This window comes from Pseudomonas sp. GW821-FHT04D07 (assembly GCF_059420225.1).
Genome location: NZ_JBWKTH010000002.1, coordinates 217,768 through 329,821 on the forward strand (window position 1 = coordinate 217,768; position 112,054 = coordinate 329,821).

The 112,054-nt window shown below is 61.2% G+C and carries 109 protein-coding genes and 3 pseudogenes (1 of these 112 cut by a window edge); 55 read left to right on the plus strand and 57 right to left on the minus strand.

The annotated features are described in order from the left end of the window. Nucleotides 1–99: 99 nt before the first annotated feature. A complete protein-coding gene (locus AC07T0_RS04560) occupies nt 100–2,001 on the minus strand; it encodes an FTR1 family protein (RefSeq protein ID WP_495000052.1) in 1,902 nt (633 codons plus the stop codon). Between the two features lie 288 nt (nt 2,002–2,289). On the opposite strand from AC07T0_RS04560, the gene AC07T0_RS04565 reads away from it, so the two are divergent. The 5 genes from AC07T0_RS04565 (at nt 2,290) to AC07T0_RS04585 (ending at nt 6,990) form a co-directional block, all read left to right on the plus strand. Beyond that, on the plus strand, nt 2,290–3,636 hold the full coding sequence (locus AC07T0_RS04565) for a COG3014 family protein (protein WP_495000053.1): 1,347 nt from the start codon (nt 2,290–2,292) through the stop codon (nt 3,634–3,636). Between the two features lie 181 nt (nt 3,637–3,817). Continuing rightward, on the plus strand, nt 3,818–5,215 hold the full coding sequence (locus tag AC07T0_RS04570) for a COG3014 family protein (RefSeq protein ID WP_495000054.1): 1,398 nt from the start codon (nt 3,818–3,820) through the stop codon (nt 5,213–5,215). Nucleotides 5,216–5,232: 17 nt separating this feature from the next. Then, on the plus strand, nt 5,233–5,610 hold the full coding sequence (locus AC07T0_RS04575) for a YcfL family putative periplasmic lipoprotein (protein ID WP_495000055.1): 378 nt from the start codon (nt 5,233–5,235) through the stop codon (nt 5,608–5,610). Between the two features lie 42 nt (nt 5,611–5,652). Continuing rightward, on the plus strand, nt 5,653–6,243 hold the full coding sequence (gene lpoB, locus AC07T0_RS04580; RefSeq protein WP_495000056.1) for a penicillin-binding protein activator LpoB: 591 nt from the start codon (nt 5,653–5,655) through the stop codon (nt 6,241–6,243). Nucleotides 6,244–6,246: 3 nt separating this feature from the next. Beyond that, nucleotides 6,247–6,990: a penicillin-binding protein activator LpoB gene (locus AC07T0_RS04585; protein ID WP_495000057.1), complete on the plus strand. Its 744-nt coding sequence runs from the start codon at nt 6,247–6,249 to the stop codon at nt 6,988–6,990. A gap of 135 nt (nt 6,991–7,125) precedes the next feature. Here AC07T0_RS04585 and AC07T0_RS04590 read toward each other — a convergent pair whose 3' ends face one another. Both AC07T0_RS04590 and AC07T0_RS04595 read right to left on the minus strand, forming a co-directional pair. Next, nucleotides 7,126–7,758 carry a LysE family transporter gene (locus AC07T0_RS04590; protein ID WP_495000058.1) on the minus strand — a complete coding sequence of 211 codons (633 nt, stop codon included), beginning with the start codon at nt 7,756–7,758 and terminating at the stop codon, nt 7,126–7,128. A 219-nt stretch (nt 7,759–7,977) separates the two neighbouring features. Beyond that, nucleotides 7,978–9,888 carry an ATP-binding cassette domain-containing protein gene (locus AC07T0_RS04595; protein ID WP_495000059.1) on the minus strand — a complete coding sequence of 637 codons (1,911 nt, stop codon included), beginning with the start codon at nt 9,886–9,888 and terminating at the stop codon, nt 7,978–7,980. 50 nt (nt 9,889–9,938) lie between these two features. Between AC07T0_RS04595 and AC07T0_RS04600 the strand changes: the two genes are divergently transcribed. Continuing rightward, entirely contained in the window at nt 9,939–10,403 is a 465-nt protein-coding gene (locus tag AC07T0_RS04600) for a TIGR02444 family protein (protein WP_495000060.1), read from the plus strand. On the opposite strand, the gene AC07T0_RS04605 is transcribed toward AC07T0_RS04600, so the two are convergent. Next, a complete protein-coding gene (locus AC07T0_RS04605; protein WP_495000061.1) occupies nt 10,400–11,416 on the minus strand; it encodes an AlgP family protein in 1,017 nt (338 codons plus the stop codon). The genes AC07T0_RS04600 and AC07T0_RS04605 overlap by 4 nt on opposite strands. A gap of 173 nt (nt 11,417–11,589) precedes the next feature. Here AC07T0_RS04605 and AC07T0_RS04610 point away from each other — a divergent pair, with 173 nt between their 5' ends. Then, nucleotides 11,590–12,255, plus strand: coding sequence for an FKBP-type peptidyl-prolyl cis-trans isomerase (locus AC07T0_RS04610; protein ID WP_495000062.1), 666 nt, complete (start codon nt 11,590–11,592; stop codon nt 12,253–12,255). Between the two features lie 64 nt (nt 12,256–12,319). Here the strand turns inward: AC07T0_RS04610 and rsd are convergent, their stop codons facing one another. From rsd to AC07T0_RS04650, 8 genes are all read right to left on the minus strand, one after another. Further along, a complete protein-coding gene (gene rsd / locus AC07T0_RS04615; protein WP_495000063.1) occupies nt 12,320–12,778 on the minus strand; it encodes a sigma D regulator in 459 nt (152 codons plus the stop codon). Between the two features lie 187 nt (nt 12,779–12,965). Then, complete coding sequence (locus AC07T0_RS04620; RefSeq protein ID WP_495000064.1) at nt 12,966–13,481, minus strand: disulfide bond formation protein B; 516 nt, start codon at nt 13,479–13,481, stop codon at nt 12,966–12,968. 217 nt (nt 13,482–13,698) lie between these two features. Continuing rightward, the gene (locus AC07T0_RS04625; RefSeq protein WP_495000065.1) at nt 13,699–14,922 is read right to left on the minus strand and encodes a heme biosynthesis HemY N-terminal domain-containing protein; all 1,224 of its coding nucleotides are present in this window, start codon (nt 14,920–14,922) and stop codon (nt 13,699–13,701) included. Beyond that, nucleotides 14,919–16,046 carry a uroporphyrinogen-III C-methyltransferase gene (locus AC07T0_RS04630; protein WP_495000066.1) on the minus strand — a complete coding sequence of 376 codons (1,128 nt, stop codon included), beginning with the start codon at nt 16,044–16,046 and terminating at the stop codon, nt 14,919–14,921. The genes AC07T0_RS04625 and AC07T0_RS04630 overlap by 4 nt, the downstream gene beginning before the upstream one ends. A gap of 18 nt (nt 16,047–16,064) precedes the next feature. Continuing rightward, nucleotides 16,065–16,832 (minus strand): uroporphyrinogen-III synthase, encoded by a 768-nt coding sequence (locus AC07T0_RS04635; protein ID WP_495000067.1) that lies wholly within the window; start codon nt 16,830–16,832, stop codon nt 16,065–16,067. Beyond that, nucleotides 16,829–17,770, minus strand: coding sequence for a hydroxymethylbilane synthase (gene hemC / locus AC07T0_RS04640; RefSeq protein WP_495000068.1), 942 nt, complete (start codon nt 17,768–17,770; stop codon nt 16,829–16,831). The genes AC07T0_RS04635 and hemC overlap by 4 nt, the downstream gene beginning before the upstream one ends. Before the next feature lie 139 nt (nt 17,771–17,909). Continuing rightward, on the minus strand, nt 17,910–18,656 hold the full coding sequence (locus AC07T0_RS04645; RefSeq protein ID WP_495000069.1) for a LytR/AlgR family response regulator transcription factor: 747 nt from the start codon (nt 18,654–18,656) through the stop codon (nt 17,910–17,912). Continuing rightward, nucleotides 18,653–19,735, minus strand: coding sequence for a sensor histidine kinase (locus AC07T0_RS04650; protein WP_495000070.1), 1,083 nt, complete (start codon nt 19,733–19,735; stop codon nt 18,653–18,655). Before AC07T0_RS04650 ends, AC07T0_RS04645 begins: the two co-directional genes overlap by 4 nt. A 185-nt stretch (nt 19,736–19,920) precedes the next feature. Between AC07T0_RS04650 and argH the strand changes: the two genes are divergently transcribed. Next, complete coding sequence (gene argH / locus AC07T0_RS04655; RefSeq protein WP_495000071.1) at nt 19,921–21,315, plus strand: argininosuccinate lyase; 1,395 nt, start codon at nt 19,921–19,923, stop codon at nt 21,313–21,315. 179 nt (nt 21,316–21,494) lie between these two features. Here the strand turns inward: argH and AC07T0_RS04660 are convergent, their stop codons facing one another. Then, complete coding sequence (locus AC07T0_RS04660) at nt 21,495–22,154, minus strand: glutathione S-transferase family protein (RefSeq protein ID WP_495000072.1); 660 nt, start codon at nt 22,152–22,154, stop codon at nt 21,495–21,497. A 125-nt stretch (nt 22,155–22,279) separates the two neighbouring features. Here AC07T0_RS04660 and AC07T0_RS04665 point away from each other — a divergent pair, with 125 nt between their 5' ends. The 3 genes from AC07T0_RS04665 (at nt 22,280) to AC07T0_RS04675 (ending at nt 26,007) form a co-directional block, all read left to right on the plus strand. Next, entirely contained in the window at nt 22,280–22,564 is a 285-nt protein-coding gene (locus AC07T0_RS04665; protein WP_495000073.1) for a hypothetical protein, read from the plus strand. 175 nt (nt 22,565–22,739) lie between these two features. Next, a complete protein-coding gene (locus AC07T0_RS04670) occupies nt 22,740–22,985 on the plus strand; it encodes a TIGR02647 family protein (RefSeq protein WP_495000074.1) in 246 nt (81 codons plus the stop codon). A gap of 175 nt (nt 22,986–23,160) precedes the next feature. Next, on the plus strand, nt 23,161–26,007 hold the full coding sequence (locus AC07T0_RS04675; protein WP_495000075.1) for a class I adenylate cyclase: 2,847 nt from the start codon (nt 23,161–23,163) through the stop codon (nt 26,005–26,007). Nucleotides 26,008–26,067: 60 nt separating this feature from the next. On the opposite strand, the gene rnk is transcribed toward AC07T0_RS04675, so the two are convergent. From rnk to cyaY, 3 genes are all read right to left on the minus strand, one after another. After that, nucleotides 26,068–26,481, minus strand: a complete 414-nt coding sequence (rnk, locus tag AC07T0_RS04680) for a nucleoside diphosphate kinase regulator (protein WP_495000076.1) — start codon at nt 26,479–26,481, stop codon at nt 26,068–26,070. Nucleotides 26,482–26,759: 278 nt separating this feature from the next. Then, a complete protein-coding gene (locus AC07T0_RS04685; protein WP_495000296.1) occupies nt 26,760–26,984 on the minus strand; it encodes a DUF1289 domain-containing protein in 225 nt (74 codons plus the stop codon). Continuing rightward, entirely contained in the window at nt 26,984–27,340 is a 357-nt protein-coding gene (gene cyaY / locus AC07T0_RS04690; RefSeq protein WP_495000077.1) for an iron donor protein CyaY, read from the minus strand. Before cyaY ends, AC07T0_RS04685 begins: the two co-directional genes overlap by 1 nt. A 214-nt stretch (nt 27,341–27,554) precedes the next feature. Here cyaY and lptM point away from each other — a divergent pair, with 214 nt between their 5' ends. Genes lptM through AC07T0_RS04720 form a run of 6 tightly spaced genes read left to right on the plus strand, consistent with a single transcriptional unit; the run spans nt 27,555 to nt 32,153 of the window. Next, nucleotides 27,555–27,716, plus strand: coding sequence for an LPS translocon maturation chaperone LptM (lptM, locus tag AC07T0_RS04695; protein ID WP_495000078.1), 162 nt, complete (start codon nt 27,555–27,557; stop codon nt 27,714–27,716). Between the two features lie 9 nt (nt 27,717–27,725). Next, nucleotides 27,726–28,973, plus strand: coding sequence for a diaminopimelate decarboxylase (gene lysA, locus AC07T0_RS04700; RefSeq protein WP_495000079.1), 1,248 nt, complete (start codon nt 27,726–27,728; stop codon nt 28,971–28,973). Between the two features lie 4 nt (nt 28,974–28,977). After that, on the plus strand, nt 28,978–29,808 hold the full coding sequence (dapF, locus tag AC07T0_RS04705) for a diaminopimelate epimerase (RefSeq protein WP_495000080.1): 831 nt from the start codon (nt 28,978–28,980) through the stop codon (nt 29,806–29,808). A 13-nt stretch (nt 29,809–29,821) separates the two neighbouring features. Further along, nucleotides 29,822–30,547, plus strand: a complete 726-nt coding sequence (locus AC07T0_RS04710; protein ID WP_495000081.1) for a DUF484 family protein — start codon at nt 29,822–29,824, stop codon at nt 30,545–30,547. Between the two features lie 2 nt (nt 30,548–30,549). Next, complete coding sequence (gene xerC / locus AC07T0_RS04715) at nt 30,550–31,449, plus strand: tyrosine recombinase XerC (protein WP_495000082.1); 900 nt, start codon at nt 30,550–30,552, stop codon at nt 31,447–31,449. Beyond that, nucleotides 31,446–32,153: an HAD family hydrolase gene (locus AC07T0_RS04720; protein ID WP_495000083.1), complete on the plus strand. Its 708-nt coding sequence runs from the start codon at nt 31,446–31,448 to the stop codon at nt 32,151–32,153. The genes xerC and AC07T0_RS04720 overlap by 4 nt, the downstream gene beginning before the upstream one ends. Before the next feature lie 132 nt (nt 32,154–32,285). Here the strand turns inward: AC07T0_RS04720 and sutA are convergent, their stop codons facing one another. From sutA to glnK, 4 genes are all read right to left on the minus strand, one after another. Then, a complete protein-coding gene (gene sutA / locus AC07T0_RS04725) occupies nt 32,286–32,615 on the minus strand; it encodes a dormancy-specific transcriptional regulator SutA (RefSeq protein WP_495000084.1) in 330 nt (109 codons plus the stop codon). Nucleotides 32,616–32,717: 102 nt separating this feature from the next. Beyond that, nucleotides 32,718–33,143 (minus strand): secondary thiamine-phosphate synthase enzyme YjbQ, encoded by a 426-nt coding sequence (locus tag AC07T0_RS04730; protein WP_248794970.1) that lies wholly within the window; start codon nt 33,141–33,143, stop codon nt 32,718–32,720. Between the two features lie 212 nt (nt 33,144–33,355). Beyond that, nucleotides 33,356–34,696 carry an ammonium transporter gene (locus AC07T0_RS04735; protein WP_495000085.1) on the minus strand — a complete coding sequence of 447 codons (1,341 nt, stop codon included), beginning with the start codon at nt 34,694–34,696 and terminating at the stop codon, nt 33,356–33,358. A gap of 34 nt (nt 34,697–34,730) precedes the next feature. Then, the gene (gene glnK / locus AC07T0_RS04740) at nt 34,731–35,069 is read right to left on the minus strand and encodes a P-II family nitrogen regulator (protein WP_002555808.1); all 339 of its coding nucleotides are present in this window, start codon (nt 35,067–35,069) and stop codon (nt 34,731–34,733) included. A 416-nt stretch (nt 35,070–35,485) separates the two neighbouring features. On the opposite strand from glnK, the gene AC07T0_RS04745 reads away from it, so the two are divergent. Next, nucleotides 35,486–35,746, plus strand: coding sequence for an accessory factor UbiK family protein (locus AC07T0_RS04745; RefSeq protein ID WP_177100842.1), 261 nt, complete (start codon nt 35,486–35,488; stop codon nt 35,744–35,746). A 173-nt stretch (nt 35,747–35,919) separates the two neighbouring features. Here AC07T0_RS04745 and AC07T0_RS04750 read toward each other — a convergent pair whose 3' ends face one another. Next, nucleotides 35,920–36,102 carry a glutathione S-transferase N-terminal domain-containing protein gene (locus AC07T0_RS04750; RefSeq protein WP_495000086.1) on the minus strand — a complete coding sequence of 61 codons (183 nt, stop codon included), beginning with the start codon at nt 36,100–36,102 and terminating at the stop codon, nt 35,920–35,922. Nucleotides 36,103–36,197: 95 nt separating this feature from the next. On the opposite strand from AC07T0_RS04750, the gene AC07T0_RS04755 reads away from it, so the two are divergent. From AC07T0_RS04755 to AC07T0_RS04770, 4 genes are all read left to right on the plus strand, one after another. Further along, nucleotides 36,198–36,767, plus strand: a complete 570-nt coding sequence (locus tag AC07T0_RS04755; RefSeq protein ID WP_495000087.1) for a TetR/AcrR family transcriptional regulator — start codon at nt 36,198–36,200, stop codon at nt 36,765–36,767. A 268-nt stretch (nt 36,768–37,035) separates the two neighbouring features. Continuing rightward, entirely contained in the window at nt 37,036–37,398 is a 363-nt protein-coding gene (locus AC07T0_RS04760; protein ID WP_495000088.1) for a MarR family winged helix-turn-helix transcriptional regulator, read from the plus strand. 53 nt (nt 37,399–37,451) lie between these two features. Next, nucleotides 37,452–38,000 carry a nuclear transport factor 2 family protein gene (locus AC07T0_RS04765; protein WP_495000089.1) on the plus strand — a complete coding sequence of 183 codons (549 nt, stop codon included), beginning with the start codon at nt 37,452–37,454 and terminating at the stop codon, nt 37,998–38,000. 54 nt (nt 38,001–38,054) lie between these two features. After that, on the plus strand, nt 38,055–38,768 hold the full coding sequence (locus AC07T0_RS04770; RefSeq protein ID WP_495000090.1) for an SDR family oxidoreductase: 714 nt from the start codon (nt 38,055–38,057) through the stop codon (nt 38,766–38,768). Between the two features lie 137 nt (nt 38,769–38,905). Here AC07T0_RS04770 and AC07T0_RS04775 read toward each other — a convergent pair whose 3' ends face one another. After that, complete coding sequence (locus AC07T0_RS04775; protein WP_495000091.1) at nt 38,906–40,180, minus strand: type II toxin-antitoxin system HipA family toxin; 1,275 nt, start codon at nt 40,178–40,180, stop codon at nt 38,906–38,908. Continuing rightward, nucleotides 40,177–40,686, minus strand: coding sequence for a helix-turn-helix domain-containing protein (locus AC07T0_RS04780; protein WP_495000092.1), 510 nt, complete (start codon nt 40,684–40,686; stop codon nt 40,177–40,179). The genes AC07T0_RS04775 and AC07T0_RS04780 overlap by 4 nt, the downstream gene beginning before the upstream one ends. 309 nt (nt 40,687–40,995) lie before the next feature. Between AC07T0_RS04780 and AC07T0_RS04785 the strand changes: the two are divergent. The 5 genes and pseudogenes from AC07T0_RS04785 to AC07T0_RS04805 form a co-directional block, all read left to right on the plus strand. Then, nucleotides 40,996–41,115: pseudogene (locus tag AC07T0_RS04785) on the plus strand (hypothetical protein); the annotation flags it as partial. Between the two features lie 288 nt (nt 41,116–41,403). Further along, nucleotides 41,404–41,868, plus strand: coding sequence for a mobile mystery protein A (locus AC07T0_RS04790; RefSeq protein ID WP_495000093.1), 465 nt, complete (start codon nt 41,404–41,406; stop codon nt 41,866–41,868). Further along, nucleotides 41,859–42,446 (plus strand): mobile mystery protein B, encoded by a 588-nt coding sequence (locus AC07T0_RS04795; RefSeq protein ID WP_495000094.1) that lies wholly within the window; start codon nt 41,859–41,861, stop codon nt 42,444–42,446. Before AC07T0_RS04790 ends, AC07T0_RS04795 begins: the two co-directional genes overlap by 10 nt. 343 nt (nt 42,447–42,789) lie before the next feature. Beyond that, nucleotides 42,790–43,752, plus strand: a pseudogene (locus tag AC07T0_RS04800) (YifB family Mg chelatase-like AAA ATPase); the annotation flags it as partial. A 388-nt stretch (nt 43,753–44,140) separates the two neighbouring features. Then, on the plus strand, nt 44,141–44,833 hold the full coding sequence (locus AC07T0_RS04805) for a YagK/YfjJ domain-containing protein (RefSeq protein ID WP_495000095.1): 693 nt from the start codon (nt 44,141–44,143) through the stop codon (nt 44,831–44,833). Nucleotides 44,834–45,163: 330 nt separating this feature from the next. Here AC07T0_RS04805 and AC07T0_RS04810 read toward each other — a convergent pair whose 3' ends face one another. Beyond that, nucleotides 45,164–46,117, minus strand: a complete 954-nt coding sequence (locus AC07T0_RS04810) for a hypothetical protein (RefSeq protein WP_495000096.1) — start codon at nt 46,115–46,117, stop codon at nt 45,164–45,166. Between the two features lie 137 nt (nt 46,118–46,254). Here AC07T0_RS04810 and AC07T0_RS04815 point away from each other — a divergent pair, with 137 nt between their 5' ends. Next, nucleotides 46,255–46,563: a helix-turn-helix domain-containing protein gene (locus AC07T0_RS04815; protein WP_495000097.1), complete on the plus strand. Its 309-nt coding sequence runs from the start codon at nt 46,255–46,257 to the stop codon at nt 46,561–46,563. A 461-nt stretch (nt 46,564–47,024) separates the two neighbouring features. On the opposite strand, the gene AC07T0_RS04820 is transcribed toward AC07T0_RS04815, so the two are convergent. Beyond that, complete coding sequence (locus AC07T0_RS04820) at nt 47,025–47,495, minus strand: hypothetical protein (protein WP_495000098.1); 471 nt, start codon at nt 47,493–47,495, stop codon at nt 47,025–47,027. A gap of 349 nt (nt 47,496–47,844) precedes the next feature. Here AC07T0_RS04820 and AC07T0_RS04825 point away from each other — a divergent pair, with 349 nt between their 5' ends. Further along, entirely contained in the window at nt 47,845–48,387 is a 543-nt protein-coding gene (locus tag AC07T0_RS04825; RefSeq protein WP_495000297.1) for a recombinase family protein, read from the plus strand. Nucleotides 48,388–48,468: 81 nt separating this feature from the next. Here AC07T0_RS04825 and AC07T0_RS04830 read toward each other — a convergent pair whose 3' ends face one another. From AC07T0_RS04830 to AC07T0_RS04840, 3 genes are all read right to left on the minus strand, one after another. Then, nucleotides 48,469–49,098, minus strand: a complete 630-nt coding sequence (locus tag AC07T0_RS04830; protein WP_495000099.1) for a hypothetical protein — start codon at nt 49,096–49,098, stop codon at nt 48,469–48,471. 50 nt (nt 49,099–49,148) lie between these two features. Next, nucleotides 49,149–49,778, minus strand: coding sequence for a hypothetical protein (locus tag AC07T0_RS04835; RefSeq protein ID WP_495000100.1), 630 nt, complete (start codon nt 49,776–49,778; stop codon nt 49,149–49,151). Between the two features lie 586 nt (nt 49,779–50,364). After that, on the minus strand, nt 50,365–52,122 hold the full coding sequence (locus AC07T0_RS04840) for a recombinase family protein (protein ID WP_495000101.1): 1,758 nt from the start codon (nt 52,120–52,122) through the stop codon (nt 50,365–50,367). Between the two features lie 41 nt (nt 52,123–52,163). Here AC07T0_RS04840 and AC07T0_RS04845 point away from each other — a divergent pair. Beyond that, a pseudogene (locus AC07T0_RS04845) lies at nt 52,164–52,709 on the plus strand (ATP-binding protein); the annotation flags it as partial. 66 nt (nt 52,710–52,775) lie between these two features. Here AC07T0_RS04845 and AC07T0_RS04850 read toward each other — a convergent pair. The 3 genes from AC07T0_RS04850 to AC07T0_RS04860 form a co-directional block, all read right to left on the minus strand. Further along, nucleotides 52,776–53,990, minus strand: a complete 1,215-nt coding sequence (locus AC07T0_RS04850) for an aldose 1-epimerase family protein (RefSeq protein ID WP_495000102.1) — start codon at nt 53,988–53,990, stop codon at nt 52,776–52,778. Between the two features lie 135 nt (nt 53,991–54,125). Next, a complete protein-coding gene (locus tag AC07T0_RS04855) occupies nt 54,126–56,102 on the minus strand; it encodes a methyl-accepting chemotaxis protein (protein ID WP_495000103.1) in 1,977 nt (658 codons plus the stop codon). A 180-nt stretch (nt 56,103–56,282) separates the two neighbouring features. Continuing rightward, a complete protein-coding gene (locus AC07T0_RS04860; RefSeq protein WP_495000104.1) occupies nt 56,283–57,203 on the minus strand; it encodes a LysR substrate-binding domain-containing protein in 921 nt (306 codons plus the stop codon). Between the two features lie 152 nt (nt 57,204–57,355). On the opposite strand from AC07T0_RS04860, the gene AC07T0_RS04865 reads away from it, so the two are divergent. Further along, on the plus strand, nt 57,356–58,759 hold the full coding sequence (locus AC07T0_RS04865) for a NorM family multidrug efflux MATE transporter (protein ID WP_495000105.1): 1,404 nt from the start codon (nt 57,356–57,358) through the stop codon (nt 58,757–58,759). 24 nt (nt 58,760–58,783) lie between these two features. Here AC07T0_RS04865 and AC07T0_RS04870 read toward each other — a convergent pair whose 3' ends face one another. Further along, nucleotides 58,784–60,454, minus strand: coding sequence for a putative bifunctional diguanylate cyclase/phosphodiesterase (locus AC07T0_RS04870; RefSeq protein WP_495000106.1), 1,671 nt, complete (start codon nt 60,452–60,454; stop codon nt 58,784–58,786). A gap of 263 nt (nt 60,455–60,717) precedes the next feature. Between AC07T0_RS04870 and rep the strand changes: the two genes are divergently transcribed. After that, entirely contained in the window at nt 60,718–62,727 is a 2,010-nt protein-coding gene (rep, locus tag AC07T0_RS04875) for a DNA helicase Rep (protein WP_100942151.1), read from the plus strand. A gap of 55 nt (nt 62,728–62,782) precedes the next feature. Then, on the plus strand, nt 62,783–63,355 hold the full coding sequence (locus tag AC07T0_RS04880; protein WP_495000107.1) for a xanthine phosphoribosyltransferase: 573 nt from the start codon (nt 62,783–62,785) through the stop codon (nt 63,353–63,355). A gap of 186 nt (nt 63,356–63,541) precedes the next feature. On the opposite strand, the gene AC07T0_RS04885 is transcribed toward AC07T0_RS04880, so the two are convergent. The 6 genes from AC07T0_RS04885 to dadA all read right to left on the minus strand — a co-directional run bounded on the left by AC07T0_RS04885 (nt 63,542) and on the right by dadA (nt 69,802). Further along, complete coding sequence (locus tag AC07T0_RS04885) at nt 63,542–65,455, minus strand: acetyl-CoA hydrolase/transferase C-terminal domain-containing protein (protein WP_495000108.1); 1,914 nt, start codon at nt 65,453–65,455, stop codon at nt 63,542–63,544. Between the two features lie 270 nt (nt 65,456–65,725). Further along, complete coding sequence (locus AC07T0_RS04890; protein WP_495000109.1) at nt 65,726–66,145, minus strand: c-type cytochrome; 420 nt, start codon at nt 66,143–66,145, stop codon at nt 65,726–65,728. Between the two features lie 186 nt (nt 66,146–66,331). After that, entirely contained in the window at nt 66,332–66,880 is a 549-nt protein-coding gene (locus tag AC07T0_RS04895) for a cupin domain-containing protein (RefSeq protein WP_495000110.1), read from the minus strand. Between the two features lie 129 nt (nt 66,881–67,009). Further along, nucleotides 67,010–68,083: an alanine racemase gene (gene alr / locus AC07T0_RS04900; protein ID WP_495000111.1), complete on the minus strand. Its 1,074-nt coding sequence runs from the start codon at nt 68,081–68,083 to the stop codon at nt 67,010–67,012. A gap of 89 nt (nt 68,084–68,172) precedes the next feature. Then, complete coding sequence (locus tag AC07T0_RS04905) at nt 68,173–68,526, minus strand: RidA family protein (RefSeq protein ID WP_495000112.1); 354 nt, start codon at nt 68,524–68,526, stop codon at nt 68,173–68,175. Continuing rightward, a complete protein-coding gene (dadA, locus tag AC07T0_RS04910) occupies nt 68,498–69,802 on the minus strand; it encodes a D-amino acid dehydrogenase (RefSeq protein WP_495000113.1) in 1,305 nt (434 codons plus the stop codon). Before dadA ends, AC07T0_RS04905 begins: the two co-directional genes overlap by 29 nt. 159 nt (nt 69,803–69,961) lie before the next feature. Here dadA and AC07T0_RS04915 point away from each other — a divergent pair, with 159 nt between their 5' ends. Next, nucleotides 69,962–70,450, plus strand: a complete 489-nt coding sequence (locus AC07T0_RS04915; protein ID WP_017125528.1) for an Lrp/AsnC ligand binding domain-containing protein — start codon at nt 69,962–69,964, stop codon at nt 70,448–70,450. Nucleotides 70,451–70,452: 2 nt separating this feature from the next. Here AC07T0_RS04915 and AC07T0_RS04920 read toward each other — a convergent pair whose 3' ends face one another. Then, nucleotides 70,453–70,806: a YkgJ family cysteine cluster protein gene (locus tag AC07T0_RS04920; protein WP_495000114.1), complete on the minus strand. Its 354-nt coding sequence runs from the start codon at nt 70,804–70,806 to the stop codon at nt 70,453–70,455. Between the two features lie 187 nt (nt 70,807–70,993). Then, on the minus strand, nt 70,994–71,239 hold the full coding sequence (locus AC07T0_RS04925; protein WP_495000115.1) for a DUF1127 domain-containing protein: 246 nt from the start codon (nt 71,237–71,239) through the stop codon (nt 70,994–70,996). Nucleotides 71,240–71,421: 182 nt separating this feature from the next. Between AC07T0_RS04925 and AC07T0_RS04930 the strand changes: the two genes are divergently transcribed. Together AC07T0_RS04930 and AC07T0_RS04935 are read left to right on the plus strand one after the other, a co-directional pair. After that, nucleotides 71,422–72,855, plus strand: coding sequence for an aminotransferase-like domain-containing protein (locus tag AC07T0_RS04930; protein WP_495000116.1), 1,434 nt, complete (start codon nt 71,422–71,424; stop codon nt 72,853–72,855). Nucleotides 72,856–72,915: 60 nt separating this feature from the next. Further along, nucleotides 72,916–74,469: a phospholipase D-like domain-containing protein gene (locus AC07T0_RS04935; RefSeq protein ID WP_495000117.1), complete on the plus strand. Its 1,554-nt coding sequence runs from the start codon at nt 72,916–72,918 to the stop codon at nt 74,467–74,469. A gap of 131 nt (nt 74,470–74,600) precedes the next feature. On the opposite strand, the gene AC07T0_RS04940 is transcribed toward AC07T0_RS04935, so the two are convergent. Next, nucleotides 74,601–75,752: an MFS transporter gene (locus tag AC07T0_RS04940; protein WP_495000118.1), complete on the minus strand. Its 1,152-nt coding sequence runs from the start codon at nt 75,750–75,752 to the stop codon at nt 74,601–74,603. A gap of 237 nt (nt 75,753–75,989) precedes the next feature. Beyond that, on the minus strand, nt 75,990–77,483 hold the full coding sequence (locus tag AC07T0_RS04945; RefSeq protein ID WP_495000119.1) for an aldehyde dehydrogenase: 1,494 nt from the start codon (nt 77,481–77,483) through the stop codon (nt 75,990–75,992). Between the two features lie 237 nt (nt 77,484–77,720). Between AC07T0_RS04945 and AC07T0_RS04950 the strand changes: the two genes are divergently transcribed. After that, a complete protein-coding gene (locus tag AC07T0_RS04950) occupies nt 77,721–78,083 on the plus strand; it encodes a cupin domain-containing protein (RefSeq protein WP_495000120.1) in 363 nt (120 codons plus the stop codon). Here AC07T0_RS04950 and AC07T0_RS04955 read toward each other — a convergent pair whose 3' ends face one another. The 3 genes from AC07T0_RS04955 to rpmB all read right to left on the minus strand — a co-directional run bounded on the left by AC07T0_RS04955 (nt 78,084) and on the right by rpmB (nt 80,018). Beyond that, entirely contained in the window at nt 78,084–79,454 is a 1,371-nt protein-coding gene (locus AC07T0_RS04955; protein ID WP_495000121.1) for a hypothetical protein, read from the minus strand. Nucleotides 79,455–79,616: 162 nt separating this feature from the next. Continuing rightward, on the minus strand, nt 79,617–79,772 hold the full coding sequence (rpmG, locus tag AC07T0_RS04960; protein ID WP_003177274.1) for a 50S ribosomal protein L33: 156 nt from the start codon (nt 79,770–79,772) through the stop codon (nt 79,617–79,619). Nucleotides 79,773–79,784: 12 nt separating this feature from the next. Continuing rightward, a complete protein-coding gene (gene rpmB, locus AC07T0_RS04965; RefSeq protein ID WP_007921114.1) occupies nt 79,785–80,018 on the minus strand; it encodes a 50S ribosomal protein L28 in 234 nt (77 codons plus the stop codon). A gap of 448 nt (nt 80,019–80,466) precedes the next feature. Here rpmB and AC07T0_RS04970 point away from each other — a divergent pair, with 448 nt between their 5' ends. Further along, nucleotides 80,467–82,056 carry an ABC transporter substrate-binding protein gene (locus AC07T0_RS04970; protein ID WP_495000122.1) on the plus strand — a complete coding sequence of 530 codons (1,590 nt, stop codon included), beginning with the start codon at nt 80,467–80,469 and terminating at the stop codon, nt 82,054–82,056. A 64-nt stretch (nt 82,057–82,120) separates the two neighbouring features. Here the strand turns inward: AC07T0_RS04970 and radC are convergent, their stop codons facing one another. Then, nucleotides 82,121–82,795 (minus strand): RadC family protein, encoded by a 675-nt coding sequence (radC, locus tag AC07T0_RS04975; RefSeq protein ID WP_495000123.1) that lies wholly within the window; start codon nt 82,793–82,795, stop codon nt 82,121–82,123. A gap of 134 nt (nt 82,796–82,929) precedes the next feature. On the opposite strand from radC, the gene coaBC reads away from it, so the two are divergent. From coaBC to argB, 4 genes are all read left to right on the plus strand, one after another. Continuing rightward, nucleotides 82,930–84,138 (plus strand): bifunctional phosphopantothenoylcysteine decarboxylase/phosphopantothenate--cysteine ligase CoaBC, encoded by a 1,209-nt coding sequence (gene coaBC, locus AC07T0_RS04980; protein ID WP_495000124.1) that lies wholly within the window; start codon nt 82,930–82,932, stop codon nt 84,136–84,138. A gap of 5 nt (nt 84,139–84,143) precedes the next feature. Next, nucleotides 84,144–84,599 (plus strand): dUTP diphosphatase, encoded by a 456-nt coding sequence (dut, locus tag AC07T0_RS04985; protein ID WP_100942178.1) that lies wholly within the window; start codon nt 84,144–84,146, stop codon nt 84,597–84,599. 1,267 nt (nt 84,600–85,866) lie between these two features. Further along, entirely contained in the window at nt 85,867–87,264 is a 1,398-nt protein-coding gene (locus AC07T0_RS04990; protein ID WP_495000298.1) for a phosphomannomutase/phosphoglucomutase, read from the plus strand. A 64-nt stretch (nt 87,265–87,328) separates the two neighbouring features. After that, nucleotides 87,329–88,234, plus strand: a complete 906-nt coding sequence (gene argB / locus AC07T0_RS04995; protein ID WP_177094030.1) for an acetylglutamate kinase — start codon at nt 87,329–87,331, stop codon at nt 88,232–88,234. 189 nt (nt 88,235–88,423) lie between these two features. Here argB and AC07T0_RS05000 read toward each other — a convergent pair whose 3' ends face one another. Both AC07T0_RS05000 and pyrE read right to left on the minus strand, forming a co-directional pair. Beyond that, nucleotides 88,424–88,981 (minus strand): DUF4124 domain-containing protein, encoded by a 558-nt coding sequence (locus tag AC07T0_RS05000; protein WP_495000125.1) that lies wholly within the window; start codon nt 88,979–88,981, stop codon nt 88,424–88,426. A gap of 36 nt (nt 88,982–89,017) precedes the next feature. Further along, nucleotides 89,018–89,659 (minus strand): orotate phosphoribosyltransferase, encoded by a 642-nt coding sequence (pyrE, locus tag AC07T0_RS05005; protein ID WP_495000126.1) that lies wholly within the window; start codon nt 89,657–89,659, stop codon nt 89,018–89,020. An 83-nt stretch (nt 89,660–89,742) separates the two neighbouring features. On the opposite strand from pyrE, the gene crc reads away from it, so the two are divergent. Continuing rightward, nucleotides 89,743–90,522 (plus strand): catabolite repression control protein Crc, encoded by a 780-nt coding sequence (crc, locus tag AC07T0_RS05010; protein WP_003176915.1) that lies wholly within the window; start codon nt 89,743–89,745, stop codon nt 90,520–90,522. A 66-nt stretch (nt 90,523–90,588) separates the two neighbouring features. Here crc and AC07T0_RS05015 read toward each other — a convergent pair whose 3' ends face one another. Together AC07T0_RS05015 and rph are read right to left on the minus strand one after the other, a co-directional pair. Continuing rightward, nucleotides 90,589–90,957 (minus strand): DUF4870 domain-containing protein, encoded by a 369-nt coding sequence (locus tag AC07T0_RS05015; protein WP_495000127.1) that lies wholly within the window; start codon nt 90,955–90,957, stop codon nt 90,589–90,591. A 34-nt stretch (nt 90,958–90,991) separates the two neighbouring features. Continuing rightward, nucleotides 90,992–91,714, minus strand: a complete 723-nt coding sequence (rph, locus tag AC07T0_RS05020) for a ribonuclease PH (protein ID WP_442438297.1) — start codon at nt 91,712–91,714, stop codon at nt 90,992–90,994. 318 nt (nt 91,715–92,032) lie between these two features. Here rph and AC07T0_RS05025 point away from each other — a divergent pair, with 318 nt between their 5' ends. The 6 genes from AC07T0_RS05025 to AC07T0_RS05050 all read left to right on the plus strand — a co-directional run bounded on the left by AC07T0_RS05025 (nt 92,033) and on the right by AC07T0_RS05050 (nt 97,379). Continuing rightward, the gene (locus AC07T0_RS05025) at nt 92,033–92,896 is read left to right on the plus strand and encodes a YicC/YloC family endoribonuclease (protein ID WP_495000128.1); all 864 of its coding nucleotides are present in this window, start codon (nt 92,033–92,035) and stop codon (nt 92,894–92,896) included. 12 nt (nt 92,897–92,908) lie between these two features. Beyond that, nucleotides 92,909–93,529 carry a guanylate kinase gene (gmk, locus tag AC07T0_RS05030; RefSeq protein WP_103499222.1) on the plus strand — a complete coding sequence of 207 codons (621 nt, stop codon included), beginning with the start codon at nt 92,909–92,911 and terminating at the stop codon, nt 93,527–93,529. A gap of 167 nt (nt 93,530–93,696) precedes the next feature. Then, nucleotides 93,697–93,960: a DNA-directed RNA polymerase subunit omega gene (gene rpoZ / locus AC07T0_RS05035; RefSeq protein ID WP_100942187.1), complete on the plus strand. Its 264-nt coding sequence runs from the start codon at nt 93,697–93,699 to the stop codon at nt 93,958–93,960. A gap of 60 nt (nt 93,961–94,020) precedes the next feature. Then, the gene (gene spoT, locus AC07T0_RS05040) at nt 94,021–96,126 is read left to right on the plus strand and encodes a bifunctional GTP diphosphokinase/guanosine-3',5'-bis pyrophosphate 3'-pyrophosphohydrolase (RefSeq protein WP_495000129.1); all 2,106 of its coding nucleotides are present in this window, start codon (nt 94,021–94,023) and stop codon (nt 96,124–96,126) included. A gap of 50 nt (nt 96,127–96,176) precedes the next feature. Beyond that, entirely contained in the window at nt 96,177–96,557 is a 381-nt protein-coding gene (locus AC07T0_RS05045) for a RidA family protein (protein ID WP_040071713.1), read from the plus strand. An 87-nt stretch (nt 96,558–96,644) separates the two neighbouring features. Beyond that, nucleotides 96,645–97,379: a putative periplasmic lipoprotein gene (locus AC07T0_RS05050; protein WP_495000130.1), complete on the plus strand. Its 735-nt coding sequence runs from the start codon at nt 96,645–96,647 to the stop codon at nt 97,377–97,379. 127 nt (nt 97,380–97,506) lie between these two features. Here AC07T0_RS05050 and AC07T0_RS05055 read toward each other — a convergent pair whose 3' ends face one another. After that, on the minus strand, nt 97,507–98,364 hold the full coding sequence (locus AC07T0_RS05055) for an SDR family oxidoreductase (RefSeq protein ID WP_495000131.1): 858 nt from the start codon (nt 98,362–98,364) through the stop codon (nt 97,507–97,509). Nucleotides 98,365–98,556: 192 nt separating this feature from the next. Between AC07T0_RS05055 and exbB the strand changes: the two genes are divergently transcribed. The 6 genes from exbB (at nt 98,557) to AC07T0_RS05085 (ending at nt 105,500) form a co-directional block, all read left to right on the plus strand. After that, nucleotides 98,557–99,549 (plus strand): tonB-system energizer ExbB, encoded by a 993-nt coding sequence (gene exbB, locus AC07T0_RS05060; RefSeq protein WP_495000132.1) that lies wholly within the window; start codon nt 98,557–98,559, stop codon nt 99,547–99,549. A gap of 6 nt (nt 99,550–99,555) precedes the next feature. Then, the gene (gene exbD / locus AC07T0_RS05065) at nt 99,556–99,981 is read left to right on the plus strand and encodes a TonB system transport protein ExbD (protein ID WP_495000133.1); all 426 of its coding nucleotides are present in this window, start codon (nt 99,556–99,558) and stop codon (nt 99,979–99,981) included. After that, complete coding sequence (locus AC07T0_RS05070; protein WP_495000134.1) at nt 99,978–100,727, plus strand: energy transducer TonB family protein; 750 nt, start codon at nt 99,978–99,980, stop codon at nt 100,725–100,727. Before exbD ends, AC07T0_RS05070 begins: the two co-directional genes overlap by 4 nt. Nucleotides 100,728–101,019: 292 nt before the next feature. Next, entirely contained in the window at nt 101,020–101,940 is a 921-nt protein-coding gene (locus AC07T0_RS05075) for a hydrogen peroxide-inducible genes activator (RefSeq protein ID WP_495000135.1), read from the plus strand. Between the two features lie 5 nt (nt 101,941–101,945). Next, nucleotides 101,946–104,021: an ATP-dependent DNA helicase RecG gene (gene recG, locus AC07T0_RS05080; protein ID WP_495000299.1), complete on the plus strand. Its 2,076-nt coding sequence runs from the start codon at nt 101,946–101,948 to the stop codon at nt 104,019–104,021. A 78-nt stretch (nt 104,022–104,099) separates the two neighbouring features. Then, complete coding sequence (locus AC07T0_RS05085; protein ID WP_495000136.1) at nt 104,100–105,500, plus strand: aminoacyl-tRNA deacylase and HDOD domain-containing protein; 1,401 nt, start codon at nt 104,100–104,102, stop codon at nt 105,498–105,500. A gap of 193 nt (nt 105,501–105,693) precedes the next feature. On the opposite strand, the gene AC07T0_RS05090 is transcribed toward AC07T0_RS05085, so the two are convergent. From AC07T0_RS05090 to AC07T0_RS05115, 6 genes are all read right to left on the minus strand, one after another. Beyond that, a complete protein-coding gene (locus tag AC07T0_RS05090) occupies nt 105,694–106,068 on the minus strand; it encodes a helicase (protein WP_495000137.1) in 375 nt (124 codons plus the stop codon). 140 nt (nt 106,069–106,208) lie between these two features. Further along, entirely contained in the window at nt 106,209–107,153 is a 945-nt protein-coding gene (gene tagQ, locus AC07T0_RS05095) for a type VI secretion system-associated lipoprotein TagQ (protein ID WP_495000138.1), read from the minus strand. Between the two features lie 85 nt (nt 107,154–107,238). Next, nucleotides 107,239–108,966, minus strand: a complete 1,728-nt coding sequence (locus AC07T0_RS05100) for a formylglycine-generating enzyme family protein (protein WP_495000139.1) — start codon at nt 108,964–108,966, stop codon at nt 107,239–107,241. Then, complete coding sequence (locus AC07T0_RS05105; protein WP_495000140.1) at nt 108,959–110,164, minus strand: FtsX-like permease family protein; 1,206 nt, start codon at nt 110,162–110,164, stop codon at nt 108,959–108,961. Before AC07T0_RS05105 ends, AC07T0_RS05100 begins: the two co-directional genes overlap by 8 nt. Then, the gene (locus AC07T0_RS05110) at nt 110,161–110,877 is read right to left on the minus strand and encodes an ABC transporter ATP-binding protein (RefSeq protein ID WP_495000300.1); all 717 of its coding nucleotides are present in this window, start codon (nt 110,875–110,877) and stop codon (nt 110,161–110,163) included. The genes AC07T0_RS05105 and AC07T0_RS05110 overlap by 4 nt, the downstream gene beginning before the upstream one ends. Continuing rightward, on the minus strand, nt 110,877–112,054 hold the end of the coding sequence (locus AC07T0_RS05115) for a serine/threonine-protein kinase (RefSeq protein WP_495000141.1). 1,879 nt of this gene lie beyond the right edge of the window; the window shows 1,178 of its 3,057 coding nt (coding positions 1,880–3,057); the start codon falls outside the window, past its right edge — the gene reads right to left on this strand; the stop codon is at nt 110,877–110,879. Before AC07T0_RS05115 ends, AC07T0_RS05110 begins: the two co-directional genes overlap by 1 nt.

Below are 112,054 nucleotides of genomic sequence, written 5' to 3' on the forward strand. Positions count from 1 at the left end.
CCCCCCCCCCCCCCCCCCCCCCCCCCCCCCCCCCCCCCCCCCCCCCCCCCCCCCCCCCCCCCCCACAAGGTCGGCAGTGTTCTCAAGTTCCCGCAGGCACTAGGCAACCGCCTGGGCCCGACGCTTTTCCGCCAACCGGCTGCGGCCGTACAACACCACAACCGCCAGCAACGCCAGCGCCTGAGCCCCTAGCGAGTAGGCGTCGGCATGAATCCCCAACCAGTCGAATTCAAAGAACGCCAGCGGCCGCGTGCCGAAGATCCCGGCTTCCTGCAACGCCTTGACCCCGTGTCCGGCAAACACCACGGACAAGGCACAGAGCAACCCGGCATTGATCCCGAAGAACAACGCCAGCGGCAGCTTCGCCGAACCACGCAGGATCACCCAGGCCAGCCCGATCAGCAGCACCAGCGCAGTGGCGGCACCCGCCAGCACGGCGCTGTGCCCCGCGGGACCTGCCTGCAACCAGAGGGTTTCATAGAACAGGATCACTTCGAACAGCTCGCGGTACACCGAGAAAAACGCCAGCAGCGCGAAGCCGAAGCGTCCGCCGCCACTGACCAGGCTGCTCTTGATGTAGTCCTGCCAGGCCGCCGCATGCCGCCGGTCATGCATCCAGACCCCGAGCCAGAGCACCATGACGCTGGCGAACAACGCGGTGAAACCCTCCAGCAACTCACGCTGGGCACCACTGACATCGATCAGGTAAGCCGCCGCCGCCCAGGTCAGCAACCCAGCGAACAGCGCCAGGCCCCAGCCGACGTGCACGCTGCGCACCGCCGACTGCTGGCCGGTATTGCGCAGGAAGGCCAGTACCGCCGCCAGGACCAGAATGGCTTCCAGGCCTTCGCGCAGCAGAATCAGCAACCCGGAAATAAAGCTCAACGATTGACTCAGGCCGTCGTTGCCCAACAGCTCGGCCGACGCCTTGAGCCTGCCCTTGGCAACATCCAGATGCTGCTCGACCTGCGCCAGCGGCAAACCGTCCTGCAGCGCTTGCCGATAGGCCATCAGCGACTTCTCGGTGTCCTTGCGCACCGTGGCATTGACGTTATCCAGGGAGCTTTCCACCAGCTCGAAGCCTTCCAGGTAGGCCGCAACGGAGAGGTCGTAGGCTTGTTCATGCTCGCCAGAACGGTAGGCCGCCAGGCTCTTGTCCAGGGTCGTAGCGGTGTAGTCGAGCAATTGCCCCGGACCACGCTTGACCTGTGGCGGTTGGGCGCGCTGGGCGCGGAAGGTGACGGCCGCCTCCGGGTCTTCGGCGGTCTGTACTTCAGCTGGCGTCGAGCGGGCCAGGTCGGCCAGGTTGTAGGTTTTCCCGCCGTTGGCCGCGACCGGGGTGGCACTGAATCCGGCGATGTAGGTCGCCAGGTCCCAACGCTGACGCTCATCCAGTTGGTCGGCAAAGGCCGGCATATCGGTGCCTTCGACCCCCAGCCCCAAGGTGGTGTAGATCGCGTAGAGGCTCAGCCGATCCAGGCGCGCCGCATCCCGCAGGTTGGCAGGCGGTGGCGTCAGGCCGACACCGGCCGGGCCATCGCCGGCCCCCGCGTCACCGTGACATACCGAACAGTGCTGGGCATAGAGCGGCGCCCCACGGCTCGGGTCCGGGGTAATGATCGGCGCCTGACTGACCTCATAGGCCAGCGCCAGCTTCGCCCCCAGTTGCCGAGCCTGGCGGGCAACGCTTTCACCTTCTTCCCGGGTGCTCACGGCGGCCTGCAAACGCTCGATGCCCTGCACCAGCCCGGCCTTCTCCGGCTTGGCCGGCAACGCAGCGACCAGACCTTGCAGGACCTTGATGAACTCCAGTTGCTCGCGGTATTCGGCGTCGTCGACCACCTGGCCCGCCTGCACCGTGGGCGGGTAATCCGCGCCGATATAGTCAAGCAGGTGCAGGGCCTGGGGAGCGCCCTCCACGGTTTCGGCCAGCAGGTTGAAGCTGCAGAGAGCGAACAGCGGCAGCATCAGCCACGCCAGGAAACGAGAGGGTACAGTCATGGAAAGCCTAAATCTAAATGCGAAGTAACACATTGTTCACTCTCAATCCCTTTGGCTCAACCCTGAGCGGCCCGATTCGGCAATGTTTTGATCGAGGTCAGGCATCCTGAAGCCGAAAAGCGCCCCTCGGTGACAGGCAGGAGTGTGGCGGGTCAGTGATGGCATTGTAGTATTCACCAGCGCTATCGCCGGCACGCCAGCTCCCACCGACTCCGTTGGGTGTCAGATGCCTTGCGTTAACGCTCATCACCCGCTCACCGGCCACGGCAAGACAAGGAACGACACCCGATGCCCTCCCGCCTTTTACTCACGCTGCTCTCCTCTGCCCTGCTCTTGAGCGGCTGCGGGCTGCTTCACAACTACGACCGGGAACTCCAGGCCACCAACGAGCAGTTGATCTCGGGCAACGTCGATGGCGCGCTGCAGTTGCTGGAGCAACACAACCCCTGGGACGACAAGGAACTGCTCTATTACCTGGAAAAAGGCGAACTGCTGCGGGCCAAGGGCGATCTGTCCCGCAGCCAGGAGGCCTGGCGCGCAGCGGACCAGCAGGTGTCCCAGTACGAAGCAGGGCCCCAGGTCGTCGCCACTCTGAAGTCCCTGGGGCTCGACCAGATCCTCGGCATCGGACTCGTCGGCGACAAGTTTCATCGCTACGAGGGCTATGACTACGAGAAGGTCATGCTGACCACGCAAATGGCCCTCAACCAGCTGGCCCGAAACGACTTCGAGGGTGCCCGCGTCGATATCAAGAAAAGCCACGAACGCGAAGCCCTCATCGCCACGCAGCGCGACAAGCAATACCTGGCGGTCGAAGACCAGGCCAAGGCCAAAGGTATCAAGCTGCACTACAAGGACCTGCAGGGTTACCCGGTGACGACCCTCGATTCGCCGCAGGTCATTGCCCTGAAAAACGGCTACCAGAGTGCGTTCAGCCATTACCTCGCCGGCTTCGTCTATGAAGCCCTGGGCGAACGCGACCTCGCCGCGCCGGGTTACCGCCAGGCCATCGAGCTACGGCCCAATACGCCGCTACTGGAAAAAGCCCTGTCCAACCTGGGCAAGCCCGCTGACACCGCCCCTGACAGTGACGTACTGGTCATCGTCCAGACCGGCCTGGCACCGGCGCTCATTTCCTTGCGCGTGCCCCTTCAGGTGCAAACAGAGGACGGACAGGTGATCACCGTGAACCAGCCCTTTCCGGCGCTGGTAGCCGACAGCTCGACGGCGCACCTCAAGCAGATCAGCGTGGATGGCAAGCCACAATCGTTGACCCTGCTCAACAGTACGGCCGACATGTCATTGCGTACCCTGCACGACGACATGCCCGCGATCATCGCCTTCGCCCTTTCGAGCGCGCGCTTCAATGCCGAACTGCAGGCCCAGGACAACAAACGCAAGCCGGCAAAAGCCTCATCGGTTTACCAGGGTTTCACTGGCGACTCCGACACCCGCACCTGGCGCACCCTGCCGGACAACACCCAGGTCGCGCGCCTGCGCCTCAAGCCCGGCACGCATAAATTGCTGTTGTCGCATGTCCCGGGCGCGCTGCCGGTGAGCGTCAATATCGAGCATCCCTTCCAGGTGGTCAGCCTGCGGGTCATCGGCAAGCGGATCTTCCTCCTGCCCGGATGATCCTAAAAAGCCATTACATAGCCAATGGCCACGGTTATACTGGCGCGCCCTCGTTATTGCGATAGGGCATTAAAAGCTCCTCGATTCATGAGGAATTGGCAGGGTAGCCACTTTCCCTCTCAATGGGTCCATCTCAGCCCGACCAGCATGCTCGGCTGATTTTTTCATCAGGGAAGATCCCATGGCATCCCGTGCCCTCCTCTCGTTCGCCCTCGGCGCCGCGACCTTGCTGTCCGGCTGTTCGATCATGCGCAGCTACGACACTGAACTGACGCAAACCAACCAGCAACTGGCCTCGGGCAATGTCGATGGCGCGCTGACCCTGCTGGAAAAGAACAACAGCGATGCCGACAAGGACCTGCTGTATTTCTTCGAAAAAGGCGAGTTGCTGCAGGCCAAGGGTGACTTGGCCGGTAGCCAGAAAGCCTGGGGCAGCGCCGATCAGATGGTCGGTCAGTGGGAAGACGCGGTGAAACTGGACAGTGCCAAGTACCTCGCCCAGTTCGGCAGTTTCCTGGTCAACGACAAGGTCCGTCGCTATGAAGGTTATGACTACGAAAAAGTCATGCTGACCACCCAGATGGCGCTGAACCAGCTTGCTCTGAATGATTTCGACGGCGCGCGCATCGCGATCAAGAAAACCCACGAGCGCGAAGCGGTGATCGCCGACCTGCGCGACAAGCAATACCTCAAGAGTGAAACCGAGGCCGACCAGCAGGGCATCAAGACCCAGTACAAGGACCTCAAGGGTTATCCGGTGGCCAGCCTCGACGCCCCGGACGTGGTCGGCCTGAAGAACAGCTACCAGAGTGCGTTCAGCCACTACCTGGCCGGTTTCGTCTACGAAGCCATCGGCGAGAAAGACCTCGCCGCGCCCGGTTATCGCCAGGCCGTCGAACTGCGCCCGAACACGCCGCTGCTGGAGCAGGCGCTGGTCAATCTCGACAAGCCCGCGGGCAAGGATGACGACAGCGATATCCTGATTGTCGTGCAGAGCGGCCTGGCACCGTCCCGTGCCTCCATCAGCATCCCGCTGCCCCTACCGATCGACCACAATCTGGTCATCACCCCGCTGTCGTTCCCGATCATCCAGGCCGACACTTCGACGGCCACCTTTGCCCAGATCGGCGTGGACGGCCAGCCGCAGAACCTGACCCTGCTCAACAGCACCAGCGCCATGTCCCGCCGCGCCCTGCGTGACGACATGCCGGGGATCATCCTGCGCACCAGCGTCCGGGCCATCAGCCGCGGCGCGGTGCAGGCGAAGCTGAACCAGACCAACCCCCTGGCCGGTCTGGCCGTGGGCATCACCTCCGCGGTCCTCGAAGGCGCCGACACCCGAACCTGGCGGACCCTGCCGGACACCACCCAGGTCGTGCGCCTGCGCCTGAAAAAGGGTGAGCACCAGGTCACCCTGCCTAACGCTCTCGGCGGCTCACGCGTAGCGTTCACGGTCGACCACCGCTACCAGGTGATCAGCCTGCGCGCCGTCGGCAACCAGGTGTTCACCAGCGGTGTAGCCACCGCGCGGATGGCGGATGCCGGACCGACGGCCGTGGCCAGCCTCAAACAACCTTGAACAAAGGAGTCTCGTGCATGCGTTTCAAACTGACTGCTGCTGTCGCTCTGGCCTTGCTGGCCGGGTGCGCCACCCCACCGCCGCCACCTCCGGCCCCCGGTAGCGCGGCGAGCAAGATCGTCGCCATGGGCGAAATGGAAAACATCGAGGTCGGGGCCATCCGCGTCGCCCGGGAAAACGGCTTTCTGACCGTCAAGGTGCAACTGAGCAACACCCGCACCAAGAACAAGATGATGTATTACCGTTTCGCCTGGTTGGGCAACGACGGTTTCCCGGTAGCCGACGACGAAGTCTGGAAGACCTTGAACCTGTATGGCGCCCAGAGCACCTTTCTGCCGGCCATTGCTCCGACGCCCAAGGCCACCGATTTCCGTCTTGAAGTCAAAACCCCCTGAGTCGACGCCGCCCTCTCGCGTCCTTTTGAAGAGAATCATGCCATGTTTGCACGCCTGTCCCTCCTTGCCGTCGTCGCCCTGCTGGCCAGCGGCTGCGCCAACAACACCTCGCCCGTACTGGGCGGGAAGAACATCAGCTACGGCGACACCAAGGCCGTGGAACTGGTGACCAACGAGTTTGGCTCCACCGACCTGCAGACGATCGCCGAGTCCATGACTCGTTCCCTGGCCCAGTCCGGTGTCCTGCAAGGGCGTCCAGTGGTGCAGGTCTATGACGTGAAGAACAAGACCAGCGAGTACATCGATACCCGCGAGATCACCACCTCGATCAAGACCCAGTTGATGAAGAGCGGCACCGCCCGTTTCGCCAGCGACAACACCGAGATGCAAAGCCAGGTCGACCAGTTGAAGCTGCAGAACCAGAGCGGCCTGTACAAGAAGAATACCGTCAGCAAGACCGGCAACATGATCGCCGCCAAGTACCGCCTGGAAGGCTCGATCAGCTCGATCGTCAAGCGCAGCAGCGACTACAAGGACGTGTTCTACAAGTTCAGCTTGCAACTGATCGACGTCGAAAGCGGCCTGGCCGAATGGATGGACGAAAAAGAGATCCGCAAAACCACGGAGCGTTAAACAATGCGTGCATGGATTGGCATGATCGGCCTGGTCTGCGCCTTCGGCGTCCAGGCCGCGCCAAAGGTGGCGGTGGCGGACCTGGCGTACCAGGCGAAGGTGGAACAGTACATCCACACTATTTCGGCGCGGGACAACCAGCAGCAGAGTTACTACGGCGCCAGTGGCTCGTCGAGCTACGACGAGTACGAAAGCCGCAGCAGCTATATCGAGCAAGGCGAGTTGCGCCGGTTCACTGGCGATATCAAGGGCGAGATTCTGCGCAGCGGGATGTTCCAGCTGGTCCAGGGCACGCCCTATACCGCCAGTTCCAAGGGTGATGTCTACGACGTCATCAAGCGGATCAAGGGCGGCAGCTTCAAGGGCGCCGACTTCGTGCTGTTCGGTACCGTGTCGGACATCGACTTCACCCAGGACATCAACGAGCTGGCCAATACCGACAGCTACTCGGCGGTACTGGGGCTGACCCTGGTCGGCGATTTCAGCCTGATCAATACCCGCACCTACGAGATCACCTCGGCGTTCACCGCCATGGGCGAAGGCCAGGACACCAAGCTGGTCAACAGCCGGGATGTCCACGTGTCGCTGAACCGGCCGCGGGTGGTGCGCGATGTGTCCAAGGCGCTGGGCGAGGATGTGGCGCGACAGTTGAGCCTGCAGTTGGGTGGGCCGGACATGGGCCCGGGTTCAGCGCCGCCGCTGCGCAACAACCTGCCGCCGGATGAGGCGCCTCGGGTTCTGCACTGATCCGAGACCGCGTGAGCGTTCATCGCCGGCAAGCCAGCTCCTACAGGTCCGTGTCGATCACTCCTCTTGAGTACGACGCAAACCCTGTAGGAGCCGGCTTGCCGGCGATAGCGTCCGTTCAGGCAATGATTAACTTCAGGTCGTCGCCTTGTGCAAGGTCGCCAGAAACCCCGCCGCGCCGACAAACAAACCGGCAAAGGTGCGGTTCATCCGGCGCTGCTGCTTGGGCGTGCGCAACAGACGCAGGACCTTGGCCGCCAGGCCCGTGTAACCGGCCATGACAATCATGTCGACGGCGATCATGGTCACGCCGAGGATCAGGTACTGATGCACCAGCGGTGCATGTGGATCGATGAACTGCGGCAGCACCGCCAGCATGAAGACCAGAGCCTTGGGGTTGCTGACGTTCACCAGGAATCCACGGAACATCAAGGTCAGCGGCTTGCCGACCGGGCGAATCGTGGACTCTTCGGCCATGTTGCTGGGCAACGCACGCCATTGCTTGACCGCGAGGTACACCAGGTAGACCACGCCGAACCACTTGATGGCATAGAAGGCCGAGGAAGAGGTCGCCAGGATCGCCCCAACGCCCGCGGCAATCACCGCGATCTGCGCCGCCAGGCCCAGTTGCAGGCCAAGAGCATTCCAGTAGCCACGCAGGAAACCGTATTGCAGGCCGCTGGACATCGAGGCGATGGCGCCAGCACCTGGGGATAGGCTGATGACCCAGCACGCGGCAAAAAAGGCCAGCCATGTCTCAAGCAGCATCATGCACCTCGGATATAGAGAGTTGTTACAAACCTCTAAGCTAATCCGTGGGCGTGAAATTGACTATCGTTTTTTGTCGGACAGACAGCCCACAAACGAACACCGCGCTGCGTGGGAGCCGGCTTGCTGGCGATGACAGCCGATCAGGCGATGCAAGGCTCACTGACCTCATCGCCGGCAAGCCAGCGCCTACAAGGATGCGGTGTTTTCAAGAGCGCATCAGGACAGCGCTTCCAGCTCCGCCTGCATGCTTTCCAGCAGTTCCAGAGCTTCCATCCACGCCTCTTCCAGCTGGGACTCGCGCACTTTCAACTTAGCCTGTTCGGCCAGCAGATCACGTAGCTCATCCTTGCGCGCCGCCTCGTAGACCGCGCTGTCACCCAGGCTCGCCTCGATCTTCGCCAGCTTCTCGTGCAGCTTGCCCAACTCGGCTTCAAGCTTGTCGGCTTCACGCTTGTGCGGCGCCAGCTGCTGACGCAACGCGGCGGCCTGCTGGCGCTGAGCTTTCTTGTCGGTCTTGTCGAGATTGACCGGGGTGTTGCTCACCGGCGCATTGCGCTGGCGGTACTCGACCAGCCAGCGCGCGTAGTCTTCCAGATCGCCGTCGAACTCTTCGACCTTGCCGTCGGCCACCAGGTAGAAATTATCCGTGGTGCTCTTGAGCAGATGACGGTCGTGAGAGACCACCAGCACCGCGCCGCTGAATTCCTGCAAGGCCATGGTCAGCGCCAGGCGCATTTCCAGGTCAAGGTGGTTGGTCGGTTCGTCGAGCAACAACAGGTTCGGCCGTTCCCAGGCGATCAAGGCCAACGCCAGGCGGGCCTTCTCACCACCGGAGAAGTTCAGCACCGGTTCGTCGATGCGCGCGCCACGGAAGTCGAAACCACCGAGGAAGTCGCGCAGGGTCTGCTCACGCTCGGTCGGCGCCAGACGCTGCAGGTGCAGCAACGGGCTGGCCTTGGAGTCCAGCGAGTCGAGCTGGTGCTGGGCAAAGTAGCCGACCACGGTGTTTTCACCGCGGGTCATCCGTCCCGCCAACGGCGACAGCTCGCCGGCAAGGTTCTTGATCAGCGTCGACTTGCCCGCGCCGTTGGGGCCGAGCAGGCCGATCCGCGCGCCCGGAGTCAGCTGCAGCTTGACCTTCTCCAGGACGGTCTTGTCGCCATAACCCAGGCGCGCGTCGGACAGGTCGAGCAACGGGCTGGAGATCTTCTGCGACTCGCGGAACACAAAGTCGAACGGCGAATCGACGTGGGCCGCGGACAGCTCTTCCATCCGTTCCAGGGCCTTGATCCGGCTCTGGGCCTGGCGGGCCTTGGTGGCCTGGGCCTTGAAGCGGGCGATGTAGCTTTCCATGTGCGCACGCTGCGCCTGCTGTTTCTCGTAGGCCTGTTGCTGCTGGGCCAGACGCTCGGCGCGGGCGCGCTCGAAGGCGGTGTAGCCACCGCGATAGAGGGTGATCTTGCGCTGGTCGACATGGGCCACGTGATCGACCACTTCATCGAGGAAGTCACGGTCGTGGGAGATCAGCAACAAGGTACCGGGGTAACTTTTGAGCCAGTCTTCCAGCCAGATGATCGCGTCGAGGTCCAAGTGGTTGGTCGGCTCATCGAGCAGCAACAGGTCCGACGGGCACATCAGCGCCTGCGCCAGGTTCAGGCGCATCCGCCAACCACCGGAGAAGGCCGAGACCTGATGGTCCATCTGCTCATTGGTGAAACCGAGACCCGCCAGCAGCTTGCGCGCGCGCGCATCGGCGGTGTAGCCATCGGCGCTGTCGAGCTCCGAGTGCAGACGGGCCTGGGCGGCACCGTCATGGGCCGCTTCGGCCGCCGCCAGGTCGTGTTGCACCTGGCGCAGGCGCACGTCACCATCGAGCACGTAGTCGACCGCCAGGCGTTCGAGGGTATCGACCTCCTGGCGCATGTGGGCGATACGCCAATCGGCCGGCAAGAAGCAATCACCCGAGTCCGGGTGCAGCTCGCCCCGCAGCAGGGCGAACAGGCTGGATTTGCCGGCGCCGTTGGCACCGATCAGGCCGGCTTTGTGGCCGGCGTGCAGGGTCAGCTCGGCGTCTTCTAGCAGACGTTGCGGGCCACGCTGTAAAGTCAGGTTCTGAAGTCGAATCATAATGGCGGCGGAGTCTACCAGCTTCCCTCGCAACTGGCGCGGATCTCACCATGCATGCTGACCTGTGGACGTTTTCCCTGAACACCTACGCCAAACCCGGCGTTGAACAGACCTGTCTGGCGCTACAGGCGCAGGGGGCGAATGTCTGCCTGCTGCTCTGCGCCGCCTGGCTGGGCCAGCGCGGAGTACGCTGCGAGGCTGAGCGCGCGCGGCAATTACAGGCACTCGCCGAGCCCTGGCACAACCAGGTGGTGCAGCCGCTACGACAGTTGCGCAGGCAATGGCGCAACGCGGCCTCGGAGGACGTCGAGCTGAAGGTGCTGAGGGATCAGGTCAAGGCATTGGAACTGGCCGCCGAGCAGCAGCTATTGCAGCGACTGGAAGCGTTGGGGCGGGATTGGCCAGAGGTGGGCGCGGAAGATCTGGCCGCGTGGCTGGAGGCTGTCACCCGCCAGGCCGCACGACTGAATAGCGACGCGCTGCGGCAGCTGCGCGTCGCGGTGAGCCAGGCTTAGGAAGCGCTGCTCGGGGTAACGGCAGGTGCCACAGGCGTTGGCGCAGTCGGAGCAGCTGGAGCAGCTGGAGCAGCGGCTGGCGCGATCTGGGCAGGCGCTGCCGGCTTGGCGGCGCTCACAGCAGGCTTTACGGCCGCTGGCTTTGCGGCGGCAGGCTTGGCAGCGGCCGGTTTAGCAGCAACAGGTTTTGCGGCGGGCTTGGCGGCGGCTGGTTTGGCAGCGGCAGCTTTTGCAGCAGGCTTGGCGGCAGCCGGTTTAGCAGCAACAGGTTTTGCGGCTGGCTTGGCGGCAGCTGGTTTGGCAGCGGCAGCTTTTGCGGCTGGCTTGGCGGCAGCCGGTTTAGCAGCAACAGGTTTTGCGGCTGGCTTGGCGGCAGCGGGCTTGGCAGCGACAACTTTTGCAGCAGGCTTGGCGGCAGCTGGTTTAGCAGCAGCAGCTTTTGCAGCAGGCTTGACGGCAGCTGGTTTGGCAGCGGCAACTTTTGCAGCAGGCTTGGCGGCAGCTGGTTTGGCAGCGGCAGCTTTTGCAGCAGGCTTGGCGGCGGCTGGTTTGGCAGCAGCAACTTTTGCAGCAGGCTTGGCGGCAACCGCTTTAGCAGCGACTGGCTTGGCAACGCGAGTCGACAGCGCCTTGGTGACAGCCTCTTTCACACGACCAACACCCTGGGCCAGTTTCAGGCTTTCCTGGGCATCGCGCTTGAGTTGCAGGATGTAGCCACGGGTGTCCGACTGGCTGGCTTTCAGCTTGTCCAGCAACTCTTCGAGCTCACCGACCGCGCTCTTGGCCTTGGCTTGTGCCTTGGCTTTTCCGGCAGTCGCCGAGTCCTGCAATTTGGTGCGAGCCTTGTGCAATTTTTCCTGGGCTTTACCGCGTTGCTTTTCCAATTTGGCGAGCAGTTTTTCAGCATCAGCCAAGGCTTGGGTGCAGGCAGTTTCCAGATGTTCGAGCAGGCTGCCCGACAACTGTTGGAGCAAATGCAACGGAGTATTTACGGGCTTCTTGGTGGCCGACATGGTGTACCTCCTGACTGACGTGAATGCGGCTCATACTAGCCCTCTGGGACTACCGCCGCTAGGGCATGTTGACAGTATCGAAGGGCCTGCGTTGCATGCGCTGAAAAATGCTTCTTCAACAACCCGCTCGGAGCACTGGCATAATCCCCAACACCTGAGGTCGGAGAGTGCTTATGCCGCGTTATTTTCTGCTGTCACTGTGTGTTTTCTGGCCGCTTGCGCAAGCCGCGCCAGAGGTCGAGAACGACGACGCTCACGACCTCGCCTACAGCCTCGGCGCCAGCCTCGGCGAGCGTCTGCGCCAGGATGCTCCGGACCTGCAGATCAAGGCTTTGCTCGACGGTTTGAAGCAGGCTTACCAGGGCAAGCCGCTGGCCTTGAAGGACGAACGCATTCAACAGATTCTCGCCGCTCACGATGCCCAGGTCGCTCAAGAGGCGGCCAAACCACAGAGCGAAACTGCCCTGGAAGCCGAGCGAAAATTCCTCGTTGAAGAGAAGACCAAACCCGGCGTCCAGGAATTGGCCGACGGTATCCTGATGACCGAACTGACCCCCGGCAGCGGCGAAAAAGTCGCGGCCAACGGCAAGGTCCAGGTGCGCTACGTCGGACGCCTGCCCAATGGCACGGTGTTCGATCAGAACCGACAGCCGCAGTGGTTTCGCCTGGACAGTGTGATCAATGGCTGGCGCACGGCTTTGCCACAGATGCCCGTCGGTGCGAAATGGCGCCTGGTACTGCCCTCGGCACAGGCCTATGGCGCGGACGGTGCCGGCGACCTTATCGCGCCTTACACACCGCTGGTGTTCGAGATCGAGCTGCTCGGCGTGGCCAGCTGACAGGCGCCGCCACAATGAAAAACGGTGCGCCTGAGCGCACCGTTTTCATGTGTAGCGATCGGCATCAGGCCTGGGCTTCAGCCTTTTCCTTGTGGGCCGTATGCAGCACTTCGATCAGGCAGTCTTCCAGCTCGAAGCGCTCGTGAAGCAAGCCGCCCAGCTCCTGGAACTTATGCGCCACGCACTGGCCTTCGTCGCACAGATCGTTAAAGGCCAGCAGCTTCTCGGTAATGACATCGATACGCGGGTAGATCGTCTCGGCCAGTTCCAAGCCGCGCTGGTCGCCAAAGGCCTTGGCCTCGCCGGTCAGCTGCTCGTAGATTTCAAAATGGCCAGCCGACACATAATCCACCAGCAGACCGCAGAACTCCTGCAAGGGCCCGGGATTCTGCGCCAGGGCACCCGGCTCGGCACCGAGGGCATCGTAGGCCCGCACGAGCTCGTGACGCTCCTTCAGCCAGCGATCAATCAGCAGGTGCACTCCACCCCAGCGTTCCTGAGCATTCCGACAACTTTCGAGCATGGTGATCTCTTCCCTTCTGGGTCATGCCGACCGATGCCCCGAGCACCTCGAGGCTCCTGACTTGGCCAAACAGAACAGCTGATTGCAATAACGCGATGCGGGCCAGATTATGCCCGCTCGACACCTGCTTCAAGGTACGCAGGAGAGAAAGTTCATACAAGTGTTTAATCCGGAGCTCGACTGCCGGTTACTTCTGCGTCCCACCCGCCACCGAATCCGGCCCCGCCAGCTGATAGATCATCAGTAGGCTCATGCCTACGAAAGCCAGCAGGCTCCACTCGGGAATGCTCAAGTCGAAGAGGGTCCACTGGATCTGCGCGCACTCGGCCGTGGCCCGGAACATCAGCTTGAACGCCTCGAGGGGCGGTACTTGCTGGATCAGGCAATGCAGGTCGGGCTGGCAGATCATCAACTGCTCGGCCGGCACGCGCTGCAGCAAGACCTGTCGCGCCGCCGTGGCGGCACCGGCCAGGGCCAGCAACAGACTCAGGCCGCCATAGATCCAACGGCCGATGCGACCCGGACCGTGCAACATCGCCGTCAGGCAGACCAGGCAGAACCCGGCGAGAAAGAAACGCTGGACGATACACAGTGAACAAGGCTCCAGCCCGGTCACACGCTCCAGGTACAGCGACGCCCCCATGACCAGGGCACCTGTCAACAAGGCCAGGGAGAATAGAGAACGTGAGCGGGCCAAGAACATGGCTTATCCGTAACAGGAGAGACAGGCAGTTACGGTAGAGGAAAGCCCTTGGCCCTTTCAAGGCGAGCCAGAGCAGACAATTCCTTAAGCCTGTAAGGAATTACCGACGGACATCCTATGAAACCATTAATCCAACAGTAGGAATCAGACTTCGCCAGGGAAAGGGAAGCATCCCGACACGCAAAGACGGGATGCCTGCAACCGCACCCCGTCCCCTTCACACCGGCAGTGGCGAGGCCAGCAAACGCTTGTCCAACAGGCCCAGGCCTTCCTGGAACAACTGGTTGCTGCGCTCGGTGTCACCCAGCTGGGCGAGCAATCGCGCCAGCTCCGCACAGGCTTCAGGATGGCGCTGCACCCGCAGGCTGCTTTCCAGGTAGTCGCGGGCCTTGCCCCACAGACTGTTTTGCAGACTCAGGCGCCCGAGTGTCAGCAACAGGCTGGCATCCTCCGGATGGTCTTTCAACCAGCCTTCCGCGGTCTGCAACTGCCGGGCCGGGTCACGCCCGCGCAACAAGCCGTACAAACGTGCCAGATGGCTGTCGTACTGGCGCTTGAGCGCCTCACGCAGTGCTTCTTCGGCCTGGATGTCGGCACCGAGCTGACGCAACTGCTCGGCATAGGCCAGCACCAATGGCGGCTCCTGGCGCTGCGCCGAACTCAATTGTTGCCAGGCCCGATCCAGCGCGTGCAGACCCGCTTCGCCCTCTTCGCGCTGGGCCGCCAAGCTCAGGTTCTCACCCCAGGCACGGCGCTCCAGCTCGGCCAATTCAGCCTTTGCCAGCACCTTGTCCTTGCGCAACTCCGGCAACAGGCGGATCAGCGCCGGCCAGTCGCCGCGCTGCTGATACAGGCGCTGCAACTGACGCAGGACCTGGATGCTGTGGGGATGGCGCTCATGCATGGCTTGCAGGGTATTCAGCGCCCCGTCGCTGTCGCCACGGTCCACTTGCAACTGCGCGTGACTGAGGGCAATCGCCAACTCGGCCTGGGGCTGGCGGTCGAGGGCACGTTCCAGCAGGCTGTCGCATTCCTCGTACTTGCCTTGCTCATTGGCGGCCCGCGCCGCGCCGAGGTAGTACAGCAGCGGCTGGCGCTCAGCTTCGGCGGCCCGCTGCAAATGGCGCTGGGCACTGGCCCAACGGCCTTCGGCCAGGTCCATCTGGCCCTGCTCGATGGCGATTTGGGTACGCCGGCTGCGATTGCGCCGCGACCAGGGATTGGCCACCGAGCCCGACGTGGTCACCAACACCACCAGGAATTTCACCAGCCACAGCACCAGCCATGCCAGCAGCAGCACGGCCAGGAAGGCCCACAGGCTCGACTCGTAACGGAAGCTGTCATAGGCGATCAGGACGTAGCCCGCGTGCCGCGAGATCGCATAGCCAAGGCCCGCCGCAATGGCGACGACCAGCAACAGGATCAGGAAGAAACGCTTCATGGGCTGGTCTCCTCGGCCGGGGTCGCGCTCGGGCTGACCGGGGTCTCGATCTCGACATGCCGCCGCTCGAGATAGGCCTGCACCGCCGCCAGGGTCCCGGCCAGATCAGGCGTGAGCACGGTCACCGGCTGCTTGCTCAGCTCGGCCAGGCGCTCGATCATGATCTTGCTCTGCGGGTTGTCCACATTGAAACTGCCGGTCAGCACGTCGCGGGCCTCGGTCAAGGCCTGGGTGTAGACCCCGGCCTGACCGTTCAACGCGGCCCATTGGGCCTGCTCCAGGGCCAGGCTGAGGGCCAGGCGGACCTGCGCCAGGCTCTGCCCGGCCAGCAACGGCCGGATGTTCTTGTTGGCGTTGAAGTCGATACGGATATAGCGCGAAATCTCATCCCACCATACGGCCCAACGGCTGGCGCCATCGCCGTCGGCAGTCAGGCCAAGCAAGGAATCGCCGCGATCCTTGTACTCCGGCGCCAGCTCGTTGAGCAGGGGCAGTTGGTCGCGCAAGGCACCCAGTTGCAGGAACAGGCCGGTGCGATCCGGTTGCGCGGTGCTGCGCAACGCCGCGAGGCTCTTGGCCACCTGCTCGCGGGCGGCAAAGGAGCCCGGGTCGTTCTGTTCACGCAGGATATCGTCGGCACCCTGCACCAGGGCCAGGGCGCTGGTGATGTCCTGCAAGGCCGACAAGCGCAGGCTGGCCAGGCGCAGCAGGTGCTCGGCCTCGGCCAGGCGCCAGTCCTTGCGGCTGGCCCCCAGCACGCTCTCCAGCCGCTGGCTCAGGCGCTGTTGATCACCCTGCAGCTGCGTTACCAGGCGTCGGCGCTCCTCCAGTTCGGCAGCCCCCGGCAACTGGTCCAGGCGCGAGGCCAACTGCTGTTCGCTCAGCTTGAGGGACTGAGCCTGGTTGCCCAGGTCTTGCATCTGCCCGGTCTGCTGTTGATGGTTGGCTTGCAGGTTGCGCACCTGCCAGACACCCCAGCCGCCCGCCGCCGCGCCAGCGGCGCCGAGCAACAGGGCGAGGAGCGCCAGGCCATTACCACGGCGCGCCACTGGCGCCACCGGCGGTTGAACCGGGGTATCGACCACCGGCTGGGCTTGTTCTTTCGGCAAGGCTGTTTCGCTCACGTGTCCATCCTTTGCATTCTAGAGAGCGGGTACGGGATGCTCCCGCAACGCCGCTAGCAAAGCCGTGGCGCTGGCACCACGACAATCCACCACATATTGGGCCCCCGCGGCGCGCGCCATCTCGGCCACCCGCGGGCTTGGAACAAACAACGGCAGGCGCGCCAGCTCCGGCCAGGCTGTCGCCGCCAGTTGGTGCAGGTGCTCAAAACCCTGCCCACTGCTGACCACCAGGGCGTTCAGGTGTTCCGCCGCGACACGCTGGGCGAGGATACCCGCGGCGTACTCGGGCAAACGCCGCCGGTACAACTCAAGGTAGTCGACACTAGCACCCTGGCTCCGCAAACGCTCGGCCAGCAGCTCGCGTCCGCCCTCGCCACGCAGGATCAATACCCGCGGCTCGGGGCGCGCCAGCGCCTGTTGCAACGCCGGTAAGGCGAGCAAGGCCTCACTGTCGTCGCCCTCGCCCGGATAAGCAACCTCGAGGCCGTAATCGGCGAGGATCCGCGCGGTCGCGGCGCCGACCGTGAACCATGGCAGGAACGGCGGCTGCGGCCAATACTGGTCCACCAGCTCGACCGCCAGGCGCGCCGCCGGCTTGCTGACCACGATCACTGCATGGTAGTGGGCCAGATCGTAGATCATCGCCCGCCCGGCACCGTCGAGAGGCAAGGGCTCGATGTCCAGCAACGGCAGGCTGCTGCTGAACACCCCGGCAGCCGCCAAGGCGCTCGCCAACTCGGCCGATTCTGACGCCGGCCGAGTCAACAACAGGCGCCAACCACTCACTCTTCGCCAGCCTCGCCGTAGACCGCCTGGAGAATCGCATCCGCGCCCTGGGCCAGCAGCGCTTGCGCAACCTGCACGCCGAGGGCCTGGGCATCGCCTCGCGGTGCCCGGGCATCGGCGCTGAGCAACAGGCCGCCCTTGGGATCACCGACCAGTCCGCGCAGCCAGATCTGCTCGCCTTCCAGCACCGCGTAACAGGCAATCGGCACCTGGCAACCACCATTCAAATGCTTGTTCAAGGCGCGCTCGGCGGTGACCCGCACGGCGGTATCGGCATGGTGCAACGGCGCCAGCAGCGCATGGATCTCAGCGTCGGCGCTGCGGCACTCGATGCCCACCGCGCCCTGGCCACCAGCCGGCAGGCTGTCTTCGACACTGATGGCCGAGGTGATACGGTCTTCAAAGCCAAGACGGATCAGGCCGGCCGCGGCGAGGATAATCGCGTCATATTCGCCGGCGTCCAGCTTGGCCAGGCGGGTATTGACGTTGCCGCGCAGGAAACGGATCTGCAGGTCGGGCCGGCGGGTCAGCAGTTGCGCCTGGCGGCGCAGGCTTGAGGTGCCGACCACGCTGCCGGCCGGCAGCTCGTCAAGACTGGCGAAGGTATTGGAAACGAAAGCATCGCGCGGGTCTTCGCGCTCGCAGATGCAGAACAGGCCGAGCCCTTCGGGAAAATCCATCGGCACGTCTTTCATCGAATGCACGGCGATGTCGGCCTCATGCTCGAGCAGCGCGGTTTCCAATTCCTTGACGAACAGCCCCTTGCCGCCGATTTTCGACAGCGGCGAGTCGAGCAGCTTGTCGCCGCGACTGACCATGGGCACGAGGATGACCGACAAACCGGGATGAGCCTGTTCCAGGCGGGCCTTGACGTATTCGGCCTGCCACAGGGCCAGCGCGCTTTTACGGGTAGCGATGCGGATTTCGCGAGAAGACATGGATCGATCCGTACTGAATAGATACGGCAGATAATAACAGCTCGGCCCGGCCCGCTTTGACTTGTATCAGCCAATAAGCGGCCTCCCTGGCCTGGATATACCGGGTTGACGGTACCTTGCGCCTCGCGCAAGGCACGAACTAAAGCTGTTGCATCATCTTGCGCACGCCGGCGACATGGCGTCGACTGACGATCAGCGCTTCACCGCCCAGGCCCTTGAGGAACAGCTGGAAATGCCCCAACGGCGTGCGTTGCAGGCGCTCGATGCGTTCGCGGGCCACCAGGGCGTTGCGATGAATACGCACAAAGCGGTCGCCGAACTCGTCTTCCAGGGCCTTTAACGGCTCGTCCAGCAGCACCTCGCCACCCTCGTGGCGCAAGGTCACGTACTTGTGGTCGGCGATGAAGTAGATCACCTGGTCCAGCGGAATCAGCTCGATGCCCTTGCGGGTACGGGCGCTGATATGCGTGCGCGGACCGCTGCCGGATTCGGCGGCGGGGCGTGTCAGGGCCGCCAGTTGCACGCGATTGGGACGCTCGGCCTTCTTCAGCGCTTCGAGCAGGTGCTCGGCGCGCACGGGCTTGACCAGGTAACCCACGGCGCTGACCTGGAAAGCCTCCAGGGCAAACTCGTCATGGGCGGTGCAGAACACCACGGCGGGCGGTGCCTCGCGCTCGCACAACCGCGCCGCTACTTGCAGGCCGTCGAGGCCGGGCATGCGGATATCGAGCAGGACCACATCGGGCCTGAGGCTGTCGATCAGGGACAATGCCTCTTCGCCATTGGTGGCGCTGGGCTCCAGGACACTGTAACCCTCGAGTTCGCCGAGCAAACGGCTCAGGCGCTCGCGGGCCAGGGGTTCGTCATCAACGATCAGGACATTCATATTGCACTGGATTCCTGCGTGAGTCTCGCACAAGGATAGCGCAGACAGGTGAAGTGACGACCGTCACGGCGATCCACGCTAAGACTAGCGCGAGGCCCGAAAAGTGCCGTAAGTCGAGCACCGATATTTGCCAGTGCCGATTGAGTACCGCTCGACACCAGCCGCGGTGCGGCATCGTCGTAGGGATTGCTGATACACAATATGAACTCTCCCTCTTTGTAGTCGGCTTCGACCCTGACCACGCCGCCTTCGATGCGCGGTGCGATGCCGTAGATCAGAGCGTTTTCCAACAGTGGTTGCAAGGTTAATTGCGGGATCGGCAAATCCTCTGGAATTGTGCCCACCCTCCAGTCCAACTGTAGACGGTTGCCAAGACGATATTGCTCAATCGACAAATATCGTTGCGCTAATTCCAGCTCGTCACGCCATGACAGCAAGTTGCCGGGTTTGGCCAGGCTGGCGCGGAACAGGTCGGACAGATCCAGCACGGCCTGCTCGGCCTGGCGCGGATCGCTCGCCACCAGGCTGACGATGCTGTTCAGGCTGTTGAACAGAAAGTGCGGGCGGATCCTCGCCTGCAAGGCCTCGATCCGCGCCTGCAACTCCGCCTGCTGTTGGCGACGCCACTGACTCTGCAAGTAAAAGTAGCGCAACATCAGGGCCGACATAATGAGGCTGATCAAGCCATGGCGCAGATAGCGCCCGGCCGTGCCCCCGGCCGAGGGCGGACCGGCCAGGGCGAAATACTCGGTCAGGCCGGTGCAGGCCAGACTCAGCCCGACCACCAGGGCACAGCACAACACGCCGGCCAGCCCCGGGCGCAAGCGCGCCAGCCAGGCCCGCGCGCCACACAACAACGCCGCCGACAACAGCACGAGCCACTGCACATACAAGGAGGTCAGTGCCAGACGCACCCAGTCGAAACCGACGGGCATCGGTTCGGCCAGCACCAGCACCATCACCAGCAACTCGGCCAGCACCACCAGCACCAGCAGCGCCTCGGGCAGGCAGAGTTCCGGGAGGAAGAATTCCTGGGTCGCGGGCGCATCACGCCCCTCGTTCGATCGTGAAATAGGCATGAGCCCAGTCTCTGCGCCCGCGCCCACGTCGACAAGCCGTTCGACAGATTCGGTCGAAATATAATCCGCCAGTAGCGCAAACCCATCTTGTGGGCGCTGGCCGGCTGACGGGCATAGACGCAACCCTGTTATGATCGGCGACGACTTTTCCGGCAACCCACTTTCAGCAGATCACGAGCGAATCCATGAGCACCGACAAGACCAATCAGTCCTGGGGCGGCCGCTTCAGTGAACCCGTCGACGCCTTCGTCGCACGCTTCACCGCCTCCGTCACGTTCGACCAGCGCCTCTATCGCCACGACATCATGGGCTCCATCGCCCACGCCACGATGCTGGCCAAGGTCGGCGTACTGACCGATGCCGAACGCGACAGCATCGTCGCGGGCCTGACCACCATCCAGGGCGAAATCGAGGCCGGTAACTTCGACTGGCGCGTGGACCTGGAAGACGTGCACATGAATATCGAAGCGCGCCTGACCGACCGCATCGGCGTCACCGGCAAGAAGCTGCACACCGGGCGCAGCCGCAACGACCAGGTGGCCACCGATATCCGCCTGTGGCTGCGCGACGAAATCGACCTGATCCTGGCTGAAATCACCCGCCTGCAAAAAGGCCTGCTGGAACAGGCCGAGCGCGAATCCGGCAGCATCATGCCCGGCTTCACCCACCTGCAGACCGCCCAGCCGGTGACCTTCGGGCACCATATGCTGGCCTGGTTCGAAATGCTCAGCCGCGACTACGAGCGCCTGGTCGACTGCCGCAAGCGCACCAACCGCATGCCCCTGGGCAGCGCAGCGCTGGCCGGCACCACCTACCCGATCGACCGTGAATATACCGCCCAACTGCTGGGTTTCGACGCGGTCGGCGGCAACTCCCTGGACAACGTCTCGGATCGTGACTTCGCCATCGAGTTCTGCTCGGCGGCCAGCATCGCGATGATGCACCTGTCGCGTTTCTCCGAAGAGCTGGTGCTGTGGACCAGCGCGCAGTTCCAGTTCATCGACCTGCCGGACCGCTTCTGCACCGGCAGCTCGATCATGCCCCAGAAGAAGAACCCGGACGTGCCGGAGCTGGTACGCGGCAAGACCGGCCGGGTGTTCGGCGCGCTGATGGGCCTGCTGACCCTGATGAAGGGCCAACCGCTGGCCTACAACAAGGACAACCAGGAAGACAAGGAACCGCTGTTCGACGCCGCCGACACCCTGCGCGATTCGCTGCGGGCGTTTGCCGACATGATCCCGGCGATCAAACCCAAGCACGCCATCATGCGCGAAGCGGCGCTGCGTGGTTTCTCCACCGCGACCGACCTGGCGGACTACCTGGTGCGGCGCGGCCTGCCGTTCCGTGATTGCCACGAGATCGTCGGCCATGCGGTGAAATACGGCGTGGAAACCGGCAAGGACCTGGCGGAAATGAGCCTGGAAGAATTACGCAAGTTCAGCGACCAGATCGATGAAGACGTGTTTGCGGTGTTGACCCTGGAAGGTTCAGTCAATGCCCGCAACCATATCGGCGGGACGGCACCGGCACAGGTGAAGTTGGCCGTTGCGCGCGGCCAGGCGTTGCTCGCCAGCCGCTGATCCCTGTGCAGGAGCCGGCTTGCCGGCGATGAGGCCTGCAAGCCTTGCATTAATCTTGCGGGCGCCATCGCCAGCAAGCCGGCTCCCACAGAACCGTGTGTCACCGCGAGATACCGTCGGGCCCCGCTCCTTGTAGGAGCCGGCTTGCCGGCGATGGCGCCCTGATGAGCGCCACAAAACTATTTCTTGGCCGCAATCATCGCCAGGAACGCCGGCATCCCCGCGTCCTTGTCCGCGGCGATCCGCTGCACATTCGGCCATTGCTGCAAGCGTTCGAGCAGCGCCCTGGCCTCAGGCATCCCCTCCAGCAAATCGATCCCGAACAGCTTCTGACCGACCGCGCAGGCCAGGTCGACGCTGTAGAGAAAGTAGATATCCGCCACGCTGAACTCGCTGCCCGCCACATAAGGACCGAACGTGCCATGACGCTTGAGCGAGGCGAAGCCCAGCAGCAATTCGGCCCGGGTCTTTTCCTTGATCGCCTCCGGCACCGGCATCCCGAAGAAAGCTTCAGCGAACGACGCCCGCGCCGGCAACTCGATGTACAACTCGATTTCCTTGGCCAGCGCCAACACCCGGGCACGCTGGAAGGGATCGGCCGGCAACAGCTTCGGCCCCGGCTGGGTGTCATCCAGATAGGGCAGGATCACCGCGGTTTCGTTGATAAACCCCTGTTCGACACCTAGCACCGGGACCTTGCCCCGCGGGCTGATCGCCAGGGCCTCCGGGGTCTGCCCGGCATAGAACGGCACTTCCTCGAAAGGCAGGCCCTTTTCCAACAACGCCAGCTTGACCATGTTGTAGTAGTTGCTGACCGCGAATCCATAAAGTTTGAGCATCACAAAGCCTCCAGGCCGTGCAGGGGGTTGGCCCCGGCAGTTATAGAACCTCGAACGACCTCTTGCCAGCAGCATCACGCCCCTGAATGCAGTTAAACTGGTCGCCTTTCCTTGAGGAGTCCGCCATGAGCGAACCAACCGATATCGACAACGACGACGAAGCGTTCGCCGAGAGCACCTTGACCCAGGCCATCGAAAACCAGATCGAGACCGACAATCCGCCAGCAGCCAAGGCAATTTTCAACAAACTGACCCTGGTGGGTTACGAGCGCGAAGAGATCCTCAACCTGATGGCCCATGTGCTGGCGGTGGAGATCGATGCAATGCTCGATGAGGATCGCGCATTCAATACTGAGTGGTACGAGACCGCATTGCGCGCCCTGCCGGAGCTGCCGCCCGAGAATCAGTAAATCCCCTGGATTTGCAGCGCCCCCTGTCTACACTGACAACGCCCCGCCACCACCCGGGTCCGAGGCGCTGTCCCCACCGTCCGCCATACACGCATCGAAGACTGGACAGCGCGCTCAACTGCGATCACCTTAGGGGCGCTGTCGTCCAATAATTCCTAGAAAGTCTGGAGTCCTTATGTCGTATACCCCTGAGTTGGTTGCCGAACTGGAAATCCTTGCACTGTTCAATCTGGACAATTCCCAGGAAGGCCTGAAAATTCATCAGACCGCCGCGCCAAAAGCCATCGCCGCTGCCCAACGCCTGTTCGAGAAAGAGCTGATCACCCAAGCCGACGGCGGTTACCTGACCAGCCTGGGCCGTGACGCAGCCGAGCATGCCCAAGGCCTGCTGACCATCCTGGCCATCAAAGAAGCCGCCTGACCCTTCGCCGCGCCCACGGGATCTCTTCCTGCCGGATCTCGCGGGCGCCGACGACAAAACGCCGAAAAACCGGCGTCAAGAAAAATTCTATTTAAGCGTCCTTGCACTTCGGCGCTAAACTGCCACCCTTGTGACCCCCTTCCTTTCGAGCCCCGCGAGCCGGTTTGAGTTAGACATGACGCGCACCCACGAAATTCGCCCGAACCTGGACGAGGGAATCGATCGCAAAGTCCTCAGCCAACTGCGCGCGCGCTTCCTCAAGCTCAACCAGGGACGCCTGGACCGCGCCCTCGAAGGTCTGTCACCGCGCCAACAGGTGGTGCTGAACCTGTTGCCGCTGTTTTTCCACGTCAATCACCCGCTGCTGCCCGGTTATGTCTCGGGCAGCACCCCGGCCGGGCTATCGCATTACGAGCCCGGCGAACTGGCCCTGGCCGAAGCCCAGCGCCTGACTCGCTCCTTTTCCTACAAGACCCGCCACGGCAATCCGCCGCGGCCGATCCACGGCCTGTTTCTGATGGGCAGCCTCGGCACCCTCGCCCAGGCCGAGCAAAGCGACATGGACATGTGGGTCTGCCACGCCAGCGATCTGAGCCAGGGCGAACTGGCCGAACTGCGCAAGAAATGCCAGTTGCTCGAGGACTGGGCCGCCAGCCAGGGCGCCGAGGCACATTTCTTCCTGATCGACCCAAGCCGCTTCGTGCGCGGCGAGCGCGACACGCAACTGAGCTCGGAAGACTGCGGCACCACCCAGCACTACCTGTTGCTGGACGAGTTCTACCGCACCGCCATCTGGCTCGCCGGGCGCACACCGCTGTGGTGGCTGGTGCCGGTGTACGAGGAACAGCACTACGACCAGTACACCCACACCTTGTTGTCCAAGCGTTTTATCCGCGCCAACGAAACTCTCGATCTCGGTCACCTGGCGCGGATTCCGCCAGGGGAATTCATCGGGGCCGGACTCTGGCAACTGTTCAAGGGCATCGAGTCGCCCTACAAATCGGTGCTCAAGCTGCTGCTGATCGAGGTCTACGCCAGCGAACACCCGCAGGTCGAGTGCCTGAGCCTGCGTTTCAAGCAGGCGGTGTTCGCCAATCACCTGGACCTCGACGAGCTGGACCCCTATATCGTGGTCTACCGGCGCATCGAGGAGTACCTCAAGATCCGCAACGAACCGGAACGCCTGGAACTGGTGCGGCGCAGCCTGTACCTGAAGGTCAACCGCAAGCTCACCGGCCCGAGCGCGCGCAGCACGAGCTGGCAGCGCCGGTTGCTGGAGCGGCTGGCCAGCGAATGGGGCTGGGACCGCCGGCAACTGGCGCTGCTCGACAGCCGCAGCCAATGGAAAGTCCGCCAGGTCAGCGCTGAACGCCGGGCCCTGGTCAATGAGCTCAACTACAGCTACCGCTTCCTGACTCAGTTCGCCCGCACCGAACAGGCGGTCAGCCTGATCAACAAGCGCGACCTCAATGTCCTCGGCCGCCGCCTGTACGCCGCGTTCGAGCGCAAGGCCGGCAAGATCGAGTTCATCAACCCCGGCATCGCCCCGGACTTGGCCGAAGACACCCTCACCCTGGTCCAGTCGCCCAACCGCAAGGAACCGGGGCAATCCCACTGGGGCCTGTACAACGGCAGTCTGAATGCCCTGGAATGGGAAAATTTCGCCCCGATCAAGCGCAGCCGCGAACTGCTGGAACTGCTGACCTGGTGTCATCGCAACGGCGTGATCGACCCTACCACACGCCTGTCGCTGCACCCTGGCAGCAGCGACCTGACCGAGTTCGAACTGTTCAACCTGCTCGGCAGCCTGCAACAGACCCTCGCCCTGCCGCTGGGCAGCGTCAGCGAGGAGCAATTGCTGCGCCCCAGCATCGCCGCCGAAGTGTTGATCCTGGTGAATATCGGCGTGGACCCGCTCAAGCACCACCGCGACCTGAATATCCTGATGACCACCGAGCGCACCGACTCCCTGAGTTACGCCGGGGTCAGGGAAAACCTGGTGCTGACCCTCGATAAGGTCACGCTCAACAGCTGGAACGAAGTGCTGATCAACCGTTACCACGGCCCTCACGCACTGCTCGACTGCGTGCGCGATTACCTCAACCACCTGCCTGTCGGTCGCCCACTGCCGCGGGTGCGGGTGCGCTGCTTCTGCCACAACCGCGCACAGTTTATTGCCCAGCGGGTCGAGGAAGTGCTCAACACCGCCCAGGAACTGTTGCTCGGCAGCCTCAACCATCGTTATCTGGTCCAGGTCCAGCAGCACTATCACGTCCTCGAACTGGTGCAAGGCCAGGTCAAGCATGTCGCCCTGGACAACCTGCCGGCGCTGTTCAACTACCTGAACCAGGACCTGTCTGCCTACAGCCCGCTGTACCTGGACATCCGGGCGATGGAGGAGCACGACCTGGCCCTGGTACTGCCCATGGGCCAGCCTGAATGCGTGCAGGTGTTCTATCGGATCAACGAGACCTACGCCGAACTGTATGTGCTCGACGAGTTCAACGCCCTCTGGCAACAGCGCCTGCCGTTCCACGACGAGCAAAGCCTGCTGGTGCCGCTGCAACGCTTCCTGCAGTCGATTCTCTACCGTCGCGAGGCGTTGATGCCCATGGACACGACACAGCCCGCGGCGGCGCTGGAAACCCTGTACTACCAGTTGCTGCCTTCGGCACCGGGGCGGGCGCGGCGGGTCGAAACCCGGCCGGCGCCACAAACGCCAGTCAACAAACCGTTCTATGACGTCCAGGCGATTGTCGGCAAGGCCGGGACCGATGCGGTCCAGGTCACCTTGTACTGCAATCAGCGGGAATTTTCCGAACTGGAATACGGCGACCAGCTGTTTATCACGGTCGCCCGGGAAATCGTCGGCCAACGCCGGGAAATCGAACGCTACCGCTGCTACATCACCGACCTCGACTTGAGCGCGCTGATCGGTGACGGACAGGGTTCGAGCAATCTCTACCTGCGCTACAAGGCCGAACTGGAAAGCGCACTGAACCTGGCATTGGATCAGGTCTGAGGGCACCCGCGGCGGATGACGGGTATGCGCCTGCGCCCGGTCAGGGGCGCCACGGAGGGCTCAGAGGTGGAAGTCGCCGGCGGCTTCCGGCTGGTATTCCACTTCCAGCAGGTTCAGCTTCAGGGTCTTGCCGCCTGGAGCCGGCCAATCGATATGCTGGCCGACCTGCAAACCGAGCAGCGCGCTGCCCACCGGCGCGAGAATGGAAATCCGCCCTTCATCGGCATTGGCGTCCTGCGGATACACCAGGGTCAGGCGATAATCCTTGCCGCTGACCTCTTCACGGCAGTGCACCCGGGAGTTCATGGTCACGACACCGGCGGACACTTCTTCGTGACCGACCACGCTGTCGGCACGGTCCAGTTCGGCTTGCAACGCGATGACGCCGGGCAGCGTGTCGTCCAGGCTGTCGATCAGGCGCTCCAGACGTTGCACGTCAAGGCGGGTGAGGATGATGGAAGGTGCGGTGCTCATGATCCAGGCAGACTCCTTTTTTCTGCACGATAAAAGCAAAACCCCGCCACGAAAGGCGGGGTTTTCACAGGCCTCGTCAACGCGAGGCGTAGTCCGACACTACCACAGCAGCGTAAATACACAACCCGGGGGAAGACGGCAAAAGTCTGTTCAGGACAGACGTGGGCCTTGTGGGAGCTGGCTTGCCGGCGAGGGCGGTGGTGAATGTGACATCGCAACCGCCAGCAAGCCGGCTCCCACAGGTTTCGCAGGGCTTTCAAGCCCCCATTCCCAGGCCCTCAGGCCTGCGCCTGGCGCTGCCGGGCCTGCTCGCAGATCACCCGGCGACGGGCGTCATCCGCCGAACGCCACTCGCGAATATCCTCGACATGCCGAAAACAGCCGATACAAATTTTCTGCTCGTCCAGCCGGCAAAGACTCACACAAGGCGATGGCACGGCCGAACTGACGTTGCTGTACAACGGCTTGGCGGGGCGTACCGGCGCGGTTTGCTGCGTCACGATCAGATCTCTTCGAAATCCAGGTCGACACCCGCCTGCTCCAGGGTAAAGCGCGCCAGGATCTCGTTGAGCTTCTCTTCGCTCTTCACGCAGAACCAATAGCTGCCGTCTTCATCCTCGCTGGTGCTTTCCTTGTACTCGAAGTGATAACCGCCGGTGGGCTTGGACGTCGCCAGCCAGAGCTGACGCAGAGGCTCCTGGCGACTGAAGATCAACTGGCTGCCGCCTTCGAACTTCACGGTGAGCACACCGCCGGAGTTTTCCAGGTCCACATCCAGGCCACTCTCGTCGAACACATCTTCCAGATTTTGCTGGGTGTTATCGACCAGATCGTGAAAACGGGCTTCAGTCAAACTCATTGCGCGAACCTCGAAAAATGCGTGTCCCTTCAAGCGCCGCAAGATACGAGCGCTCCCGGACGATTGCAAAGCATAACCACGTGGGGCCAAGAGTGACATCAATAATCCACAAACGGTGCCCGGGTGCCGCCGGACGGGCAGCGGCCCGCATAGGCAAGCCGCCGGGTGGCCGGTATACTCCGGCGCAATTAACGCTTTTTCAAAGGATTTCGCCATGAAGCGCCTGATCTCTTCCCTTGCTGCGCTCCTCGCGATCGCTTGCCTCGTCTCCGCCTGTGGTCAAAAAGGTCCGCTGTATCTGCCCGATGACAGCCAGAACCCGGACGACCAGGCCAAGTCCTCGCAAGCCAAAGCGCACCAGCACGACACCTACTAAGGGATCACCATGGAAGCTTTTAACTACCGTGGCGGTGAGCTGTTCGCGGAAGGTGTAGCCTTGTCCGCCATTGCCGAGCGCTTTGGCACGCCAACCTACGTCTATTCCCGCGCCCACATCGAGGCGCAGTACAACGCCTATGCCAACGCCCTCGAAGGCATGCCGCACCTGGTCTGCTTCGCGGTGAAAGCCAACTCCAACCTGGGCGTGCTGAACGTCCTGGCACGCCTCGGTGCCGGTTTCGACATCGTTTCCCGTGGTGAACTGGAACGTGTCCTGGCCGCCGGCGGCAGCGCCGACAAGATCGTCTTCTCCGGCGTCGGCAAGACCCGCGAAGACATGCGTCGCGCTCTGGAAGTCGGCGTGCACTGCTTCAATATCGAGTCCACCGACGAGCTGGAGCGCCTGCAAGTGGTGGCGGCCGAGCTGGGCGTGCGTGCGCCGATCTCGTTGCGGGTCAACCCGGATGTCGATGCCGGCACCCACCCGTACATCTCCACCGGGCTTAAAGAGAACAAGTTCGGCATCGCCATTGCCGATGCCGAAGATGTCTACATCCGCGCCGCACAGCTGCCGAACCTGGAAGTGCTGGGCGTCGATTGCCATATCGGCTCGCAACTGACCACCCTGGAACCCTTCCTCGATGCCCTCGACCGCCTGCTGGCGCTGATCGACCGCCTCGGCGAATGCGGCATCCACCTGCAGCACATCGACCTCGGTGGCGGCGTGGGCGTGCGTTATCGCGACGAAGAGCCGCCACAGGTGGCCGACTACATCAAGGCCGTGCGCGAACGCATCGCCGGTCGCGACCTGGCGCTGATGTTCGAACCGGGCCGCTACATAGTCGCCAATGCCGGCGTGCTGCTGACTCAGGTCGAGTACCTCAAGCACACCGAGCACAAGGATTTCGCCATCGTCGACGCGGCGATGAACGACCTGATCCGCCCGGCCCTGTACCAGGCCTGGATGGACGTCAGCGCCGTGCGTCCGCGCGAAGCCGCCGGGCGGGTCTACGACATCGTCGGGCCGATCTGCGAGACCGGTGACTTCCTCGCCAAGGAACGTCAGCTGACCCTTGAGGAAGGCGACCTGCTGGCCGTGCACTCGGCCGGCGCCTACGGTTTCGTCATGAGTTCCAACTACAACACTCGCGGCCGCGCCGCCGAAGTGCTGGTGGATGGCGAGCAGATGTTCGAAGTGCGTCGTCGCGAGACGGTCGCCGAGTTGTATGCCGGCGAAAGCCTGCTGCCGGAGTAAGACCATGCTGCTGCGTTTTACCAAGATGCACGGCCTGGGCAACGACTTCATGGTCCTCGACCTGGTCAGCCAGCACGCGCACATCCAGCCCAAGCACGCCAAGCAATGGGGTGACCGGCACACCGGCATCGGCTTCGACCAATTGCTGATCGTCGAGGCACCGAGCAATCCGGAAGTGGATTTCCGCTATCGGATCTTCAACTCGGACGGTTCGGAAGTGGAACAGTGCGGCAACGGCGCGCGCTGTTTCGCCCGTTTCGTACTCGACAAACGCCTGACCGCCAAGCGCCTGATCCGCGTCGAAACCAAGAGCGGGATCATCGAGCTGGATGTCCGCCAGGACGGCCAGATCAGCGTGAACATGGGCCCGCCGCGCCTGGCGCCGGCCGAGATTCCGTTCCAGGCCGAGCAACAGGCCACGAGCTACGCCGTGGAGGTCGACGGCCAGAGCGTCGACCTGGCCGCCGTGTCCATGGGCAATCCCCATGCGGTGCTGCGGGTCAGCGACATCAACAGCGCACCGGTGCATGAGTTGGGACCGAAGATCGAACATCACCCGCGCTTTCCGGCCCGGGTCAATGTCGGCTTCCTGCAAGTGATTGACCGCCACCGCGCACAACTGCGAGTCTGGGAGCGTGGCGCCGGGGAAACCCAGGCCTGCGGGACCGGTGCCTGCGCCGCCGCGGTGGCCGCCATCAGCCAGGGTTGGATGGATTCGCCGGTGACCCTCGACCTGCCGGGTGGACGCCTGTCCATCGAATGGGCGGGTGTCGGCGAACCGGTGATGATGACTGGCCCAGCCGTTCGGGTGTATGAAGGACAAGTGCGTCTATAAGCGAGCCAATACCATGACCGACCAGCCTCAGGTTCCAGCCGAACAGCCCAACGAGCCGCCTGCACAGAGCCTTGAGGCGGCGCAGGTCGCCGCCTACCTGGAGGCCAATGCGGATTTCTTCGTCGAACACGAGGAACTGCTGCCGGCGTTGCGTATTCCCCATCGACGCGGCGATACCGTGTCGTTGGTCGAGCGCCAGATGAAGATCCTCCGCGAGCGCAACATCGAAATGCGCCATCGCCTGTCACAACTGATGGATGTGGCCCGGGACAACGATCGACTGTTCGAGAAAACCCGCCGCCTGATCCTCGCGCTGATGGACGCCGCCAGCCTCGACGACCTGGTCATGGCCGTGGAAGACAGCCTGCGCGAGGATTTCCAGGTGCCCTTCGTCAGCCTGATCCTGTTCGGCGACAACGCCATGCCGGTAGGTCGCTGGGTCAGCCATGCCGAAGCCCAGCAAGCCATCGGCGGCCTGCTCTCGGAAGGCAAGAGCATCAGCGGCAGCCTGCGTGAACACGAGCTGGACTTCCTGTTCGGTGAAGAACAACGCAAGCAGATTGGCTCTACCGCGGTGGTCGCCATCAGTCATCAGGGTGTGCATGGCGTCCTCGCCGTGGCCAGCCGTGACCCGCAACACTACAAAAGCTCGGTGGGCACCCTGTTCCTCAGCTATATCGCCGAAGTCATGGGCCGCGTGGTTCCACGCTTCACCCCCGCCCTGCGCTCGGTGCGCTAGCCATGGAACGACAGCTGGACGCCTACTGCGAGCACCTGCGCAGTGAGCGCCAGGTGTCGCCCCACACGCTGCAAGCCTATCGCCGCGACCTGGACAAGGTCCTGGCCTTTTGCGCCAAGGAACAGATCGGCAGTTGGAGCGCCCTGGATATCCAGCGTCTGCGCCGGCTGATCGCCCGCCTGCACCAGCAGGGCCAATCCTCTCGCAGCCTGGCCCGCCTGCTTTCGGCGGTGCGTGGGCTGTATCAATACCTCAACCGCGAAGGCCTGTGCACTCACGACCCGGCCACCGGCCTGGCACCGCCCAAGGGCGAACGGCGCCTGCCCAAGACCCTGGACACCGACCGCGCCCTGCAATTGCTCGACGGCGGGGTGGAGGACGACTTTATCGCTCGTCGCGACCAGGCCATTCTCGAGCTGTTCTACTCCTCGGGCCTGCGCCTGTCGGAGCTGACCGGACTCGATCTGGAGCAGCTGGACCTGGCTGACGGCCTGGTGCAGGTCCACGGCAAAGGCAGCAAGACCCGCGTCCTGCCGATCGGTCGCAAAGCCCGGGAGGCGTTGCAGAACTGGCTGCCGTTGCGCGCCCTGAGCAATCCGCCCGACGACGCCGTGTTTGTCAGCCAGCAAGGCCGTCGCCTCGGGCCCCGGGCCATTCAGTTGCGGGTCAAGGCCGCCGGCGAGCGCGAACTGGGGCAGAACCTGCACCCGCACATGCTCCGGCACTCCTTCGCCAGCCACCTGCTGGAGTCGTCCCAGGACCTACGCGCCGTGCAGGAACTGCTCGGCCACGCGGACATCAAGACCACGCAGATCTACACCCACCTGGACTTCCAGCACCTGGCAACCGTCTATGACAGCGCCCATCCCCGGGCCAAACGCAGCAAGGACAGTGAGCAATGACGATTCAGCTGATCACCTTCGACCTCGACGATACCCTGTGGGATACCGCACCGGTGATCCACAGCGCGGAGAACGTTTTGCGTGAATGGCTGGCCGAACATGCACCAAACCTGGGCGGCGTGCCGGTGGAGCATCTGTGGGCGATTCGCGAACGGGTGTTGCTCCAGGAGCCGACGCTCAAGCACCGCATCAGCGCCTTGCGTCGGCGGGTGCTGTTCCATGCCCTGGAAGAGGCCGGTTACTCGCACGCACAGGCTTCACTGCTGGCGGACGAGAGCTTCGAGGTATTTATCCACGCCCGGCACCAGATCGAGGTGTTCCCGGAGGTCGAGCCAACCCTGCAGGCCCTGGGCCGCTCCTTTGCCCTGGGCGTGGTCACCAATGGCAACGCGGACGTGCGCCGCCTCGGGCTCGCCGACTATTTCCGCTTTGCGCTGTGCGCCGAAGACATCGGCATTGCCAAGCCGGACGCACGGCTGTTCCATGAAGCCCTGGTGCGTGGCGGCAATGTCCCGGCCAGCGCGGCGGTGCATATTGGCGACCACCCTGGGGACGACATAGCCGGTGCCCAGCAGGCCGGCCTGCGGGCGATCTGGTACAACCCGACGGGCAAGGCTTGGGAGGCGCAGCGGCAGCCGGATGCGCAGGTTCGCAGCCTGACCGAGTTGCCAGCGCTGCTGGCCAGTTGGAACACCGCCGACTGAACGCGTGCCCCTGTAGGAGCAAGCCTGCTCGCGCTCACCGGCGCAGCCGGTGCCAAACACCACTGTCCGCCCATGAAAAAGCCCGCAGCGACGGCGGGCTGTTTCAACCAAGCAGAAACCCGGCGCTGAGACTCAGATAGGCCGACTGCCGTATTTGTTGTCCGGCTTCTTGGGCGGATCGGCCACCACATTGGCCTCGACTTCCTGCACCTTGCCGCCACGCGCGAGGAACTCTTCCATGGCCTTGGCCAGGGCATCGCGTTCCTTGTTCTTGGCTTCAACGCTCGGCAGTTCGTCAACCGACACCGCTGCCTTGGCCTTGCCCTTGGCAGTCGGTACCGGCGCGTCACCGCCGTCGTCATCGGCAACGTCTACGTCTTCAGCCGCCGCTTCCAAGCCTTCTTCGGCTTCGTCGTCTTCACCGACCTCGAGGTCGTCGTTTTCCAGATCATCGTCGCTCATGTTCTACCTCATGACTTGCGAAAAGCAGATTAGTTATAGCCCAGCTACGCCGACTGTCGAAGGCCGCCGGAAAAAATTCAACATCCGCTGCATACCAGCGGCTTATGCCCCGTCACCGTAAAGGGTGGCAAGGACTTTACGAGCACCGCCATGATCCCGGTGCTCGCCCAGATAGACACCTTGCCAGCTGCCCAGGGCCAACCGTCCCGCCGTCACCGGCAAAGTCAGCTGACAGCCAAGCAAACTGGCCTTGAAGTGCGCCGGCAGGTCGTCCGCGCCTTCGTCGTTGTGTTCATAATCGGCCTTGACCTGGGGTACCAGCCGGTTGAAAAAACGTTCGAAGTCGCGACGGACCGCCGGATCGGCATTCTCGTTGATGGTCAACGAGGCCGAGGTATGCTGCAGCCACAAATGCAACAGACCGACCTGGCATGCCTGGAGCCCAGGCAAACCGTCGAGCAACTCCTGGGTCACCAAATGAAAACCCCGGGGCCTGGCCCGCAAGGTAATCAGGGTCTGTTGCCACATACAGTTCTCCGCCCTTCGGCGCGCATTCTAGCGCGCTGTGGAAAAAAGCAAAGCGCCTAATACTCTTGCTTTGCTGTAAGCAATCGGCCCTTACAAAAACGCCCTGGGGTTTTGGCCGTAATGCCTTTGGATAAATCCTTTCAGTCCGTTTTCCAATGACAAATTCCAGACAAAAAAATGCCCGGCAAGCCGGGCAATTTTTTTTGCAGCCTTTACACGTTGTAGCCACGCTCGTTGTGTTGCGCCAGGTCCAGGCCCACCGACTCTTCGTCGTCGGTCACGCGCAGCCCCATCACGGCGTCCAGCACCTTGAGGATGATGAAGGTCACGATCGCGGTGTAGATGACGGTGAAGCCGACACCTTTGCACTGAATCCAGACTTGTGCGGCGACATCGGTGGTAGCGGTGTTGAAGCCGCCCATGGACGGTGCGGCGAACACACCGGTCAGGATCGCGCCGAGGATACCGCCGATACCGTGCACACCGAAGGCGTCCAGGGAGTCGTCGTAGCCCAGTTTGCGTTTCAGCGTAGTGGCGCAGAAGAAGCACACCACACCCGCCGCCAGGCCGATGATCAGCGAGCCCATTGGGCCCACAGTGCCAGCAGCCGGAGTAATGGCAACCAGACCGGCAACCACACCCGAAGCGATGCCCAGGGCACTTGGCTTACCGTGGGTCAGCCACTCGGCGAACATCCAGCCCAGCGCAGCGGCGGCGGTAGCGATCTGGGTGACCAGCATCGCCATACCGGCGGTGCCGTTGGCCGCGGAGGCGGAACCGGCGTTGAAGCCGAACCAGCCGACCCACAGCATGGCCGCGCCCATCAGGGTGTAACCAAGGTTGTGTGGCGCCATCGGGGTGGTCGGGAAGCCTTTGCGCTTGCCCAGCACCAGGCAGGCCACGAGACCGGCGACACCGGCGTTGATGTGGACCACGGTGCCGCCGGCGAAGTCGAGCACGCCCCAGTCGCCCAGCAGGGAACCCGGACCGCTCCAGACCATGTGCGCAATCGGCGCATAGACCAGGGTGAACCACACGCCCATGAACACCAGCATCGCGGAGAACTTCATGCGTTCGGCGAAGGCACCGACGACCAGCGCCGGAGTGATGATGGCGAAGGTCATCTGGTAGGTGACGTACACCGCCTCGGGGAACAGCGCCGTCGGCCCGGTGATGCTGGCTGGCGTGATACCGGCGAGGAAGGCCTTGGCCAGGCTACCGACGAAGGAGTTGTAGTTGACGACGTTGGCTTCCATCCCGGTGGTGTCGAACGCCATGCTGTAGCCATAAATGAACCACAGAATGGTGATCAGGCCGGTAATGGCGAAGCACTGCATCATCACGGAAAGAATGTTTTTCGAGCGCACCATGCCGCCGTAGAACAGCGCGAGGCCTGGGATCGTCATGAACAGCACGAGGGCTGTCGAGGTCAGCATCCAGCTGGTATCGCCGGAATTGAGGACTGGAGCTGGTACCGGGTCCGCCGCCATGGCCAAGGCTGGCATTACGAGGGACAACAGGGCTCCTAGCCCTGCGAATTTACGCAGAGTCATATTGTTTTCTCCTGGGGCGTTGGGGTTTGGCGGCTTAGATTGCGTCGGTATCGGTTTCGCCGGTACGGATGCGAATAGCCTGTTCCAGATTGACCACAAAGATCTTGCCGTCACCGATCTTGCCGGTGTTGGCCGCCTTGGTTATCGCCTCGATAACCCGGTCAAGATCCTTGTCGTCAATGGCGACATCAATCTTCACCTTGGGCAGGAAGTCGACCACGTATTCCGCGCCGCGATACAGCTCGGTGTGACCCTTCTGCCGACCGAAGCCTTTGACCTCAGTAACGGTAATGCCCTGCACGCCGATCTCGGACAGCGACTCGCGCACGTCGTCCAACTTGAACGGCTTGATGATGGCAGTGACTAGCTTCATGAAACTCTCTCCCGAATTGGTGGACTTGCCCCAGGAAAACAAACCCGACTCAAGTCTAAGCGCAGTGCCTGGCTTTGTAACGCATCGTCGGTCCACATCTACCGCTCGACGCCAGCTAACCGCTGCTGGCGAAACTTCCCAGCTTCGTCTGCCGCACTGCATTCGTCACAGCGACTGCATCAGTGCATGGGTCACTGGCAACTAAGCAGAAAGCTTGCCAGCTCCGTAAAAACCAATGTTTTCAGTCCCTTGGCCGCCGTGAAGGGTGAAAAAACACGTTGCACCAGAGCCATACGCACAACAACGGTGCGCAGGACGCTAGCGCGATGCGCGAAAACCGTGCACCCGCCCCCATGGAAATCACTATAGACACTGCGTGGTACACTGGCCGGTAATCTGTTTCCGGAACCTTAGCCATGCTTGCGCCCAAAGCTTTCCTCGATGCCCTGAGCGGCCACGCCTCCCGTTTGTTCAGCGGCGAAACACCCCTGCCCCGCCAGGAATTCGAAAGTCAGTTCAAGGTGTTGTTGCAGAGCGGCTTCAGCAAGCTGGACCTGGTCAGCCGGGAGGAGTTCGATAGCCAGATGGTGGTGTTGGCGCGGACCCGTGCGCGGCTGGAGAGCCTGGAGGCGAAGGTGGCGGAGTTGGAGGCGAAGCTGAATCCGCCGGTGGAGTGACGTTTCATTGCCTGCTCCTGCTTTGTGCGGGAGCGGTGGATTGCCATCCGACGCTCACTGAGAGAGTCAGAGTGCGTGGGCTGGGCGAGCCAACAGCCACCCAGCCTTGCTCAGACGACGAAAAGCCTAGGGCTCGAACGACCGTCTCCACTGCCTGACAACGTCAACCGAAGTCATTGGCAGTGCAGAACAGGAACGGTACCCAGTGGATTGATGGCCAAAAACGCAGGCTGCTTATGCTCCGCGGCCGGCAGGTCGATTTTGACAAACTCCACTTGAGAGCCCAGCCCTTTTTTGGCCAAGACGATTCGAATACGTAGCGGGTTGGGAAAACCTGGGATATCGAAAATTTTCATACGTGCCCCATGGCACCTACCTACTGATAGATATATAGTGCGCAGAGCTTTTCGAATCCGTCAAAGACTATCTGCCGATAGAGAGGTGATTTTTCATGGCGACGCCTGACACCCGTGAAACCATCATGGCAACGGCCAGAAAGATGGTGCAGCGATGGGGTTACAACGGCCTGAGCTTTCGCGAACTCGCCAAGGATGTGGGCATTAAAAGCGCCAGCATTCACTACCACTTTCCCAGCAAAGGGGATCTGGGTGCAGCGCTAGCACGCCGCTATACCGAAGACGGCGTTTCTTACCTGCAAGGTTTGCGGGACGCATCTGACGATGTGAGTGTCTGGATGAAGGGTTACACAGATATTTTTCGCATGGCATTAATCAACGACAACCGCATGTGCCTCTGCGGCATTATGGCGGCAGAGTTCGACGACCTCCCTCAAGAGGTTCGGATTGAAGTGGATGGTTTTACCCGCGCAAATGTTGACTGGCTGACGGAGGTGCTCAAGGTGAGCAAACCTCACATCTCAGCAGAAAAGCGAAGAGAACATGCACTGGCGATTTATGCTGCGGTCGAAGGCGCTCAGCTTGTGGCTCGTGGACGCGGGGATATTTCAGTATTCGACAGCGCTGTAGCCACCTATCAGGCGCTGGGTTTATTGCCGGCGTGATTTAGCTCAGGTGCGAAGCGTGGGCCATTGCACAATCGCCATCGCTTTGCCCAGGTTGAGGCGCCGGAGGAGCACCGGCGCTGTGAGCCGCAAATCCACCCAACCGGCATGGCTGTTGGCGATAACCTCTGCGCTGCTCACCCGATTTGACAGGCCCATTCATATATCACTTGACATATGTGTAATTGCACACATAAATTAGGTCATGACTCAATTATCTGGTACCGACCTCTGCTATTGCCTTGCTGTCAGGCGCAGTGCTCGGCATATGACACGCCTGTACGACCGCAATCTGGCGGGCGCCAATATTTCTATTTCGCAGTTTTCTATTTTGGCGAAAGTGCACGAGCGACCTGGCATTTCCATCGCCGAGCTTGCTGAAGCCATGGTGATGGAGAGAACCACCTTGGTCAGGGCACTCAAACCCCTGCAAACGGAGGGCCTTGTTGATAGTCGGGCTGAAGGCCCTAGATCCGCACTCAGTCTGTCGCTCTCGGCAAGTGGTTTGTCCAAGATCAGTGAATGCGAACCTCTTTGGGAGGCGGCACAGAAAGAGTACGAAGCTCAGATCGGCCGTGATCGTGCGGCGTCGATACGGGAGTCTTTGAAGCTTGACGTCGATGGTCGCTAATTTTTTGCACTTATATGTGTAATTACACATATAAAATCAACCGAGGGCTGGCGATGAAAGCTTTTCCGAAAATCCAGAACGGGGTCGATGTCGATCCCGCCGATCGAATCAGCGCTATCGATTTTGTAAACCGAGTGAACTGGTGGTTCGAGACGTGGGACGTAGAAGCGATGGTTGATGCATTCCTACCTGATGCCGTTGCTTACCATTTCCACGGCACCATTAACGGGCACGAGCAAATCCGACACTTTTTTGCTCACGATTACCCGTACCTGATTCCAGGCGTGAGTCGCCACGCCACAAACCACATTGTTGATACGGATGAGGAAGGCGTAGTCGTTCGCTATCAGAACTTGCTGGTGCGCTACGCAACCCCTGAGTCGGCTGCCGTCCTTGGTGCCGGGCAAGCGATAAAAAGCACTGACGATCTCCCGGCAATATGGCTGTACTCACCGATGATGGACCGTCTCCGTCGAACCGCAACAGGCTGGAAAATTTCTGAGCGTTACATCGGAGGCTCCACCGTCAACACGCGCCTTGACCCAACCACTAAGGACGCCAGTGAAATAGCCCCTTACATGCCCAAGCGCCAAGACACCTAAAGCATATCGCCAGAATGACAACGCTGGCCTTTTCAGACTAACCAGGGCTAACCAATGAATATCGCAGGATCTGTTGTTTTCGTAACAGGGGCCAGTCGTGGCTTGGGTTTGGCATTTGCCAAGGCCGCCTTGGCACAAGGTGCTTCCAAGGTTTATGCCGGGGTTCGTGATCCGGACCGCTTCGATGTTCCCGGACTGATACCGATAAAAATCGACGTGACGGACTCGGCGTCTGTGGCACAGGCTGTCGCGCACTGCCCGGATACGACGCTATTGGTCAACAATGCTGGCATCGCTGTTCTGAATGAGGGAGCTTTGGATTCAGGCCTGATCGAGTTGTCTCGACACTTGATGGACACTAACTGTTACGGCATCGTGCGTGTAACTCAGGCGTTTGCTCCCATACTGGCGGCCAATGGCGGGGGCGCCGTAATTAATGTGCTATCGGACGTGACATGGCTGAGCATACCGATGCTGGCTGCTTATGCCGCGTCCAAGTCCGCAGCCTGGAGTGTGACCAACGCACTACGTCTGGGGTTGAAATCGCAAAATACTCACGTATTGGCGTTGCACGTAGGGTTTATCGATACCGATCTTACCAAGGGCTTTGACGTACCCAAGTCGGCTCCTGAAGTCGTGGCTCGTGTCGCTTTCGCAGGGCTGGAATCTGGCGAGTTAGAAGTGTTGGCCGACGAAGGCACTCGTTTTATCAAGTCGACCTTATCGCTTTCTGACGCGGTTTATTTCAATCCTCCATCACCTGTTTAGGTAAGAAAGGGCGCGGTGAAAATCCGATCGCCAGCGTTGATGTTCGAGCCACCGCCAAGGTTGTTAGCCTATAGGCGTACAAAAAACAGATTCCTGTATGCCTATAGGCTGACAACCCCACTGTGAGGGACGGCGCACTAGCCTTGCGCTCTCGCGAAGGCAGGAGCCATGTAGTCTTGCTCACGCTGCGAAAGGCCCAGGGCTTGAGCAACCGTTCGCCATTGGCTAACAGCATCAACGCAGTCGGCGATGATCTCATCCGCGTCCCCCATACCCACCCGAAAAAAACCGGCCACCTCTCTGGCGAGTTCAAGATCCAGGGCGTTGTCGTACTCGGTGATATTGAGCTTCAGACCGTCGCCATCGGGCACGGGATTCAAGTCGTATGCGTTGGACAGACGCCAGCCCTTGCCTGGCTCAAGGATGAAGCCATGATTACGCAAGTGGTCATCCGTGTTCGAAACCAGAATATTGAACACGATGCGCGTCCAGAGCTCCTCCAGATCCCGCTTGGTATCTGAGCCATTTCGCATCAGAACTTCAGCCAGCTCCATATAACTGACACCACTGCCAGCGTCATCACCGTCGACGTGACCGGTGAGCGTCATGGCAGATGCAAAATGGAGGCGGCTGCCGGCCGCGGTCCGGTCGAAGCGCTTGACCATGAAGCAGTGATAGTTGCTCGCATAGCGCTTGGCCATTGCCGAGGCGACGTTCAGACCGCAGGCTTGCGCGAGCGCATTGACCACCAACTCCCACCCACCGACATCGTAGGTGTCTCGCGTAGAGGGGAGCTTGGCGATCCACAAATGCCCGTCATCGTCAGCCACGCTAGCCTTTGGCCGGGCGCCACCAAGTGAACCACCGGGTGCGATCAGCATGCGCAACCATTCCCGGCCATCCGCCGCCCTGTTGTCCGGGTCGAGCTCCAACTCACGGCTGGCGCGCTCAAGAGCGTAAATTTCAACGAAGGGTGGAGCGGCTACATTGTGCTGGTCGTCGAGAAAACCGCCCTCATCATTCAGTCGATACCGAAGGGCGCCAACCCGATAGAGGTCATGGACACCGAGCAGAAAGTCCGACTCACCCAGTCTCTTGTTCGCAGGAGCCAAGCCGTCACGGATATCGCGCTCCAGGCGACGCGTCATAAGCAGTCGGCCCCAGCGATCAGGACAGGAGTCGCCGAATACCCCAAACATGTCGCGGCCACCGCCTGGATACTGGGCTCCAGCGTAGGGGCCAATACTCGGGTCGATCTGAACGGTGCTCAATACGGGATTTTTCAGCGCCAGCGGGTCATTTTCGTACTCGAACTTCTCTAATTGGCGCGTCTTCCGAGCATGCAGCCAGCCGAGACGCTGAGGCTCATCCAGCCCGTCCCAGTCGGCGTAAACCCCAATCATGGTACTCATTGTTTGTCAGCCCTTCGACGAGGCGGGATCAAGGCTGCCAGTGAGTCACCGCTAATTGCGCCGTTGTCGCTTTGGATTACAACCTGGGAGGCCGCAGCCTTCTTGGGAACACGCGCCTTGTGAACCGTGTCTTTCCCCAACGGATCCTGCGGCGTGTTCTTTTGAAGTCTCGGCGCTTCGCCTGGGGCTCGTGCGGAGATCAGTGTTTTTTTCTTGCTCGGAAGAAGACTCACATCTTGCAGGTGACGGCCAAGCTCGTCCTCGCCAGCGAGCTTGGCCAGGTCCTTCTCAAGCCCCAGCACCTGCATGACAGCCAAATAAGCGCCGATGGTGCTGCCGGACGAACCGTGCTCAAGGGCGCGCAGGGTCATCTGGGACATGCCGGCGCGTTCGGCAGCCTGTTTGGCCGTGATTTTGCGCCGCAATCGGGCGAGTTTAAGCCGTTCACCGAGGTCTGCAAGCAGGCGCTCGGTTACCGGTAAAAGCGGTGCAATTTTCTTGGCCATGCTGTTATTCCTTCACTTAAGCGAAGTAAGTGAAGGAATAATAGCACTTAACTAATACCACTCAAGTGCAATTATTTTGGCTACATCGCTACCTAAGTGCAAAATTAATTGCACTCTTGTTCACTCCCTCGGGTGTGCCTCCTTTCTGATCATTTCTCACCTCAGAAATTACCAACGATCCCGGCATGATCCTCCCTGATGAACCAGACAACGAATCGTCTGGACACATAAAAGCCCCAAGGCCCCTCCCCCGCTCAACTAATCTTCCAGAACCGCAGGAAGCGGCCCCTTTGCGTTCAAGGAAAGAGTATGTCCCCGGCCATCGTCCACAGCCGCGCCCAAGTGGGCGTGGAAGCACCCGCCGTCACCGTCGAAACCCATCTGGCCAGCGGCCTTCCGATGCTTACACTGGTTGGACTGCCCGAAACGCACCGTGGTGGAAACGAGCGTCACGCCTGCTTCCATCGTTTTCGTGAGGTTGGGGCCTCCTCGACGCACCGGAGGACTGCACAGAGCCACCGGCACCCGCTTTATGTTCAAGCCATCGCTAAAATTGTTAGCCTATAGGCATACAAGATATCTATTTCTGTACACCTATAGGCTGTCAAACATAATACTTAGTTAGCCTATAGGCTAACAAAAATGCTAAATTGTTAGCCTATAGGCATACATAGATGCCTATTTTGATAGCTTATAGGCTGTCAAAAAGGAGATTTTATGCGTAATTCCTCACTCAGTAACCTGCGCCTGGCCCAGGTGGAGCGGGCCCTCGAGCCCTTCGTAACCCTCAAAGGGAAAACTATCCCTCGTGGTGGCTGGCTGCGCTCGATTCGAGAATCCCTGGGTAGAACTGTGCGCAGTCAGGCTGCTCTGCTCGGCGTGGCGCCCGCTACGCTTCAAAAATCCGAGCAATCGGAGGCAGATGACCGAATTACCCTTGGGCAACTGAGAAAACTGGCCAATGGACTGGACTGCGAGCTTGTCTATGCACTGATACCGAAGAAGCCTTTGCATGACATGGTCGAAGAGCGCGCAGAATCGTTGGCCCGGAAAGAAGTCATGGGGGTTTCGCACATGATGACCCTTGAAGACCAACGGCCGTCCGACTCATTCATCGAGCGCAAGGTAACTGAACGGCGCCAGGAACTCCTGGCTGGAACGTGGGCTCGACTATGGCGGTAGAACTCGAACTGAAACCCGGCCAAACCCCTCTGGATCCTGACGAAGCCGCAGGCCTCAAGCCAAAACACATCAGTACCCAGGGCGAGCTTGACGAGTGGGAAGCGGAAAACTTACTCAAGGCCCGGCAATGGCTGAATCGCCAGAAAAAGCTTGAGGTGCTTAACGAACACTTCTGCCGCGACCTTCACAAGAAGATGTTCAGCGACACATGGGTCTGGGCTGGCACATTTCGTAGAACTGAAAAAAACATCGGCTGTGATCCGATACAGATCTCGATCAAGCTGGATCAGCTTCTAGGTAATGTCGCGTACTGGGTAGAGAACGAGACGTTCACACCTGATGAAATAGCGGCTCGCTTTCATCACCAGCTCGTGTCGATACACCCCTTCCCAAACGGAAATGGCCGGCATGCTCGTTACATGACCGATGCTCTTCTAAGGCAGTGCGGTTGCACTGATTTCTCCTGGGGTAACGGGAATCCGGTTTCGACCAATGAGGTGCGTAATCGCTATATCCAGTCCCTCCGTGACGCCGATGCCGGCGATTACACCCCACTTATGGTCTTCGTACGCAGTTGAGCAACATTGAGCCGCCCTTGGGAGCCACGGACTGGACACAGTGAGCGTGCGGTCCACTGTTGCCATCACTACCAAGAGAAAAAGATTCCAATACAATTTCTTCGCCGCCCTAGCCATTCCACTCCCGGGCGACTGAAACGGTGAAGAACCTAGGTATATGTGGCCCCGTCATGCGGGGCCTACTTGTTTCTGGCGACCTCACTGCCCGACGTTAATCCAGCGTCACGCGTCCACAAAAAGACAACGAATCGTCTGGACACATAAAAGCCCCCAAGCCCTTCCCTCCGTTCAACTAGTCTTCCAGAACCGCAGGAAGCGGCCCCTTCGCGTTCAAGGAAAGAGCATGTCCCTGGCCATCGTCCACAGTCGCGCCCAGGTGGGCGTGGAAGCCCCCGCCGTCACCGTCGAAACCCATCTGGCCAACGGCCTGCCGATGCTGACGCTGGTCGGGCTGCCCGAAACCGCCGTGAAGGAAAGCAAGGACCGGGTCCGCAGTGCGATCCTCAACTCGGCTCTCGACTTTCCGGCACGACGCATCACCCTCAACCTCGCCCCAGCCGACCTGCCCAAGGACGGCGGACGCTTCGACCTGGCAATCGCCCTCGGCATCCTCGCCGCCAGTGTGCAGGTGCCAGCCCTGACCCTGGACAATTTGGAATGCCTGGGCGAACTGGCCTTGTCCGGCGCCATCCGCCCGGTGCAAGGCGTGTTGCCGGCGGCCCTGGCCGCACGTGCCGCCGGGCGCACGCTGGTGGTGCCGCAAGCCAATGCCGAAGAGGCCTCGCTGGCCTCCGGGCTGACGGTGATTGCCGTCGACCATCTGCTGCAACTGGTGGCCCATCTCAACGGGCATGCGCCGATCACACCCTTCGAATCCAATGGCCTGTTGCACCTGAGCAAGCCCTACCCGGACCTGAGCGAAGTACAAGGCCAACTCGCCGCCAAGCGCGCCCTGCTGATCGCCGCCGCCGGAGCACATAACCTGCTGCTCAGCGGCCCGCCTGGCACCGGCAAGACCCTGCTCGCCAGCCGCCTCCCCGGCCTGCTACCGCCGCTGGACGAACAGGAAGCGCTGGAGGTCGCGGCCATCCAGTCGGTTGCCAGCCATGTACCCTTGAGCAGTTGGCCGCAGCGACCGTTTCGCCAACCCCACCATTCCGCGTCGGGCCCGGCGCTGGTGGGTGGTGGCCCTCGACCGCGACCCGGTGAAATTACCCTGGCCCATCACGGCGTGCTGTTCCTCGATGAATTGCCGGAATTCGACCGCAAGGTATTGGAGGTGTTGCGCGAACCACTGGAGAGAGGATGTCTATATCTCACATATTAGTTAATCGCCATAATACTGTATATACATACAGTTTTTTAGGTTATTTGATGACGACTAAATCAGAACGATGCAATGAAGATGTTGTCCTCATTACGCTGCACATGCCCTCTTCATCAGACAACTGTCATCTACGACTTGCTCTTAAATAAATTTTATATTGCATCAAATTGAACTCTGGTTAATCTGTTTAGAACGACCGAAAACGGTGATAAGATTCGATCAACCTCTGCACTGTTTCTTCGACACCGGAAACCTACTCAAGCCCAGACATACTGCGCTACGCCGAAGTATGGGCGATTGATATTATAGTAATATCCAATAGGGTCATAGCAACAGGAGAGACAACCACCATCAAGGACAAAACGAATTGAACAAGCCAAAGATGCAAAAAAGAAAAAACGACATCACCTTCAACCGTAAATTTGAAGGTCTACGAATCAATACCGGGAAATTCAAACAGTTTGGGGTGTACAAGTCGATGCTCCGGCCTATGCTCGGCCAGATCAATGCGCTGCTGACATGCCACTCAAGAGTTTCATTGTTGGTGTTTGAACTGCACCTTAGCGTTACGGATAAAATGTCTGCTGTATCAGCGAACCAAGTGGTCAGTAAATTTTTCAAAAAAATTAAAGAAGACCTCGCAAGCTCTTCTTGGGGAAATCAGAAACACGTCATCCATTGCTGGTCAAGAGAGGTTGGCGAATCCAAGAACGGGCATTACCACTGCATGGTCGGTGTAAGCTCCACGGTTCGAATAGGAACGCTTTACACCCAAACCAGTACAGGCGCATGGGAATTGTTAGAACGCCGCTGGAATAAGCTCTCAGGCGGCTCCCTGAGCGAATCTAGATGCCATGTCGTCAACCGATCAAACCACAAAGAGCTTGATAATGCTTTTTACCATTTAAGCTATATGTGCAAGGTTAGAGACAAACAGTTTGGCACAGGCGAAAACCACAAACGATTTTCACCGTCTAGATTGAAACCCAAAGAAGTGGCAGACCAGCTTTTAATCGCTGACTGCCACCACGACTCACTGGAATACTTCTTTGCCGCTTAGAAGATGATCAATCATCGGTACTTTTAACCAAACTTATATAGTATTAGAGCCGACGTAAAGGTCACAATCACCGATACAAAAGTCCACTTGACTGATGACAAAAAGGTGGACTTACTGGCCATGCCGAATTTGAACCCCAGCCCCCACAACCTCCACTTATTGGCCGTATAAATCACCATCGGTACTACGATAACGGCCAAAATCCAGAATAGGATGCCCGGTTCCTGGTTAGTTTTAGTACCAGCCAATGCGAACCGTACATACCCAGTCAGAATTACAACGAACATCAATGTGATTTTGCTCATAACGCTCCCCCTACAGACAAAACATTCAGATCGACCCACATGAAACTGTCACATCATCCGTACGTTCGTCCGGGTGCCAGACAATTTTCCCCGTCAAATCGGCGGGAATTCGAAAGATTAATTTCGTTCGATAGGTAATTAGTGGGTTCAAAGATTCGGTGTCGGGTCCAAAACCGCTTTCATTTACCATTTCGAACTTATCGAACTTATACACTTTCCCATTTTTACTAACCACCACACTACCAGGGAACATATACTTGCTAGATGTCGACACGTTTTTAAAACTGGCATCGACAATCAGAAACTTAGAACCATTCCAGGTTTTCGGTTCTAAGAATGGGTTTAACGTTCCAACTTTTCCACGTGCTACACAGGAATTCGCAGTAATCTTAAAGCCACCTACAGTTGCTGCATTACCTTTGGGGGTCAGCAGACGTTTCTTGTAGGCTTCCTCTTCATCACGAACACCTTTGGCATAATCTTCTCTATCAGCCTTCTCTGCTGCTAGAAGATTGACGTGTTCCGTGGTTCGATTGAGAAGCCACTGAAAGTAGCTTTTTAATTCCTTATTGGCCTTGGAGCCCACATCAACATAAGCCTCAACGAAATGGCATCTATACGCATTGTTCAGATAGGTTTCATCAACATTCTTTCCTATAGAGAACATGTCTGAAAAGTAACCGAAATCCCTTTCTACGGTGTCTTGTGCAAAATCAAGATTTTCAGGCTTCTTCAACGTTTGCAAGAGCGTAACCAACTCAGCATCGTTCGAGAGGGGCGTATAGTCTTGGCTAATGGAATTTCTCTTTAACATCTTATCAATCAGCTCATCGTAACCAGAATCATCAGCGGGTCGCGACAGCTTTGTGCACTCAGATTTGAGTTTTGCAATGTCTTCTTTGTCATCGGCTAATGCATTGACTGCGGCACACATAAGACCCGTCGAAATCAGTAACATCGAGATAGAACTAAGTTTCATCACTACTCCTTTAGGTGCAGATCGTCAGCCACGACGGCTTTGACCCCATAGTGCCATCACTCGACAAAAATTCATAGTATGCTATGAGGATTTTTCTGGTCCTGTGCCCGACAGTTTCCCTTTGCCGGGAGAATGTCGTGGAAATTGAAGCAGCATTTGGGAAAGCACTGAAAAACAAACGTAAAGACATGGGGCTAACTCAAGAAGAATTAGCACATCAAGCAGAACTTCAGCGAAATTACATCAGCTTTTTAGAGCGCGGAATCTACCAACCCACGATTACGACGATTTTCAAGCTGTCAGCCGCGCTAGGGTGCCGACCAAGTGATCTGGTTTTGGATACAGAAGTATTAACAAATACTCTGACATTACTATCAAGCGAAAGTCAGGCAGACCATTCAAATTACGGCGATGCACAAACGGACCAACCAATAAAAAAGAAATGAGGCTCCGATAAACGAGAGTGTCATCAATCCGGAAACGATTACTCTATTTGGTTGCGGGGTAGGAATCACTTTGATTATTTTTGCGAAACCTTCATCAGATTTCGCATTCACATTAATTTGAGTCCACAGAAGTGGCGGAAAGTACAAATACGAAACGGTAACCTGTTCCTTGGGAACAAGAACTGGGAAAACGATCTCACCCGAACCCTCTGGATTGCGTTCAATCAAATAATTTATTGGTGGAAATACGGTAATATTGATGGGTAGGACTGCATGCGAAAGACGAATTTTTTTGCCGCTTGTCAACCTGCATTTTGGACCACAACGGTATGCGTATGAATCACGATCTGTTGATCGCCTTGAGCAACAAACGAAGATGCACATCCTATATATGAGATTATTGTGGCATTCCAGACACTCCCGAATTATCACCCAATCTTTGCGAACGCTACAACTGCCAATCAAGGATACGGGTAACTGCTGGTCGTTTTCCTCTGAGGAGCGAATAGTGAAGGTGGTTTTCTACCTTGATTTAAATTAACTGCAAAAATTGCCGTTTGGCGATCAAGCTGTTGTCCCACTGAGGATGCACGTTTGACCTCCCGAAAAATTGCCAATTCGGTAGCCAACAAAGCAACAAGCACCCAAGTAAACAACGGGATAATTCCGAAATACCAAGAATAGTTGACACCAAGTAAAACCACGCTACTCGACATAAACCCCAAACAAAAATTTAGAATTAGAGTTGGATGTTTATAAACAAGATCGCTTTTCATTGCTTTTAGTTCATATCGTTGACCAAGAAAATATGAAAGCAATGACAATACAAGACCCTCCATGGTAAACACAGATAGCAACGACTTAATTGGCATAGTGAAAGACAGGGCTAAAGTCGCTACTACCAAAAGAAGCGATACTATGCCGTATCTCATTGTGCCGCCCCTTGGTGGATGAAACAGACATGACGCTACGCACATTAGCGCCACGTATCCGATGACCAAGGATAGAAATGCCAATAAAATAAGGGTTAAAACCGCTACCATAACCTGCATTCCTTATAGTCAAATGACCAGAGTTTTGATCAATACACTAGCAGTGTAATGGCCGGGACGGAAGCCATAGCCGGAAAAGGTCGACGCAGTCAATTGGGTACACCCATGTGACAACAATTCAGTGAATACAGAATGCTTCATAAAATCGTATTCAATAGGGTTGATTTAACAAATGAACACACATACAATCAAAACATCTAGAACCTAATGAATACAGAAAATGAAAAAAATGACAAATGTAGGCTACATCAGGGTTTCATCGGTTGATCAGAACACAGCCCGTCAGTTGGACGGTGTTGAACTGGACCGGGTATTTCAAGACAAGGTGTCAGGTGCCACCACCGACCGTCCCCAACTGCAAGAAATGCTGAAGTTCATCCGCGAGGGCGATACCGTTCACGTCCATTCCATCGACAGGCTGGCCCGGTCGTTAGAGGATCTGCTAAAGCTGGTGAAGGATTTGAACGCCCGGAGGATCGGCGTCCACTTCCACAAGGAGCAGTTGCTGTTCACTGGGGAAGCCAACCCTATGCAAGAACTGATGCTATCGCTACTGGGTAGTGTTGCCCAGTTTGAACGAGCAATGATCAAGGAACGTCAGCGGGAAGGGATTGCAAAAGCTAAGGAATCAGGGAAGTACAAAGGCCGTGCAAAGACTGTGGATGACGCTGCTATACGGGCTGCAATGCAAACTGAAGGTGCATCGTTCCGGAAGGTGGCGAAGGCGTTGGATGTGAGTCTGAGCACCGTTCAAAGGGCTATGAAAGCCTAGGTACAAGGAGTCCTATGCCGCCTGTTATGGCAGGCAGAAAACGGCCGACTGTATACGCTGGACTTGAGCTTGCCTTCCTAGTTACTTCCTGTAAACACCCCTGACATCGCACTCAGGTACGAATGGAGTGCACCCACTGATGTTATAGACACGGGTTTCAAATTTCGGGGCCGGATTACCTTTGACCTTCGCCTTGTCGACAGTGAAAACGACGCTATAGGTTCGGGATTCTGGGAACTCACTTCCCAGGTAATTGTAAGAAAACACATCTCTCACGCCAAGGAAGCTCACTTCAGTTCCAACCGATTTTGACTCCAAGAACCGCCCGAGCTTGTCTTTAATATCGCAGTAGTCGCTGCCGACATGACCGTTGCAGTTGTACGTGCCGACCGTGACTTTTGAGTCGTACAGCGTCGTTAGGAAGTATTTGCCCAGAGTATCTCGTATCTGCATAAGAACTAGCTCTGGTACGCGCCACGTATAGGTAATTTTGATGTCGGCCGTTTTGCTGGTGCTAGACACCACCTCAAGCAAAGGGTTATCTATCTGGAGGTTGTCTCGATACTTGAGGAAGACGTTGTTAGTGAGGTCTTTGATAGCTTCCTGATACTGCTGCTCGACAGTTTTTGCCGCCTTGACCTGATCTTCCAAGGTAGTTGCGCCGACAGTAGCTGTGGCGACGGAAAGGATGGCTGCGGCGAAATATTTCATAGAATCCCAGCTTGCGGTATTGGCTGTAGATAGTTTTCCTCGCTGTTCTGTCAACCCAACAGCAAGAGTTTTAGGTCTTCCTCATAAACGGAATAGCTACGCCATCCAAGCAAATCAAAAATAGCTTTGGCACGAGATTCATACGGAGGTACGAGAGAAAAAGCTCCAGGCAGGGCTGCGTTGAGCGTCGAAAAGACAGTATTCCAACTTGCTTTCTTTGCAGTAGTTTCGTAGTGCATAGCCTGATTTCGACCTTGCCAAACCAAATCACACAAACTGACCCCAGAGATATTCCGCCCTTTATTCGGGTACGTCAAAATGCTGCCGTGAACACTAGACATACCTTGTTGGACAATCTGCAAAATAGAGCCCGCGAGTATGTTTGCTGAACTTTCGAACGTTCCGAGCGCCTGTTTAGTAGCCTCAAGCTTGGACTGCTGTCGAGCGACCCTTTCCACCTCATCAGGTTGAGCATTGGCGGTCGCTATTTTGGCAATTTCCAGATCCTGACACTGTCTCTCCAAACGCTCCAGAAACTGCGCGACTTCCAGATCCTGCGAATTGAGCATTTGAATTACTTGCAGCGACACGTGGCAGGTTAATCTCATATATTCGCCTGCCAGTTCACTTTTGATTTCCAGCGCCGTAGATACTGTCGAAAAATCCGGGCTTTTATTCATAGTAACTCCTTCGTTTTCGCGGACGCGAAAATGGGCGTCCTTTACGTCCTCGACCCAGCACATGACAGGGCTTGAGAAGTATCGTACACGAGAAACAGTGCTTGTTTCGCAAGAGTTTGCGCCGGGGGCTACTGGCTGTAAGTAGGCCATGTGTCGGCCGTCCGCTTTTGGCGGTTCTCTACCGGTCGTCACTGCGGCGCCTGCTGGTCAGGTCGAATGCAAACAAATGGGCGAGTCTCTGCAATACCCATTTAGAATACGTCCATGGGGAAAGAGCATCGGCAGCGAGCACTGGACGCTTGAGAATAGACTTGTTGAAATGCATGAAACCCAGATCAAGCGGTTGAAACGACCACCGACAGTACTAAGGGTTAAATCGCTCCGTGCTGATGAACCAGCTTGGACGGGGCCAGGGGAAGGGGTGACACAGGGGGGACCGACTACGTGCCCTCAGAAAGGGCTAAAGGGGCTAAATGGATCAACTTTATCGGGGTGGTCAAATCAAAAAATAACTGCCAATATTTTTTGCATCCTAGAGGTTTTCTGGTTGCGGAATCATCCATACCAATTAGTAATTTAGCTCCCCTTACATCTGCTCATACAGATCGGCCAGTCTTGGGATCCCAAAATGGGCAAGTGGTTTATGGAGCGGGAACTTTCTAGAAATGCTAAGAATTTCTTGCTTGTTACGATCTACCCACATGTGAAGGCTTTTAGTAGGTTTATCGTATCGAAATTTAAACACCATCTTCGATGCTTTGAAGAACTGATTCAACTTCAAACGACCTTCTTCAGTGCAAAAGCGGTCAACAACATCTTCGAACGTAGTCAACTTAATATCTGTAATGCTGGAATTCAACTCACCACTAAGCTTATCAACCAATACACTTTGATCATAAATCGCCACCTCTAGCTTTTCCAACATCTTAATTATCGGCATCGGAATTTTGCCATCATAGCCATCAAGCGACCTTTCAATGTTTTCATATTTTTCTTTTAAACCAGCCAAAACTTCAGACGCCTCGGCCAAGTTACTTCCAAACATTTCCTGTGAGCTTTTATCATCAGACAGAAAAGAACTAAACTCATCCCCAAAACCAGCCATGCCGGTCTGGCGCTCCGACAGTGCAATCGGATCCATTTTAAGTTTTCTGACGACTAGCCCACTAAAAGTTCCACTAGGCTTTGGATCTGCCCACTTTATTTGTGGCTTTCCATTTGTCTCAAAATCATAACGTATAACACCGGGCGACACCTTCGACTGTATTACCTGCATACCATGTAGAAGCATGCCAAAAGCCAAATCAAATCTAAATCGTTGATCGCACTGACCCTTTAACTCTTTTCGAGTGTGACAATTGAAATAAGGATACATTATACCCTTCTGATTGGTTTGCTTCTCAAACACCATTGTCGCACCGCAATCAGCACATTTTATTACATGCCTGAAAATGTTGGTACTGCCAATAGTTGAATTGCCATAATGCTTTTTATCTTGGCGACTTCTCATCGCACTAACAGCTTCATTGAACGCAGTTTGGCTAACTATTTTTGGATAGTAATCCTCGATATATTCGACAAACACTTTCTTTCTCTGTTCATCGCGCTTCTGGGACATCAACATACCCAAGGGATACTTGTTCTCCATCATCATCGAGACTTGGCGACTGGTCCATTTTCGTTTCGAACTTAGATTCACACGCCTAGTTGTATTTGACACCCCCATTGTTTTCAACAATTCGAATATCAAACGTATCTCTGATGCCTCGTCCTCAAGAATGACAAACTGCTCAGTTTCAACATCATAACGAAACCCATACGGTGGGTTGTGAGCATTAAACTTTACACCTTCTACCGTCGCTGCCAACTTGGCTTTGTTCCAAGCAGATTTCCGCCGCTTAGATTTTATCTCAGACTCTTCATTTGCCCTCTTAGCAATCAAACTAATCATGATTAAAGTTTCAAAATCACGATCAGGATCATCATACGAGTAGCATCGAGAATCAATGGTCGTATAAATTTTAACACCCGACTTTAGAATACCTTGCAACAATTCCACGCCATCGAGCACGCGCTGCCGCGTAATTCTATCGATGGACTCTACTACCAAGTAATCACCACGCCGAATAACCTTACGATCTATCCGAGACAATACTTCTTTAAACTTTCCTCTATTTGCATTATCCCCACGAAAAGATGAAACGCCTTCATCAATGATGATTTCAACAACTTCTACGCCAGTTTCCTTCGTGAACGCTTTCAACGGACTGATTTGCCTGTCCACGGAATCACCTAACGACTGAATAGTAGAAGAGTATCGAACGTAAGCGTAGGCGTTTGGCATGCAGATAACTCAGGCTTCAAAATTATGTGAGTATGCTAACACCCTTGGAGTCCGGCCATATCGTGATTTCCCGGGCCCGCGACCGGGTGCGCTTCCCGGCACGCTTCCAACTGGTAGCGGCGATGAATCCCTGCCCCTGTGGATATCTTGGCGATCCCAGTGGACGTTGCCGCTGTACCCCGGAACAGATCCAGCGCTACAGCAACAAACTCTCCGGCCCGCTGCTGGACCGCATCGACCTGCACCTGACAGTGGCCCGAGAAGCCACGGCGCTCAGCCCCAGCCAGCAAGATGGCGACAACACCGCCCAGGCCGCCGCCCGAGTCGCCGAAGCCCGGCAACGCCAGCAACAGCGTCAAGGCTGTGCCAATGCATTTCTCGATTTACCGGCACTGCGCGCGCACTGCAAGTTATCCACAGGCGATGAAAAATGGTTGGAGACGGCCTGTGAACGACTGACACTTTCGCTGCGGGCAGCCCATCGGTTGCTCAAGGTGGCGCGCACTTTGGCCGATCTGGAACAGGTGGAACATATCGAGCGTGAACACTTGGCCGAAGCGCTTCAGTACCGTCCAGTGTCCCAATAGGCAGGACGTCACTTGAACCAGGCCGGGCCGAAACATTGCGTTATCGGCCGGCCCATCCCCAAAGGGTTATTCCTTGCTCAAATCCACCAATGGCGTGCCCCGCACCTCCGTCTTGCGTCCATCCTGAATCTGCGTCACCCGCTGCACCGCCTTATCCACAGCCGCTTTGTCCGCCAGCAGGCTGTAACTGATCTGAAACTGGCGTTTCTGCCCGGCCTCGATAGTCGGCACCAGCCCCAGCGGACGCTGGTAATGGCGGTTATAGGAGAAGCTGGTCCCCGGCTCCAGCCCGGTGACATAACCCTGGCCCTGGGTATCGGTGTTTTTCCACAGGGAGAACACCGGCAGTTGCTGGGTATTGAACCCGAGCGAAACCCCGAGACTGCCGGCCTTGTTGTGCAACACCGCCAGGGTGTCGCCCTTGGCATCGGCATACGGCACGACGTTGTAGACGGTCTCGTCATAGTCCTTGGTCGGCGCGCGATAGGTCTGCCAGTCCGCCAGGTCGCCCTTGGCCTTGTCGTTGAACGGCGAGACCTGCTTCACCGGCGCCACGAAACGCGCGCCCTGCTCCAGGAACGGGGTGCTGAAGTTGCTGTGGTACAGCGCCTGGTATTCCTTGGGATAGTCGCCGTTGTTGGTCAGCGTGTCGTTGAGCGCAAAGCTCACGCTGCCAGGCACCGTCAACAGCTCGGTGACCACCGAGAAGTCGACTTTCTTGAACGCCTGCTCCTTCAGCTCACCCTGCAAACGAATGGCATAAGGTGGCTTCTCGTCGATATGCAGCGAGACCTTGCTGGCCGGAATATTCGCCGCCCGCCCGTGCAAGGTCAGCAGTTCACCGTTATCGAGCCCCGGATGCCCGACCCACTCATAGCCGCAACGCACCACCAACTCGTTGAAACCCTCCAGCCAGCCCAAGCCACCACGGCCATTGAGCTCGATAAAGGCCGGATTGACCACTTCCTTAACGGGCGAGTCCCAGCCCAGGCGCACATCGCCCACGGACGCGTGCAGGACGTTCATGCCGCGCGTCGGGACCACTGAGAGTTTCATCGTGCCGTTATCGATGTCGACGATGCTGACCCCTTCCTGGCGACCACCGTGCAAGGTGCGCATCGTGATGGAGAAAGGCTTGGCGGTCTTGATCCCCAGTTGTTGACTGGTGATCTGCCGGTTCTGCGCGGGCGTGTCGCTGTCGAGCAGCACGTAGTCCCAGGCCATGGCGTGGGAAGCAGCGGTCAGGGCGGTAACGCCGAAGAGCAAGCGGAGAGAAGTCATGGGCTGTCCTTATTGGAGTTGTTCGACTTTTATAGCGCTGATGAAACGTTTCAGCAAGTCAGCCAAACAAATATCCGTCAGCTCGAGGACCGCCTGTACTCCCCCGTATTTCAGCGTCTGCGACGAGGCGCCGCCTCAGCGAAACTGATCCACCTCCTGACGCAGCTCCGTCGCCAGGGTCTCCAGCTCCCGGGCCGTGACCGCCAGATTGGACACCACCTCGCGTTGCTCGCTGTTGGCCAGGGCAATGCCCTGCAGGTTGCCGCTGAGCCGGGTCGCGGTGCTGCTCTGTTCCTGGGTTGCGGTGGTGATAACGGCGAACTGCTGCCCGGCCGAACGGCTCTGCTCGTCAATCTGCGCCAAGGCCGAAGCCACGTTGGCATTGCGCGACAGACCTTCCTGCATCAGCCGATTGCCCTCTTCCATGGTGTTGATGGCGTGATCGGTCTGTTGCTGGATGCTCTGGATCATCCCGGAGATTTGCTCGGTGGCCTCACGGGTACGCCCCGCCAGGCTACGCACCTCATCCGCCACCACGGCAAAGCCGCGGCCCTGCTCACCGGCACGGGCGGCTTCGATGGCCGCGTTCAGCGCCAACAGATTGGTCTGATCGGCAATCGAGGTGATCACCCCGACAATCCCGCCGATCTCCTCGGAGCGTTGCCCCAGGGCGTTGATCACCTGCGCCGTGCTGCCGAGGGAACCGGCGATCTGTTCCAGGGACGTCGAGGCCTCCTCCATGGCGGTGCGCCCGATGCGCGTCTGCCGGGCATTCTCCTGGGCCAGCCGCTCAGTATTGCCCATGTTGTCGGCGATATTCAGCGAGGTGGCACTGAACTGCTTCACGGCACCGGCCATGCTGCTGATCTCGCCGGATTGCTGTTCGATCCCTTCATAGGCACCGCCGGACAAGCCGGTAAGTACATGGGCACGGCTGCTGACCTCGGCAGCCGCCTTGCGGATGTGTTCGACCATCGATGACAGCGCCTGCCCCATCTGGTTGAAGCTGTCGGCCAACTGGCCAATCTCGTCATGACTGGACAGGTTCAGACGTACGCTCAAATCCCCGGCCCCCAGGGCTTGCGCCTGGCGCACCAAGTCGCCCAAGGGGCGCAACTTGCTGCGCAGCAGCCAGATCGCCGCGCCGACCGCCAGCAGCATGGCCAGCAGGCTGCCAATCACCAGTCGAATGCCGACACTCCAGGTCACGGCGCGGATCTCGGCCTTGGGCATGCTCGCCACTACGGTCCACGGCCCCCCTTCAAAGGTCACCGCCACGCTGTAGAAATCCTCGCTTTTGTCACTCCAGAAGCGCCCATGGCCCGGTTGCCGGACCAGATCGACGACCACCGGGATTGCCGGTGCAAGATCCGTCACCCCGGCAGGCGGCACCAGCCAATGCTTCTGCTCATCGAGCAAGGCCAGGGAACCGGTCGTGCCGATGCGAAAGCGCTTGAGGTTGTCGAACTGCGCATTCTGCGCATCGGTGTAGTCGAAACCGACGAACAGCACAGCGATCACCTTACCGTCGGCATCGCGCACCGGGGTGTACTGGGTCATGTAGGAGCGGTCGAACAGCAGTGCCCGCCCGACGTACGCCTGGCCCGCCAGCAAACGCTGGTAGGCCGGATGCTGGTGATCGAGCAAGGTGCCGATGGCGCGACTGCCGTCCTGCTTGGTCAGAGAGGTGCTGACCCGGACGAAATCTTCACCGCTACGCACGAATAGAGTCGCGACACCCGCGGACATCTGCTTGAACGTGTCCACTTCGGTGAAATTGTTGTTCAGCAGCTCAGTGCCCAGGTACAGGCCCGGAGCTTGCACGCTGCCCACAGCGATCATTTGCTCGGGGCGCACGCTCAGGCCACTGCTGAAACGCTTTTCGAACAGCCCGCTCAGGCGCTGGGTACTTTCGCGCAAGGTGCCGTGGAAGGTGTTCAACTGGTCGGCCAGCAGGCGCGCCTCGCTGGCCAGGTGTTCCTCGCGGGTGTCGAGGTTGGCCGAGTCCAGCGAACGCAGGGCAAACACGGTGCTACCACTGATCACCAGCGCCAGGATAACGGCGAGTGCCAACCCCAGCTGCGAGGCTATACGGGCACGAGGTCGAGACATGATGAGGCTCCTGGGCGGGCGGCGAATCCTGTGGGTACTGTCAGGCCGCGCGGAAACATTTCCAATGAACAAGGCATGAGCGAACCGCTTGGGACGGCGGTTCCATGTCGGTAGATTCGGCGGCGCCAGCGAATACTTGAGTCATTTGAACGGATATCAGTGGCCGCCAAAAACAGCGTATCAGCCCAGGCGCTCGACATCGGGCAAGACCATGGCCGCGACCTCGCCCTGAAGAAAATCGCTGAGCCGCCGCAGGCGCTCGCCGCCCGGCCGGGTTTTCGGCCAGACCAGGTAATATTGCTCACCACTATCGACGGCGGTCGGCCACGGCAAACTCAAACGTCCCTGGGCCACGTCCTCGGCCACCATCAGCAGGTCCCCCATAGACACCCCGTAACCCCGCGCCGCGGCAATCATGCCCAGCTCCAGGGTATCGAACAGCTGGCCGCCCTTGAGGGAGATCCGTTCGGACAGGCCCATGCGCTCCAGCCAACTGCGCCAGTCTCGCCGATCGGGCGTCGGGTGCAACAGCTCGACGCTGGCCAGACGCTCGGCATCCCAAGGCTGCTCATTGAGCAGCGTAGGTGCTCCCACCGGAATCAACCACTCGGAAAACAGGTAACTGGCCTCCCAGTCAGGCGGGAAATGGCCGTTGCTGAGCAACACCGCACAATCAAATGGCTCCTGGTTGAAGTCCACGCTGTCGACATCCATCCAGGCACTGGTGAGCTGCACCTCATTGCCTTCCTGCAAATGCCGGAAACGGCTCAGCCGCGCCAGCAGCCAGCGCATGGTCAGGGTCGACGGCGCTTTCATGCGCAGGATGTCGTCTTCAGCGCGCAAGGTATTGCAAGCCCGCTCCAGGGCGCCGAAGCCCTCGCGGATCCCCGGCAGCAGCAAGCGCGCGGACTCGGTCAGTTGCAGATTGCGCCCGTTACGCTGAAACAGCCGGCAGGCAAAGTGCTCTTCGAGCGTACGAATATGCCGGCTGACCGCACTTTGGGTAATGGACAGCTCCTCCGCCGCCCGGGTGAACGAGCTGTGGCGGGCCGCCGCTTCGAAAGCGCGCAAGGCATACAGGGGGGGCAGACGACGAGACATGGGGAGCGCTCCGATAACGCAATGCGGCAACCCTAGCAGAAACCTCCTTGCATGAGTTTTTATCATGCGAGCAATCGGTTTTATCCCTTTGTGCAAATGCCTGGGAACCCTGAGAATCAACGGTTCTCACTGCCTTCCACCTGTCGAGCCTGATGATCATGAAGCATTCAGCACGCACCGAACTCCGGGCCATCCTGCGGCTGTCCGGGCCGCTGATCGCCTCGCAGTTGGCGCATATGCTGATGGTATTGACCGACACCCTGATGATGGCCCGACTCAGCCCCGAGGCCTTGGCCGGTGGCGGCCTGGGCGCGGCGAGTTATTCGTTCGTGTCGATTTTCTGCATTGGCGTGATCGCGGCCGTCGGCACCCTGGTCTCCATTCGCCAGGGCGCCGGCGATATCGAAGGCGCGACCCGGCTGACCCAGGCCGGGCTGTGGCTGGCCTGGGCCATGGCCCTGGTGGCCGGCCTGCTGTTGTGGAACCTCAAGCCGCTGCTGCTGATGTTCGGCCAGACCCCCACCAACGTGCACGCCGCCACGCAGTTCCTGACGGTGCTGCCGTTCGCCCTGCCCGGCTACCTGAGCTTCATGGCCCTGCGCGGGTTCACCAGCGCCCTGGGCCGCGCGACCCCGGTGATGGTGATCAGCCTGTGCGGCACCGTGGCCAACTTTGCCCTCAACTATGCCCTGATCACCGGGATGTTCGGCCTGCCCAAGCTGGGCCTGGTGGGGATCGGCCTGGTCACGGCGCTGGTCGCCAGCTGCATGGCCCTGGCGCTGGCCTGGCATATCAAGCGGCACCCGGCGTACCGCCACTACCCCTTGCTGCGGGGCCTGTCGCGGCCCAATTGGCAGTATCTGCGCGAACTCTGGCGCCTGGGTCTGCCGATTGGCGGTACCTATGCCGTGGAGGTCGGGCTGTTCGCCTTTGCCGCGCTGTGCATGGGCACCATGGGCAGTACGCAACTGGCCGCGCACCAGATCGCCCTGCAGATCGTCTCGGCGGCCTTTATGGTGCCGGCGGGGATCTCCTACGCCATCACCCTGCGCATCGGTCTGCACTACGGCGCCGGGCAACTGCTGGACGCGCGCCTGGCCGGAAGGGTCGGCATCGCTTTCGGGGCGGCCGCCATGCTGGCCTTTGCCGCGCTGTTCTGGCTGGCGCCGAACCCACTGGTGGGACTGTTCCTGGATCGCAACGACCCGGCGTTCCAACCGGTTATCGAACTGGCCGTCAGGCTGCTGGCGGTGGCCGCCTGGTTCGAGCTGTTCGATGGCACCCAGACCATCGCCATGGGCGCGATCCGGGGCCTGAAAGACGCCAAGACCACCTTCCTCGTCGGTCTCGCCTGCTACTGGCTGATCGGCGCCCCGGCGGCATGGTTGCTGGCGTTCGACTTCAATGGCGGGGCAACCGGTGTCTGGTGGGGCCTGGCGCTGGGCCTGGCTTGCGCGGCAGTAAGCCTGACGCTGGCGTTTGAATGGCGGATGAAGCGGATGCTCGGACGCCATTCGGCACAAAGCCCACAACGCAGCGTCATGGATGCCGCCTGAGTCGACAGACCGCATCCCGCGGCGTCAAACCACCTCCTGCGCCACTGGCTGAGCGGCACCAAAGGTCAGGTACTCCACCAGCTCCGCCAGCGGCAACGGCTTGCTGATCAGGTAACCCTGGGCCTGGTCGCAGCCGAACTCGCGCAGCAAGGCCAGTTGCTCCGGGGTTTCAACCCCTTCGGCCACCACCTCCAGATGAAGGTTGTGGGCCAGGTTGACCATGGCATGCACCAGCTTGCGGTTTTCCTCACGCAACTCCATGCCACCGACAAAACTCTTGTCCACCTTGAGCAAGGCGATCGGCAGACTGTTGAGGTGCACGAAGGAAGAAAACCCGGTGCCGAAGTCATCCAGGGAAAAACGCACCCCCAACCGCCCCAGGGCATCCATGGTCTGCTTGACCAGGTCGCTACGACGCATCACCGCAGTTTCGGTGAGCTCGAACTCCAGCCACTGCGCCTCAACGCCGCGCTCGGCAATCAGCCGGCTCAAGGTCGGGAGCAACTGGCTGTCCTGGAACTGCCGGAACGACAGGTTGACCGCCATGTGCAGCGGCGCCAGCCCCAGCGCGCGCAAGGCCTGCATATCCCGCAGCGCCCGGGAAATCACCCAGTAGCCCAACGGCACGATCAGGCCGCTTTGCTCGGCCAGGGGTACGAACTCGCTGGGCGGCAACAACCCGCGCTCGCCATGCCGCCAGCGCACCAGGGCCTCGAGGCCGACGATCTGGCCGCTGCCCAGGTCCAGGCGCGGCTGGTAATGCAGTTCCAGTTCGTCACGGCGCAGGGCCCGGCGTAGCTCGCTTTCCAGGTCGGCGAGGCTACGGGCGTTACGATTGATCCGCTCATTGAAGGTATGAAAGGTGCAGCCCTGGGTACTCTTGGCCTGCTGCATGGCGATATGCGCATGCCACATCAGTGGATCGGCACCGGCATTGGCACGGGTATGGGCGATGCCCAGGCTGCAACCGATCAACAGGCTCTCACCGTCGACCCAGTAAGGTTCGGCCATGGCCTCGACAATCCGTTCGGCCACACTCTCGGCGCGCTGGGGTGCACGACGGGTGTCGATCAGCAGGGCGAATTCGTCGCTGCCCAGGCGCGCCAACTGGTCACCCGCCTCAAGCTGGCTCTTGAGCCGCGCCACCACCTGCAGGATCAGCCGGTCGCCGGCCTGGTGACCCAGGGCGTCGTTGGCATGGCGGAAATTGTCCAGGTCCAGGTGCCCGAGGGCCAGGCCGCGCCCTTCGTTCTCGGCCAGCCGCGCCGCCAGCAGGGTCTGGAAGCCCTGGCGATTGGCGATGCCGGTCAGCGGGTCCTGCTCGGCCAGGCGCTGCAAGGTGTTTTCCAGTACGCCGCGCTCACGCACATGGCGCAGACAGCGACGCAAGGTCGGCGTATCGAGTCCCTGGCGAACCAGCCAGTCGCTGACCCCCAGGGGTGCGATCAACGGTTCTTCTTCCAACAACAGGATGGTTGGCAGGTTGCAGCGTCCCGGCGCCGGCTGCAAGTTCGGCACCGTCAACAACAGCGCCGTGCGGTCGGCCTCGAACAGGCGGCTGACCACCTCCCAGGACGGCGCATGGATCAGCACGGCCGAGTCTCCCAGAGGAGCCAGACACTCGCGCAACAAGGCCGCCCACTCAGGCTCATCGGCCAGTAGCAGCAAACGCAAGGGTTCGACAGACGTAGGCAAGCTGACTCCCTAGACTCTGCAAAAAACGTTGACGATCAACATTGCGACACGCTCGGGAGACTTAAGTAGGATTGATTATCAAGTGCTTTTTTGTGTAACACAATTCTGAACAATAGCCGGGAATATGCTGCGCATCCTGCGGCAAAGTAACAAAACCGGCAAATTTAGATAGCGGCGCACGTCACAGTGTCGGAGAGTCGCGGCAGAATCCGTTCAGCCTGTTAAAATGCCCGCCCTTTTCGCAACAGACTCCTGACGCCGTCATGTCCCGACTCAATCCCCGGCAGCAAGAAGCCGTGAACTACGTCGGCGGCCCTCTTTTGGTGCTCGCCGGCGCCGGCTCCGGCAAGACCAGCGTGATCACCCGCAAGATCGCCCACCTGATCCAGAACTGCGGCATCCGCGCCCAATACATCGTCGCCATGACCTTCACCAACAAGGCCGCGCGAGAAATGAAGGAGCGCGTCGGTACCCTGCTCAAGGGCGGCGAAGGCCGTGGCCTGACGGTATCGACCTTCCACAACCTGGGGCTCAACATCATCCGCAAGGAGCATGCGCGGCTGGGCTACAAGCCGGGCTTCTCGATCTTCGACGAGGCCGACGTCAAGGCCTTGATGACCGACATCATGCAGAAGGAATACTCGGGCGACGACGGCGTCGACGAGATCAAGAACATGATCGGCTCGTGGAAAAACGACCTGATCCTGCCGCCCCAAGCCCTGGAGAATGCGCGTAATCCCAAGGAGCAGACCGCGGCCATCGTCTACACCCACTACCAGCGCACGCTCAAGGCGTTCAACGCGGTGGACTTCGACGACCTGATCCTGCTGCCGGTAAAGCTGTTCGAGGAACATGCCGACATCCTGGAAAAGTGGCAGAACAAGGTCCGTTACCTGCTGGTGGACGAATACCAGGACACCAACGCCAGCCAGTACCTGCTGGTGAAAATGCTCATCGGCACGCGCAACCAGTTCACCGTGGTGGGTGACGACGACCAGTCGATCTACGCCTGGCGCGGTGCGCGGCCGGAAAACCTGATGCTGCTCAAGGACGACTACCCGTCCCTGAAAGTGGTGATGCTGGAGCAGAACTACCGCTCCACCAGCCGGATCCTGCGCTGCGCCAACGTACTGATCTCGAACAACCCGCACGAATTCGAAAAGCAACTGTGGAGCGAAATGGGTCACGGTGATGAGATCCGTGTCATCCGTTGCCGTAACGAGGATGCCGAGGCCGAACGCGTGGCCATGGAGATTCTCAGCCTGCACCTGCGCACCGACCGGCCCTACAGTGATTTCGCCATCCTCTACCGGGGCAACTACCAGGCCAAGCTGATCGAGCTGAAGCTGCAGCACCACCAGATTCCCTATCGGCTGTCGGGGGGCAACAGCTTTTTCGGGCGCCAGGAAGTCAAGGATCTGATGGCCTACTTCCGCCTGATCGTCAACCCGGACGACGACAACGCCTTCCTGCGGGTGATCAACGTGCCACGCCGGGAGATCGGCTCGACCACCCTGGAAAAGCTCGGCAACTACGCCACCGAACGCAAGATCTCGATGTACGCCGCCACCGACGAAATCGGTCTGGGCGAACACCTCGACAGCCGCTTCACCGACCGCCTGGCGCGCTTCAAGCGCTTTATGGACCGGGTGCGTGAGCAGTGCGCTGGCGAAGATCCGATTGCCGCCCTGCGCAGTATGGTCATGGACATCGACTACGAGAACTGGCTGCGTACCAACAGCTCCAGCGACAAGGCCGCGGACTACCGGATGGGTAACGTCTGGTTCCTGATCGAAGCGCTGAAGAACACCCTGGAAAAAGACGAAGACGGCGATATGACCGTCGAGGACGCCATCGGCAAGCTGGTGCTGCGTGACATGCTCGAACGCCAGCAGGAAGAAGAGGACGGCGCCGAAGGCGTGCAAATGATGACCCTGCATGCGTCCAAGGGGCTGGAATTCCCCTACGTGTTCATCATGGGCATGGAGGAGGAAATCCTCCCGCACCGCTCCAGCATCGAGGCCGACACCATCGAGGAAGAACGGCGCCTGGCCTATGTCGGCATTACCCGAGCCCGTCAGACCCTGGCCTTCACCTTTGCCGCCAAGCGCAAGCAGTACGGCGAGGTCATCGACTGTGCGCCGAGCCGTTTCCTCGATGAACTGCCACCGGACGACCTGGCCTGGGAAGGTAACGACGACACGCCGACCGAAGTCAAAGCCGTACGCGGCAATTCGGCGCTGGCGGATATACGCGCGATGTTAAAGCGCTAGAATTGCGCATTTTTTAATCTATCTTCAGCGCAAAGGCGCTATTCGAGGACGTTCCGTGGAAGCACTGCACAAGAAAATTCGCGAAGAAGGCATCGTGCTTTCCGATCAGGTACTGAAGGTCGACGCCTTCCTGAACCACCAGATCGACCCGCAGTTGATGAAACTGATCGGTGACGAATTCGCCACACTGTTCGCCGACTCGGGCATTACCAAGATCGTCACCATCGAAGCCTCGGGGATTGCCCCGGCGATCATGACCGGGCTGAACCTCGGCGTGCCGGTGATTTTCGCCCGCAAGCACCAGTCCCTGACCCTGACGGAAAACCTGCTGTCGGCGACGGTGTACTCCTTCACCAAGCAGGTTGAAAGCACCGTGGCGATTTCCCCGCGCCACCTGACCAGCAGTGATCGCGTGCTGATCATCGATGACTTCCTGGCCAACGGCAAAGCGTCCCAGGCGCTGATCTCGATCATCAAGCAGGCCGGCGCGACCGTGGCGGGCCTGGGTATCGTCATCGAGAAATCCTTCCAGGGCGGCCGGGCCGAACTGGACGCGCAGGGTTATCGCGTGGAATCGCTGGCCCGGGTGAAGTCCCTGGCCGGCGGTGTTGTGAGCTTTATCGAATAAGGCCACACCTCAACACCACCATTGCCCCTGACTTGCAACAACGGTCAACACGGAAACTGTAGGGGCTGGCTTGTCGGGACGCCGCAGCGCAGCGATGAAGCCCTTGAGCCTTGCGGCGCCTATCCGGACGCCATCGCCAGCAAGCTGGCGCCTACAAGGGTGTGTCGTACCCGATTTCGCGGAGCTTCAGTCAGGCAGCGTCTCCTGCAACCCCGCCAGCAGAAACCGCTGAAAAAGCTCCTCCTTCAACCCCTCCGGGTGGGTCAGGCGCATGCGCTCCAGATGCACGGCAAAGGCCGCCGGCTCGGGGGCATCCAGCGCCGCCTTGCCCAGCTCAAGCATCTCGGTGAGCTTGAATTTGCTTTTGAGCCAGTTCAGCGCCCGCAGCAGATCCCGCTCTTCCGCGCTGAAATCACTGCCCAGCGGATACTCCGGAAACAAATGCGGATGCCGTGTCCGAATCGCCTGCAAGCGCTGCGGACGATTATCGGTAAAACGCGGGTCGAGACGGAAATCCCCCGGCAGCTTGCCAGCCTGTTGCGCCTGTTCGATCAACCCCGACTGAAAGCGTGAATCGGCGATATTCAGCAGCGCTTCGATCACCTCGGCGTCGGTCTTGCCGCGCAGGTCGGCCATACCGTACTCGGTCACCACGATATCGCGCAGGTGCCGGGGGATGGTGCAATGCCCATACTCCCAGACGATATTCGAACTGACCTCACCGCCCGCCTCGCGCCAACTGCGCAAGATCAGGATCGACCGCGCGCCCTCCAGCGCATGACCCTGGGCCACGAAGTTGTACTGCCCGCCGACCCCGCTGAGCACCCGCCCGTCTTCGAGCTGGTCCGCCACACCCGCCCCCAGCAGGGTCATGGTGAAGGCACTGTTGATAAACCGCGCGTCGAGGCGCTGCAGGCGCTTGAGTTCTTCCTCGCCAAACAGTTCGTTGATGTAGCTGATGGCGGTCATATTGAATTCGCCCAGCTGGTCCCGGGACAGCTCGTGCAGGCGCTGATAGAAACTGCGCGGCCCGAGAAAGAAACCGCCATGCACCATGATGCCACCGGTTTGCACGACACCGGCATTGGCCTGGCGTTGCCGCTCAAGGTCGGCATGGACCTTGCGCCGCACGATGCCCGCGTCCACCAGGACCAGCAGGCCGTTGACGAACATCTCGCTGCAACCGTAAAGCCCCTTGGCAAAAGCTTCGATACCGCCTTCCTTGTCGAGCAAGGCTTTCCAGGGCGACAGATCGATATCCGCCAGCAACGCTTGGTAACCCTCGTTGTCCGCCTGACGGGCCAGCAACGCGGCGGTCAAGGCGTCGCCCATGGCACCAATGCCGATCTGCAAGGTGCCGCCATCGCGCACCAGGGTGCTGGCGTGCAGGCCGATAAAATGATCCTGGGTATCCACCGGCATGTTCGGGGTGGAGAACAGGGTGCTGCCTTCCGGCTCGTCGATCAGCAGGTCAAAGGCGTCACGGCTGATCTCCGAATCCCCAGGCATGTACGGTAAGTGGCTGTGAACCTGCGCCAGCATCAGGATGGTTTCTCCGCCAGCGCGGCGTCGGGCGATCATCGGCAGCAGGTCGAGGGTGATGTCCGGGTTGCAGCTCAGGCTCAGGTACCCGGGATGTTCCGGGGCCTCGGCCACCAGTTGCGCGATCAGGTTCAGGCCGGCGGCGTTGATGTCGCGGGCAGCATGGCTGTAGTTGCTGCTGACGTAATCCTGCTGGGCTTGCGTGCTGTGCAACAGGCTGCCGGGTTGCATGAAGAACTGCCGGACGTGGATATTCGGCGGCAGGCTGTCCCGACGCAGGTCGGCGAGGAAATCCAGTTCGAGGTAATCACCGAACACCCGCTCGACAAAGGGTTCGAGAAAACGCCGTTGCAAGCCGTCACCCAGGGCCGGGCGGCCGAGGCTCAAAGCGGTGTAGATCGTCAGCCGACGCTCCGGCAATTGCCTGATGCGCTGGTAGAGCGCATTGATAAACCGATTGGGTTTGCCCAGGCCCAGGGGGCTGGCCATGTGAATATGCGCCGGCAGTCGCGCCAACACCTCATCGACCGCACGCTCGATAGAACAGCACTGCACCATCGGACCCTCCTCGCCTTTCCATGAATTGAGGTTGGACCGAGCTTGCCGGGAATTTGCTGAAAATGACAGCCCGAGCCTGCGGGCATCATGCTGTCCCCATTCCTCGCGTCGAAACACCGCCCTTGCAGGAGCCGGCTTGCCGGCGATGGCGTCCGTGAATGCAGCACCTGACTCAAGGGCCTCATCGCCGGCAAGCCGGCTCCCACAGGTCCCGCGTTCACCAAAAGCAAAAAAGCCGCTCGTAAGCGGCTTTTTCAGAGAAGATCGGTCTTATTTCAGCCCGGACATTTTCTCGATTGCACCTTTGAGCTCGTCATCGGAGCAGTCGGCGCAGGTGCCTTTTGGCGGCATCGCGTTAAGACCGGTGATGGCCTTGGCCAGCAGGCCACTGAGGCCACCCTGGTGATCCGCGCGGTCTTTCCAGGCCGCGGCATCACCGATTTTCGGCGAACCCAGCAGGCCGGTGCCATGGCAAGCGTTGCAATGCTTGGCGATCACTTCATCCGGTGTCTTGGCTCCGCCGCCACCGCCCACGGTAGCGGCCACTTCCATCCCCTTGCACTCTGCGCCCTGGATACACACCTTGCCCACCGGCTCCAGACGCTTGGCGATATCGTCATTGATTGTCGTTGCCTGAGCGCTGACGGCCCACAGGGCGACTACGGTTGCTGGTACGGCCAGCATTTTCATAATTGGATTCACGCGTACACCCTCAATGGTGGCTAATCACGCCGCGAACCACGGTTTCGCAGGCGGGCGTGAGTATAGCGGTTCGACTGTCCCTGCGAAACAACCCCTAGAGTTACAGGGGTATTAACCCATGGCCAATCAATACTGCCGGGCGCCTTGAAATCCCTGACCTGGCGCCTCTCGCTGTTAAAAGTTCGCCGGTGTCGCTGCGCTGATTAGTCGCGCTGGAGTATCGAACGGATTGCGGAAGCGATGCGGCTTGGTGCTTTCAAAATAGTAGCTGTCGCCCGCCTCGAGAACGAAAGTTTCTGCACCAACCACCAGTTCCAGTCGTCCTTCCAACAAAATGCCCGTCTCCTCACCTTCGTGGGTGAGCATTTCCGCTCCGGTATCGGCACCCGGAGGATAGATCTCGTTGAGGAAGGCGATGGCACGACTGGGATGGGCACGCCCGACCAGCTTCATGGTCACGGCGCCATCGGAGATATCGATCAGCTCGTTGGCCTTGTAGACGATCTGGGTCGGTTTTTCCTGGAGGATTTCCTCGGAAAAGAACTCGACCATGGACATGGGAATGCCGCCAAGCACCTTTCTCAGCGAACTGATCGAAGGGCTGACACTGTTTTTTTCAATCATTGAAATGGTGCTATTGGTGACGCCCGCGCGTTTGGCGAGTTCACGCTGAGACAGACCTTTCAGTTTACGGATGGATTGCAGTCGTTCACCGACGTCCAATACGGCAGTCTCCCAGGGATTCAGGCGATGTTGTAATTGAGCGATATCATGGCATAGCGTTCAGTATTTACAACACTCGAGCCCGAATCCGACTCGGTGGGACGACCTGTGGCGCGGCGCGGCTGCCCCCTAGCTCCCGGTGTAGAGCCGTGGTACCCGGCGCAGGTTGCAAAAAATCTGATAGGGAATGGTCTGGGCCCGGACCGCAACCTCGCTGGCCAGGACGTTTTTGCCCCACAACTCCACCGTCGAACCCAGCCCGGCCTGGGGCACATCGGTCAGATCGATGCACAACATGTCCATCGATACCCGCCCCAGCAACTGGCTGCGCTGGCCTGCCACCAGCACCGGCGTGCCGGTCGGCGCATGCCGCGGATAGCCGTCGGCATAACCCATGGCAACCACGCCGACCCGCGTCGGCCTGGACGTCACGAACAGGCCACCGTAGCCCACCGGCTCTCCCGCTGGCAGCTCGCGCACACTGATGACTTTCGACTCCAGGGTCATGACCGGCTGCAAGCGCGCGGCCAGCGGGTTTTCTTCTTCGAAGGGTGTCGAGCCGAACAGCAGGATGCCGGGACGTACCCAGTCGCTGGGAATCTGCGGCCAACCGAGCAGCGCCGGAGAGTTGCGCAGGCTGACCTCGGCCGACAAACCCTGGCACGCGGCGTCGAAGATCGCCACCTGTTCGGCGCTGCGCTGGCTACCCAGTTCGTCGGCGCGGGCGAAGTGGCTCATCAGCACGATCTTCGCCACCTTGCCGCTCGCCTGCAGGCGCTGGTAAGCCGCCTGGTAGTCCGCGGGCTCCAGTCCCACCCGGTGCATGCCCGAGTCGAGCTTGAGCCAGACGTTGATCGGCTTGGCCAGCACTGCCTGCTCGATGGCTTCCAACTGCCACAGCGCATGCACCACGCACCAGAAATCGTGCTCGACGATCAAGGCCAGTTCGTCGGCCTCGAAAAAGCCTTCCAGCAACAGGATCGGCGCGCGAATACCCGCGGCCCGTAACTCGAGCGCTTCCTCGATACAGGCCACGGCGAAACCATCGGCCTCGGCCTCCAGGGCCTGGGCACAGCGCACCGCGCCATGACCGTAGGCATCGGCCTTGATCACCGCAAGGGCTCGGGCGCCCGACACTTCACGGGCCAATTGGTAGTTGTGACGCAGGGCTTGGAGGTCGATCAGGGCACGGGCAGGACGCATGGCGGCAAACTTCTGGACAGTCAAGGGAGGGAATAAAAAACCGGTGCGAACGGCAATCAAACCACCACGCACCGGGAGAGGGATCGCACTTAAGGCAGAGCGGCCACAACCGACAGCTCGACCAGGATTTGCGCTTCGCACAGCTTCGCTTCAACCGTGGCACGGGCCGGCGCGACGCCTTTTGGCAGCCACTTGTCCCAGACCGAATTCATGCCGGCGAAGTCCGCATCGATGTCTTTCAGGTAAATCGTCACCGACAACAACCTGCTCTTGTCGGTACCCGCCAGATCCAGCAAACGCTCGATATTGCCAAGGGCTTCACGGGTCTGGGTTTCAATCCCGGCGCTCATGTCGTCACCGACCTGCCCTGCCAGATACACGGTACCGCTGTGCACAACGATCTGGCTCATGCGTTCATTGGTGAGCTGGCGCTGGATTGCCATGTTTTGCAGTCTCCTGGGGCATTTTGCCGTAACGGGAAATATCGAGGCCTTCGGCACTGATCTGCGGTTTTTTCTTCGCCATCAGGTCAGCCAACAGGCGACCGGAGCCACAAGCCATGGTCCAGCCGAGCGTACCGTGACCGGTGTTCAGGAACAGATTGCGGAAGGCGGTTGCCCCCACGATCGGCGTGCCATCCGGTGTAGTCGGACGCAAACCGGTCCAGAAGCTGGCTTGCTCGAGGTCGCCGCCCTGAGGATAAAGATCGCCGACGATCATCTCCAGCGTTTCGCGCCGTTTCGGATTCAGCGACAGGTCAAAACCGGCGATTTCCGCCATGCCACCGACACGGATGCGGTTGTCGAAACGGGTGATCGCGACCTTGTAGGTCTCGTCAAGGATAGTCGAAGTCGGGGCCATGGCCGGGTTGGTGATCGGCACGGTCAGCGAATAGCCCTTGAGCGGGTAGACCGGTGCCTTGATCCCCAGCGGCTTGAGCAACTGCGGCGAATAACTGCCCAGCGCGAGCACGTAGCGGTCGGCGGTTTCCAGCTTGCCGTCGATCCACACGCCGTTGATGCGCTCGCCCGCATGGTCGAGCCGTTGAATGTCCTGGCCGAAGCGGAACTCCACACCCAGCTTGACGGCCATTTCGGCCAGGCGGCTGGTGAACATCTGGCAGTCGCCGGTCTGGTCGTTCGGCAGGCGCAGGGCCCCGGCGAGGATATCGGTGACGCTGGCCAGGGCCGGTTCGACCCGGGCAATGCCGGCACGGTCGAGCAATTCGTAAGGCACGCCGGACTCTTTCAGCACCGCGATATCTTTCGCCGCGCCATCGAGTTGCGCCTGGGTGCGGAACAGCTGGGTGGTGCCCAGGCTGCGGCCTTCGTAGGCAATTCCGGTTTCGGCGCGCAGTTCGTCGAGGCAGTCACGGCTGTACTCGGACAGGCGGACCATGCGCTCCTTGTTCACGGCATAGCGGCTGGCGGTGCAGTTACGCAGCATCTGCGCCATCCACAGGTACTGGTCGATATCGGCGGTGGCCTTGATCGCCAGCGGCGCATGGCGCTGCAGCAACCACTTGATGGCCTTGAGCGGCACGCCCGGGGCGGCCCAGGGCGAGGCATAGCCGGGCGAGACCTGGCCGGCGTTGGCGAAACTGGTTTCCATGGCGGCGGCCGGCTGACGGTCGACCACCACCACCTCGAAACCAGCCCGGGCCAGATAATAAGCACTGGTGGTACCAATGACACCGCTACCCAATACCAGAACTCGCATGTGTCTATCCCTCAATCCGCGGCCAGCCGCCGGTGTTTAATGTTCAAAATCAAGATGCGCGCAGTGTAAAAAACAATAGCCAGTGCTTTTCACTATATAAGTGCCTATATTTGGCGAGAATTCTCGGCACTATCGCTTTTGACGGAGGGGCATTCCCTAATGAGAACCAACCATCAGACCAAGCGCGAGCTGGACAAAATCGACCGCAACATCCTGCGCATCCTGCAGGCCGACGGGCGCATCTCGTTCACCGAGCTTGGCGAAAAGGTCGGCCTGTCCACCACGCCCTGTACCGAACGGGTGCGCCGGCTGGAACGCGAAGGCATCATCATGGGCTACAACGCCCGGTTGAACCCGCAGCACCTCAAGGGCAGCCTGCTGGTGTTCGTCGAGATCAGCCTCGACTACAAATCGGGCGACACCTTCGAAGAGTTCCGACGTGCCGTGCTGAAGTTGCCGCATGTGCTGGAATGCCACCTGGTGTCGGGGGACTTCGACTACCTGGTGAAAGCGCGGATTTCCGAGATGGCCTCCTACCGCAAATTGCTCGGCGACATCCTGCTCAAGCTGCCCCATGTGCGGGAATCCAAGAGCTATATCGTGATGGAAGAAGTGAAAGAGAGCCTGAACCTGCCGATTCCGGATTGACGCTAGACCAGTACCTGCCGGGTACTGGCAATGTACTCGTGCACCTGTTGTTCGGCCCGTGGATGAATCATCTCCACGGGACGTCGGCCATTGGGGCATGGCAGCGTCGGCGTCGTCCCGAACAAACGACAGATCAGCGGGCGCTCGTCATACACCGTGCAACCGTTCGGCCCCAGGTGCACGCAATTGAGTTCGTCCAGCGCAGCTTCCTGCTCGGCGGCGGTCTTGCGCGGCAGGCGGGCCATCTCCGCGGAAGAGGTGGTCACCGGCCCACAGCAGTCGTGGCAGCCCGGCACGCATTCGAAAGACGGGATTTGCTGGCGCAGAAAGCGGATTTTCTGACTGTTGCAGCTCATCGAATAACGACCGGAAAGAAGAATGAACGCGGATTTTGCCTGAAAAGGCCGCGCCCGGCAGCAAACCTGTGCATCTGAAGAAACGCGATCGCCCCTTTGGCGTCGGCTTGCCGGCGATGGGGCCCGTCAGTCTTGCATCGCCTGATCGGCCGCCATCGCCAGCAAGCTGGCGCCTATACGTTTCGTGCTAGGAGCGCCAGAACGGTTTCAAACCCTCCTCCCGCGCCTGCTCCGGGCTCAATCCTATATCGCGCAGTTCCTCGGATGTGAGTCCAAGCAAGGCCTTGCGGGTACGCAGGCGATGCCAGGCCAGACCCATGGAACCGAAGGCCGGGGGGCAGCGGCGGGCGGAGAACGCCTTGACTACCCGCTCGTGCTCGATCACCAGTTCCTGACTGTGCAACACCAGACGCACATCGCTCATGCCGTTCATTACCTCTACTCCTTTGTTACCCGGTTGCCATGAGTACACAGGATGGGTGAACGGCCAAAACCATTACAGATTCAATCAATTTTTATTAACTCAATACAGATCTCGCCAAAGCGTGACTGAATCCTGTATTTTCACCTTATCTGTACCGGCCACTGCTTTCCACCTCACCCGAGAACTGCGCCATGACTCTCTACATCAACCTCGCCGAATTGCTTGGAACCCGCATAGAACAAGGCTTCTATCGCCCCGGCGATCGCCTGCCTTCTGTACGGGCGCTGAGTGTGGAGCACGGTGTCAGTCTGAGTACGGTGCAGCAGGCCTACCGGGTCCTGGAAGACAGCGGGCTGGCCCAACCGAAACCCAAGTCCGGCTATTTCGTGCCCGTAGGCCGCGAACTGCCAGCCTTGCCAGTGGTGGGGCGTCCGGCGCAGCGTCCCGTGGATATTTCACAGTGGGAGCAGGTGCTCGAACTGATCCGCTCTGTCCCCCGCGAGGACACCGTACAGTTGGGTCGCGGCATGCCGGACATCGACAGCCCGACCCTGAAACCGCTGCTGCGCAGCCTGGCGCAAATCAGCCGCCGCCAGGACATGCGCGGCCTGTCCTACGACAATATCCACGGCAACCTCGGGCTGCGCGAGCAGGTGGCGCGACTGCTGCTCGACTCGGGCTGCCAGCTCGGTCCCAACGACCTGGTGATCACCACCGGCTGCCACGAGGCCCTGTCCACCAGCATCCGCTCCATCTGCGAGCCGGGGGATATCGTCGCGGTGGACTCCCCGAGCTTCCACGGCGCCATGCAGACCCTCAAGGGGCTGGGCATGAAGGCCCTGGAAATCCCCACCGACCCACTCACCGGCATCAGCCTCGACGCCCTCGAACTGGCCCTGGAACAGTGGCCGATCAAGGCCATACAGTTGACCCCCAACTGCAACAATCCGCTGGGCTACATCATGCCGGAGTCACGCAAGCGGGCCCTGCTGACCCTGGCCCAGCGCTTTGACGTGGCGATTATCGAGGACGATGTGTATGGCGAACTGGCCTACACCTACCCCCGTCCGCGCACCATCAAGTCCTTCGATGAAGACGGCCGCGTGCTGCTCTGCAGTTCTTTCTCCAAGACCCTCGCCCCGGGCCTGCGCATCGGCTGGGTGGCACCTGGTCGTTACCTCGAGCGAGTGCTGCACATGAAGTACATCAGCACCGGCTCCACCGCCCCGCAGCCTCAGCTGGCCATCGCCGACTTCCTGAAAAACGGCCACTTCGAGCCGCACCTGCGCCGCATGCGCAGCCAATACCAGCGCAATCGCGACCTGATGATCGACTGGATCAGTCGCTACTTTCCCGCTGGCACCCGGGCCAGCCGCCCCCAGGGCAGCTTCATGCTCTGGGTCGAACTGCCCGAGGGCTTCGATGCCTTGCGCCTGAACCGCGCACTGCAGGACCAGGGCGTGCAGATCGCGGTGGGTAGTATCTTTTCGGCCTCAGGCAAATACCGTAACTGCCTGCGCATGAACTACGCTGCCAAGCCGACAGCGCTGATCGAAGAGGCCGTGCGCAAAGTCGGCGCGGCCGCGATCAAATTACTGGCACAAAACGAGAGCAGTATCGATTGACCCTGACCCGCCAGACAGCGTCCATATGCCGACACCTGCCATGACCTGGGGCGATGCCCATTGAAAGCCTGTTTGCTGCTCATTGCCGTGCTGTTGAGCGGATGCGCCTCCCTGGCGGTCCCACGGTTTCCCAGCCAGGCCCTGCCAGCGAGTGACTCGGCCTTTGGCCGTTCGATCCAGGCCCAGGCCGCGCCCTGGCAGGGACGCTCGGGCTTTCGCCTGCTGGCCAATGGCAGCGAGGCGTTCAGGGCCCGGGCCGAACTGATCCGCAATGCTCAGGTCAGCCTGGATCTGCAGTACTACATCGTCCACGACGGTCTGAGCACCCGCATGCTGGTGGATGAGTTGCTCAAGGCCGCCGATCGCGGCGTACGGGTGCGCATCCTGCTGGACGATACCGCCAGCGACGGGCTCGACGCGGTCATCGGCACGCTGGTCGCGCATCCGAATATCCAGATTCGCCTGTTCAACCCGCTGAACCTCGGCCGCGGCACCCGTGCCACCCGCACCCTGGGCCGCTTGTTCAACCTGTCGCAGCAACACCGACGGATGCACAACAAGCTGTGGCTGGCCGACAACAGCGCGGCCATCGTCGGCGGGCGCAACCTGGGGGACGAATATTTCGGCGCCGAGCCGGACCTGAACTTCACCGATATCGACCTGCTCGGTTTCGGGCCCGTGGCCGAACAGCTCGGACACAGCTTCGACCAGTACTGGAACAGTACCCTGAGCGCGCCCATCGGCGACTTCCTCTCCAGCTCGCCGTCCGCGGTGGAACTGGCCAAGGCCCGGCGGCGACTCGAGGACTCGCTGGGCAGCTATCGCCAGCACAATACCGTCCTGTACCTGAGACTCCGGGCCTACAAGAGCGAACCGCACATGGACCTCTGGCGCCACGAACTGATCTGGGCCTGGAACCAGGCGCTGTGGGACGCGCCCAGCAAGGTCCTGGCCAGGAACGAGCCAGATCCACGACTGTTGCTGACGACCCAGTTGGCACCGGAACTGCGGAACGTTCATACCGAACTGATGATGATTTGCGCCTACTTCGTGCCCGGTCAGCCAGGGCTGGTCTACCTGACCGGGCAGGCCGACGCCGGGGTCTCGGTCAGCCTGCTGACCAACTCACTGGAGGCCACCGACGTACCGGCCGTGCACGGCGGTTATGCCCCCTACCGCAAGGCCTTGCTGGCACACGGCGTGAAACTCTTCGAACTGCGGCGCCAGCCCGGAGAGCGTGGCGGCAGCGGACCGCATCTGTTTCATAGCGCGTCCTACAAGGGTTCGGACTCCAGCCTGCACAGCAAGGCGATGATTTTCGACCGACAGAAGTCCTTTATCGGCTCCTTCAACTTTGACCCGCGTTCGGTGCTGTGGAACACCGAAGTCGGCGTCCTGGTGGACAGCCCGGAGCTGGCGGAACAGGTTCGGGCCCTGGCCTTGCGCGGGATGGCCCCGGCCCTGAGCTACCAGCCGTATCTGGAGCAGGGGCAGATTGTCTGGCTCACCGAAGATAACGGCCAGCTCCACAAGCTGCGGCACGAGCCGGGCAACTGGTGGCGTCGGTTCAACGCCTGGTTTGCCAACCATATCGGGCTGGAGCGCATGCTCTGAAGGCTCATAGCGTCCGCGTCGCCACTACCTGATACACACGGTCATGGGTAGGAGCAAGCTTGCTCGCGATCAGCCGGCAGGCTGATGTTTCATCGGTGCCCGGGAGCCCGTCATCGCGAGCAAGCTTGCTCCTACAGGGGCGTAGCCGGCTGTGTCGTGCCGAAGGCCCCTTGGCGCAACACCAACACCAGCAAGCCCAAGGCCCCTGCGGCCATGAACAACGGCAAGGCATGCCCGCTGACCCACTGGCTGCCCGCTCCCGCCACCAACGGCCCGATCAGACAGCCGATGCCCCACAGCTGCGCCACATGGGCGTTGGCCCGCACCAGCGCGTCGTCGCGATAACGCTCGCCGATCAGGATCAACGACAAGGTAAACAACCCGCCCGCACTGGCCCCGAACAACACCCATAACGGCCAGATCAGCAAGGTATCGATCAACCACGGCACCGCCAGGCTCGACAGCATCAGCGCCAGGGCACAACCGCTGAATAGCGCGCGCCGGGACACGCGGTCGGCCAAGGCGCCAATCGGCAACTGCAGCAGGGCATCGCCCACCACCACGGTGCTGACCATGGCCAGGGCAATATCCGCCGTGAAGCCCTGACGCAGGCAGTAAACCGGCAGCAACGTCAGAATCATCGCCTCGAAGGCGGCAAACAGCGAAATGGCCCAGGCAATGGCCGGCAACCCCCGGCAGAAGCCCAGCAAGTCCATCAGGGTCACGCGACTGGACTCCGAGGTGGGCGCCCCGCTGCGCCCCAGCAACAAGAACGGCGCAGCCACCAGCAAGCCCACGCCGACCCAGAAACCGTAATCACCCTCGGTGCCCACGGCAGCCAGCAGCAACGGACCGGACAGTTGGCTCAGCGCATAGGTGCTGCCATACAGGGCCACCAGACGCCCGCGCCATTGCTCGACCACCAGTTGATTGATCCAGCTTTCGCCGAGAATGAAGACAATGGTCAGGATCACCCCGATCATCAGCCGCAGCACCAGCCACACCGGGTAGCTGGGCAACAGCGCCAGCAGACCGATGGACAAGGCCCCGGCCCACAGGCAAAGAGCCATAAGCCGGGCGCTGCCGAAGCGTGCCGCCAGATGACTGGAGACGCTGGCCCCCAGCAACACACCGATAGCCGGCATCGCCGCCATCACACCAATGGCGAAGGCACCATAACCCCAACTTTCCAGCCGCAGAGACACCAATGGCATGCTCACGCCGAGTGCCAGGCCGACGCTGAGTACCGAAGCCAGGACGGCGAAATAAGTCGCCCAACGCATGTTCCACTCTCCTGTGGACAGTTTTTGTTCAAGACGACACAGCCGGACTTCCTTGCGGAGAGTCCGGCTGTGTTTTTTGGGCTGCCCGATCACGGACACAAAATCCTTGATCGAACGCCGACCTGTAGAAGCTGGCTTGCCAGCGATGAGGCCCTCAGGCCTTGCATTGCCCTTACAGACGCCATCGCCGGCAAGCCGGCTCCCACAAGTTTCGCTGCGGTCTCAAGATCTGGGGCCTCACAGCTTGATCCAGGTCGCCTTCAACTCGGTGTACTTGTCGAACGCATGCAGCGACTTGTCACGGCCGTTACCCGACTGCTTGAAGCCACCGAACGGCGCGGTCATGTCGCCGCCATCGTACTGGTTCACCCACACGCTGCCGGCCCGCAGGGCCTTGGCGGTCAGGTGCGCCTTGGAGATATTCGCGGTCCAGACCGCCGCCGCCAGGCCATACGGCGTGTCGTTGGCAATGTTGATCGCCTCTTCCACGCTGTCGAAGGTGATGACCGACAGCACCGGGCCGAAGATTTCTTCCTGGGCGATCTTCATCGCGTTGCTCACGCCGTCAAAGATGGTCGGTTCGACGTAGGTCCCACCGGTTTCCTGCAGCGTCCGCTTGCCACCGGCCACCAGCTTGGCGCCATCGGCATGACCAGACTCGATGTACGACAGCACGGTGTTCATCTGCTGGGTATCCACCAGGGCACCGACATTGGTGTCCGGATCCAGCGGGTTGCCCGGTTTCCAGGCCTTCAGCGCTTCGATCACCAGCGGCAGGAAGCGCTCCTTGATCGAACGTTCCACCAGCAGGCGCGAACCGGCGGTGCAGACTTCGCCCTGGTTGAAGGCGATGGCGCTGGCCGCGGATTCGGCGGCGGCCTGCAGGTCAGGTGCGTCGGCAAAGACGATATTCGGGCTCTTGCCACCGGCTTCGAGCCAGACGCGCTTCATGTTCGACTCACCGGAGTAGATCATCAGTTGCTTGGCGATCTTGGTCGAGCCGGTGAACACCAGGGTGTCGACATCCATGTGCAGGGCCAGGGCCTTGCCGACGGTGTGACCGTAACCGGGCAGCACGTTCAGCACGCCCGCCGGAATACCGGCTTCAACCGCCAGGGCAGCGATGCGGATAGCCGTCAGCGGGGATTTTTCCGATGGTTTGAGGATCACCGAGTTACCCGTGGACAGCGCCGGCCCGAGCTTCCAGCAGGCCATCATCAGGGGGAAGTTCCACGGCACGATGGCCGCGACCACGCCCACTGGCTCACGGGTCACCAGGCCCAACTGATCATGCGGAGTGGCGGCCACTTCGTCATAGATCTTGTCGATGGCCTCACCGCTCCAACTCAGGGCCTGGGCCGCGCCGGGCACGTCGATATGCAGCGAATCGCTGATCGGCTTGCCCATGTCGAGGGTTTCCAGCAGGGCCAGTTCCTCGGCGTTGACCTTCAGCAATGCGGCGAAACGAATCATCGCCGACTTGCGCTTGGCCGGGGCCAGGCGCGACCAGACACCGGAATTGAAGGTCGCCCGGGCACTTTCGACGGCGCGCTGGGCATCTGCCGCATCGCAGCTGGCGACGCGGGTCAGCAGGCGGCCATCGACCGGGCTGATGCACTCGAATGTCTCATTCGAGACCGCGGCGGTGTATTCACCATGGATGTAGGCGCGGCCTTCAATCTTCAGCTCACGGGCACGTTGTTCCCAGTCAGCACGAGTCAGGGTGGTCATTCGAGTGTCCTCCTCTTATTGAAATACGGGCGCCGTGCGCTCTTGCACCAGCACCGTTCGGAATTCTGCCCAACGAGCCCCGATTTGGGCCCATGGCACCCACCACCCTAAACCAGCGGCACCTGAAGTTTCAATATATTTGACACAAGGTCGCCAAACGGCGTTGCCATGTTCGTTTTAATAAACATAGACTCGGTGCTTCCGTCCCAAGGCCCGTCACCGCAGAGGAAGAGCACCATGAATATCCAGGATATCGTCGATTTCAGCGAAGCCACCCCCGCGCCGGAACGCTTTCGCCCGGCAGCGGAGAAAGTGTTCAAGGGCGATCCCGAGCAGACTATCTACAACCACTATGGCAGCCCCTGCGGGCAGATGAATGCCGGCGTCTGGGAAGGCGCGGTGGGCCAGTGGACGGTGAACTACAGCGAGCATGAATACTGCGAAATCGTCCAGGGCGTCTCGGTACTGCGCGACGCCGAGGGCAACGCCAAGACCTTGCGCGTCGGCGATCGTTTTGTGATTCCGGCGGGCTTCAAGGGCACCTGGGAAGTGCTGGAACACTGCCGCAAGATCTATGTGGTGTTCGAGCAGAAGACCTGATCAGACCTGGACGCACCAGGAGCGCTCGCTGTCGACAGCCCTCGCCGGGGAGGGAATATCCACATCGATGCCGTCACGCCTGACGCGAAGACGGCCGTGGGCACTGCCCTGGAAATCAGCCTCGGTCAAAGCCAGCAGCCAATAGAGATCCTCCCGACCGCAGCTGCTCTTGACCTGCGTCGCCACCGTCGCCGCACGGAAGCCGATGTGCCCACCCTTGAGCGTAAACAGCGCATCAACCCCGGTTTCGACGGTCTCCGGCATCCCGGCAAGACGGAAGGAGTGGACGCTACCGAAACTGCCTTTCATTGCCGTACCCGGCACCAGCAGATGTCGGCTTGCCGGATCGTGGAAGCGCTGGAGGAACGGTTCGAGCACCTTGGCCGCCTGACCGTTCACCCCAGCCAGGGACTCCCGGAGACGCCGGCCCAACGGCTCATCAGGCGAATCACCGAGTGGCAAGACCGGCCCCAGCAGCAGCCCCAGGGGGGTTTCCCCCTGCGCGACACGGGGCAACCAGTCCAACCGCTGACGATCGAGCAGGTATCCGGCCAGAAGGCCCAGTGTGTAGCTCTCATGATCGACCGCCAGGTAGTCGGCACGCCCCAGTGGGATCAACTGCCTCAACAACCGCGCCTCCCACTCTGGACTGCGGGGCTCAAGCCCCATTGCCAGCAACTGCGCGATCGACTCCACATAACGCGCGCTCCCTTCGGAGCGATCGGTATCGCGGATACGCTCAACCTCATCGGCGAACTCGTTCAGCCAGCGGCGATACCAGTAACTGGCGCGGCCCAACGCATCGGGCTCACCACGAGTCGCGGCCAGCAAATGGCGAATGACCCGGTTGCGGTACAAACGCGGCTCGACGACCGCCGGGTACAAGGTGCTGCGCTCCGACAGCGGGCCGTGCACCCAATCGTCTTCAGCGTAGAAATGAAAGGCTTCGTGGGTCGCCAGGTCGAACAGCTCCGGCACCGCTTCCGGGTGCTTGAGCCGCTGAAGTTCGGCATCAGGCAGGTCTCGCCCCAGGCCGATAAAGACCGCCGGACGGCCCTGCCACTCGATCTTTTCAAAGCGCCGGTAGTCGAAGGGCAGCCCCAGGGCCTCAACAGCGGGCATGTCGAGTTCATGCCCACCCCGGGCATTCATCAGCCATGCCCGCTGTCCGTCGCTGACCAGCAACTGGACATCGGCAAACACCCGGGTCGTCTGGAACATTTTCGCCAGCAGCGGCCAGGCCACGAGCGTCGCCTCGGTCATGCGTCGCACATAGGCCTCGGTACTGGCCCGGTCCGCGGCCTGAACCGCGATACTGCCCGCCGCCAATACCACCAACAGCAGGACTCCACACATTCTCGCCATCATCATTGAGCGCTCTCCACATCCGCATCCTTTCGGTGTTCACCCCAGTCTAGGAAAGGTGCAACGGGAAAAATGTAGGAATCAGGCACACAACAGGCGGGAGCTGGCCGAAAAAAGGCGAAAAAAAACCCCGAACAAGTCGGGGCTTTTCTCGAAAAACAAAATCAATTACTTGATTTTGCCTTCCTTGTAGATCACGTGCTTACGAACAACCGGATCATATTTCTTGATCTCGATTTTGTCCGGAGTAGTGCGCTTGTTCTTGTCAGTCGTGTAGAAATGACCAGTACCGGCGCTCGAGATCAAACGAATCAATTCACGCATGATTTAGCTCCCTTATACCTTGCCATCGCGACGAAGTTCGGCCAGCACGACATCAATGCCGCGCTTGTCGATGATACGCATGCCCTTGGCGGATACGCGCAGACGCACAAAACGCTTCTCGGACTCGACCCAGAAGCGGTGATGCTGCAGGTTCGGCAGGAAACGACGACGGGTTTTGTTGTTTGCGTGGGAAATGTTATTCCCAGTCACCGGACCCTTACCGGTAACTTGACAGACTCTAGACATGCCTCAGCCCTCTAAAACCACATGCCCAACCCGGCATGGGTTGGCCGCTTAATCTCTCAGTCATTTGGCGCCAGGCGCCGCGTTTCTTTAAGGGTCTTACCGGCTACACCTACAAGCGAAGGAACCGGGCCCCTAGAAAAGAGCGCTGCTTTATACCAGAAAGACTCAGGCGCAACAACATCAAGTGCGATTAAAACCTCGGTGGTGCAGCGCAAATGACTGGCCAGGACGCCAGCAACGCGGGCTGGCGCCCTGAAAGGCCGCTCGTCGCACAATACCGCTCGCCGGCCCAAAAGGCCCGCAACCGTGCGGTGAAAATACCGGGGGAAGCAGGCAAACTGAAAAACTCGATAAAAACGGGATAGTCAATTACCGTCCATACCTCTAGGGTAGGACTTTTCCAGACTGCACTCGCAGATGGGACAACGACCTGCAAAGGATACTGAATATGCGTCTCGCTGCCCTACCGCTATTGCTCGTCCCCTTCCTCGGGTTGTCGGCCCAGGCCGCCAGCTCCCTGAGCGTCTGCACCGAAGCCAGCCCCGAGGGGTTCGACGTGGTGCAGTATAACTCGCTGACCACTACCAACGCCTCGGCCGACGTGCTGATGAACCGCCTGGTGGACTTCGACACCACCAGCGGCAAGCTGGTGCCCAGCCTCGCGGACAGTTGGAGCGTGTCCGACGACGGCCTGATCTACGAGTTCAAACTGCATCCAGGGGTGAAATTCCACCACACCGACTATTTCAAACCGACCCGCGACCTGACCGCCGCCGATGTGCGCTTCAGTTTCGAACGCATGCTCGACCCGGCCAACCCGTGGCACCAGATCGCCCAGAGCGGCTTCCCCCACGCCCAGTCGCTGCAACTGCCGAGCCTGATCAAACGGATCGAGGCCAGCGATCCGCTGACCGTGCGTTTCACCCTCGATCATCCCGACTCGACCTTCCTCGCCGCACTGAGCATGGGCTTCGCCTCGATCTATTCGGAGGAATACGCCGACAAGCTGATGACCGCGGGCACCCCGGAAAAACTTAACAGCCAGCCCATCGGCACCGGCCCGTTCGTGTTCGGCCGTTTCCAGAAAGACGCCTCGATCCGCTATAGCGCCAACCCGGACTACTTTGCCGGCAAGCCGGCGGTCGACAGCCTGGTCTTCGCCATCACCCCGGATGCCAACGTCCGCCTGCAGAAGCTGCGGCGCAATGAATGCCAGATCGCGCTCTCGCCCAAGCCCCTGGATGTCGTGGCCGCCAGCAAGGAACCGACACTCAAGGTGGAAAGAACCGCGGCCTTCATGACCGCGTTCGTCGCCATCAACAGCCAGCATCCGCCGCTGGACAAGCCGGAAGTACGCCAAGCCATCAACCTTGCCGTCGACAAGACCAGCTACCTCAAGGCCGTGTTCGAACAAACCGCCGAGGCCGCCAACGGCCCCTATCCGCCCAACACCTGGAGTTACGCCAAGGACTTGCCCGGCTACGCTCACGACCCGGAAAAAGCCAAGGCCCTGCTGGCCAAGGCCGGACTCAAGGACGGCTTCCAGACCACCATCTGGACGCGCCCGTCGGGCAGCCTGCTCAACCCCAACCCGAGTCTCGGCGCCCAGTTGCTACAAGCCGACCTCGCCGAAGTCGGCATCCAGGCGCAGATCCGTGTGATCGAATGGGGCGAACTGATCCGGCGGGCCAAGGCCGGCGAACATGACCTGCTGTTCATGGGCTGGGCCGGTGACAACGGTGACCCGGACAACTTCCTGACCCCGCAATTCTCCTGCGCGGCGGTGAAATCGGGCACCAACTTCGCCCGCTACTGCGACGCGGGCCTGGACAAACTGATCGGCGCCGGCAAGACCACCAGCGAGCAAGGGGTGCGCAGCAAGCTGTACGAGCAGGCCCAGACGCAGATCCAGCAACAGGCGTTGTGGGTACCGCTGGCGCACCCGACGGCCTTCGCCTTGCTGCGCAAGAGCGTCCAGGGCTATGAAGTGAGCCCGTTTGGGCGGCAGGATTTCTCCAAGGTCAGCATCAAACCCTGACCGAGACAACATTATGGCAGCGGGCACGGCCCCTACAAAAGATCGCGGTGTTAGCTCGATCCCGTTACATCCAGCCGCGCTCCATCATCGACAACGGCTCGCCCTCGCCGACGATAAAGTGATCGAGCACCCGCACATCGACGAATTCCAGTGCCGTTTTCAGCCGCTTGGTCAGCACATGATCGGCCTGGCTGGGCTCGGCAACCCCCGAAGGGTGGTTGTGACAGAGGATCAACGCCGCCGCGTTGTGTGCCAGCGCCCGCTTGACCACCTGCCGCGGATAGACGCTGGTGTTGTCGATGGAGCCATGAAACAGCGACTCGAACGCCAGCACCCGGTGTTTGCTGTCGAGAAACAGGCAGGCGAACACCTCATGGGGCTCATGGCGCAACATCGCCTTGAGGTAATCGCGCACCGCCCGTGGGCTTTCCAGCACCGAGTCACGGCGCAGGCGCTCGGCCAGATGCCGACGGGCCATCTCCAGCACCGCCTGCAATTGCGCAAACTTGGCCGGCCCCAGGCCCAACTGGCGAGCAAACGTCTGCTGGTCGGACTCCAGTAACTTGCGCAGGCTGCCGAACCGACTCAACAAGTGCCGGGCCAGGTCCACCGCGCTCTTGCCGGAAACCCCGGTACGCAGAAAGATCGCCAGCAACTCGGCGTCCGACAGGCTCGCCGCGCCCTGCTCCAGCAACTTCTCCCGCGGCCGCTCCGCCGCCGGCCAATCACGAATACTCATTACACCTCCCTGTCCTTGTGGCGCCGCTGTTCCCTGGCGGTCGCTGTGTTATCTTAGCCCATCATTTTTACCCCTGATCTGGCCTGGGGAGGCGTCGTCGGGGGGTAGCCATCACCGGACTAAAAGGCAGGTCTATGCAGCGGCTGTATCGGAAACGCATCGTTCTCGGCGTCGGCGGCGGCATTGCTGCCTACAAGAGCGCCGACCTGGTTCGCCGACTCCTCGACCAGGGCGCCGAAGTGCGCGTGGTCATGACCCGTGGCGGCAGCGAGTTCATCACCCCCCTGACCATGCAGGCGCTGTCCGGGCATCCGGTGCACCTGGACCTGCTCGACCCGGCCGCTGAAGCCGCCATGGGCCATATCGAGCTGGCGAAATGGGCCGACCTGGTGTTGATCGCCCCAGCCACCGCCGACCTGATCGCGCGCCTGGCCCAGGGCATCGCCAATGACCTGCTGACCACCCTGGTGCTCGCCACCGACGCCACCGTGGCCATCGCCCCGGCGATGAACCAGGCCATGTGGCGCGACCCGGCCACCCAGGCCAACACCCAATTGCTGCAAAGCCGTGGCCTCAAAGTCTTCGGCCCGGCCTCCGGCAGCCAGGCCTGCGGCGACGTCGGCCTGGGGCGCATGCTCGAAGCCACGGACCTGGCGCAGTGCGCCGCCGATTGCTTCCAGCACCTGGCCATGACCGGTAAACACGTGCTGATCACCGCCGGCCCGACCCAGGAAAACATCGACCCGGTACGCTACATCACCAACCACAGCTCCGGAAAAATGGGTTTCGCCCTGGCCGAAGCCGCGGTCGAAGCCGGTGCCCGGGTGACCCTGATCACCGGCCCGGTGCACCTGCCGACCCCGGACCGGGTGACCCGCATCGACGTGGTCAGCGCCCGCGACATGCTCGCCGCCTGCGAAGCCGCCATGCCCTGCGACCTGTTTATCGCCTCGGCCGCAGTCGCGGACTACCGCCCGGAAGTCGTTGCCCCGCAAAAACTCAAGAAAGACCCTACGAACGGCGACGGCCTGCTGCTGCAGATGGTGCGTAACCCGGACATCCTGGCCACTATCGCCAGCCGCCCCGATCGCCCGTTCAGCGTCGGTTTCGCCGCCGAAACCGAACACCTGCTCGACTATGCCGCACGCAAGCTCAAGGACAAGAACCTCGACCTGATCGTCGCCAATGACGTGGCCAACCCGAGCATTGGCTTCAACAGCGAGGAAAACGCCTGCAGCGTGATCGACCGCGAGCTCCACGCGACACTCTTCGCCCAGACCAGCAAGGGCAAAATTGCCCGCCAGCTGGTGTCCTTTATCGCCGAACGACTGAACCAGGTTTAATTTTCATGCACGCTTTGCAAGCCAAGATCCTCGACCCACGCATCGGCGGCGAATTCCCGCTGCCGCAGTACGCCACCCCCGGCTCCGCCGGCCTCGACCTGCGTGCCATGCTCCAGCAGGACACCGTACTGGAGCCGGGCCAGACCTTGCTGATCCCCACCGGCCTGTCGGTGTACATCGGCGATCCGGGCCTCGCCGCCCTGATCCTGCCGCGCTCCGGCCTGGGCCACAAACACGGCATCGTGCTGGGCAACCTGGTGGGCCTGATCGATTCCGACTACCAGGGCGAACTGATGGTGTCTTGCTGGAACCGTGGCCAGACCGCCTTCAACATTGTTGTCGGTGAGCGTATTGCCCAACTGGTGCTGGTGCCTGTGGTCCAGGCGCACTTCGAACTGGTCGAAACCTTCGACGAAAGCCAGCGCGGTGCCGGTGGCTTCGGGCATTCAGGCAGCCATTGACCTAAGCTGATCCAGGCCCGGTGCGAACGGTGCGCGTTGAATTTCAGGATGATCCTCGCGGAGGCAGTATTTGAAAGGCTTCAAGCGCAGTGCACAGACCGCCGGCGGGCATGAGAGCAACGGCCATCCGCCTCCAAGCAACGTCACCAAGCCGCTGTTACCGGGCTTGCAGCTTGCCCTGGGCGGGCTGGCCCTGGCCGTTGTGCTGCTGTGGTTTGGCGTGGTCGCGCCGTGGAACCAGACGCTGCGCGGCAGCCTGACGCAGTATCCCGGCGCCGTGGTGGCCGCGGGCCTGAGCCAGGCGACCAGCGACCTGATCGCGCAGACCGAGGCGGCGGCCCTTGATCCTTCGCTGCTCAAGGCCTTGCAAAGCCAGAACGCCGACCAGATCAGGGCCGCGGAAGCCGGCCTGCGCTTCGCCAACGGCCTGGTGGACACCCAACTCTACCTGCCCGGCCAGGCCCAACCGACCCATGACCGCGACGCACCGCTGAATTTTTCCGCCCTGGACCTGATCACCCGCGCCGAGCGAGGTGCCCACCCGGCACCGGAAGCCTACAAGATCGGCCAACGCTGGCTGGTCTATAGCGTGGCCTCGCTCAAGGCCCCGGCCAACAGCCAAAGCGGCGGCACCCTGCTGCAGGTCTTCGACCTGCAACGACTGCTCCAGCCCTTCAGCACCTGGCACCCGGAAACCGGCGAGCTGCGCCTGACGCAAAGCGTCCTCGGCAGCCCGGAACAAGTGTTGGACCTGCGCGGAACGGCGGTAGCGGACGACAGCGTGGCCTTTAGCACCGGCAACCCCAACTGGGTACTGAGATTTAGCCCCGGCCCCTTGCTCAAGCAGTCCTACCCCCTGAGCGCCTACGCATTGACGGCCCTCGCCGCCTTGCTCGCCCTCGGCGGCACCCTGCTGGGCATCTACCTGCCGCACAAACGCCTGCAAAGCCGCCTCGATGGCGATGCCCGACAGCTGGAGCAACTGTTTCGCGAACTCTCCGGCGGGAAAGCCGTCAAAGCCTTCAGCTTGAGCCTGCCGCCCCTCAATGGACTGGCTCAGGAACTGGCGCGCTTTTCCTTGCGCAATAGTCACCCCGAACCAGCCGGCAGTGATCCAGACATTGCGATCCGCGGCACCGCAGCGCCGATCCAGGCCGCGACGCCAAGTACTGTCTGGGCCGATCCGCTGTTCCAAGATAGCGACATTCTCGATATCGATATTCTCGACGAACACCAGGATTTCCTGGGAACGGAGCCCCCCCACAGCATGAACAGCATCGCACCTGCCATCCCGAGCTTCCCTGACAGCATCTTCCGCGCCTACGACATCCGCGGCACGATTCCGGAGACCCTGAACGGCGAAACCGCCTACTGGATCGGCCGTGCCATCGGCGCCCAGAGCCTGGCCCAGGGCGAACCCAACGTGTCGGTCGGCCGTGACGGGCGCTTGTCCGGGCCGGAGCTGGTCCAGCAGTTGATCCAGGGTCTGCACGACAGCGGCTGCCACGTCAGCGATGTCGGCCTGGTGCCGACCCCGGCGCTGTACTACGCCGCCAACGTGCTGACCGGCAAGTCCGGGGTAATGCTCACCGGTAGCCACAACCCGTCGAACTACAACGGCTTCAAGATCGTCATCGCCGGCGATACCCTGGCCAACGAGCAAATCCAGGCCCTGCACACCCGCCTCAAGAGCAATGACCTGAGCAGCGGCAAGGGCAGTGTCGAGAAAGTCGACATCCTCACCCCGTACTTCGAGCAGATCTGCAACGACATCGTGCTGGCGAAGAAGCTCAAGGTCGTGGTCGACTGCGGCAACGGTGCCGCCGGGGTCATCGCCCCCAAGCTGATCGAAGCCCTGGGCTGCGAAGTGATCTCGCTGTTCGAAGAGGTCGACGGGCACTTCCCCAATCACCACCCGGACCCGGGCAAACCCGAGAACCTGGTGGACCTGATCGCCAAGGTCAAGGAAAGCCATGCCGACCTGGGCCTGGCCTTCGACGGCGACGGCGACCGCGTCGGCGTGGTGACCAACACCGGCAATATCGTCTTTCCCGACCGCCTGCTGATGCTGTTCGCCAAGGACGTGGTGGCGCGCAACCCGGGTGCGGATATCATTTTCGACGTCAAATGCACTCGCCGCCTGACCCCTTTGATCCGCGAATATGGCGGTCGTCCGGTGATGTGGAAAACCGGCCACTCGCTGATCAAGAAAAAAATGAAGGAAAGCGGCGCGCTGCTCGCCGGCGAAATGAGCGGTCACATCTTCTTCAAGGAGCGCTGGTTCGGTTTCGACGACGGCATCTACAGCGCCGCGCGCCTGCTGGAGATCCTCAGCCAGGAGAAATCCACGGCCGAGGAGCTGTTCGCGACCTTCCCGAACGATATTTCCACGCCGGAAATCAATATCAATGTGACCGACGAGGGCAAATTCAGCATCATTGATGCACTGCAACGCGACGCCGACTGGGGCGACGCCAACCTGACCACCATCGACGGTGTGCGGGTCGACTATCCCCAGGGCTGGGGCCTGGTCCGCGCCTCCAACACCACGCCGGTGCTGGTGCTGCGCTTCGAGGCCGACAGCGAAGCCGAATTGCAGCGCATCAAGGACGTGTTCCACGCCCAATTGAAACGTGTTGCACCTGACCTCCAACTACCGTTCTGACCTTTGGACGGTGTAAAAGCGTAGCCTTTGCACCATCCGACCACTTGTTCCACCGGAGCCCTGAATGACCCTCGAACGCGATGCCGCTGCCAATACCGCCAAGGTTCTTTCCGAAGCGTTGCCTTACATCCGCCGATACGTCGGCAAGACGCTGGTGATCAAGTACGGCGGCAACGCCATGGAAAGCGAAGAGCTGAAAACCGGTTTTGCCCGCGACATCGTGTTGATGAAAGCGGTGGGGATCAACCCGGTGGTGGTCCACGGCGGTGGCCCGCAGATCGGTGACCTGCTCAAGCGCCTGTCCATCGAGAGCCACTTTATCGACGGTATGCGCGTGACCGACGCCCAGACCATGGACGTGGTGGAGATGGTTCTCGGCGGGCAGGTGAACAAGAGCATCGTCAACCTGATCAACCGTCACGGCGGCAGCGCCATCGGCCTGACCGGCAAGGACGCCGAGCTGATCCGCGCGAAAAAGCTCACCGTGACCCGCCAGACCCCGGAAATGACCCAGCCGGAAATCATCGACATCGGCCAGGTCGGCGAAGTGGTCGGGATCAACACCGATCTGCTGAACCTGCTGGTCAAGGGCGACTTCATCCCGGTGATCGCGCCGATCGGCGTCGGCGCCAACGGCGAGTCCTACAACATCAACGCCGACCTGGTGGCGGGCAAGATCGCCGAGGCCCTGAAGGCCGAGAAGTTGATGCTGCTGACCAACATTGCCGGTCTGATGGACAAGGAAGGCAAGGTCCTGACCGGCCTGAGCACCACCCAGGTCGACGATCTGATTGCCGACGGCACCATCTACGGTGGCATGCTGCCGAAGATTCGTTGTGCGCTGGAAGCGGTACAGGGTGGGGTCGGTAGCTCGCTGATCATCGACGGTCGCGTGCCGAATGCGGTGCTGCTGGAGATCTTCACCGATACCGGCATGGGCACTCTGATCAGCAATCGCAAGCGTCACTGATCAAACCGAAACACAGACTGGAAAACACAACACCCCCTGTAGGAGCTGGCTTGCCAGCGATAAGGCCCGCAAGATCTCTGCAAGACTCAAGGGCCTCATCGCCGGCAAGCCGGCTCCCACAGTGATCGCGTCAGCCGTTGTTACGAGCGAAGGGCAAGACCGTATTTAAAGGCTCACGCTGACCACGCCTCAGCGCGTCAACTGCTCAACCCGCGCCCGATCCACCGCGAAATCCTGCTGCGCCTGGACCCGTGCCGCCTGGTAGCGGGCAATATCCGCCCTCATCCGCGCCTGTTCATCCCGCAGCCCCGCGAGTTGCCCCAGCAACTGCGGCGCCACCTCGTGCCCCGCCCGCTCCTGCTCCGCCGCCTGGCCTTGCAAGCTGGCCTGCTGTGCCAGCAAGGCCTGGAGATTGGTCTGGATGCTCGCGATCATCGCGTCCAGCTCGGCGAGCTTTCGGGCCTGGGCCTTGTCGACCTCACCCACGCTGGAGTAACGCTGCAACAGCTGCGCATTGGCATCGGCCTGGGCTTTCTGCGCCTGCAGGCGCGCCAACTCCTCGGCCGTCGGCGCCGGCGCGATCGTCTGCACCACCCGCCCCCGCGAATTCAGCACCTGATAACCCTTGCCCGCGTACTCCGGAGGCACCTGGCGGTCGAGCACGGTGACGCCCTTGCCGTCCACATAGCGATACAGCAGCACGCCGGACGCATCCTCGGCCTGCGCGGCAAAAGACACACAGAGCATCAGAGGCAACCACCAAGACCCGCGGCGCAAGAGAGGTCAGATCCCGTATTGCGCGCGATAAGCCTCAACCGCAGGCAGATGCTGCTTGAGTTGCTCATCGTCGGCGAGGAACTGCAGGACCTGGGTCAGGGAGACAATGCTGACCACCGGAATCGCGAAGTCACGCTCGACTTCCTGGATCGCCGACAGCTCGCCATTGCCGCGTTCCTGGCGGTTGAGCGCGATCAGCACGCCGGCAGGCTTGGCGCCCTGGGCCTGGATGATCTGCATCACCTCGCGGATCGCGGTGCCGGCGGTGATCACGTCATCGATGATCAGCACATCGCCAGCCAATGGCGCGCCGACCAGGCTGCCGCCTTCGCCGTGGGCCTTGGCTTCCTTGCGGTTGAAGCACCAGGGCAGATCCAGCCCGTGATGCTCGGCCAGAGCCACGGCGGTGGTCGCTGCCAGGGGGATGCCTTTGTAGGCCGGACCGAACAGCACGTCAAACGCAATACCGCTCTCGACGATCGCCGCGGCATAGAAACGCCCCAGCTGGGCCAGGGCCGAACCGCTGTTGAACAGGCCGGCATTGAAGAAGTAAGGGCTGGTCCGCCCGGACTTCAGAGTGAACTCACCGAAGCGCAAAACCCCGCGATCGATGGCAAAACGAATGAAATCGCGTTGATACGCCTGCATGAAAAAAGCCCCAAATACCACGGATTTAGCTAATTAGGTAGACCTTGGGGTATCATACACGCACGTGATTTTTGGGGCCATTTATGCGGATCATCAGTGTGAACGTCAATGGTATTCAGGCCGCAGTCGAGCGTGGTTTGCTCAGTTGGCTGCAAGCTCAGAATGCCGACGTCATCTGCCTGCAGGACACCCGCGCCTCCGCCTTTGAACTGGACGACCCAGCCTTCCAACTGGATGGCTACTTCCTTTATGCCTGCGATGCCGAAGTCCCCGCCCAAGGTGGCGTGGCCTTGTATTCGCGGTTGCAACCGAAGGCTGTCATCAGCGGTCTCGGTTTCGAGACGGCAGACCGCTACGGGCGCTACCTGCAAGCCGATTTCGACAAGGTCAGCATCGCGACCTTGCTGCTTCCCTCGGGGCAGAACGGCGATGAAGACTTGAACCAGAAGTTCAAGCTTATGGACGACTTCGCCCGCTATCTGGATAAACAGCGGCGCAAACGGCGCGAATACATCTACTGTGGCTCGCTGTACGTCGCGCAACAGAAGCTGGATATCAAGAACTGGCGTGACAGCCAGCAATCCCCGGGCTTCCTGGCGCCGGAACGGGCCTGGATGGACGAGATTGTCGGCAACATGGGTTATGTCGATGCCCTGCGCGAAGTCAGCCGCGAAGGCGACCAGTACAGCTGGTGGCCGGATAACGAACAGGCCGAGATGCTCAACCTCGGCTGGCGTTTCGACTATCAGCTGCTGACCCCGGGCCTGCGCCGCTTCGTCCGTAGCGCACGGCTGCCGCGCCAGCCGCGTTTCTCGCAGCACGCGCCGCTGATCGTCGACTACGACTGGACGCTGACTATCTAAAGCGTCTTTTCGCAGTGACAAAAAAGCCGACTTCACGTCGGCTTTTTTGCGTGTCGGCGCCAGGCGCTACTTGACCGGCCGCCAGGTGAAGGGATAGCGGTAAGCTACACCCTCATTGGCCTTGACCCCGGCAATGATGGTCAACACCACCGCCGCGATCACCAGCAAGCCGAACAGCGGAATGCCAATCAGGACAAACATCAGCGGGATACAGACCATCGCCGCCACCGCCACGGTGATCTGGAAATTCAGCGCTTCCTTGCCCTGGGCATCGATAAAGGGGTCCTGTTCGCGCTTCATCTGCCACAGAATCAGCGGCCCGATCAGGCTGCCGAACGGAAACCAGTAGCCGAGAAACGCCGACAAATGACAGAACATCGCCCATTGCCTGACCTCCTGGCTCGGGGTGGTTACGGGTAGCTGGTCGTCATTCATCGCGCGCTCCTTATGCTGAAAACGGTTCGAATCCTCAGTCGGCCAAGGCGGCGTTCTGCAATTCGAAGATTTCGTTCATGCCTTTCTGCGCCAACGCCAGCATCGCGTTCAGGTCTTCAGGCTGGAACGGCGCGCCTTCGGCCGTGCCCTGGACTTCGATGAAACCACCGGTGCTGGTCATGACCACGTTCAGGTCGGTCTCGGCCGCCGAGTCTTCCAGGTAGTCCAGGTCAAGCACCGGCTCGCCCTGATACATGCCCACCGATACTGCTGCGATCATCTGCTTGAGCGGGCTACCGCCTTTCAGGCCGCCACGCTTCTTGATCACCGCCAGGGCATCGACCAGCGCGACCATGGCACCCGTGATGGACGCGGTGCGGGTGCCGCCGTCGGCCTGGATCACATCGCAGTCGACATACAGGGTCACGTCGCCCAGCTTGGACATATCCAGCGCGGCACGCAGCGAACGGCCGATCAGGCGCTGGATCTCCAGGGTGCGGCCGCCTTGCTTGCCACGACTGGCTTCACGCTGGTTACGCTCGCCGGTGGCGCGCGGCAGCATGCCGTACTCGGCAGTCAACCAACCCTGGCCCTGACCCTTGAGGAAACGCGGGACACCGTTCTCGACGCTGACCGTGCAGATCACTTTGGTATCACCGAACTCGACCAGTACGGATCCCTCGGCGTGTTTGGTGTAGTTGCGGGTGATGCGGATCGAGCGGAGCTGATCGGCAGCGCGACCACTTGGACGTTTCATCTGGGAATACCTGTACGAGGACGGAAATCTACCGAGCATTATAGAGGCCCGGGACTGTGCTGGGCACCTCTAAATACCTCACACCACCAACCCCTCTGTAGGAGCGAGCTTGCTCGCAAGGGTGGCACAGGCACCGAGGGGCATCAGGCGCACCGCGTTATCGTTAACGCCCATCGCGAGCAAGCTCGCTCCTACAGGTGTTTGGGGGCAACGGCCGCACTGCGCTACAATCCTGCGCCTTTGCTGCCTGTCGGCTTTAATTCATTCATCGGTCTTGCCCGCCCACGCGGCGGCAAACCTGAATCGCGAGGTACTTCCATGGTCCACAGCATGACCGCCTTCGCCCGTGTCGAAAGCGCCGTCAGCCAGGGCACCCTGAGCTGGGAACTGCGCTCGGTCAACAGCCGCTACCTGGAACCCCACCTGCGCTTGCCGGAATCGTTCCGCGACCTCGAAGGCGCGGTTCGCGAAGCCCTGCGCCAGGGCCTGTCCCGCGGCAAGCTGGAATGCACCCTGCGCTTCACCGAGGAAACCACCGGCAAGGCCCTGCAGATTGACCGCGAGCGTGCCACCCAACTGATCGCCGCCGCCGAAACCGTCGCCGCCCTGATCAAGCAGCCCGCCGCGCTGAACCCGCTGGAAGTCCTCGCCTGGCCCGGCGTGCTGGTGGCCGACGCCAGCGACCCGCAGGCCCTGAACAATGAAGCCCTGGCCCTGTTCAACCTGGGCCTCAAGGAACTCAAGAACGGCCGCCAGCGCGAAGGCGCGGAGTTGGCCCGCTTGATCGTCGAGCGCCTGGACGCCATCGAGGGCGACGTCGCGACCCTGCGCGAACAGGTCCCGCAGATGCTCGCCAGCCAGCGCCAGAAAGTCCTCGACCGCTTCGCCGACATGAAGGCCGAGCTGGATCCGACCCGCCTGGAGCAGGAAATGCTCCTGCTGGCGCAGAAAAGCGACGTGGCCGAAGAACTCGACCGCCTCGCCACCCATATCATCGAAGTCCGCCGGGTCCTCAAGTCCGGCGGCGCGGCCGGCCGACGCCTGGACTTCCTGATGCAGGAACTCAACCGCGAAGCCAACACCCTAGGCTCCAAGGCCTTCGACCCGCGCAGCACCCAGGCGGCGGTCAACCTCAAGGTGTTGATCGAGCAAATGCGCGAACAAGTACAGAACATCGAGTAAGGCTAACCCGACATGACCCACAGCACTGGCACCCTCTACATCATTTCCGCACCGTCGGGCGCGGGCAAGACCAGCCTGGTCAAGGCCCTGATCGATGCCGAACCGCAGATCCGCGTCTCGGTCTCGCACACCACCCGCGCCATGCGCCCGGGTGAAGCCAACGGCGTGAACTACCACTTCGTCGACCGCGCCGAGTTCGTGCGTATGGTCGAGCACGGCGATTTCCTCGAACAGGCCGAAGTCTTCGGCAACCTCTACGGCACCTCCCAGAGCCACCTGCAGCAGACCCTGGACGAAGGCCACGACCTGATCCTGGAAATCGACTGGCAGGGCGCCGAGCAAGTGCGCCGGCAAATGCCCGCGGCTCGCTCCATCTTTATCCTGCCGCCGAGCCAGCAAGCCCTGCGCCAGCGCCTGACCAACCGTGGCCAGGACAGCGACGCGATCATCGAAGGGCGGATGCGCGAAGCGGTCAGCGAAATGAGCCACTACGTCGAGTACGATTTCCTGATCATCAACGACGATTTTGCCCACGCACTGGACGATCTGAAGGCGATTTTCCGCGCCAATCGCTTGCAACAGCTGCCCCAGCAACAACATTTCACTCAGCTATTGAGTGAATTGCTGGCATAAGCAACACTTCCCAAAAGCGCCGCGAGGGCTTTACATTGGTACTCGTAGCGCGTTGGCAAGCCGGCTGGGAAAATCAGCGCTTCCCTAAACGCTGGTGATTTTTTAAACTGTTCAGTCCGCTCGCCCATCCGGGTAGCGTGATTACCGCATTTGCTACGAGGAACACCATGGCCCGCGTAACCGTTGAAGACTGCCTAGAACATGTGGCTAACCGTTTTGAGCTGGTCATGCTCTCCACCAAGCGTGCTCGTCAACTGGCGACCGGCGGCAAAGAGCCGAAGCTGGCGTGGGAAAATGACAAACCAACCGTAATGGCGCTGCGGGAAATCGCCGAAGGCTACGTGACGTACGAGTTCATCGCTGAACAGGATATCGTCCATGAAGACCCGGTCTTCGCCGCCTTCGAGGACGAGTCCAACGAGGCCGTCTAAGCCTATGCCTGGTCGACGGAGCACGGCGCAGGGTACAAGGCTTCGGTCGGGGGAAACCTCATGCCGAGCATAGACGCCCTCGCCGATCGCTTATCGACCTACCTCGGCGCCGACCAGGTCAACCTGGTCCGCCGGGCGTACTTTTACGCCGAACAAGCCCATGACGGTCAACGCCGTCGCAGCGGCGAAGCCTACGTCACGCATCCGCTGGCGGTGGCCAATATTCTTGCCGACATGCACATGGACCATCAGAGCCTGATGGCCGCCATGCTCCATGACGTGATCGAAGACACCGGTATCGCCAAGGAAGCGCTGCAAGCGCAGTTCGGTGAAACCGTGGCCGAACTGGTCGACGGGGTCAGCAAACTGACCCAGATGAATTTCGAGACCAAGGCCGAAGCCCAGGCGGAAAACTTCCAGAAAATGGCCATGGCCATGGCCCGCGACATTCGCGTGATCCTGGTCAAGCTGGCCGACCGCCTGCACAACATGCGCACCCTCGAAGTGCTGTCCGGCGAAAAGCGCCGGCGCATCGCCAAGGAAACCCTCGAGATCTATGCGCCCATCGCCAACCGGCTGGGCATGCATGCAATCCGCATCGAATTCGAAGACCTCGGCTTCAAGGCCATGCACCCGATGCGTTCCGCGCGGATCTACCAGGCGGTCAAACGCGCCCGGGGCAACCGCAAGGAAATCGTCAACAAGATCGAAGAGTCCCTGAGCCACTGCCTGGCCGTCGATGAAATCCAGGGCGAGGTCAGCGGACGGCAGAAGCACCTGTACGGTATCTACACCAAGATGCGCGGCAAGCGCCGGGCTTTCAACGAGATCATGGACGTCTACGCGTTCCGGATCATCGTCGACAAGGTCGACACCTGCTATCGGGTCCTCGGTGCGGTACATAACTTGTACAAACCCCTGCCCGGGCGCTTCAAGGACTACATCGCGATTCCCAAGGCCAACGGCTACCAGTCGCTGCACACCACGCTGTTCGGCATGCACGGCGTGCCGATCGAGATCCAGATTCGCACCCGCGAAATGGAAGAGATGGCCAACAACGGCATCGCCGCCCACTGGCTGTACAAGTCCAGCGGCGACGAGCAGCCCAAGGGCACCCATGCCCGGGCCCGCCAGTGGGTCAAGGGCGTGCTGGAAATGCAGCAACGGGCCGGCAACTCCCTGGAATTCATCGAAAGCGTGAAGATCGACCTGTTCCCGGACGAGGTCTATGTGTTCACGCCCAAGGGCCGGATCATGGAGCTGCCAAAAGGCTCCACGGCGGTGGACTTTGCCTACGCGGTGCACACCGACGTCGGCAACAGCTGCATTGCCTGCCGGATCAATCGCCGTCTCGCACCTCTGTCCGAACCGCTGCAAAGCGGCTCCACGGTCGAGATCGTCAGCGCCCCCGGCGCGCGCCCGAACCCGGCCTGGCTGAACTTCGTGGTCACCGGCAAGGCGCGTACGCATATCCGCCACGCCCTGAAACTGCAACGCCGCTCCGAATCCATCAGCCTGGGCGAGCGCCTGCTGAACAAGGTGCTCAACGGTTTCGACAGCGCCCTGGAGAAGATCCCGGGCGAGCGCGTGCAAGCCATGCTTCACGAATACCGCCTGGAACTGATCGAAGACCTGCTGGAAGACATCGGCCTGGGCAATCGCATGGCCTATGTGGTCGCCCGCCGCCTGCTCGGCGAAGGCGAACAACTGCCCAGCCCCGAAGGCCCGCTGGCGATCCGCGGCACCGAAGGCCTGGTGCTCAGCTACGCCAAGTGCTGCACGCCGATCCCGGGCGACCCGATTGTCGGCCACCTGTCCGCCGGCAAAGGCATGGTGGTGCACCTGGACAACTGCCGCAATATCAGCGAAATCCGCCACAATCCGGAAAAATGCATCCAGCTCTCCTGGGCCAAGGATGTCACCGGCGAATTCAACGTCGAGCTGCGCGTCGAGCTGGAACACCAGCGCGGCCTGATCGCCCTGCTGGCCAGCAGCGTCAATGCCGCCGATGGCAATATCGAGAAAATCAGCATGGACGAACGCGATGGTCGTATCAGCGTGGTCCAACTGGTGGTCAGCGTGCACGACCGCGTGCACCTGGCCCGCGTGATCAAGAAACTGCGCGCCCTGACCGGGGTGATCCGTATCACCCGCATGCGCGCATAGCTCACTTATATAGCCTGTCCACGTAGCCGCCCATTACAAGGAACCTGTTCATGAGCAAGACCGTTATCAGCAGCGACAAAGCCCCAGCCGCCATCGGCACCTACTCCCAGGCGATCAAGGCCGGCAATACCGTCTACATGTCCGGCCAGATTCCCCTGGACCCGAAGACCATGGAACTGGTGGAGGGCTTCGAAGCCCAGACCGTGCAGGTCTTCGAAAACCTCAAGGCCGTGGCCGAAGCAGCGGGCGGGTCGTTCAAGGACATCGTCAAGCTGAACATCTTCCTCACCGACCTGAGCCACTTCGCCAAGGTCAACGAGATCATGGGCAAGTACTTCCAACAGCCCTACCCGGCCCGCGCCGCCATCGGCGTTGCCGCCCTGCCACGCGGCTCGCAAGTCGAGATGGACGCGATCCTGGTCCTCGAGTAACTGCCAGCCACGCCGCCCTCGAACAACCCCGCACTGCCTGGTGCCGCTTCTTGCGCTGCACCAGCTTCGTCTGCAAAGGATTCCACCATGCGCAAAGCGCTTGCCTTCTCGGTGTTTGCCCTCCTGCTTGGCGGCTGCGCCAGCGACCCCGCCAAATACGACATCAGCGGCACCTGGATCAACCAGGTCGCCATCGATGCCGCCGTTAAAAAGGGCAGCTTGCGCGAAGCCCTGGAAACCTATGGGCCGAACCTGGAATGGAGCATCGACACCCGTAACGGCCAGGCCCGCTACAGCAACGGTTTCGAGCGCCCCGAGGGTCATGTACGCGCGGACGGCAAGCAATGGCATGTCGATTTCTATGGCAGCGCCGGTACTGCACTGACCCGCGACGGCAAGGAACTGATCCAGGGCGCCAGCGATTCGGAGCCTGAACAGCCGTTCGTGCGCGCCGAAACCGAACTACCGGCCAACGCCCCGGTGGGCGCCAGCTTCGAACAGGCCTTGTACGCAGCCTACATGGGTGGCGACTGGAAGATCAGCAACGGCCCGGGCGAAGGCGGCCAGGTGAAATTCCTCGCGGACGGACGCCTCGAAGGCCTGCCCGGCGCCGACCGCTATGCACTGTGCCTGGCTGGCGATTGCGCCTCCATGAGCGGTGAGAACGACAGCATCTGGTTGCAGCAAGGCAGCAAGGGCGCCGCCTGGATCTTCGTGCGCAAGGGCAAGCAACTGGAAATCTTCCAGGCGCTGAACTCGGCCCAGCCCGATGAACAGCCGCAGCTCAACCCGGGCCCTCGCCAGTGGTTGCTGGAGAAATAATCCTACGCGCCGTGCCGCACACCCTGTGGGAGCCGGCTTGCCGGCGATGAGGCCCTTGAGCCTTGCATCGGCCTTACGGCCGCCATCGCCGGCAAGCCGGCTCCTACACGGGCGGGTTTCGCTTCAACTAGCAACGGCCTTCAAGAATCGCCGCATAGCCCTCGCGGAAACTCGGATAACGCGGCGCCCAACCCAGGGCCCGCGCCCGTGCATTGCTGCAGCGCTTGCTGCCGGTGCGGCGCACGCTGGCATCCTCCGCCCACTCGGTCACCCCCAAGTACTCGCGCAGCCAGCCCACCACCTCGGCCAACGGCGCCGGCGCATCATCAACACCGATGTAGCAGTCCTCCAGTGCCTTCCCGGCATGATCAGCCTCCAACAGGAACGCCAACAACCCGGCCGCATCGTCGACGTGAATCCGATTGCCATATAAAGGCGGCTCGACCGCCACCCGATAACCGCGCCGGACCTGGGTCAACAACCACTCGCGACCCGGACCGTAGATGCCGGTCAGGCGCACCCGGGTCGCCGGAATGCCGCTGTCCAACGCTACCTGCTCGGCCTCCAGCATCAAACGCCCGGAATAGCCGTCGGCTTCGGTCGGTGCCGTCTCGTCGACCCACTCGCCCGCCTGCTGTACATACACACTGCTGCTGGATACGAACAGCAGGCGTCGCGGCTGCTGGCCCGACTGCCTGAGCCAACTCAATACATGCCGCAAACCATCGACGTAGGCTGCTCGATAACCGGCCTCATCGTGCTCGGTCGCGGCGGCGCAATACACCAGGTAATCCAGCGGGCCGTCCGGCCAGGTAGCGGGTCGTTGCTCGACGAACAGATCAGCCGCCACCCCCAGGACACCCTCCGGCAAACGCGCGACCGAACGGCGCAGGCCATGTACCCGCCAACCTTGAGCGAGCAACTGCGTCGCCAGGCGGCTACCGACATCGCCGCAACCGGCAATCAGAACAGAAGGAGCAGACATCACGGATCTCCAGGAAAAAAGCCACGAACCAGCGCTGGAAATTGACCAGCAATTAGCAATGGAAGAAAAAAAGAGAAGCTATTGCTTTTGTTAACAAGAAGTATTTGCAATAATGCACAACCCAATGTTCTCGGCCCCACGAGGCCTGGAAGGACAAGACCCTCTTCATATCTTCTCTCAGGTCCGGCCAGCATGACACGCAATAAACGCCTCGCTTCGTCACCCCTGCCCCACAGCTCATCGCGCGCCTGGCGCTCGACAGCGGTCTTGCTGCTCAGCCTGGTGCTGGCGCCGACCGTGACATTCGCCGATGAAGCAGCAGCGCACGCCCCAGCGGCGGCTGTCGCCCCGACCCCGGTCGATCATGCCGCACCTGTCGCCACCCCAACCGCCATGACTCCGCTCCAGGCCGAGAATGCCACAGCGAGCGACGCTACGGATGCCGACGCCCTGCCGGCCGAAGACAACAGCCTGGGCATGGCCCACGACCTGTCCCCTTGGGGCATGTACAAGAACGCCGACATCATCGTCAAGATCGTGATGATCGGCCTGGCCATCGCCTCGATCATCACCTGGACCCTCTGGATTGCCAAAGGCTTCGAACTGCTGGGCGCCAAGCGTCGCCTGCGCCGTGAGACGCTCGCCCTGAAAAAGGCCCGCACCCTCAAGGAAGCCAGCGACACCGCCAACCAGCAGGGCACCCTTGCCCACCTGCTGGTGCATGACGCCCTGGAAGAAATTCGCCTGTCGGTCAACTGCCGCGAGAAAGAAGGCATCAAGGAGCGTGTCAGCTTCCGCCTCGAGCGCCTGGTCGCCGCCTGCGGTCGCAATATGAGCAGCGGCACCGGCGTGCTCGCCACCATCGGTTCCACCGCGCCCTTCGTCGGCCTGTTCGGTACCGTGTGGGGCATCATGAACAGCTTCATCGGTATCGCCAAGACCCAGACCACCAACCTTGCCGTGGTCGCCCCGGGGATCGCCGAAGCCCTGCTGGCCACCGCCCTGGGCCTGGTCGCGGCCATCCCGGCCGTGGTGATCTACAACGTCTTCGCCCGCTCCATCGCCGGTTACAAGGCCCAGGTCTCCGACGCTTCGGCCCAGGTCCTGCTGCTGGTCAGCCGCGACCTCGACCACCTGCCGCCCGAGCGCTCCACGCAAACGCCGCATATGGTGAAAGTGGGGTAATCAGCCATGGGCCTGCATTTGAACGAAGGCGGCGACGATCTCGCCGAAAACCACGAAATCAACGTCACGCCGTTTATCGACGTGATGCTGGTACTGCTGATCATCTTCATGGTCGCCGCACCCCTGGCCACCGTCGACATCAAGGTCGACCTGCCCGCCTCCAGCGCCAAGCCGGCACCGCGACCGGAAAAGCCGGTGTTCCTCAGCGTCAAGGCCGACCAGCGTCTGTTTCTCGGTGAAGACGAAGTCAAGGCCGAGGCCCTGGGCCCGACCCTCGACGCCCGGACCCACGGCAAGAAGGACACGACCATTTTCTTCCAGGCCGATAAAGGCGTGGATTACGGCGACCTGATGCGCGTGATGGATGCCCTGCGCGCCGCCGGTTACCTGAAGGTCGGCCTGGTCGGGCTCGAGACGGCAGCCAAGCAATGACCAATACCCGCCAAAAGCTGACGCGTTACGGCGCCAGCCTGGGCTTGGTGCTGGGCATTCATGCGCTGGCGATCATCGCCACGCTGAACTGGTCGGTGTCCAAGCCCATCGAGCTGCCACCCCAGGCGATGATGGTCGAACTGGCGCCACTGCCCCCAGCCCCGCCGCCGCCAGCACCGCCCAAGGTGCTCACCCCGCCACCGCCGCCCGCGCCCGTGGAAGAGTTGCCGTTGCCCAAGCTGGCCGAAGCACCGAAACCGACGATTTCGGTGCCCAAGCCGGTCAAGCCGAAACCCAAGCCACAGCCGCCCAAGCCGCAGGTGAAACCGGAGCCGGTGAAGGAAAAACCGACCGAAGAGAAACCCGCCGACACGCCGCCAACCCAGGCGCCAGCGGAAAAATCCGCGGCGCCGGCGCCAGGCCCTGCGCCCCAGCAGGTCGCCGCGAAAGCCAGTTGGGAAGGCACCTTGCTAGCCCACCTGGGCAAGTACAAGAAGTACCCGCCGGCGGCGCAATCACGCGGCAAGGAAGGTCTGAACCGTCTGCGCTTCGTGGTCGATGCCGAAGGCAAGGTGCTTTCGTATGAGTTGGTGGGCCGTTCGGGCAACGCTGATCTGGACCGGGCCACCCTGGAAATGATCCGTCGCGCCCAACCGCTGCCCAAGCCGCCGGCCGATATGCTGACCAACGGCAGCATCGAGATCGTCGCGCCGTTCGTCTACTCCATCGACAAGCGCTCCCGCTAGGCGCCTGTAAACAGGCGGGAACCGCACAACAGCAGGCCTGGCGCCTGGTGGGAGCAGGGTTGCTGTGGGAGCGGAGCTTGCCCACGAAGCTTTTAGCGGTCTTGACGGCCTCTTCGCGGGCAAGCTCCACTCCCACAAAAGCTCCGCCCTCCACAGTTTCGCGTCCTATCACCCGCACAAAAACCCACTAAAACCGACATGAACGACAATCGTCGTTCTTCCTGCGTCTGATAACGTGCGTCTATCGATTGCAGCCGTTATGCTTGGCCCGGCAACCTCATGGACGCTCGCTATGACTCTTACAGAACTACGCTATATCGTCACTCTTGCCCAGGAACAACACTTTGGCCACGCGGCCGAGCGTTGTCACGTCAGTCAGCCGACCCTGTCGGTAGGCGTGAAAAAGCTCGAGGACGAACTCGGTGTGCTGATTTTCGAGCGCAGCAAGAGTGCCGTGCGCCTGACCCCCGTCGGCGAAACCATCGTTGCCCAGGCGCAGAAGGTCCTTGAACAGGCCCAAGGCATCCGTGAACTGGCCCAGGCCGGGAAAAACCAGCTGACCGCCCCGCTGAAAGTCGGCGCGATCTACACCGTCGGCCCCTACCTGTTCCCGCACCTGATCCCGCAACTGCACCGGGTCGCCCCGCAGATGCCGTTGTACATCGAGGAAAATTTCACCCACGTGCTGCGCGACAAGCTGCGCAACGGCGAACTGGACGCGGTGATCATCGCCCTGCCGTTCAATGAAGCCGACGTGCTGACCCTACCGCTCTACGACGAGCCGTTCTACGTATTGATGCCGGCCTCGCACCCCTGGACCAAGAAGGAAACCATCGACAGCGCCCTGCTCAACGACAAGAGCCTGCTGCTGCTGGGCGAAGGCCACTGCTTCCGCGACCAGGTCCTCGAAGCCTGTCCGACCCTGGGCAAGGGCGGCGACGCCGCCAAGCACACCACGGTTGAGTCCAGTTCCCTGGAAACCATCCGCCACATGGTCGCCTCTGGCCTGGGCATTTCGGTCCTGCCGCTGTCGGCGGTGGACAGCCATCACTACGCCGCTGGCGTGATCGAAGTGCGTCCGCTGACGCCACCGGTGCCGTTCCGCACCGTGGCCATCGCCTGGCGCGCCAGCTTCCCGCGGCCCAAGGCGATTGAAATCCTCGCTGACTCGATCCGCCTGTGCTCGGTGGTCAAACCTCCCGTAGCGAGCTGATCGACGTGGCTGAACTGTCGCAAGTGTCGGTCACGGCGCTCAAGGGCGTCGGCGCGGCCATGGCCGAGAAGCTGGCCAAGGTCGGCCTGGAGAATATCCAGGACGTGCTGTTCCACCTGCCCCTGCGCTACCAGGACCGCACGCGCGTGGTGCCCATCGGTGCCTTGCGCCCGGGCCAGGACGCGGTGATCGAAGGCGTGGTCAGCGGCGCCGACGTGGTCATGGGCAAGCGCCGCAGCCTGTTGGTGCGCCTCAACGACGGCACCGGCAGCCTGAGCCTGCGCTTCTACCATTTCAGCACCGCGCAAAAGGACGGCCTCAAGCGTGGCACCCACCTGCGCTGCTATGGCGAAGCCCGCCCCGGCGCCTCCGGCCTGGAAATCTACCACCCGGAATACCGCGCCATCAGCGGCGACGAACCGCCGCCGGTGGACAGCACCCTGACGCCGATCTACCCGCTGACCGAAGGTCTGACCCAGCAACGCCTGCGTCAGCTCTGCCTGCAAAGCCTGGCAATGCTCGGCCCGCGCAGCCTGCCGGACTGGCTGCCGCAGGAACTGGCCCGCGACTACCAGTTGGCACCGCTGGACGAAGCCATCCGCTACCTGCACCAGCCGCCCGCGGATGCCGACGTCGATGAACTCGCCCTCGGCCATCACTGGGCCCAACACCGCCTGGCTTTCGAAGAATTGCTGACGCATCAGTTGTCCCAGCAACGCCTGCGCGAAAGCCTGCGAGCCCTGCGCGCACCGGCCCTGCCGAGAGCGCAACGGCTGCCCGGGCAGTTTCTCGCCAACCTCGGTTTCCCGCCGACCGGCGCCCAGCAACGGGTCGGCAACGAAGTGGCCTACGACCTCAGCCAGCCGGAACCAATGCTGCGCCTGATCCAGGGCGATGTTGGCGCCGGCAAGACCGTGGTCGCCGCCCTGGCCGCCTTGCAGGCCCTGGAAGCCGGTTACCAGGTGGCCCTGATGGCGCCGACCGAGATCCTCGCCGAACAGCACTTCCTCAACTTCCAGCGCTGGCTGGCACCGCTGGGCATCGAAACTGCCTGGCTGGCCGGCAAGCTCAAGGGCAAGGCCCGCGTCGCCGCCCTGGAGCAGATCAGCAGCGGTACGCCGATGGTGGTCGGCACCCACGCGCTGTTCCAGGACGAAGTGCAGTTCAAGAACCTGGCCCTGGCGATCATCGACGAACAGCACCGCTTTGGCGTCCAGCAGCGCCTGGCGCTACGCCAGAAAGGCGTCGGCGGGCGGATGTGCCCGCACCAGTTGATCATGACTGCCACGCCCATCCCACGGACGCTGGCCATGAGCGCCTATGCCGACCTCGATACCTCGATCCTCGACGAACTGCCGCCAGGCCGCACGCCGGTGAACACCGTGCTGGTGACCGACAGTCGGCGTTTCGAAGTGGTGGAGCGGGTGCGGGCCGCCTGCGCCGAAGGCCGCCAGGCCTATTGGGTCTGCACCTTGATCGAAGAGTCCGAAGAGCTCACCTGCCAGGCCGCCGAAACCACCTTCGAAGAGCTCACCGCGGCCCTCGGTGAATTGCGCGTCGGATTGATCCACGGCCGCATGAAACCGGCGGAAAAGGCGGCGGTGATGGCCGAATTCAAGGCCGGCGCCCTGCAACTGCTGGTGGCGACCACGGTGATCGAGGTCGGCGTCGACGTACCCAACGCCAGCCTGATGATCATCGAGAACCCCGAACGCCTGGGCCTGGCGCAACTGCACCAACTGCGTGGCCGGGTCGGTCGCGGTAGCGCCGCCAGCCACTGCGTGCTGCTCTACCATCCGCCGCTGTCACAGATCGGGCGCCAACGCCTGGGTATCATGCGCGAGACCAACGACGGCTTCATCATCGCCGAGAAGGATCTGGAGCTGCGCGGCCCCGGGGAAATGCTCGGCACTCGCCAGACCGGGCTCCTGCAATTCAAGGTCGCCGACCTGATGCGCGACGCCGACCTGCTGCCAGCGGTCCGCGATGCCGCGCAAGCCCTGATGACACGCTGGCCGCAGCATGTCAGCCCGCTCCTGGAGCGCTGGCTGCGCCACGGCCAGCAATACGGCCAAGTGTGATAGACCTCACAGTTTATGGACCATTAGGGCGGCCAAGCTGGTTATACTGGGGAAATTGTAGGAACCCGGATACAGACCATGACAGAAGTTGCCTTCATCGATGCAACCCCGCACACCCCGTCTGTGGTCCGGCTGCTGCTCGACAAGCTCGCCATCCGCTATAGCGAGGTCCCGGACCACCTTGGTCTGCCGGCCGCGCGCAAGGTCCAGGCCGTGCTGCTCGACGATGCAGTCGGCGCACTCATGGTCCTGTTTCCCCAGGACCAACTGCTCGATCTCAATCGCCTGACCGAATTGACCGGCCGGCGCCTGACAGCGGTGCCCACCGAACGCATGGAGCGCATGCTCGGCAAACACAACCTGCACCTGCTGCCGGGCCTGCCTGGACTGACCAGCTCACCGTGCCTGTACGAAGAGCAGTTGCTGCGTGAACCGAACCTGCTGATCGACTCTGGCGAAGCCGGGCTGCTGCTGGAAATCTCCAGCGACGACTTCAAGAGCATGCTGAGCAAGGCCAGCGCCGCCAGTTTCGGCGAGTCCGTGGCCGATATCCGCCCCAACCTCGACCGCCCGCACGATGACCGCGAGGAAATCACCCAGGCCGTGCAAGCCTTCACCGCGCGGAGGATCCAGCAGCGTCTGGAAGCGACCATCGAGATTCCGCCACTGGCGGAAACCGCGCAAAAGATCATCAAGCTGCGGGTCGACCCCGACGCGACCATCGACGACATCACCGGCGTGGTCGAAACCGACCCGTCGCTGGCGGCCCAGGTGGTGAGTTGGGCGGCTTCACCCTACTACGCCTCGCCGGGCAAGATCCGTTCGGTGGAAGACGCGATTGTCCGCGTGCTCGGTTTCGATCTGGTGATCAACCTGGCGCTGGGCCTGGCCCTGGGCAAGACCCTGAGCCTGCCCAAGGACCACCCGCAACACAGCACGCCTTACTGGCAGCAATCGATCTACACCGCCGCGGTGATCGAAGGCCTGACCCGTGCCATGCCGCGCGCCCAACGCCCGGAAGCCGGCCTGACCTACCTGGCCGGGTTGCTGCACAACTTCGGCTACCTGCTGCTGGCCCATGTTTTCCCGCCGCATTTCTCGCTGATCTGCCGACACCTGGAGGTCAACCCGCACCTGTGCCACAGCTATATCGAGCAGCATTTGCTGGGCATCAGCCGCGAGCAGATCGGGGCCTGGCTGATGCGCTATTGGGATATGCCGGAGGAACTGTCCACCGCGCTGCGCTTCCAGCATGACCCGGGCTACGACGGCGACTATGCCGCCTATCCGAACCTGGTGTGCCTGGCCGTGCGCCTGCTGCGCAGCCGCAATATCGGCTCGGGCCCCGACGAAGAAATTCCGGATGCCTTGCTTGAGCGCCTGGGACTGACCCGCGACAAGGCCGATGATGTGGTGAACAAGGTGCTGGAAGCCGAAGTGCTGTTGCGCGAACTGGCTTCGCAGTTCAGCCAGGGCTAAAGCGGCGCCTGGAACACCGCTATCGCCGGCAAGCCGGCTCCTACAGTGTCCGGGGCGTCTACACAATCTGTGATCGACGCTGAACCTGTGGGAGCTGGCTTGCCAGCGATGGCGCCCGCACAGCCAGCGCAAAACCTGAAGACCTCATCGCCGGCAAGCCGGCTCCCACAAGGTTGCGCAAGACACCTGCAGCTCAGGCCTTCTTCCGCGGCTTGAGGTACTTCATCAAGCCCTGGAACCAGATCACCAGCGCCGGATTACCCTTGATCTGGATCGACTTGTCCTGAATCCCCGTCATGAACGCCAGTTGCTTGTTCTTCGCCTGCAACGTGGCGAAGCCATAGGCGGCGTCCTTGAAGGCGATGGCAAACGCCGGCTCCGGATACACCCCGGACTGGCTGCTGATGCGCTGATCCTTGACGATAAAGTGACGGGCGACCTTGCCGTCGAGCGTCTGCAGTTGGAACACCAGGCCCTTGTCGGCCAATTGCTGCTGGAAGGCGGGGTTTTTACGGCTGGCCCGGGCCATCAACAGACCCAGTGCCCAGAGAAGAAAACGAAATTTCATGCACACAGCCTCGGCAGAAAAGATAAACAGCCGGCGCAGTGTAGCGCGTTACTTGAAGAACGCCACCGATCTCCCGTTTTACCCGGGAGATCGACTGGCGTTTAACGCTTATACCGACAAATTGTCAGACGATCCGTCCATCACGCGTTCGGGCAAGGAACCGGTGCCCAATCGCCCAGGTCCGGGTTCTTGCACATGCTGTTGACCTGGGACTGACCGCTGGTGGCCACGTCCTGGCTCGCGGCTTTCTTGGCATTGGCGTCCTGCAGGGTCTTCTCGGTGGCCACGGCTTCTTTCGGCACGGTCGGTAGCACCGGCTTCTTCGCCACTTTCACCTTCTTGCCCTTGGTGGTGGTCGGCGCGACAACCGGGTTGGTGTCGGCGGTCGCCACGGTGACCACGTCGGTACGCTGTACGCCGACCTGCTGCAGGTCCTTCTCGTAAGCCTGGGTGTAGTTGTTCAGGTCTTCGGAGGCGCGCCCGTTCACGGCGACGATCAGGTCATTGGACTCTTTCAGGCCCGAGACGATTTCCGCCAGGCGCTTGCGGCCTTCGGCGTCGCCGATGGTCTTGGCCTTGCGCGCCGAGACCAGGTTGGCGAACTCACGCTGGTAGCAGCTCTGCGAGGCCTTGGCGTAGGCCGTGTTGCGATCCATGTCGGCGGCGCTTTTGTTGATGTCCTGGGCATAGGAGCCGATGCGCTGGTTGTCATCGGTGATCTGCTTCTGTTTCTCGGTGTAGTAGCCCGCCGCACCACCCACCAACGCGCCGCCAGCCGCGCCGATGGCCGCATTGCGCCCGCGCTTGGCGGAGTCGTCGCCGGTCAGCGCGCCAAGGGCCGCACCGCCCAACGCACCAAGCACCGCGCCAGTGGCGACGGACTTGGTCATGTCCGAGTCAGTGGCGCGCAGGTGCTGCACCGGCTCGTAGCAGGTCGGGTAGTACTCGACCTTGGTGGTCGCGCCGACTTTCGAGGTCGGCGAAGTGGCGCAACCGCCCATCAGCACGGTGCTGAATCCGGCGGCAACCCACAACGCGGCACGGCACTTGGAGGTCGAAACAAGGGGTTTGCTGGAGAAGATCATGTTCATGTTCCCTTTTTTGGTTTGACTTGCCCGGTACGGCACCCTGCCGTCCGAGTCCCCTCTACACTCGCCGGATACCGACCGCTCATGACTGCTGGGCGGTCGACGCGAGTAACGCTTTCAAGATCGCCGCCGGATCGGCCCGCTGTTGCTTGCGGTAATCCCCGACATGACGAACGAACAAGGTGGCCCGTGCGACCAGGCTATTGCCGAGCACGGGTTTGCGATTGAGTTCTTCCTTGACCCGCTGGAACTGCGCCTGGATCACCGCATCGGTGTAGCGCGTGGCCGTGGCCAGGTTGTCGATATAGATCGCCACCGCGCCATCCAGCGCACTGCTGCCGTTCTCGATGGCCACGGCGAACAGCTTGGCGGCGGTCTCGTCCTTGGCATCCACGGCCTGCTGGCGGCTCTTCTTCAGATTGGTCAGGCGAATGTTGTAGTTATTCACGGTCTCGGCCACCAGGGCCGCCGACTGGATCAGGTTGCCGGCGGCTTCTTCACGCTGGCGGGCGATCAACGAGACGTTGCGCTTGAGCTCTTCGTTGACCAGCCCCAACTCGGCCTGCAGCTTCGGATCGGTGCTGGCGGAAATGATCCCATCCAGGCGCTTGGTCGGGTCCTGGGCATCGTCGATGGCGTCGGTCAGGGACGCCAGTCGGCCTTCCTGCTGCCATTGGCTGAACAGTTCCTTGTAGCGCGAACGCGGCGCCGAAAGCGCGCCGACGGCCACGCGGAAACCGGTGGTCTCGTTGCTCTGCTCGGTACCATCGGCGGCGAACAACGGATACTCGCGGCGCATGCCGGTAAACAGCGTGCCTTCACCTTCCAGGTAGTTGCCGCCCTTGACCACGAAACCGCCATAGGTGCCCTGACGGCGTCCGGCATGCACCAGCTGGAACGACTCCTGGACCATTTGCGCGGCGTTGCCGATCACGTCGAACATCCCGATGGGGTTGGGCAACTTGGTGCCAATCGGCATCAGCCGTGCCGCCTGACCGGTGCCGCCGGCCACCTGGTTGAACACCGCGTAGTCGGACAGCGGCCCATCGCTGTCGCTACCCGCTACCCGCCGGGGGAACAAGCGCCCTTCCAGGTCCTGGCGACTGACCGCCTGGGCACCACGGGCCGCGAACTCCCACTCGACCTCGGTAGGCAGGCGGACAAAACCCAAACCGCCGTCCTCGGCCGCCGAGCCACGGCCGCTGACCGGCAGCAGGTCACGGTGATACTTCATCAACCAGGCGCTGTAGACCGCCGAGAAACGCTCGGCGTCGAAACGCGACACCTTGACCTTGGGCAAGCGCCCGGCCACACCGCTCGGTGCATCGCAGGCCGGCGCCGGTTCGCCGCTGGCCAGGGCGGGGGCCTGGGCCATCACCAGGGCGTACTGGCGCGCCGTCACCGGGTACTTGCCGATGAAATAGAACATCGGTTTGAGCGGCGAGTCGGCATCGGTCTTCGGCAAGGTCGGGGCAATCGATTTCTGCCAGGCGCCGGGCAGGTCCTTGAGGGTGAACTGACCGTTGATAAAGTCGCGGCGATAGCCGGAAATAAACGACTGCTTGTAGCCCGGTTCGTCCTCGCTGAACGGATAGCCAAGGCTGATCTCACGGTCGTCGAGGGTACCGCGCGCCAACACATAGACCGCGCGAAAGACCAGCTCGCCCTCGCAGGGCAGCGGCAGGCTGATGTCATCGGCCAGGGGCTTGGGGTTGTCGAGCTTTTCGCTGTCCTCATCGGCCCGCGCCCAGGAACCCAGGCACAGGGAAGCGACGAGAACCGCCAGGGCCGCGCTGCGCAACTTATACATCTCTGATTCCTTCCGAAGCTTCTATCCGCGCCACGCGCCAGCCCCCCAGGGCGGCAGCCAGAGCACAGACCGCCAACACGCTGAAAAGTGCCAGCAGGTAATGCGGCAACAGCAGGTGGCTGGCGTACTCGCCGGCCGCCTGCACGAATAAACGGTTCAGGCCCCACTCCGCCGCGCTGTAGAGCACACCGCTCAACAACGCCGCCAGCAGGCCGCTGTACAGCGCTTGCAGGACCACAAACAGCAACAGCGCGGCAGTGCCGAGACCGAGCAAGCGCAACACCGACAACTCGCGGCGCTTGCGCTCGACCGCCGCCAGGGCACCGGCGAAGATCGCCGCGAAGGCCCCCACCAGCGCCAGGCTGGCGATCACCCAGAACACGATGGACAAGTTGCGACTCAGCGACTGCACCTGGGCGATGGCCTGGGCCTGGGTCGAAACCAGCAGGTTGCGCTCGGCAAAATAACGCCGCAGCGGCTCGACATCGGTCAGCCCGCGGGCATACAGGCGAAACCCCGGATAGACCCGCTGCGCGGCGGTGCCCGCCGGCTCGCCGGCCCAGCCGAGCACCGGCACGCCACGGCCATCGCGATAATCCTCGGCGGCCTCCAGCAGGCCCAAAGGGGCGAACAACGCATCACGTTCGAACGCTTCCAGCGGCAGCACCGCCTGCACCTGGATCTGCGTGTGGCGGCTTTCCAGGCGACCGGCCACTTGCCGGCCGAAAGACACCTGCAACCAATCGCCGGCCTTCACCCCGAGCTTCTCCGCCGCCGTCTGGCTGAGCAGCATCGCCGCCAGGCCCACTGGCGCGGGCACGCTGCCAAGCAATGGATCGCCATCGGCGGTGGGCAACATTTCTACGTTGACCACCGGGTCCTGGGCGCTGCTTGACAGGTCGGCGGTCGCGGCGATCTGCCGGGTCCGCGGCAGGGCAAAGGCGACATCCTCACGCCGCCCCAGCCCGGCGATAAACGCCGCACTGAAGCGCCCGCCGCCAAGGGGAATGATCTCGCGCACCGTCGGGTCACGCTCCAGGCGTTCGGTGAGGCTGCTGACCAGGCCGAACTTGAGGCCGAACAGCACCAGCAACGGCGCGATCACCGCCACCAGCGCCAACACCGCGCAAGCCGACAGCCGCCAGTCGACGCGATAATCCTGCCAGGCCAGGCTGGCGACCAGGACAGCGCGGGTCATGGCGTCACCTCCAGGGTCGCGGTGACGCCGCCATCGCCATCGCGCCGGCAGGCGATGCGCAACACCGGCACACCCAGTTCGCGCACCAGGGCTTCGTCGTGGGTCGCAATCACGCAACAGGCGCCCTGCTCCCGGGCTTGGTTCAACAGCAATTGCATGACCCGCCCGGCATTCAGCGGATCAAGGGCGGCGGTCGGTTCATCGGCCAGCAGCAGCCGTGGCCCATGGGCCAGCGCCCGGGCACAACTGACCCGCTGGCGCTGGCCGACGGAAAGCGCCTGGGGCTTCTTGTCCAACTGATCGGCGATCTCCAGCTGCTCGGCGAGCCGCTGGACGCTGCCGTCCTCCTTCAGGCCCAACAGTCGACGCGACAAGGCGATATTCCCGCGCACATCGAGAAAGCCGAGCAGGCCGCCGGTCTGCAGCACATAGCCGAGCTGCTGGCTGCGCAGGGTCGCCAGGCGCTCGTGCTGGCCCTGGCGCCAAAGCGCGGCGATATCCTGCGCCCCCGCCGAATCGTCGAAAACAAACAACCCGGCCCGGTCCGGCGCCAAGACCAGCGCCAACAGATCGAGCAAGGTGCTTTTGCCACAACCGCTAGGCCCGACCACCGCCCATTGCGCGCCGGGTACCAGGCTCAGACGCGGCACCTCCAGGCTGTAGCGCTGGGCGCCCTCGCCCCGCGTCTTGCGCACCTCGCGCAGACTGATCATCACGGCAACGTCGACAAAGGCACGCGGTACAGCGCGTCACCCGGCTCGGCATCGCCGAACCGGACCCAGTTGGCCACATCGTTGTGGAAGGTTTCGTAGAGGCGGATCTTCGAGTCCAGTTCGTCGATAAAGTCTTCCTGCTCGGCCACGCTCAGCGACAGCCAGAGGTCCTGGGTCATGTTCAGCGACTTGCTGCGGTACGGCAGGCCTTCCAGGTACTCGCCGAGAATGCCGCCGTCGGCCAGGTTGCCGCCCTTGCGCAAGGCCTGCGGATCGCGGCTCATGTAGGCACTGGCGCTGGCGATTTCCTGGAAGAAATCCTTGGGCGAGGTCTGGGTCTTGCGCGCCGCCTCGACGATCAGTTTCAGCGACTGTTGCAGCTCGTTGAGCTGCAGCTTGGTCAGCATCACGCAGACCTGGAACGCCGGCAGCGCCGGGTTGGTCAGGTCGCGGTCGGCGGTCCAGGCGCTGACCAGTTGCGGCGCCTGGCTGGCGGCCTTGTGGCCAAGGAAATCCATGTGCATCGCATAACCGATGGCCGCCGTTTTGTCCGCCAGGCTCGGCGACGCTGCCAACAGCGGCACGGCCTGGGTCTGGTTGCTGCGCACCTGGTGCACCAGGTTGGCGAACACCGAGCCGATCTCGCCGACCCGCTCGCCCAGCTTGTGCACGTCGCCGCCCTGGACCGGGATATACAGGTCGCCGATCTGCGGGTTGGCATCGGCGGTCAGGGTCCGGTACTGCTGCTCGGCGAAGGCATGGTTCTTCTTCCCGGCATCGCTGCGCAGGTGCAGCGCATAGATCTTGATCTGCTTGCCCAGCGCGGCCTGGCGGATCTCCGCTTCGTTCATCTTGGTGCTGCTGTAGGGGTCGTTCTTGCGCAACGAACCGGCATCGGTGACCAGCAGGATCAGCCGGCCGCCGTAGCCCGACCAGTCCATGCCGTCGACCGCCTGCATGACCCCGGCGAAGGAGTCCTCGTTGAACGAATGACTGGAGATCGTCGACGCTTTCACATCCCGCGCCAACTCCAGGAAGCGCTCCGGGTCGCGGCCTTGGTCGAGGGTCACCAGGGTCTTGGTCAGGTACTGCAGGCCCGGGGTTTTCTGGATATTGTTGCGAAAGCCGATCAGGCCGAAGCTCACGCTGTCCAACTCGCCACGCTGGGCAATCTGGC

Bases quoted from the DNA above. Each gene is read 5' to 3' on its own strand.
- AC07T0_RS04560 (WP_495000052.1), bottom strand. From the start codon at position 2,001: ATGACTGTACCCTCTCGTTTCCTGGCGTGGCTGATGCTGCCGCTGTTC.
- AC07T0_RS04565 (WP_495000053.1), top strand. From the start codon at position 2,290: ATGCCCTCCCGCCTTTTACTCACGCTGCTCTCCTCTGCCCTGCTCTTG.
- AC07T0_RS04570 (WP_495000054.1), top strand. From the start codon at position 3,818: ATGGCATCCCGTGCCCTCCTCTCGTTCGCCCTCGGCGCCGCGACCTTG.
- AC07T0_RS04575 (WP_495000055.1), top strand. From the start codon at position 5,233: ATGCGTTTCAAACTGACTGCTGCTGTCGCTCTGGCCTTGCTGGCCGGG.
- lpoB (WP_495000056.1), top strand. From the start codon at position 5,653: ATGTTTGCACGCCTGTCCCTCCTTGCCGTCGTCGCCCTGCTGGCCAGC.
- AC07T0_RS04585 (WP_495000057.1), top strand. From the start codon at position 6,247: ATGCGTGCATGGATTGGCATGATCGGCCTGGTCTGCGCCTTCGGCGTC.
- AC07T0_RS04590 (WP_495000058.1), bottom strand. From the start codon at position 7,758: ATGCTGCTTGAGACATGGCTGGCCTTTTTTGCCGCGTGCTGGGTCATC.
- AC07T0_RS04595 (WP_495000059.1), bottom strand. From the start codon at position 9,888: ATGATTCGACTTCAGAACCTGACTTTACAGCGTGGCCCGCAACGTCTG.
- AC07T0_RS04600 (WP_495000060.1), top strand. From the start codon at position 9,939: ATGCATGCTGACCTGTGGACGTTTTCCCTGAACACCTACGCCAAACCC.
- AC07T0_RS04605 (WP_495000061.1), bottom strand. From the start codon at position 11,416: ATGTCGGCCACCAAGAAGCCCGTAAATACTCCGTTGCATTTGCTCCAA.
- AC07T0_RS04610 (WP_495000062.1), top strand. From the start codon at position 11,590: ATGCCGCGTTATTTTCTGCTGTCACTGTGTGTTTTCTGGCCGCTTGCG.
- rsd (WP_495000063.1), bottom strand. From the start codon at position 12,778: ATGCTCGAAAGTTGTCGGAATGCTCAGGAACGCTGGGGTGGAGTGCAC.
- AC07T0_RS04620 (WP_495000064.1), bottom strand. From the start codon at position 13,481: ATGTTCTTGGCCCGCTCACGTTCTCTATTCTCCCTGGCCTTGTTGACA.
- AC07T0_RS04625 (WP_495000065.1), bottom strand. From the start codon at position 14,922: ATGAAGCGTTTCTTCCTGATCCTGTTGCTGGTCGTCGCCATTGCGGCG.
- hemC (WP_495000068.1), bottom strand. From the start codon at position 17,770: ATGTCTTCTCGCGAAATCCGCATCGCTACCCGTAAAAGCGCGCTGGCC.
- AC07T0_RS04645 (WP_495000069.1), bottom strand. From the start codon at position 18,656: ATGAATGTCCTGATCGTTGATGACGAACCCCTGGCCCGCGAGCGCCTG.
- AC07T0_RS04650 (WP_495000070.1), bottom strand. From the start codon at position 19,735: ATGCCTATTTCACGATCGAACGAGGGGCGTGATGCGCCCGCGACCCAG.
- argH (WP_495000071.1), top strand. From the start codon at position 19,921: ATGAGCACCGACAAGACCAATCAGTCCTGGGGCGGCCGCTTCAGTGAA.
- AC07T0_RS04660 (WP_495000072.1), bottom strand. From the start codon at position 22,154: ATGCTCAAACTTTATGGATTCGCGGTCAGCAACTACTACAACATGGTC.
- AC07T0_RS04665 (WP_495000073.1), top strand. From the start codon at position 22,280: ATGAGCGAACCAACCGATATCGACAACGACGACGAAGCGTTCGCCGAG.
- AC07T0_RS04670 (WP_495000074.1), top strand. From the start codon at position 22,740: ATGTCGTATACCCCTGAGTTGGTTGCCGAACTGGAAATCCTTGCACTG.
- AC07T0_RS04675 (WP_495000075.1), top strand. From the start codon at position 23,161: ATGACGCGCACCCACGAAATTCGCCCGAACCTGGACGAGGGAATCGAT.
- rnk (WP_495000076.1), bottom strand. From the start codon at position 26,481: ATGAGCACCGCACCTTCCATCATCCTCACCCGCCTTGACGTGCAACGT.
- cyaY (WP_495000077.1), bottom strand. From the start codon at position 27,340: ATGAGTTTGACTGAAGCCCGTTTTCACGATCTGGTCGATAACACCCAG.
- lptM (WP_495000078.1), top strand. From the start codon at position 27,555: ATGAAGCGCCTGATCTCTTCCCTTGCTGCGCTCCTCGCGATCGCTTGC.
- lysA (WP_495000079.1), top strand. From the start codon at position 27,726: ATGGAAGCTTTTAACTACCGTGGCGGTGAGCTGTTCGCGGAAGGTGTA.
- dapF (WP_495000080.1), top strand. From the start codon at position 28,978: ATGCTGCTGCGTTTTACCAAGATGCACGGCCTGGGCAACGACTTCATG.
- AC07T0_RS04710 (WP_495000081.1), top strand. From the start codon at position 29,822: ATGACCGACCAGCCTCAGGTTCCAGCCGAACAGCCCAACGAGCCGCCT.
- xerC (WP_495000082.1), top strand. From the start codon at position 30,550: ATGGAACGACAGCTGGACGCCTACTGCGAGCACCTGCGCAGTGAGCGC.
- AC07T0_RS04720 (WP_495000083.1), top strand. From the start codon at position 31,446: ATGACGATTCAGCTGATCACCTTCGACCTCGACGATACCCTGTGGGAT.
- sutA (WP_495000084.1), bottom strand. From the start codon at position 32,615: ATGAGCGACGATGATCTGGAAAACGACGACCTCGAGGTCGGTGAAGAC.
- AC07T0_RS04730 (WP_248794970.1), bottom strand. From the start codon at position 33,143: ATGTGGCAACAGACCCTGATTACCTTGCGGGCCAGGCCCCGGGGTTTT.
- AC07T0_RS04735 (WP_495000085.1), bottom strand. From the start codon at position 34,696: ATGACTCTGCGTAAATTCGCAGGGCTAGGAGCCCTGTTGTCCCTCGTA.
- glnK (WP_002555808.1), bottom strand. From the start codon at position 35,069: ATGAAGCTAGTCACTGCCATCATCAAGCCGTTCAAGTTGGACGACGTG.
- AC07T0_RS04745 (WP_177100842.1), top strand. From the start codon at position 35,486: ATGCTTGCGCCCAAAGCTTTCCTCGATGCCCTGAGCGGCCACGCCTCC.
- AC07T0_RS04750 (WP_495000086.1), bottom strand. From the start codon at position 36,102: ATGAAAATTTTCGATATCCCAGGTTTTCCCAACCCGCTACGTATTCGA.
- AC07T0_RS04755 (WP_495000087.1), top strand. From the start codon at position 36,198: ATGGCGACGCCTGACACCCGTGAAACCATCATGGCAACGGCCAGAAAG.
- AC07T0_RS04760 (WP_495000088.1), top strand. From the start codon at position 37,036: ATGACACGCCTGTACGACCGCAATCTGGCGGGCGCCAATATTTCTATT.
- AC07T0_RS04765 (WP_495000089.1), top strand. From the start codon at position 37,452: ATGAAAGCTTTTCCGAAAATCCAGAACGGGGTCGATGTCGATCCCGCC.
- AC07T0_RS04770 (WP_495000090.1), top strand. From the start codon at position 38,055: ATGAATATCGCAGGATCTGTTGTTTTCGTAACAGGGGCCAGTCGTGGC.
- AC07T0_RS04775 (WP_495000091.1), bottom strand. From the start codon at position 40,180: ATGAGTACCATGATTGGGGTTTACGCCGACTGGGACGGGCTGGATGAG.
- AC07T0_RS04780 (WP_495000092.1), bottom strand. From the start codon at position 40,686: ATGGCCAAGAAAATTGCACCGCTTTTACCGGTAACCGAGCGCCTGCTT.
- AC07T0_RS04790 (WP_495000093.1), top strand. From the start codon at position 41,404: ATGCGTAATTCCTCACTCAGTAACCTGCGCCTGGCCCAGGTGGAGCGG.
- AC07T0_RS04795 (WP_495000094.1), top strand. From the start codon at position 41,859: ATGGCGGTAGAACTCGAACTGAAACCCGGCCAAACCCCTCTGGATCCT.
- AC07T0_RS04810 (WP_495000096.1), bottom strand. From the start codon at position 46,117: ATGAAACTTAGTTCTATCTCGATGTTACTGATTTCGACGGGTCTTATG.
- AC07T0_RS04820 (WP_495000098.1), bottom strand. From the start codon at position 47,495: ATGAGATACGGCATAGTATCGCTTCTTTTGGTAGTAGCGACTTTAGCC.
- AC07T0_RS04825 (WP_495000297.1), top strand. From the start codon at position 47,845: ATGACAAATGTAGGCTACATCAGGGTTTCATCGGTTGATCAGAACACA.
- AC07T0_RS04830 (WP_495000099.1), bottom strand. From the start codon at position 49,098: ATGAAATATTTCGCCGCAGCCATCCTTTCCGTCGCCACAGCTACTGTC.
- AC07T0_RS04835 (WP_495000100.1), bottom strand. From the start codon at position 49,778: ATGAATAAAAGCCCGGATTTTTCGACAGTATCTACGGCGCTGGAAATC.
- AC07T0_RS04840 (WP_495000101.1), bottom strand. From the start codon at position 52,122: ATGCCAAACGCCTACGCTTACGTTCGATACTCTTCTACTATTCAGTCG.
- AC07T0_RS04850 (WP_495000102.1), bottom strand. From the start codon at position 53,990: ATGACTTCTCTCCGCTTGCTCTTCGGCGTTACCGCCCTGACCGCTGCT.
- AC07T0_RS04855 (WP_495000103.1), bottom strand. From the start codon at position 56,102: ATGTCTCGACCTCGTGCCCGTATAGCCTCGCAGCTGGGGTTGGCACTC.
- AC07T0_RS04860 (WP_495000104.1), bottom strand. From the start codon at position 57,203: ATGTCTCGTCGTCTGCCCCCCCTGTATGCCTTGCGCGCTTTCGAAGCG.
- AC07T0_RS04865 (WP_495000105.1), top strand. From the start codon at position 57,356: ATGATCATGAAGCATTCAGCACGCACCGAACTCCGGGCCATCCTGCGG.
- rep (WP_100942151.1), top strand. From the start codon at position 60,718: ATGTCCCGACTCAATCCCCGGCAGCAAGAAGCCGTGAACTACGTCGGC.
- AC07T0_RS04885 (WP_495000108.1), bottom strand. From the start codon at position 65,455: ATGGTGCAGTGCTGTTCTATCGAGCGTGCGGTCGATGAGGTGTTGGCG.
- AC07T0_RS04890 (WP_495000109.1), bottom strand. From the start codon at position 66,145: ATGAAAATGCTGGCCGTACCAGCAACCGTAGTCGCCCTGTGGGCCGTC.
- alr (WP_495000111.1), bottom strand. From the start codon at position 68,083: ATGCGTCCTGCCCGTGCCCTGATCGACCTCCAAGCCCTGCGTCACAAC.
- AC07T0_RS04905 (WP_495000112.1), bottom strand. From the start codon at position 68,526: ATGGCAATCCAGCGCCAGCTCACCAATGAACGCATGAGCCAGATCGTT.
- dadA (WP_495000113.1), bottom strand. From the start codon at position 69,802: ATGCGAGTTCTGGTATTGGGTAGCGGTGTCATTGGTACCACCAGTGCT.
- AC07T0_RS04915 (WP_017125528.1), top strand. From the start codon at position 69,962: ATGAGAACCAACCATCAGACCAAGCGCGAGCTGGACAAAATCGACCGC.
- AC07T0_RS04920 (WP_495000114.1), bottom strand. From the start codon at position 70,806: ATGAGCTGCAACAGTCAGAAAATCCGCTTTCTGCGCCAGCAAATCCCG.
- AC07T0_RS04925 (WP_495000115.1), bottom strand. From the start codon at position 71,239: ATGAACGGCATGAGCGATGTGCGTCTGGTGTTGCACAGTCAGGAACTG.
- AC07T0_RS04930 (WP_495000116.1), top strand. From the start codon at position 71,422: ATGACTCTCTACATCAACCTCGCCGAATTGCTTGGAACCCGCATAGAA.
- AC07T0_RS04940 (WP_495000118.1), bottom strand. From the start codon at position 75,752: ATGCGTTGGGCGACTTATTTCGCCGTCCTGGCTTCGGTACTCAGCGTC.
- AC07T0_RS04945 (WP_495000119.1), bottom strand. From the start codon at position 77,483: ATGACCACCCTGACTCGTGCTGACTGGGAACAACGTGCCCGTGAGCTG.
- AC07T0_RS04950 (WP_495000120.1), top strand. From the start codon at position 77,721: ATGAATATCCAGGATATCGTCGATTTCAGCGAAGCCACCCCCGCGCCG.
- AC07T0_RS04955 (WP_495000121.1), bottom strand. From the start codon at position 79,454: ATGATGATGGCGAGAATGTGTGGAGTCCTGCTGTTGGTGGTATTGGCG.
- rpmG (WP_003177274.1), bottom strand. From the start codon at position 79,772: ATGCGTGAATTGATTCGTTTGATCTCGAGCGCCGGTACTGGTCATTTC.
- rpmB (WP_007921114.1), bottom strand. From the start codon at position 80,018: ATGTCTAGAGTCTGTCAAGTTACCGGTAAGGGTCCGGTGACTGGGAAT.
- AC07T0_RS04970 (WP_495000122.1), top strand. From the start codon at position 80,467: ATGCGTCTCGCTGCCCTACCGCTATTGCTCGTCCCCTTCCTCGGGTTG.
- radC (WP_495000123.1), bottom strand. From the start codon at position 82,795: ATGAGTATTCGTGATTGGCCGGCGGCGGAGCGGCCGCGGGAGAAGTTG.
- coaBC (WP_495000124.1), top strand. From the start codon at position 82,930: ATGCAGCGGCTGTATCGGAAACGCATCGTTCTCGGCGTCGGCGGCGGC.
- dut (WP_100942178.1), top strand. From the start codon at position 84,144: ATGCACGCTTTGCAAGCCAAGATCCTCGACCCACGCATCGGCGGCGAA.
- AC07T0_RS04990 (WP_495000298.1), top strand. From the start codon at position 85,867: ATGAACAGCATCGCACCTGCCATCCCGAGCTTCCCTGACAGCATCTTC.
- argB (WP_177094030.1), top strand. From the start codon at position 87,329: ATGACCCTCGAACGCGATGCCGCTGCCAATACCGCCAAGGTTCTTTCC.
- AC07T0_RS05000 (WP_495000125.1), bottom strand. From the start codon at position 88,981: ATGCTCTGTGTGTCTTTTGCCGCGCAGGCCGAGGATGCGTCCGGCGTG.
- pyrE (WP_495000126.1), bottom strand. From the start codon at position 89,659: ATGCAGGCGTATCAACGCGATTTCATTCGTTTTGCCATCGATCGCGGG.
- crc (WP_003176915.1), top strand. From the start codon at position 89,743: ATGCGGATCATCAGTGTGAACGTCAATGGTATTCAGGCCGCAGTCGAG.
- AC07T0_RS05015 (WP_495000127.1), bottom strand. From the start codon at position 90,957: ATGAATGACGACCAGCTACCCGTAACCACCCCGAGCCAGGAGGTCAGG.
- rph (WP_442438297.1), bottom strand. From the start codon at position 91,714: ATGAAACGTCCAAGTGGTCGCGCTGCCGATCAGCTCCGCTCGATCCGC.
- AC07T0_RS05025 (WP_495000128.1), top strand. From the start codon at position 92,033: ATGGTCCACAGCATGACCGCCTTCGCCCGTGTCGAAAGCGCCGTCAGC.
- gmk (WP_103499222.1), top strand. From the start codon at position 92,909: ATGACCCACAGCACTGGCACCCTCTACATCATTTCCGCACCGTCGGGC.
- rpoZ (WP_100942187.1), top strand. From the start codon at position 93,697: ATGGCCCGCGTAACCGTTGAAGACTGCCTAGAACATGTGGCTAACCGT.
- spoT (WP_495000129.1), top strand. From the start codon at position 94,021: ATGCCGAGCATAGACGCCCTCGCCGATCGCTTATCGACCTACCTCGGC.
- AC07T0_RS05045 (WP_040071713.1), top strand. From the start codon at position 96,177: ATGAGCAAGACCGTTATCAGCAGCGACAAAGCCCCAGCCGCCATCGGC.
- AC07T0_RS05050 (WP_495000130.1), top strand. From the start codon at position 96,645: ATGCGCAAAGCGCTTGCCTTCTCGGTGTTTGCCCTCCTGCTTGGCGGC.
- AC07T0_RS05055 (WP_495000131.1), bottom strand. From the start codon at position 98,364: ATGTCTGCTCCTTCTGTTCTGATTGCCGGTTGCGGCGATGTCGGTAGC.
- exbB (WP_495000132.1), top strand. From the start codon at position 98,557: ATGACACGCAATAAACGCCTCGCTTCGTCACCCCTGCCCCACAGCTCA.
- exbD (WP_495000133.1), top strand. From the start codon at position 99,556: ATGGGCCTGCATTTGAACGAAGGCGGCGACGATCTCGCCGAAAACCAC.
- AC07T0_RS05070 (WP_495000134.1), top strand. From the start codon at position 99,978: ATGACCAATACCCGCCAAAAGCTGACGCGTTACGGCGCCAGCCTGGGC.
- AC07T0_RS05075 (WP_495000135.1), top strand. From the start codon at position 101,020: ATGACTCTTACAGAACTACGCTATATCGTCACTCTTGCCCAGGAACAA.
- AC07T0_RS05085 (WP_495000136.1), top strand. From the start codon at position 104,100: ATGACAGAAGTTGCCTTCATCGATGCAACCCCGCACACCCCGTCTGTG.
- AC07T0_RS05090 (WP_495000137.1), bottom strand. From the start codon at position 106,068: ATGAAATTTCGTTTTCTTCTCTGGGCACTGGGTCTGTTGATGGCCCGG.
- tagQ (WP_495000138.1), bottom strand. From the start codon at position 107,153: ATGATCTTCTCCAGCAAACCCCTTGTTTCGACCTCCAAGTGCCGTGCC.
- AC07T0_RS05100 (WP_495000139.1), bottom strand. From the start codon at position 108,966: ATGTATAAGTTGCGCAGCGCGGCCCTGGCGGTTCTCGTCGCTTCCCTG.
- AC07T0_RS05105 (WP_495000140.1), bottom strand. From the start codon at position 110,164: ATGACCCGCGCTGTCCTGGTCGCCAGCCTGGCCTGGCAGGATTATCGC.
- AC07T0_RS05110 (WP_495000300.1), bottom strand. From the start codon at position 110,877: ATGATCAGTCTGCGCGAGGTGCGCAAGACGCGGGGCGAGGGCGCCCAG.